Raw genomic sequence first — 113594 nt, 5'->3', positions numbered from 1 at the left:
ATTGGCGACGTAAGTGGATTGTTCGCATGTATGCTAATCCTCATGCTGGCTTTTAAAGTCATGCGCGAGACAGCTGAAAAGGCAAATAAAACCAACTAATTGCGGAAAAACTTAACGGTACACAAAACGGCACACAGCGAAAATTTTCCCGTACATAACATTGAATTTCATTGGTTATTTTTGATGTCGATCTCTTGCAAATCCGTGTACACCGGTTCGATTCCGGTACTCGCCTCCATTTTATTCTAAATCATTGACTTAGCCCAGTGGTGCTCGGGTGTGACACAAAGTGGGACACACCTACAATGATGCACTCATCCTACCTATCCCTTTCAAGACATGGTATTTATTACTTCCGTTGGCCTATCCCTACCTCTTACCAGCAAAAGCGGACATCTGTAAGAATATCGCTGCGTACTCGCTGCCCGCATAGGGCTGGTGATCTGGCGCGATTTCTTGCATCTTGCGGTCGGTTAATACCGGATCAAAAGAACGTGCCCCGACTAAGACAAGACCAAATCCGATCAATGGTGCATCGGTACTTCAAGACTTCGCTGGATAAATACCTGGAACGGCTGAACGACAAAGGCTTTCCAGATGGAGCAGTCAATGCGATGCAGTAAGAGATTGAAATCCATGAAAACGCAGCTGAGGGCGATGACCTACTGTCGGACCTATATCTCGACAGCGACGAGTTTTGCAAATTCTCTGACATAAGCACACGGGACTGGGACAAAAACGAGCCAGACCTTCGCCGGGAATGGCGAAAGGGGCGTAGAGATATGCTCAGGCGCGTTCTGGAAGCGGTAGAGCGCCTTGAACACTATTCGTATGATGGCGCCTCAATCGTGGCTGTACCGCCGCCTGAAAAGGCTCTCCCTACCTCTTCGCCACTAGGCAACGCAATTGACGACTTCATAAAGGAGCACGCGCGTCAGTGGGCTGAAAAAACAGTCGGCCAGAACCGCGCATACTTGAATATTCTGGTTGAGTACTTTGGGTCAGACAGGTTGCTGAGCACGATAACGAAGCAGGATGCGAACGAAGTCAAAAAGGTTCTGCAAGCCTTACCAACCAGTCGGAACACTAAACCCGGGCTCAAAGACATGCCTCTAACGGAAGTCATCAAGCTGCCGGGTCAGAAGACAATCGCCCCCAAAACAATCAATAGCCACATACAAATGTTCAAAGGGTTTTTCGATTGGGCTGAGCGGCACGGTTAACGCCGACCACGATCACAATAGAGATTAACGCACCGCTGCCCCTTGAGTAGTAACCCATCGTCAGTAGCCCGACGACAAAGATGCCAACCAAAAAATAGAGTACAGTGTTGTCCATGACGAAACCCGTGCCGCAATGACGTTTAGTCACAATATGATAGAGTTTCGCGTCATGTCTAACCAAGAAAAAGCCCCGCACTATGGCGGGGCGGTCACTCGTTACCCCCTCATCCCCCAAAAAACCCGCGTTGTTCGGAGGGAAACCAAGTGAACAACGCGGGCATACAGTTAGGGGTAAGTTGTGTACGGCGTTAATTGCACTTTGGATCAAAGTTCCCCGCGTCACCTTAATCTGGGATGATAGGCAACGCGGGGATTTAGTCTGACCATGGGACTGCCCAGACTAAATGGGGCATGAGTGTTACGGGTCGTTGCACTGGTTGGATCAATAGCCGGTACACCACCTCACCTCAGCGGGAGTTAACTCTCTAGACGCACCAAACATCAAAGCCAGCATCCATGACTTGGTTGATTGCCCTGGGTGTTGATGAACCACGGTACAAACCTCAATTCGGATTAAAACTTCCGAGAGCGGCTAAGTAATTGATCTGTATGTCATTAGTTTTGGCGGAAATTAAAAAACCGTTGGCCGTGAATCGAAAGCAATTTGACCCAAAAACACCCTAATCAAACAAACTACTTCATCCGCTTCATGGAAGGGTTTTGGGAACAATGGAACTAGTTGTCTTGGCCGTTGTTTTTGGCGGACTTTTAATTAAGGTCACTGGCTCAAGCCGCTCTATAGGTCGCACCATAGGCCGTGCAGTAGGTCGCTCTCGTCGGAGAAGAACCTCCCTAAAGCCGATAGTTCGACCTAACAATCGGCGATCTACTCTGAAGCCAGTTGTTCGACCCAACAATAGACGCCGCATCCACAAGCCAGCATACCCAATACCAGCAATGCCAAAGAGCATGATGCTGCAAGGGCGTGCATATGTGATAGATGGAGACACTATCAGAATAAATGGAACAAAAATTCGTTTGGCTGGAATCGATGCTCCGGAATTGGACATGCCTTATGGCCAAAAGTCCAAATGGGCGATGGTCGAAATTTGTAAGGGGCAAACCATTACCGCAAAACTTGATGGTGAAAGATCTTACGATCGACTTGTGGGAACATGCTATCTACCAGACGGTCGAGACATTGGTGCAGAGTTAATTAAACAAGGACTGGCTTTAGATTTGCCGGAGTTTTCTCGTGGTAAGTATCGCCATCTAGAGCCAGCGGGAGTGCGGCGAAGACTCGCTAACGGGCAGTTTGGGCATGCTTCTATCCGCATTCGACAGAGGACGACAATAAAGGTGAGCCGAAGCTGAGACTAGTAGCTTCAAGCACACTTCACCTTCCCGGCGGAACCGTCACGTGCAAGCTGAACGATGAACGCACCTACGACCGCTAATTGGGCGTTTGCTACGTAGATGGGGAAGACATTGACGCGGCCTCAATCTGTGCCGGACTTGCGCTGGATTGCCGCCGGTACTCAGGGGGCCGATACCGTCACTTGGAGACGCCTGAAGCAAGAGTTAGGGTTGTTCGAGCTAGGTATTATTAGTTGGCTTTGTTATGGCAGTACGGAGCCCTAAGCTGCCCTAGATCCCAATTCCGCATTTCGCACATGCAGCGGACCGCAATCCGAACAAAGCTGCCATTGTGAAAATCAGGTCGCTTCCACATCTACTAATATCCGGCTGGGTCGTTAGGGGTGTGTAGCAGTGTGCCTTCAAACGCGTCGAGATCATCAGTCATTTGCAACCAAGGCAACTTGCTTTGCTTATTGACGTGAAAAGTCGGTTTGAAATCTTCCGGGTTTTCGAGCGACGCAGCGTAGAGGTGCATACCACCTGGATAGTGATCGGCTTCAAATCCAATGGGTGACCCACACGTCCCGCAAAAGTGCCTGAAAACGCCTTTGGAACTTTCATAAGTACAGGGTTTAGCACCAGTCCACTCAAAGTTCTCTATTGGCACACCGAACCACGCAACCACCGGTGCGGCACAATTCCGACGGCAGTCATCGCAGTGGCAATAGCATGCCCATGTTTGATCACCCCGGTAGACCCAACTTGTTTTCTTACACAGACAATACCCACGCGTCGCCATTCGATTTTCCTCTAAACCTCCGAAAACATAGGACACAGGTGAGTTTTGAAATGGATGTTTCGGGACGTTTCATCAGCGGAAAACGTCGGAAATCAGAGTCGATTTGGGCTCGTAGTCGACCTTCGCTGCCTCCCGTGTAGATGACTGGAGGCAGCCCAAAGCGGACCTCCAAAACCGAGTTTGCAATGTCCGAGATGCGGACAAACCGGACTTTTGGGATTTCGCATGCTGGTGACGCAGAAAGCGTTCGCGCCCGCAGCAATGTGTTTTAGGCAATGCAGCGGACACCTATTTGCGAGCGTTTGCACGGGCATAAACCGGTAAAGTCCAAACCGCCCTTTCACTGCGGTCAGCACTGACCATCGTGGAGTGCAACGTTGCGGAAAGGATCGAGCTCAAGCCGAACCTTGATACAACATCAAGCCTGTCGATCTGTCCGAAAGTACTCACATATCAAGGCAAGAGGTACCGGAGGGCAGTATCTCAAAAAACAAGCATTTCTTAAATTGTACGTTTTTGTAGGATCGAACTATGTCCCGAGAGTTAGTGCAGAACATGATCTGGGCTTCATGTATCTATACCGGAGTCTACTTCACGGAGCAGCGCTAAACTGATACGGCCCGCAACACTTGATCACGCGTCAGGTCATCTCGTGTGCCTTTGACCATGACTTCGCCACGTCGCAACACAACAAACCTGTCGGCAAGATCATATGCGAAGTCGAAATACTGCTCGACTAAGACAATTGCCATTCCGCTCGTCTTTCTGAGGTGCCGGATCACCTCGCCAATCTGTTGGATTATGTTCGGCTGAATCCCTTCGGTTGGCTCATCTAGCAGCAGCAGGCGCGGTCTTGTGATCAGTGCACGTGCGATGGCCAACTGTTGCTGCTGCCCGCCAGAAAGGTCGCCCCCGCGCCGGTTCTGCATTTTGTTGAGGACCGGGAACATGTCAAAAATATCATCTGGGACGAAATGTTCGCTGGCAGGCAGACAGGAGAAGCCTGTTTCCAGATTTTCTCGAACTGTGAGCAATGGGAAAATCTCGCGACCTTGGGGGACATATGCCACACCATTCCAGGCCATCTGATGAGCAGGGAAAATACCCATTTGCTTTCCGTCAAGCTCCAGCTCGCCACCGGAACGGGGATGCGCCCCTGAGATTGCCTTGATCAGGCTGGTTTTTCCGACACCATTGGTCCCCATGACGCACGTTACTTCACCCTGTAAAGCTTCCATGGAAATCCCGTTGAGGATTTGCGAGTGCCCATAGTGCAAAGTCAGATCGGTCAGCTTCAACATTTTCTAGCGCCCCAGATAAACGTCGATGACGTCCTGATTTGATGTCACGTGATCAAGACTGCCCTCGGCTAACACGGATCCTTCATGCAAAACCGTGACTTTGCAGTTCAGGCGCCTGACAAATTCCATATCATGTTCAACGACCACAACCGCGCGGGTCTTTGCAGCTTGAACTAGCAAGTCTGTGGTATGTTCGCGTTCTTGCGGGGTCATGCCAGCGGCGGGTTCGTCAACCAACAGCAGACGTGGGTCCTGCGCAAGCAGCATGCCAATTTCCAACCATTGCTTTTGCCCGTGGCTCAGTTCACCTGACTTCCGGCTCAGTTCCTGATACAGCCCAATTTCGGTGGCCAGGTCTTCGACCTTCTGCAAATCACTTTTGGACGGACGGTAAAGCAGCACACCAACCCAGCCACGATTTTTCTTTAGCGCCATTAGTAGATTATCGTGAACGGACTGATCCTCAAAAACCGTAGGCTTCTGAAACTTCCGCCCGATTCCCGCCTGCGCGATTTTTGCCTCGGTCATATCCAACAAAGATACGGACTTTTCACCCCATATGACCCGCCCCTCATCTGGTCGGGTCTTGCCGGTGATGATGTCCATAAACGTAGTCTTGCCGGCACCATTCGGGCCAATCACGGAACGTAGCTCCGCGTCACCAATCTGGAAGGACAGGTTGTTGATGGCGCGGAACCCGTCGAAGGTAACCGATACGCCACTTACCTCTAACAAGGTGCTCATAAGCTAGCCTCTTTCTCACGCAAAGCGCCTTCATCGGGTCCCAGATTGGCACCATGCCGATCGGGATGACGCTGGTTGGTATACAAGTCGAACAACCCTCCGATACCTTGCGGAGCAAACAGCGTGACCAGCACAAAGGACACCCCCAGCAGCACTTGCCACCAGTCGACCCATTTGATCGTGTAAAAACCAAGCGGGATATCCGGGGCCTGCCCGCCGGTGAACCAGGTGCTCAGCAGGCTGACAAAAGCCGCGCCGATGACCGCACCATACAGGCGGCCCCGGCCGCCGATAGCGACCCAGACGGCCAGATATATTGAGGCGATGGGGGCCATCTCCTCGGGGTTGATAATGCCAGCCTGCGGATAATATAGCGCACCCGCGATTGCGGCGATGCAAGCCGTCAGGGTGAAGACAGCCAACTTGTAGGCTTCGACCGAATAGCCGAGGAACCGAACCCGCGCCTCGTTGTCTCGAATGCCACGCAGGACTGAGCCGAACTTGCCCGACACTATCCATGCCGCCAGCATGTAACCCAGTCCCAACGCCAAAGCTGAAGCCCATAGGAACCAGAGCGAAACAACGTCTTGAGAGACAGTGACACCGGGCAGGTTCTGCAAGCCGGACAAGCCATTGTTGCCGCGAAGCCCGCTGTCGTTCTGAAACAGATACAAAGCCAGAGCCAGCGTCATTGCTTGCGTCAGGATCGACAGATAGACGCCGGTCACTCGACTGCGGAAGGCCAGCCAGCCAAAGATCAGTGCCAGCAGGCCAGGCACCACAACGACCAGTATCAACTGCAGCGTCAAGCTGTGCGAAAACGCCCAGATCAGCGGGAATTCGGATGATCCGACTACGCCGAAAATCTGAGTGCCGATGGCGTCCACAACTTCGGCAGGCGTTGGCGGAATGTCGGCTTGTGATAATGACTCGACCACGATCAGCCGGGTGCGTTCGTACATCAGCCACATGCCGATCATATAGCCACCGAGCCCGAAGAAAGCGAAATGGCCTAGTGATAGAATGCCGGTGAAACCCCAAACCAGATCCATCGCGACCGCGATCAAACAAAGGCACAGGGTCTTGCCCAGCGTTTTGACGAAACTGGTTGAGATCACACCGATCCCAAACCCTTCGGACAGAACAGTTACACCCAGCGTGAACAGCGACAGGATGGCCAGAAAGACCAACACAGATGGGTTCTTAGCAACAAAACTACGTTCCATAGCTCAATCCCCCGCCGCGCGACCTTTGAGGGCAATGATGCCTCGTGGTCGGAATTGGATGAAAATGATGATGAAGATGATCATGTAGGTTTGCGCCGCGAGCGTGTTCGACGGGTTCAACCACTCGATCCCTTTCTGCAGGAATCCGATCATCCCCGCGCCTGCCAGCGCGCCCCAGATGTTGCCGACACCACCGACAACTACGGTCATGAAACTTTGCACGATGTAGTCGTTGCCCAGATCCGATGTGACTTTGGCGAACAGGCCAATGGCAACCCCGGCAATCCCGGCAATGCCAGAACCCAGACCGAATGTCAGCATATTCACCCTCCCCGGATTGATCCCCATCGATCCTGCCATGCGCGGGTTCTGCGTGACCGCACGCATTTCAAGCCCCAGCCTTGTCCGTTTCATGATATAAAGGAACAGCCCCAGAAAGATCAGCGCCAGTACGAAGATCGCAATGCGGATATAGCTGATCGAGACCACATCGTTCATCACCCAGGCACCGTCCAGCCAACCCGGAGCAGTCAGAGGGCGGGCCTGTGTGCCAAAGATGTTCTTTGCAAGTTGCTGCAAGGCAATCGAGATACCAAAGGTCGCCAGCAGTGTTTCCAACGGGCGGGCATAAAGCCAACGGATCACCAGGCGCTCCATGGCGACGCCCATGGCAAACGTGACGGCAAAGGCCATTGGGATGGCAACGATGATCGATACCGTATGGTCGGGGACGTACTGTTGTACGACATAACCGGTATAGGCGCCCATCATGATGAATTCGCCGTGGGCCATGTTGATTACACCCATCACTCCGAAAGTGATGGCCAACCCAATGGCGGCAAGGAAATAGATCGAGGCCAGAGAGGCCGCGTCCAACGTCAGGTCGAGCGTCTGGTTTAGGCCAACTTTCAGTTCGATCTTCTTTAGCGCTTTTTCGGCAGCGGCGGTTACTTCTATGGACGGCTCGGCATAAGTCTCAAAGAACACATGCGCACCCAGCGCCGTGTCGATATCAACCTCAGTTACCAACGCAGGAACAAGTCCGGCTTCGGCCAGAGTGCTGTAGGCTTGTGCGCGCGCAGTATTCTCGTTCAGTTGCGCGACCGGGATACCCCCTACGCGACCACCGTCGATGTTCGCAGCCAAAGCCAGGCGGATGTCGTCAGGCAACACAGGGGGCGCAGCCAAGTCACTCGCGACCAACAGGTGGTATGCGTCATCCCGCGACAAAGCGTCTGATCCGGGTTCCAAAATGATGGCGACGTTAACATCCGTTGGCAGGTCCGCAGCGGTCTTTCGTGAGGTAGCCACTAACGGGTTCAGCGCCGCGCGGACGTCGACACCCAGATCGTTCGACATTTCTTCAATTGCAGCCACGCGGGCCACAACGTCTTCGTCGTATCCAATAGTCAGCAGCCGTTCGAGCCGTTGCTTCTGGGCCTGCAAATCCACATCTGGCTCGTCCTCAATCGAAGCACGAAGAGGTTCGAGCAGCGCGCCCTCGGGATCACGTTGAATGGATTTTAGTGCGGCCAGGCGCTTCTTTCGGTCCGGGTCGGTCAACTGGAACTGCACCAGTGCTGTCCCGATCATAGCGCGGACACCGCTGTTGGGTTTCAATTGCTTCAGGTCGGATTTCTCAAAGGTACCGACCACTTCGCCCGTGTCGAAATCGGTCAGTTCGTACAACCGCCCTTCGGCCTTTGTTCCGGCAAAGAACAGACCGTCAGACTTGCGCATCCACATGTCTTTGGCGGCCCATGTCTCAAGCATCACCTGCGCTTGCGGCAGCCCACTGGCGGCAAGCGCATCAATCGCCGGTTTGATCGTCTTGCGCGAGCTTTTGACAATGATCTCCTGATGATCCTGCAAGATCGGCTGCAGGCCGCCCTCTTGCGCGTTGGCGTTCAGGCAGGCGAAGAGAATTGCCAGGCCCGCAAGGAATAGTCTTAACATGTGGTGAAACCCGCGTGTCTTTGGGCAAGGCGGGCGATCACACCCGCCTTGCGTACGATTTAGTAGTTCGACAAAGTCTGAACGCAGCTCTCGGTCTCGGTGTTGTACATACCGCAGCCGAGATCTTTCCAATCCGACTTCAGCACTGCCGATTCAGGCAGGAAATCGGTCCATGCATCGCCCGGCACGACGTCGGTTTCGCTGATGATGTCGAACTGGCCGTCTTCCTGAATCTCACCAATCAGAACCGGCTTAGCCAGATGGTGGTTCGGCAACATCACAGCAGTACCGCCGGTCAAGTTTGGGAATTCCTGCCCATACATCGCGGCGCGCACAGCGTCTACTTCGGTCGAGCCGGCTTCGGTCGCGGCATTCACCCACATATTGAAGCCGATGTAATGCGCCTCCATAGGATCGTTGGTCACCCGTTCGTCACCCATGGTGGCTTTCCAGGTTTCGACAAATTCGGCATTCACATCAGTATCCGCCGACTGGAAATAATTCCAAGCCGCCAAATGACCGACGAGGTTGGTGGTATCCAGACCGGACAGTTCTTCCTCACCAACCGAAAAGGCCACGACAGGAACGTCATCTGCCGAAACGCCAGCTGCGGCCAGTTCTTTATAAAAACCTATGTTGGCGTCTCCGTTGATCGTCGAGATCACGCCAACCTTTTTGCCATCTTCGCCCAGTGCAACAACGTCAGATACGATCTTGGACCAGTCAGAATGGCCAAAGGGGGTGTAGTTGACGAAGATATCCGCGTCCGCAACACCCTTTTGCTTAAGGTAGCTTTCCAAAATATTGTTGGTGGTCCTGGGATAGACATAGTCCGTGCCGAGCAGAGCGAATTTCTCGACCCCCAGTTCCTCCAGGAAATAATCGGTCGCAGGGATCGCCTGCTGGTTCGGGGCCGCACCGGTGTAAAAGACATTTTTAGAGCTTTCTTCGCCCTCATACTGAACCGGATAGAACAGCAGACCGTTCAGCTCTTCGATCACTGGCAGTACTGATTTGCGGCTGACCGAAGTCCAGTTACCAAAGATCACATCCACTTCGTGGACGGTCAGCAACTCACGCGCTTTTTCCGCGAACAGCGGCCAATCCGATGCGGGATCCACAACAACGGCCTCAAGCTGCTTGCCCAAAAGACCACCTTTGGCGTTTTGCTGGTCGATCAGCATCAGCATGGTGTCTTTCAACGTCGTCTCCGAAATTGCCATCGTGCCCGACAGCGAATGCAGCACTCCAACCTTGATCGTGTCTTCGGCAGATAAGGCAGCGGTGGCTATGGCAGCAAAGACAACCGATCCGGCGAGCGTGGATTTGAGCGATTTCATGTAATCCTCCTGGCGGGGCCGGGAGAGAGGGCTTGCGCAAAGGCACACTCTTCTTCTACCTGATCCCCGCAACTGTTGTTGCGTTCCGTGTGGCGGTTGTGTTCGAGGTCCAATTCGCGCAGCCGTCACACACCCCCCGGGTCATTTCCGCGGTGGCACCCATACGGTTTCTGCATTGCAGCAAGGTTGGCAACTTACCTTTTGTCCAATTTGGGAAATCGGCGAGAAGCGCATATTTTTTCATCTAAGTCGGGCGTTGCTGTCTAAAATTTAGACACACGATGTGGAAATAAGCAGATTCCGACACTGCAGATTAGTGTTCGGACACTTCAACAGAGAAACAGGTGGCACCAAACGACGCGCTAAAGGTGCCCTATTACACAAGTTGCAGCCATATTACCCACGCACAGCGCGGTACCGCCACGTGCTGCAGGCACCGTAAGCTTAAGCACCAAGCAATTGGGCAACAGGACTGTGCTGGACAGATTTCGCCAGTCTGGGTCCTTTAAATGCCTGTTCCCCAGAACGATCACACCTGATCTTGATGCGGTTCTTCTGAACACGGCGGGCGGCGTGACCGGAGGCGATTCATTCCGGTTTTCTTGCAAGGCAGCAAAATGTACGGCGCTGACCTTGACGACACAAGCCTGCGAGCGCGCCTACAAAGCCCAGCCCAAAGAATGGGGCCAGATTACAAACCATTTGACGGTTGAGGATGGCGCCCGGCTGAACTGGCTGCCGCAGGAGACCATCCTGTACAATGGCAGCGCTTTGGACCGACGCCTTAGGATCGACTTGGCGCTCGATGCTGAAATGCTGATGGTCGAGCCGCTGGTCTTTGGGCGCGTTGCCATGGGCGAGACGCTGACGGACATTCGCTTGCGCGATCGGATCGAGATTCGGCGCGAAGAGACGCCAGTGTTTCTCGATGCGATTAGGTTCTCTGGTGATTGGCATACGCACGTATCCAAGCCGCATATTACAAATGGCGCAGGGGCGATGGCGCTAATCGTCTTAGCGTCGAGTTCTGCCGAAGGTCATCTGAAACCTGTCCGGGCAATGCTACCGGACACCGCAGGGGCAACCGTGATCCGGAAAGACCTATTGGTCATTCGCATTCTGGCCAGCAACAGCTTTGCTCTGCGCCGAACGCTGATACCAGTTCTGCGCCGACTGAACAAAGACACATTGCCCCGATGCTGGATGCTCTGACATGAACCTGACCCCTCGTGAAAAAGACAAACTGCTGGTCGCTATGGCCGCCGAGGTTGCTCGCAAACGGCTGGCCCGCGGCGTTAAGCTGAACCACCCCGAGGCTATCGCCTTGATCACCGACGCCGTGGTCGAAGGCGCGCGTGATGGCCGTTCGGTCGCCGACATGATGCAAGCCGGGGCTGAAGTGATCTCCCGGGACCAATGCATGGAAGGCGTGCCCGAGATGATCCACGAGGTGCAGGTCGAAGCCACTTTCCCGGATGGCACAAAACTTGTGACTGTCCACAACCCCATTCGCTAATTTCCAAAGGAGTCACCCATGAACCGTATGCTGTTTCCCGCTCTCATTCTGGCTGGTCCGGCCATGGCCCATTCGGATACCCAAGTTCACGCCCATGGCAATGATTACGCCGCGCTCGCAGCTGGGTTGGCTTTGATCGCGGTCATCGCCATAACCGTGATTTTGAAGCTGCCGAAATGATCCCGGGTGAGATTATTCCGGCCGAAGGCTCACTGACGCTGAACGCAGGACGCAGCAGCCGTCTTGTTATCGTCGCCAATACCGGCGACCGACCAATACAGGTCGGCAGCCACTACCATTTTTCCGAAGCAAACCCGGCTCTGAATTTGGATCGGTATGCAGCTTTGGGTATGCGGCTGGACATCCCAGCGGGCACTGCGGTGCGATTTGAGCCAGGCCAAACTCGCGAAGTTATGCTGGTGCCATTTGAGGGGCGCCGCCACATCTACGGTTTCAATATGCACATCATGGGGGCTTTGAAAGATGCCGGGCAAGATCAGCCGGAGTGACTATGCCTCCATGTTCGGCCCCACGGTCGGCGACAAAGTACGATTGGCAGATACCGATCTGATCATCGAAGTAGAAAAAGACCTGATCGTGGAGCGCGCAACGACTGCGCGTTTCACCGAGACCGGTCACCGCGAAGATGTCTATGGTGAAGAGGTTAAATTCGGTGGTGGCAAAGTCATTCGCGATGGGATGGGGCAGTCTCAGGCCACGCGTGCCGAAGGCGCCGTGGACACAGTGATCACCAATGCTCTGATCGTGGATCACTTGGGTATCTACAAGGCGGATGTCGGCCTAAAAGACGGGCGCATCGCCAAGATCGGCAAAGCCGGAAATCCGGATACGCAGCCCGGTGTAGACATCATCATCGGCCCCGGCACCGAGGCCATCGCTGGCGAGGGTCGCATCCTGACGGCTGGCGGGTTCGACAGCCATATTCACTTCATCTGCCCTCAACAGATAGAGGACGCGCTGCATTCTGGCCTGACAACCATGCTTGGTGGTGGCACCGGCCCGGCACATGGCACTTTGGCGACCACATGCACACCGGGCCCATGGCACATCGGCCGGATGTTGCAGGCGGCGGATGCTTTTCCCATGAATCTTGCTTTTGCGGGCAAAGGAAATGCTTCGCTTCCCGCGGCTCTGGAGGAACAGGTAAGAGCCGGGGCTTGTTCCCTGAAACTGCACGAGGACTGGGGCACGACTCCTGCGGCCATCGACTGCTGCCTTTCGGTCGCTGACGCGATGGACGTTCAGGTGATGATCCACACCGACACGCTCAACGAATCCGGGTTTGTTGAAAATACAGTTGCCGCGATAAAGGGCCGTACTATCCACGCCTTCCATACCGAAGGCGCGGGCGGCGGCCACGCCCCCGACATCATCAAGATTTGCGGTGAGGACCATGTTCTACCCTCCTCTACCAACCCGACGCGGCCCTTTACGGTGAACACGGTCGAGGAACATCTCGACATGCTGATGGTCTGCCATCACCTCGACAAATCCATTCCAGAGGATGTCGCCTTTGCCGAAAGCCGCATCCGGCGTGAGACCATCGCGGCTGAAGATATCCTGCACGACATGGGCGCCTTCAGCATCATCGCGTCCGACAGTCAGGCTATGGGACGCGTGGGCGAGGTGTTGATCCGTACATGGCAAACCGCTGACAAGATGAAGAAACAGCGAGGCCGCCTGCCGGAGGAAACCGGTGACAACGACAACCTGCGCGTTCGCCGTTACATCGCCAAGTACACGATTAACCCTGCCGTTGCCCATGGCCTCAGCCACGAGATTGGCAGTATCGAGGAAGGAAAACGCGCCGACCTGGTCCTATGGGACCCAGCCTTTTTTGGAGTGAAGCCTGAGATGGTTTTGCTGGGCGGCACCATCGTTTGTGCACAGATGGGTGATCCCAATGCTTCGATTCCCACCCCGCAGCCTGTTTATAGTCGGCCAATGTTCGGTGCCTATGGTCGATCCGTTGAAAACTCGGCAATCACCTTTGTGTCGCAAGCCGCGCTGGCGGACGGGATCGGTGATACACTAGGATTGGCAAAGCAGACCGTCGCTGTCCAAAACACACGAGAGATTGGCAAACAGGATCTTCTGCTCAACAACGCAACACCTCATGTCGAAGTTGATCCAGAAACCTACGAAGTCCGGGCGGATGGCGAATTGCTGACCTGCCAACCCGCCGAAGTGCTGCCAATGGCACAGCGATACTTTATGTTCTGACTAAAAATCATGCTGCATTGCACCGCGCGCAAGGCAGAAATGACCAAACACCCACTTCAATGTGAGGCCGATATGACAGATATTAATACCCAAGGGAGGACCAACGTTTACGAGGGTCCAAATGGCACACTCAGCAACACAATCTCACGCACGCTTTTCGCTGCCCGGTCTGATCGCGTCCATCGGATCGTCAATCTATTCGGCTCTGATCAGCATGGCCGAAGCTCAATCGCGCGTACGGCAAGTCGAATTCCTGCAATCGCTCAGCGACGAAGAGCTGACAAAACGCGGCCTATCACGCGAACGGATCGTGCACCGGGTGTTTGCGGATTCAATCTGGCTCTGACCGTTCCTGCTGCAGAGGGGGTGATCGCATGACCGCCCTGCTCTGTACCGCGCGCCGGTACTCGGATCACGCGCACAGTGATCCGGCAGATTGCCTGTCGCTGACTTATGACGATCGGTTTTTGCGTCGCAAGGTTCTGACCTGTGAAAGTGGCGAACAAATCCTCGTCGATCTGGCGCAAACCACCTCGTTGAACCACGGTGGCACGTTGGTTCTGGACGACGGTCGCGAAGTGGAAATACAGGCTGCGCCCGAAGCACTGCTAGAGGTTTCCGCTCCGGACCTGACACGCATCGCGTGGCATATCGGCAATCGCCACACGCCCTGCCAGATCGAAAAGGATCGTCTGCTGATCCAGGTCGATCATGTGATCCGAGATATGCTATTGAAAATCGGAGCCACAGTGCGCGAGGTGCACGAACCGTTCAACCCCGAAGGCGGAGCCTATGGCCATGGCAGGACACATGGCCACGCCCACTGACGCCGATATCCTGACGCTGACCCAGTGGTTGTCTCCAGCATACCCTGTGGGGGGCTTTGCTTATTCTCATGGGTTGGAAACTGCAATTGACGAAGGAGCGGTCGCCAGTTCCCAAGACGCCGAAGCCTGGATTTCAGATGCGCTGGAACACGGATCTGGGTGGAATGATGCTCTGCTCGTAGTGTCCGCATACAACGCGCGGGACAAAGATGAACTTGACAGCATCGATGCCAAAGCACGGGCTATCTGCGCGTCATCCGAAAGGAAAATGGAAACCGAACTGCTGGGACAGGCGTTCGGGACTGTCACAGGAGATGTCTGGGATTTAGACATCCAACAGCTTTCCTACCCAGTTTCAGTAGGCCACGCCGCGCGTCTGCAGAACCTCCCGCTACTGCTGACGACGAAGATGTATCTACAAGCATTCGCAAGCAACTTGGTCGCTTGCGCAACGCGTCTTGTGCCGCTGGGGCAAACCGACGCTCAGAAACTAATCCGTAATTTGACACCGCTATGTGCTCATATCGCCGAAAGTACGCAAGTGGCAGGCTTGGAAGAATTGAGTTCGACTGCGTTCCTAACGGACATCGCGTCGATGAGACACGAAACACAGTATTCAAGGATATTCCGAACATGAGCATTATGAACGGCCCTCTTCGTGTTGGCATCGGCGGTCCGGTTGGAGCCGGAAAGACCACTTTGACCGCTGCCTTGTCTGAAGCCCTGCGCGATGCTTGTTCAGTGGGCGTCATCACCAATGACATTTACACGCAGGAGGATGCCGAAGCGCTGGTGCGCATGCAGGTCCTTCCCCAAGATCGGATTATCGGCGTCGAAACCGGCGGTTGCCCACATACAGCAATCCGCGAGGATGCATCGATAAACCTTGCAGCTGTCGCTGAAATGCAGGAACGCCATCCCGATCTCGATATCGTTCTAATCGAAAGCGGCGGCGACAATCTGTCGGCTACTTTCAGCCCGGAACTCGCAGACCTTACAATCTATGTGATCGACGTTGCCGCTGGAGAGGAAATCCCGCGAAAAGGCGGACCGGCAATAACAAAATCCGACATCCTGGTCATAAACAAAACCGATCTGGCGCCGCATGTTGGCGCTTCACTGGAGGTAATGGAACGAGATGCAGCCAGAATGCGCAAAGGACGGCCATTTTTGTTCTCGTCCCTTCGCCACAAAAAAGGGGTCGACGCAATTGTTGACCTCTTGGTGAAGCGGGGGGGGGTAATAATTTCAGAAGTGAATTAGCTCCCATAACGGAGATGCCAAATTGTCGGCACCTAAACCCGACTGGAGAGGCCGAAGGTACAATCTTTAATTTTCACGTTTGTCTGGATGTTATGTTTTGTCTTCACTCATCGGCTGTCCGTATAGGAAGCGCACTAGCCAACCTAGACAACTATCCGTAACCATAACATTCTTCGGTGCCGATTTGTAGCGCTACGCGACTTTCGCCCTCGGATATTTCTGCGTGATGCGCGAAACTGCGACGTCCGCTTAGGGCTCGGTTCGGTTATTCGCAAAGTACTCGTGAGCGTCCGCTGTGCGGACAATGCGGCCGCTCAATGGTCACCGGCGCGACGACCGCTTTCATTCGAATGCAATTTTGGCGTTCTTTCCAACATAGATTGTCCAGACGGAGACTTTCCACAAAATTGGGCCGTGCCTCAGCGACCCGCTACAGTGGCCTGATAAGCGTCAAGCTCAGTGATCAGCTCAGTACCTGTAGGCGCGCCGTTTCTGGCGCAAAATTCAGACCACACCGCTCCGTAGGGTAGGTCCTTCAGTTCCTCTGTCACAACAAACCGGCTTGTGAAATCCAGCGCGTCCTCCGCTGCTCGCAAGCGATCCCAGGGCTTCAGAAGCGCCTGCAGAAGCGCCTTTTGCATGTTGCGCGTGCCGATCACCCAAGCGGCCGTGCGACTGATCGTGGCGTCGAAGAAATCAAGCCCGATATGGGTCTTGCCCAACAGGTCGCCGCTGACCAGTTCATGCGCCATCGCCAGGATGTCATCGTTCAGCATGATCACATGGTCGCTGTCCCAACGCATAGGGCGCGACACGTGCAGCAGAAGCTCATCCAGAGACAGGGCGACGGCGCTCAGTTTGTCGGCGATATTCTCGGTCGGGTGGAAGTGCCCCATGTCGAGACACAGCAGTGTCTTGTTGCGGATCGCATAGCCCATGTAGAACTCATGGCTGCCCACCGTGCAGGCCTCGACCCCGATGCCGAAAAGCTTGGATTCGACCGCATCCAGCATATCCGATTTCGCCTCGGCCAGCATGGTATCGAGCGAGGCCTCAAGCCGGGCCCTTGCCGCCATACGGTCGATAGGAAGGTCCTTGAACCCATCCGGAACCCAAATGTTGTTGATGCAGGGTGAACCAAGCGCAGCTCCCATCTGCGCCGCGATGTCCCGCGTGCGTTTTCCATGTTCGATCCAAAAGTCCCTGATGCCCTTGTCGGGGTGCGCCATCGTCAGGTTGTCGTCGGCCTTTTGATGGGCAAAGAAAGTCGGGTTGAAATCCAGCCCGATGCCGATGCCCTTGGCCCAGTCGACCCATGGCGCGAAATGGCGGTACTCGATCTCATCCCGGTCCGGGGTATCGTCTGTGTCCATGTACATCGCGTGCAGGTTCAACCGATGTGACCCGGGGATATTTGCATAGGCAAACTCAAGATCCGCCCGCAGTTCGTCGGGGTTGCGGGCCCGGCCCGGATGGTTTCCGGTTGCCTGAATGCCCCCGCCCGAGGTGGCGGTCTGGTTTTCGAACCCCACCACGTCATCGCCTTGCCAACAGTGAACGGAAATCGGGATGTCCTTCAGAGCCTTGATCGCAGCATCAGTGTCGACGCCCCAGTCAGCGAATTGCGCTTTGGCGCTCTCATAGCTCATGGACCGTCTCCCTATCGCGTGAAGGCATGAACGTTGCCCGCATCAACGTTCAGAATGTTACCCGTGGATTTGGCCGACGTCTCGGCGGCGAAGAAATAACAGGCCTCGGCGATATCTTCCGGCAGGACTGAGCGTTTAAGCATGGATCGGTTGCGGTACATCTCTTCCAGCCCCTCCTTATCCGTGCCGTAGGTCGAAGCCCGCTGATCCAGCCAATCGCCCTCCCAGATCTTGGAACCCCGCAACACCGCATCCGGGTTCACAACGTTGACCCTGATCCCGACCTCAGCACCTTCCAGCGCAAGGCAACGGGCCAAGTGGATTTCCGAGGCCTTCGCCGTGCAATAGGCCGAGGCATTGGGCGAGGCGGCAAGCCCGTTTTTCGAGGCCACGAAAACGATAGATCCGCCCATGTCCTGCACCCGCATGATTTTGAAAGTTTCCCGGCTGACGAGGAAATACCCCGTGGACAAGATGTCCATGTTCTTGTTCCAAAGGTCGAGGGATGTTTCCTCAACCGGGGCAGAGGATGCGATCCCGGCGTTCGAGACAAGGATGTCGATGCCGCCAAATTCGACGGATGTTTCAGCCAACGCGTGGGCCACGGCATTTTCATCCGTGACGTCCATCAGGACGGTGCACACGACGTCCTTGCCGAACTGCTGGGTCAGGACCCCTTCCGTCGCGGTGAGGCTTTCGGGATTGATGTCGGCCAGCATGACACAGGCGCCCTCGGACAGGTAACGTTCTGCCGTTGCCGACCCTATGCCACCGGCGCCGCCGGTGACCAGCGCGACGCGACCAGCCAGCGATTTTGGTTTCGGCATGCGCTGCAACTTGGCTTCTTCCAACAGCCAATATTCAATGTCAAATGCTTCCTGCTCTGGCAGGCCGCAGTATTCGCTGACGGCACTTGCCCCGCGCATAACATTGATCGCGTTGACGTAGAATTCGCCGGAAATGCGGGCCGTGCCCTTGTCCTTGGCAAAAGTGATCATGCCGACCCCGGGGATCAGGTAGACAACCGCGTTGGGGTCCCTAAGCGCAGGCGAGTTATCGTGTTTGCAACGGTTGTAGTAGGCCGTGTAGTCCTCACGATAGGCGGCGACTTGCGCGGGCAGGCCTTCAAGCACTGCGTCGATGTTGTTCTGGGCCGGGTCGAAGCCGACGACCAAAGGGCGGATCTTAGTGCGCAGGAAATGGTCGGGGCAGGACGTACCAAGGGCCGCCAGCGCCTCCATGTCCTTAGAATTCACGAACTCAAGCACCGAGTCGCTGTCGTTGAAATGCCCGACCATGTGCTGGTTGCCACTGACAAAGCCACGGATCGCGGGCATCAGCCGGGCGGCAACGGCCCGCCTACCTTCCCGGGCGAGGCTCTGGTGGACCGCTCCGCCAAAGGCCGGAACATCGGCGGTCTTTTCGGCCAACCACGTGGTCGCGACGTTGATCACGTCGATGGTGCAGTAATAGCAGTCTTTCGCCGTGTCAGCCCATGTGAACAATCCGTGACTTTCAAGGACAACGCCATCGGCATCCGGGTTTTCCAGGCAGAACTTTTCAAGCCACAGGCCCAGTTCATACCCTGGCCGTTTCCACGGCAGCCAACCGATCCGGTCACCGAAAATTTCCTGGGTCAGCTCCTTCGAATTCTTCGACGCTGCGATCGCAATAATCGCGTCGGCGTGGACGTGATCGACATGTTTGCGCGGCACATAGGCGTGCAAGGGCGTGTCAATTGAGGCCGCGCGCGGGTTCAGTTTGAAGGTGCAGAGGGGCAGATAGCCGACCATTTCATCTTCAAACTCGACCCCGCGATAAAGCCCTTTCAGCGCGTTCAGCTTGTCCATGTAAAGCGTGGAAAAGCCGTGTAGTTTCATGGACCCGATATCACCGCCGGAACCCTTGACCCAGAGCACCTCGACCTCTTTGCCGGACAGTGGGTCGGTTTCCATGACCTTCGCAGAGGTATTGCCACCGCCATAGTTTGTGACGCGCTTATCCGATCCCAGCGTGTTGGAGCGATAGAGAAGCAGATCCGATTCGGACATACCACCTGCCACAGCGTCATCCCAGCGGTTCTCAAGAAGCTGATTTTCGATGGATTTCAACGTTCTGCCCTCCTCACGATGCAGCGGTCGGTACTGCACCATCGCGTTTAGGCTTAGTAGTGTGCATCGTTATGTCAATCAAAAACAATCACAAACAGTCATTCTGCAATGCAGAATGATTGAAAGTGATCGAAAATGATTGACAGCTGCGACGAATCTGCGCAGCGTGGAGTGAATGGGAGGTGGCTTTGCACGAAAAAGAACGCCATAGGATCATCATTTCAGCGGTGCAGGATCGCCCCGTCGTGACGGTTAGTGACCTATGCACCTTGACCGGCGTGTCCGAAGCCACCATTCGACGCGACATTTCAACACTTCACATGAAACAGAAAGTACGCCGTGTCAGAGGCGGCGCTGAGGCCATAGCGCCACCGCAGTTCGCCGGGCTGGCGGGCCGTCCGTTCGTCGTCAACGAAACCATGAATATCGCAGCGAAGCAGGCGATTGCCCGCGCGGCGGTTGAGATGTGTAGCGAAGGTGACAGCATCATCATCAACGGGGGCACAACGACCTTTCAGATGGTGCATCCGCTGGCCAACCGCAGGATGCAGGTCTTTACCAATTCGTTCCCGATTGCCGAGCACCTGCTGAAGCATTCGAAGAACACGATCATGTTGTCAGGCGGCGCGATCTACCGGGAACAGAACATAATCCTTTCGCCCTTTGACAACGACGTGACTCGCAACTTCTATGCAAAGCGCATGTTCATGGGGGCGCAGGGGCTGGGCCCCATCGGCCTGATGGAGGCCGATCCGCTTCTGATCCAGGCAGAACAGAAACTGATCGGACAGGCGGATGAGCTTGTCGTTCTAGTCGACAGTTCGAAATTCGCGCAGCGCTCCAGCCTGGTGCTTTGCCAGTTGGACCGGATCACGACCGTGATCACCGACGAAGGAATTCCTGACAAGGCGGCGGCCATGCTTGAGGCTGCCGATGTGAATCTGATCGTTGCCCAGTCGGGCAGTGTTCAAGAAAACGAGGTGGACTCTTGACCGCCTCCGAAACCCGAGACCCAAACATGACTTTCTGGGAGGAACTATCATGAAGCGTCGTACTTTCACATCACTTGTCGCAGGGATGAGCCTTGCCGCCGGTATGTTTGGCACCGCGGCGATGGCGCAGGACAACATGCGCATCGCTCTGGTCGTAAAAGCGCTTGGTATCGGCTTCTTTGAAGCGGCCGCCGAAGGCGCTGAAGAGGCTGCCGGAGAGCTTGGCAATATCGAGATCATCTACACCGGCCCGACCGACACCACTGCGGAAGGTCAGATCGAGGTCATCAACTCCCTGATCGCGCAGGGTGTCGACGCCATCGCGATTTCGGCAAACGACCCCGATGCACTTGTGCCAACGCTGAAACGCGCGATGGACCGCGGGATCACCGTGATTTCCTGGGACTCGGGTGTGGCTGAAGGCGGACGCCAGATGCACCTGAACCCATCCTCGACCCCGCTGATCGGCAACACGATCATCAAGCTTGCCGCAGATCACATGCCGGATGGTGGTGAAGTTGCGATCCTGTCGGCGTCGGCCACGGCAACCAACCAGAACGCCTGGATCGAGGCCGCGAAAGAGGTTCTTCCGAACTATGACGGCGTCGATCTGGTGGCCACCGTCTATGGCGACGACCTCAGCGACAAATCCTACCGCGAAGCACAGGGCCTCATGGCGTCCTACCCTAACCTGAAGGCGATCATCGCGCCGACGACCGTTGGCATCCTGGCGTCCTGCCAGGCCGTGACCGACGCGGGCAAGATCGGTGAGATCAACGTGACCGGTTTGGGCCTCCCGTCCGAGATGGCAGGCTGTGTTGATAGCGGTGCAACCAAGAGCTTCGCGATCTGGAACCCGATTGACCTTGGCTACTCGGCCACCATGCTGGCGCATGCAATCGCCAACGGTTCTGAAACCGGTGCCGGTGCCGAAATCCCGATGGGCCGCATGGGTTCGGTGACGCTGGATGACACCGGCTCGGCAGCCATGGCTGATCCTTTCACCTACGACAGCTCGAACATCGAACAGTTCAAGTCGATCTTCTAATCTGAACGACGTGTCTGGGCGTGTGCGATGACCCGCGCCCCGACTCCCTACTCTTCCCACATCCAGAAACACCGTCCATGCAGTTGGAATTGAGACCAGACGTGTCGAACGCCGCCGCCCCTACACCGCTTCTGAGCCTGTCCGGCGTGACCAAGACATTTCCCGGCGTGCGGGCCCTTTCAGATATTTCGCTAAACCTCTACCCGGGCAAGGTCACGGCATTGGTGGGCGAAAATGGTGCTGGCAAGTCTACCGTGGTGAAGGTTCTGACGGGCATTTATCAACCCGACGAGGGTGACATCCGGATCGATGGCGAGGCTCTCAGTTTCCCGACACCGCAATCCGCCGAAACTGCTGGCGTGACCGCCATCCATCAGGAAACCGTCCTTTTCGACGAACTGACGGTGGCGGAAAACATCTTTCTCGGCCATGCGCCAAAGGGGCGATTTGGCCTGATCGACAAAACCGCCATGGCGACCCGCGCGCGAGAGATTCTGGATGGAATCGGGGCCAAGATTGATCCGGGCGCGACGCTCAAGGACCTTGGAACCGCGAACAAGCACCTGGTTGCCATTTCCCGGGCGCTGTCCATCGACGCGCGCGTTGTGATCATGGACGAACCGACCGCAGCCCTCAGCCAGAAGGAAATCGAAGAGCTTTACGAACTCGTCGAAAGCCTGAAGGCGCAAGGCAAGGCGATCCTCTTCATTAGCCACAAGTTTGACGAGATCTTCCGCATCGCCGATTTCTACACCGTCTATCGCGACGGCCAGATGGTCGGCGAAGGGGCGATAATAGATGTTAGCGAGTCGGAACTGGTCAAGCTTATGGTGGGCCGCGACGTCAGCCAGATTTTCCCCGAACGCGACCACAACGTTGGCCACGATATCCTCGAAGTCGCGGGGTACGACCACCCGACCGAATTCGCGGACATCGGTTTCACGCTCAGGCGCGGCGAAATCCTCGGGTTCTACGGGCTGGTCGGCGCAGGTCGGTCCGAATTCATGCAGGCCCTTTTCGGGATCACCCGCCTCTCGGGCGGAACCGTGAGGATCGACGGGGCACCGGTTTCGATTGCATCGCCCGCCGACGCGGTCGCAAGTGGCATCGTCTATGTCCCGGAGGACCGGGGCAAACAAGGCACAATCAGCGCGCTGCCGATTTTTCAGAACGTGACGCTGCCGTCACTCGCTCGCACCTCGCGCAAGGGGTTCATCAGGCTGGCCGAGGAATTCAAGCTGGCGCGGGAGTATACCGAACGTCTCGACCTGCGCGCCGCTTCGCTAGACACCGATGTCGGCAACCTGTCGGGCGGCAACCAGCAGAAGGTCGTGATCGCCAAATGGCTTGCCACCCAGCCCAAGGTCATCATCCTGGACGAACCCACCAAGGGCATCGACATCGGATCCAAGGCCGCCGTGCATGAATTCATGGCGGAGCTTGCCGCGCAAGGGCTCGCCGTCATCATGGTCAGTTCCGAAATCCCCGAGATCGTGGGCATGTCGGATCGTGTGATCGTCATGCGCGAGGGGCGCATAGTGGCGGAACTGGCCCGCGACCAGATCACGCCCGAAACGCTTGTCAGCCACGCCGCAGGGATCAGGGAAGCCGCGCAATGAAACGTATCCTCGCCTCCCGCGAACTTTTGCTGCTGGTCGCCATCGCATTGGTGCTTGGCATCATCTCAAGCCGCTTCCCGGCGTTCATCACGCTGTCGAATCTGGCTGCCGTCTTCAACGACACCTCGCCGCTGATCCTGCTGGCTATCGGCCAGATGATCGTGATCTTGACGAAGTGCATCGACCTCTCGGTCGCCGCCAACCTCGCGCTGACCGGCATGGTCGTGTCCCTGATCAATATCTCGGCACCAGGTCTGCCGATTATCGTAACGCTGGCCGTGGCCACCGGGTTCGGGGCGTGCCTTGGAATGTTCAACGGTATCCTTGTGTGGAAACTGGACATCCCGCCTATCGTGGTGACGCTTGGCACCATGACCATCTTCCGGGGAACCATCTTCCTTCTGACAGAGGGAAAATGGGTTAACAGCCACGAGATGAGCGACACTTTCAAGGCATTCCCGCGCACCAAGCTTCTTGGCCTTCCGGTGCTAAGCTGGTTTGCCATCGCGGCGGTGATCCTTTTCACCATCGTCATGAGCCGCACCACCCTGGGCCGCGCCTTCTACGCTGCCGGGGGCAACCCCCATGCGGCGACCTATGCCGGGATCAACGTGGGCCGGACCCAGTTCTGGGCCTTCACGATCTCTGGCGCGCTGGCCGGTCTGACCGGCTACCTCTGGGTCTCTCGCTTCGCGGTTGCTTATGTCGATGTTGCTGGGGGATTTGAATTGACCGTCGTGGCCGCCTGCGTCATTGGCGGCGTGTCGATTATGGGTGGCATCGGTTCGGTCCCCGGCGCGCTGCTGGGCGCGCTGTTCCTCGGCATCATTGCCAATGCCCTGCCGGTCGTGAACATCTCTCCCTTTTGGCAGCTGGCCATCTCGGGCGGTGCGATCATCATCGCGGTTGTTCTAAACGCCCAGGCCAACCGGACGAAGGGCCGCGTCATCCTAAAACGCGCGGAGCACGCGACATGACCACGACGACACGCTCGACCCCCGATCGCCTGCGCTCGCCGCTGGAGCGGAACTTAAAAAGCTGGGAAAGCCTGCTGATGCTGGTCGCAATCGGCATCTTCATCGCCAACAGTTTGGCCTCACCCTATTTCCTGAATGCCTGGAATCTCTCCGACGCGACCTTCAACTTCACCGAAAAGGCGATGATCGCCTTTGCCATGGCCCTGCTTATCATCTCTGGCGAAATCGACCTCAGCGTCGCCGCGATCATCGCACTGGCCTCGACCGCCATGGGCGCCGCCGTGCAGGCGGGTGTCGGGACAGAGGGGCTAGTCCTTATCGGTCTGGCCGTCGGTCTGGCCTGTGGGGCGGTAAACGGTTTCCTCGTCACCGGCCTTGGCCTGCCATCCATCGTCGTCACCATCGGCACGATGAGCCTTTTCCGCGGGGTCAGTTTCATCGTGTTGGGCGATCAGGTCTACAAGGGCTATCCAGCCGATTTCGCCTTCTTCGGGCAGGGCTATGTCTGGTGGGTGATTTCCTTCGAATTCGTCCTTTTCGCCATCATTGCGGTGATCTACGCGGTCATCCTGCACATGACCAATTTCGGCCGCGCGGTCTATGCCATCGGAAACAATGCCACCGGGGCGCTGTTTTCGGGCATTCGGGTGGGCCGGGTGAAGTTCACCCTGTTCCTGCTGACGGGCCTGATGTCCGGGGTCGCCGCCGTCTGCCTAACATCCCGCCTCGGCTCGACCCGACCCTCCATCGCCTTCGGGTGGGAACTTGAGATCGTGACCATGGTCGTCCTTGGCGGGGTCAACATCCTCGGCGGCTCCGGCTCCATCCCCGGCGTAGTGATCGCTGCCTTTGTCATGGGGCTTGTGACTTTCGGACTTGGCTTGCTGAACGTGCCCGGTATCGTGATGTCGATTGTTATCGGGGCGTTGCTGATCACGGTCATCGCGCTGCCCCGGCTCTGGTCGATGTGGAGGGGCTGACATGGAAAAATACGCCTTCAAGATGAAGCTCACCCCGGGCTGCAGGGATGAATACAAAAAGCGCCACGATGAGATTTGGCCAGAGCTTGCCACGCTGCTGAAAGACGCGGGCGTGTCTGACTATTCGATCCATCTGGACGAAGAAACGAACATTCTTTTTGGCGTCCTTTGGCGCACCGACGACCACAAAATGGATGCCTTGCCCCGCAACGAGATCATGCAGCGATGGTGGGCGCATATGGCGGACATCATGGAAACCAAGCCCGACAACGAACCCGTGGCGGTGCCGCTGACGCCCGTCTTCCACATGCCATGACCCCCCGGCACGTCGCCGTCATCGACATCGGCAAGACCAACTCCAAGCTTGCGCTGGTCGATGCGACTGACATGTCCGAAGTGGAGGTGCTGACCCGGCCTAACATCGTTCTCGCCGCTCCACCCTATCCGCACTTCGATGTTGAGGCGATCTGGCACTTCCTTCTGGACGGGTTGGAGCAGTTTCAGAAGGCGCACGGCGTAGATGCCATTTCCATCACGACCCACGGGGCGTCTTGTGCCCTGATCGCGCCAGACGGCGCGCTTGCTGCCCCGATCCTCGACTATGAACACACAGGCCCTGATGATCTGGCCGCGGCGTACGACGCCATCCGCCCGGCCTTTGAGGAAACCGGATCGCCAAGGTTGCCGATGGGTCTGAATCTGGGTGCGCAGTTGCATTGGCAATTTGAGCAGGACCCCGCGCTTCGCGAACGCACCGCCGCCATTGTTACCTATCCGCAGTACTGGGGACATCGCCTGACAGGAGTGCCGGCCAGCGACGTGTCGTCCCTTGGTTGTCACACGGATCTGTGGAAACCGTCCAAGGCGCACTATTCTTCGTTGGTCGAACGGTTGGGCATATCTGAAAAAATGGCGCCCGCACGCAAATCTGCGGAGGTTCTCGGACCCGTGTTGCCGCAGGTCGCATCGCAAACCGGCCTGCGCTTTGACACGCTGGTGCACTGCGGCATCCACGATTCAAACGCATCGCTTTTGCCTCATGTACTGACCCGAACCGGGCCGTTTTCCGTCGTTTCGACCGGGACATGGGTCATTGCCATGACCATCGGCGGCGAAGAAGTAACTCTGGAACCTTCGCGCGACACGCTTCTTAACGTCAACGCACTGGGTGCCCCGGTACCCTCCGCCCGTTTCATGGGGGGACGCGAGTTCGAGTTAGCGATGAACGGTCAAACCACTCAATGTGCAGAGCAATTCCTTGACCTGGTCGCGAAAGACGGCCCCATGCTCTTGCCCGCAATGGTCCCGGACAGCGGACCGTTTCAGGGGCAAAAACACAGCTGGATGGGGTCAGAGCCTTTGCCCGGAACCCAGGAACGCGCGGCGGCGGTGAGTTTTTACCTCGGATTGATGACCGCGGAATGCCTGTCGCTGACCGGACACAAGGGCCCTATTATCGTCGAAGGTCCATTTGCCAGGAACAAAGGCTTCGCCAGTATGCTCGCCGCGGCGACAAACTGCAGGGTCGACGCGACCGTCACCGCAACAGGAACGAGCCAGGGAGCCGCCCTCTTGGCAACAGGCGCACTCCCCGAGCGCGCGGCCTTCGACGTCGAAACCTATTTTCACAAGACCGACGTGAGCTACCAACGTTACGCGAACAGTTGGCACAGAGCCGCAAAAGCAGGCCTGGAACCACGCCCATAGGATACCCTAAAAACCTGCACGGAACTCCGATAGCAGACATTGGGGACCAGCGTGAAACTGAACGGAATGGGCTCGATGCCGCTGTTCTCTGCGGTGCGCCCTGACTGGCTGAAAGAGCACTAACCGGTCATTGCGATGTGAACTGGCTACTGCGGTTGCATTCGGCAGCGACAAGCCCCAATCCCGACATTCACAAGCCAGTTTGCAGTTTCCGATTTGCGCTGCAGAGATACCTCTGAGGGGGCCATGGCTGGATGCGGATTTGCATTATCTTGAGGGCAACGTAGCCCTCTCCAAGAAAAACCTGAGTGAGAGTCAAACGGACAAAAACCGCCAGTATCGTGGGGCACGCACAGGTCAATGTCGCTCTGGGGATGGCAAAGGATACTCGGTCTTGAACAATCGCAAGACCGGGCGGCCCTTTGCCACCAATAACAACCGGCGTTCAGTGCCCGATCCGGTTTTGCGGGACGACCTCATACCCAGGTTCTTCAGGCTCATCATCCAGCATTTCGGGTGGAAATCCCGGCGCGCGGATGTCCAGGCCGGTGGCCTCTTCCAATCGTTTGATGATGTTTGGCGACAACTCGCGTTCGCCATACCTTGCGATGGCGTCCTCGAAGATCTTGATCATGACCGGGTTCATCTCAAGCGGCACACCGGCGCGGTCCGCGACCTCCTGAAACAGACCTATATCCTTTTTCACCAAATCCATTGTGAACGAAATATCGCGGGATCCATTCAGGATGACCTGGCTTTCGGTTTCATGCACAAAGGACGTGCCGGAAGAGATTTTGATGGCCTCGTAGGTCGTGCCCAGATCCATACCTGCTGCCTTGGCAGTCACCAGTGCTTCGGCACAGGTGATCAGATTGGCTGTGGCCAGATAGTTGGTCAGCACCTTCAGAACCGAGGCAGAGCCCAGTTCACCGGTATGCAAAACACGCCGCCCCATGGTGGTCAGAAACGGTAGAATCCGTTCGAATGTTTCGCGGTCACATCCCGCGAAGATCGAGATATTGCCAGTGGCTGCCCGATGACATCCGCCTGAAACCGGGCAATCCACCGCCGCGCCACCGCGTTCGATTACCTCAGCGCCAAGACGCTTGACCTCGGCTTCGTCGGTGGTCGACATCTCCATCCAGATCTTGCCGGGGCCAACCTCGGGCAGCATCTCCTGCATCACGGCGTCCGAGGCTGCAGGCGACGGCAGGCAGGTGATGACCGCATCACAGTCCCGCATCAACTGAGCCGGACCCTCTGCTGCCTTTGCGCCTTGGGCGACAAACTCGGTCACCAGATCCGCGTTCAGATCATGCACCGTCAGATCAATACCATTTCGCAGCAAGGATCCTGACAGCTTGCCGCCGACATTTCCCAACCCGATAAATCCAACTTTCATATGTCGCCTCTCCCTGTTGGCATGTGCCCGTCATGCGATCACGGATTTATGCGACCATTCATGCCGCCCAACGACAACCGCAGGTCGCTTTTCGCACCCTTCCCCAGATGTTACGCGTAACGCGCTTGACAAGCGGGTCAGCGGTGCCGCATGTCCCTTTCGTTGGTGTCTGCAACAGCAGATGAAAAGGGAATGCGTCAACGGGTTGTCCGCCAAACGCAGCCGCCCCCGCGACCGTGACCGGAGAGGGTGCCCAATGCCACTGGCCAAGGCCGGGAAGGCGGGACATCCGACAGAGGACCCTGACGAACCGGGCCTCTGACATCCGCAAGCCGGGAGACCTGCCAGCACCCGAAGTTGAAACCGGGCGGGGTGTTCCGGTGTCGGGTCCATGTTGCAACACGTGGCCCGCTTGAAACCCCGTCCCCCGCGAAGAGGATTTGGGGGGATGAGAGATACGACTGAGACCGCACCGGTCGAGCTGCTGGTCTGTACGACCTGCCGCCGCGGTCAGGCTGTTGAGGATGATGCGCAGCGCCCCGGCACATTGCTGCACCAGGCCTTGGAACAGGCCGAATTGCCCGACGGCATTACCCTGAAACCTGTCGAGTGCCTTTCGAATTGTGATCAGGGCTGTTCCATAGTGCTGCGCGGTGGCCCGGATCGCTGGACCTTTGTTTATGAGAACCTGAATGAGGTTGATCATGTCGATGTCATCATCGACGGCGTCACAAAGTATCTGGCCACCCAAGACGGCTTGGTCAAATGGCGCGAGCGCCCCGAACATTTCCGCAAAAACTGCGCCTCGCGCATTCCCCCGATTGGAGCCTGACATGTCGAACCTTGAAAAACTGCCCGTCACCGTGATCACCGGATTTCTGGGCTCGGGCAAGACGACGCTGGTCAAACACCTGATGCAGAACCCACAGGGCAAGCGTCTGGCCGTGGTCGTCAACGAGTTCGGCGATGTGGGTGTCGATGGCGACATCCTGAAATCCTGTGCCATCCCGGACTGTCCGGCGGAAAACATCATGGAACTGGCAAACGGCTGCATCTGCTGCACCGTGGCCGACGATTTCATCCCAACCATCGAAGCTCTGATGGCGCTGGAGCCGCGCCCTGAGCATATCCTGATCGAAACCTCGGGCCTCGCTCTGCCCAAACCGTTGCTCAAAGCCTTCGACTGGCCCGATATTCGCTCGAAAATCACCGTGGATGGCGTGATCGCTCTGGCCGATGCCGAAGCCGTCGCCGCCGGTCGGTTTGCGCCGAATGTCGAAGCCGTGGATGCTCAGCGCATGGCCGACGACTCGATCGACCACGAAACGCCACTGTCCGAAGTGTTCGAGGATCAGATTTCCTGCGCCGACATCATCCTGCTGACGAAACCCGATCTGGCGGGCCCCGAGGGCGTGGCCAAGGCCAAAGAAGTCATCGCCGCCGAAGCGCCGCGCCCCCTGCCCGTGGTTGAGGTTGCCGAAGGCGTTGTGGATGTCCGCGTCGTGCTGGGTCTGGAATCCGCTGCCGAGGATGACATGGATGCCCGCCCGTCGCATCACGACGGTCACCATGATCACGAACACGACGATTTTGAAAGCATCATCGTCGAACTGCCAGAACAGACCGACCCGGCCGCGCTGGTCACCAATATCGAACGCTTGGCGACCGAGTTGAACATCTTGCGCGTCAAGGGTTACGCTGCCGTCCAAGGCAAACCCATGCGCCTTCTCGTTCAAGCCGTCGGTGCGCGCGTTCGTCACCAGTATGACCGTCCGTGGGAACCGGGTGAAGAGCGCCGCTCGCGTCTGGTGGTCATTGCCGAGCATGACGACATCAAAGAGGCTGAAATCCGCGAGATCCTCGCGGGCGTCACCGAGGCCGCCGAGTAACCCATGCACGTCGTCTTCCGCGAAAGCCATGGGCTCGAGGAAACCGAGACCCCAACCGATCTGGGCCAAAGCCCGGCGGATCTGGTTGTCTTGTCCTTCTCGGACAGTGACCTCGGCGCTTTCGCGGCGGGATGGCATCGCGGTGGCGGGTCCGAGGGGCGGATGCCGACGCTTCGACTGGCCAACCTGACGGCGCTCAAGCACCCACTGTCCGTCGACACCTATGTCGAGCAGACGCTGGACTGCGCCAAGGGTATTCTGATCCGCTTGATTGGCGGCGTGCCTTACTGGTCGTACGGCTTGCAGCAGGTTCTGGCACTGGCGCAGGCCAAAGGCATCGCGCTAGCCGTGCTGCCAGCGGATGGGCGCGAGGATACGCGGCTGGATGACTATTCCACCCTGCCCGTTTCAACCCTGCGCCGTCTGGCCCATCTGTGCGACACTGGTGGTGAGGTCGCGGCGCAAGCCGCATTGGCACAGATGGCCTTGGCAGCCGGGCTTTATGCCGGGCCGGTGATGGGCGCGAAGACCCTGCCCGAATGCGGGGCATGGTGCCCGGATCGCGGCGTGATTCCAGCGGACACTGCGTTCGAAGGGGACGCGAAACGTATCGTCGTCACGTTTTATCGCGCCTATCTGACGTCGGCCGACACCGCCCCTGTCGCAGCTCTGATCCGCAGCTTGCGCGCGCGCGGGTTCGCGGCAGTGGGCCTGTACGCGCCGTCCCTCAAGGCACCTGCAGCAGCCGATTGGTTGCGCGAGACTCTTGGGACGTTGACCCCCGCTGCGATCATCAACGCCACGTCTTTTTCCGGCAAAGGTGCGTCGGGCACTTCCCCGCTGGACGCCGCCAACGTGCCGGTATTTCAGATCGCTCTGGCCACCTCGCGCCGCAAAGCCTGGGCTGAGGCGGAACGAGGCCTCTCGCCCGCTGACCTGGCAATGCATGTTGTATTGCCCGAGGTAGACGGACGAATTTCGGCGGGCATCGCCTCGTTCAAGGAACCAGGCAAACGCGACCCACATCTGGAATATTCCCGCTTCGCCCACCGGGCCGAGGCGGAACGGATCGAAGCCATCATCGACCGGGTGTCAGGCTGGCTGAGTCTGAGCGACAAACCGAAGGCGGATCAGATCCCTGCGCTGGTGCTGTCGACCTATCCCGGCAAAGACTGGCAGATGGCCCATGCCGTGGGCCTGGACGCACTGGCCTCTGCCGAGGCAATGCTGTTCGATCTTCAGAGCGAAGGCTATGAAACCGCACCAGCGGAACCAATTTCCGAGACGTTGCCAGACGCCCGGATTTCCTGGCCGCTGGAAGGGTATTTGGACGCTTTGGCCAAACTGCCGGAACAATTGCAAACCGACCTTCAAACGGTTTGGGGCAATTGCGAAGACGATCCCGCCTTCGATGATGGCGCGTTTCACTTCACAGCCCTGCGCCGGGGCAAAGCTCTGGTCGCGCTGCAACCAGAACGCGGAACGCCCGAACTCCGCGATGACGACTACCACGACCTGTCACGCACGCCGCGCCACAGCTATGTCGCGTTTTACTTGTGGCTGCGCAAAGGTCTGGGCGCAGATGCGCTGATCCATATCGGTGCCCACGGAACGCTGGAATGGTTGCCCGGAAAATCGGTTGCCTTATCCGCCGACTGCTGGCCCGAGGCGCTGATCCGCGACCTGCCGGTAATCTACCCCTTCATCGTAAATGACCCCGGCGAAGCTGCGCAGGCCAAGCGCCGAATTGGGGCCGTCACGCTGGGCCATATCCCGCCGCCGATGAAGGAAAGCGGTACACCGGACCGGATGGTGCGGCTGGAATCGCTGCTGGATGAATTCTCGAATGCAGACGGGCTTGACCCCAAACGCCGGGACCGTTTGCAAGAAGATATCCGGGACGAAGCGCAAGCCATCGGGCTGGAAAGCGATCTTGGCCTTGATCAGGCCACCTGCACCGCCGAGGCGATCACCCGGATCGACCGTTTTGTCTGTGACATCAAGGAAAGTCAGTTCGGAGACGGGTTGCATATCTTTGGCAGGGTGCCCGAGGTGACGGGCAATTTCGACACGGCAGCATCTGCTCAAGCCGAACGTGGCGCTTTGATCGACGCGCTTGCGGGCAAGCGGATCGAAGCTGGCCCATCTGGTTCCCCCTATCGCGGGCGGTCGGATGTGCTGCCTACCGGACGGAACCTTTATACAACCGATCCACGCTCGGTTCCGACCCGCGCGGCCTATGCGCAGGGCGTCAAACTGGCTGAGGAGTTGGTACGCCGCCATCTGCAAGAAGAAGGCGATTACCCCAAAGGGCTGATCGTCGACCTGTGGGGCTCAGCCACTATGCGCACTGCGGGCGAAGAGTTCGCGATGGCGCTGCATCTGCTGGGTGTCAAGCCGGTCTGGGACAAAGGGTCCGAGCGGGTTTCAGGCATCGAAGTCCTGCCGATCACCGATCTCAGCCGCCCACGTCTGGACGTTACATTGCGCGTTTCGGGCCTGTTCCGAGACGTGTTCCCAACCCTTTCAGCGCTTTTTGGTCAAGCCGTCCGTGCGCTGTCTGCGCGCGACGAAGCACCCGACTGGAACCCTTATGCAGGTCAGGACCCCTCGGCCCGCGTCTATGGCCCGGCACCTGGCAGTTATGGCGTCAACATGACCCAATTGTCCGAGGTCTATACCGAAGAAGCGCGCGCGCAGGCGGGCGAGGCATGGCTAGAGGCCAGTTCCTTCGCGCTGGAAGGCGAGCACATTGAGCAAGACAAGGACGGCATCACCCAGCGCGTTACAAATGCCGACAGCTTTGTTCACCTGCAGGATCTGACTGAGACCGACCTGCTGCTGGCCAATGACTATGCCACACATGAGGCCGGTTTTGCCGCAGCCAAAAAGATCACGGGCGGCAGCGTGCAGCTTTACCATCTGGACAACACCAACCCTGAAAACCCCCGCGCCCGAACCCTGCCGGAAGAGATCAGCCGAGTCGTCCATGCCCGCGCCGCCAATCCCGTCTGGATCGCCGGGATGCAGCGGCATGGTTTCCGGGGCGCGGCTGAAATCGCCGCAACGCTGGATCACATGGCCTCGTTCGCGCATCTGTCCGGGACGGTCGCGCCGCACCTGTTCGACCTGTACCATGATGCTACATTGGGCAACGAAGAGGTGGACGCTTTCCTGCAAGAGGCCAATCCCAAAGCCCATCAAGCAATGCAGGACCGGTTCCGTGCGTTGCTTGAGGCCGGACTTTGGAACACCCGCCGTAACTCGATCCGGGCGGATCTGGAGGGTCTGACATGAGCGCGCCCGTTGTTCAGGGATGGTGCCCCGGTGCCCACCGCCCGATGATGTCCGGCGACGGGCTGGTCGTGCGGGTAAGGCCCCGGTTGGCACGGCTGGAGGCCGACCAAGCGCTGGGACTGTGCGACCTTGCCGATCGGTTTGGAAACGGGTCGATCGATTTGACCAATCGGGCCAATCTGCAACTGCGAGGCGTGGAGGACTATGACCATCAGCCGCTGCTCAAGGAGCTTGCGGCGCTGAACCTGCTGGATGCGGAGCCCGGCATTGAGGTGCGACGCAATATTCTGGTCACTCCGCTGTATCAGGCGGGCGATTTGACCGCGCGCCTGACGCAGGACCTGATCGACCAATTGGCAGAGCTGCCCGCCCTGCCCGCCAAGTTCGGCTTTGCCATCGACACCGGCCCCGCGCGGCTTTTGAGCGCGGACTCAGCGGATATTCGTCTGGAAACCGATGCTGACGGCCTGATCCTGCGTGCAGACGGCTGCGAAACTGGGCGCCGTGTGACCGAGAGTGACGCGATTGACCACGTCATCGCTTTGGCACGGTGGTTTGCCAAGACCTACACGCCCGAGGCTCGCCGCATGGCGCGGGTCGTCGACGCGCTGCCGCAGGAATGGCAAGGAAACCCGCCCGGCCCTGTCGGCGCAAAATTGCAACCCGGCCCGTGCGAACTCGGCGCTCTGTACGGCGCGGCTTTTGGGTCGCTGCCGGCGCGCAAGCTTTATGATCTGATTGACGATAGCGGCGCGACTGCCCTGCGTGTCACCCCGTGGCGGCTGATCCTGCTGGAAGGCGGCGCGGCGATACCTGCCCCGGAGTTTGTCTCGGATGGCACCGACCCGCTGATGACCACCGACGCCTGCCCCGGTGCCCCGTTCTGCCCGCAGGCTCAGGTGGAAACCCGCGACATCGCCCGCGCCTTGGCTTCGCACGTGCCCGGGCGCCTGCATGTGTCGGGCTGCGCCAAGGGATGTGCCCGGATGGGGGCCGCCGACATTACATTGGTGGGCGCAAACGGACGATTTGATCTTGTAAAACAGGGCCGCGCAGGGGATGAGCCCTGCCAGCGCGGGCTCGACCCCGAAACACTTATGACCATGGACTTCACCTGATGCCCTATGAATATGAAACCGATGGCGCGGCGATCTACAAGGAAAGCTTTGCCACCATCCGGTCCGAGGCTGATCTGGCCCGTTTTGAAGCTGATGAAGAGCAGGTCGCCGTTCGAATGATCCATGCCGCCGGGATGGTTGGGCTGGAAGAGTTCGTGCATTTCTCACCCGGCTTTGTGTCGGCTGCCCGCACGGCATTGGAAAACGGCGCGCCAATCCTGTGCGACGCGCGCATGGTCAGCGAAGGCGTCACCCGCTTCCGCCTGCCCGCCGATAACGAAGTGATCTGCACATTGCATGACGACCGCGTGCGCCCTTTGGCCGCCGAGATGAGCAACACACGTTCCGCCGCTGCGCTGGAACTGTGGCGTCCGCATCTGGAAGGCGCTCTGGTCGCCATTGGCAACGCGCCAACAGCCCTTTTCCATCTGCTAAACATGCTGGAAGACCCAAATTGCCCGCGCCCTGCAGCAATCATTGGCTGCCCGGTCGGCTTTGTTGGCGCCGTCGAATCCAAGGATGCGCTGTGGGAGGCCCAACCGGTGCCGTCCTGCATTGTCAAAGGTCGACTGGGTGGCAGTGCCATCACAGTGGCGGCCGTTAACGCCATCGCAAGCCGGGCAGAATGAGCATGGGTACCATATACGGTGTGGGCCTTGGCCCCGGCGATCCGGACCTGATGAGCGTTCGGGCGGATCGCCTGTTGCGCAACGCCAAGCATGTGGCCTTCTTCCGAAAACCGGGCCGCAGCGGTCAGGCGCGTAAGATCGTAAACGGTATGATTCCTGAAGGCGCGGTTGAGTTTCCGATGGAATACCCGGTAACCACCGAGATTCCGGTCACTGATCCGCGCTACAACGAACTTTTGGCTGCGTTCTATGAAGATTGTACCGCCCATCTGAAAGCGCTGTCCGAGCAGGGCGAGGATGTTGTGGTTCTGTGCGAGGGCGATCCGTTCTTTTATGGTTCATTCATGCATCTTTACAGCCGGTTGCGCGAACAGACCCCGGTCGAGGTTGTGCCCGCCATCACCGGCATGTCCGGTGCCTGGACCGCGACTGGTGATCCTATCACCTGGGGTGATGATGTACTGACCGTGCTGGTTGGCACTTTGCCCGAAGACACTCTGGCAGAACGTATGGCGCAAACCGACGCGCTGGTCGTAATGAAGATCGGGCGCAACATCGACAAGGTGAAACGTGCTTTGAAGACCTCAGGTCTTTTTGACAGGGCGTGGATCGTCGAATTTGCGCAGATGCCCAACCAGACAGTGACCAAACTGTCAGAGGCCTGCGAAAAGATCACCCCGTACTTTTCGATCATCGTGGTGCATGGTCAGGGACGGCGTCCATGAGCGGTTGGGTCAAGATTGCAGGGCTGGGACCGGGTGATGAGGCACTGGTGACGCCCGAAGTCACGTCGGCGCTGACCGAAGCCACCGACGTGGTGGGTTATATTCCTTATGTGGCGCGTGTGGCCGAACGCCCCGGCCTGACCTTGCACGCAAGTGACAACCGGGTCGAAATCGACCGCTCGCAACACGCATTGCAAATGGCAGCCGACGGCAGGAAAGTTGTCGTGGTGTCTTCGGGGGACCCCGGTGTATTTGCCATGGCCGCAGCCGTTTTCGAGGCGATAGAGAGCGGTCCTGAGGAGTGGCGCAATCTTCAGATTGATGTGCTGCCGGGGATCACTGCGATGCTGGCCGCGTCTGCCCGTGCGGGCGCTCCGATGGGGCATGATTTCTGCGCCATCAACCTCAGCGACAACCTCAAACCATGGGCTTTGATCGAAAAACGTCTGCGTCTGGCAGCGCAGGCCGATTTCTCGATGGCCTTTTACAATCCACGCTCGAAGTCTCGCCCCGAAGGGTTTGTAAAAACACTGGAAATCCTGCGCGAAGAATGTGAACCAGAGCGCCTGATTTTGTTCGCTCGCGCGGTGTCGCGGGCAGATGAAGCAATCCGGATTTCGACACTTGCCGAAGCCACGCCTGAGATGGCCGATATGCAGACGGTGGTTATTGTGGGGTCATCCCGCACCCGTGTAATCGAACGCAACGGCGCACCAATCGTCTACACCCCACGCTTTACCCCTGATAAGGATCAGGGATGAGACAGCCAGTCCAGAACCTGCGCGACACTCGAAAGCTCGGTCCGCTGCGGCAAAACCGGGCGGTCGATCATCAGCACGGGCAGGCCCAAGGCACGCGCCACGTCCAGCTTGGCCCGCGCGCCCGAGCCGCCTGCGTTTTTGGACACAACCAGCTGCGTGCCGTGGCGCAGCATCAGCGTGCGGTCCTCAGCTTCGGTAAATGGCCCACGGGCAACGACAACTTCGGCATTCGGCAGGGGCAGGCTTTCGGGGTCGTCTACAAGGCGCAGCAGGTAATGGTGCTGGGGCTGGGCGGCAAAGTCTTCAAGATGCATACGGCCAACGGCGAGGAACACGCGCTGGGCGTCGCCGGACAACGCGTCGACGGCCGCTGCAATGTCCGGGACGTGATGCCAGGTGTCGCCGGGCTGCGGCGTCCACGCCGCGCGGGTCAGAGCGGCCAGAGGCGTCTGCGTTGTCCGACACGCCTCAATCGCGTTCCGGCTCATCTGGGCCGCAAACGAGTGGGTCGCATCCACAACATGGGTAACGGCGTTTTTGCGGATGTACTCGGCCAAACCTTCCGAACCGCCGAAGCCGCCAACGCGCACTGGCAAAGGCTGTGGGCGTGGGCTTTCCACACGTCCGGCGTAGGAATACACAGCCGCAACCCCTTGTTCGGCAACGGCTTTGGCCAAAGCGTTGGCCTCGGTCGTACCGCCAAGGATCAGCACATTGGGGATCAGGAGTTTGGACATGTCTGATGCTCCGTGGCTGACAGTTCTGGGACTGGGCGAAGATGGGCTTGATGGCCTGTCACCTGCAAGCCGTCAAGTGCTGGACCGGGCCGAAGTGATCATGGGGCCGTCGCGCCACCTATCGCTGCTGCCCGAAACCGGAGCAGATCGTATCGAATGGCCGGTGCCGTTTTCAGATGGCTTGCCGATCCTGCAAGGTTTGCGCGGAAAACAGACCGTTGTTCTGGCCTCGGGCGATCCGTTCTGGTTTGGCGCAGGTTCAGTCGTTGCACGCAATTTCGACGCCGGAGAATGGACCGCCCTGCCCGGCCAATCCACTTTTTCGCTTGCCGCTGCCCGTCTGGGCTGGCCTTTGGAAAGTACGCTGACCTTCGGCCTGCACGCTGCCCCCCTGACCCGACTGCGGCCGCATCTGGCCCCGGGTCTGCGGGCGATTCTGTTGCTGCGCGACGGAAAGGCCGTGGCGGAACTGGCAACATACCTGACTGAAACCGGCTTTGCCGACTCGTCCCTTCATGTGATGCAGGCGCTCGGCGGTCCGCGCGAAAGCTCTCAGACCGTCACTCTGACCGAAGCCCTTCTGGGCACGTTCGACCATCCCGTCTGCGTTGGACTGGACGTTACCGGTGCAGGTCCCGCGCTGTCCAAAGCGTCTGGCAAACCGGACGACATTTTTGAAACCGACGGGCAGATCACCAAACGGCCCATCCGCGCGTTGACCCTTTCAACGCTTGCTCCTCAAAGGGGTGAGCATCTGTGGGATATCGGCGGCGGCACAGGTTCGATCAGCATCGAATGGCTGATGTGTGATCCGACCCTGTCAGCGACATGTTTCGAACCCCGCGCTGACCGGGCAGAGCGCATCCGCCGCAATGCCGATGCATTGGGGCAGGATCGTCTGAACGTCGTGCACGGAACCGCGCCAGAAGCGCTGTTCAACGAGGAGCTGCCGGATGTCGTTTTCATCGGTGGAGGGTTGAGTGCCAACCTGCTGGCCTGGCTGCGCGATGCGCTTCCCAAAGGCACGCGCCTTGTCGCCAATGCCGTCACATTGGAAAGCGAGGCCCTGCTAGCACGATGGCACGAAGATTTGGGCGGTGACCTTTTGCGAATCGAGCTTGCGCAATCTGCCCCTCTGGGACCAAGGCGTGGCTGGAAATCCGCCTACCCGGTTGTGCAGTGGAGCGTGACGTTATGATCGTCGCTGGCCTTGGATTCTCTTCTGCTGCAACAGCCGACAGCTTGCGTAAAGCATTTGAAGTGGCAACTGCGAACCATGATGTCACAGCCTTGGCAACCGTTGCCGACAAGGAAGGCCATTCTGCGCTGACATTCTTTGCAGAAGAGGTATCTCTGCCCTTGCATTTCGTTGCCGCAGCCGACCTGGCGGATCAACGCACCCTCACCTGCTCGACCCGCAGCCGTGCCACCTATGGCACCGGAAGTGTGGCCGAAGCATCCGCATTGGCTGCCGCCGGAGAGCTTTTTGGCTTGGGCGCGCGGCTGCTCTCACCCAGACAAATTTCAGACGACCGGCTGGCGACTTGCGCCATAGCCATCGGAGGACAAACATGACCGTTCATTTTATCGGTGCCGGACCGGGCGCCGCCGACCTGTTGACGTTGCGCGGGCGCGATATCATCGCATCCTGCCCTGTCTGCCTCTATGCAGGTTCGCTGGTCCCGGAAGAGATCCTGGGCCATTGCCCCGAGGACGCAAAGATCGTGAACACCGCGCCCATGGACCTGGATCAGATCATGGCCGAGATCGACGCTGCGCACAAAGCGGGTCAGGATGTGGCGCGCCTGCATTCCGGCGACTTGTCGGTCTGGTCGGCGATGGGTGAACAGATCCGCCGCCTCAAACAGATGGGCATCCCTGTCAGCGTGACCCCCGGCGTGCCGTCCTTTGCCGCGGCCGCTGCGGCCTTGGGTACTGAACTGACCCTGCCCGGGATCGCACAATCCGTCGTTCTGACCCGGACACCGGGGCGCGCATCGACGATGCCCGAAGGCGAGACGCTGGAGAACTTCGCCCGTACTGGAGCGACTCTCGCCATCCACCTGTCGATCGGCAATCTGGACAAGGTCATCGCCGATCTTACCCCGGCCTATGGTGCAGATTGTCCGGTGGCCGTGGTCTACCGCGCCAGCTGGCCGGATGAACGGATCATCCGCGCGACGCTGGCAACGCTGAAGGACTCGCTGGACGAAAGCATCGCGCGCACCGCGTTGATCATGGTGGGTCCGGCCTTGGCAGGTGAGGGCTTCGATGAAAGCTGCCTGTATTCCAAGGATTATGATCGCCGCTATCGCCCGCAAAGCACCGACAGCCCGTGGTCCAGCTGGAGTCACGGTGATGACTAACCCCCCAGGCATTCTGATTTCGGCCCCATCGTCAGGCACCGGCAAAACAACGGTCATGCTGGGCCTTTTGCGCGCGTTGGCCGAAGACGGCTTGACCGTGCAGCCATTCAAGAGCGGCCCGGACTACATCGACCCGGCGTTCCATCGAGCGGCGGCAGGGCGAGCCTCGTTCAATCTCGACAGCTGGGCGATGGGCGATCCGCTGTTAAACGCGATCTCTGCTCAGGCCGAAGGTGCAGATATCGTTGTGGCCGAAGGCTCGATGGGTCTGTTCGACGGTGTCGCCAAACCCGGAGAGCTGGGCCATGGGTCGAGCGCCGAGACTGCTGCACGGATGGGGTGGCCTGTGGTGCTGGTTCTGGATGTGGGCGGTCAGGCTCAATCCGCAGCGGCCACGGCATTGGGGTTCAAGATGTACAACCCCGATCTGCCCTTTGCCGGAGTAATCCTGAACCGCTGCGCAAGCCCCCGGCACGAGCGTTTGACCCGGCTAGGGATGGAACGCGCGGGACTGCCGGTGCTGGGCGTGCTGCCCCGTCGTGGTGATCTGACCCTGCCCGAGCGGCATTTGGGATTGATCCAAGCTGTCGAACACCCTGATCTGGAAAGCGCTATTGTGGGTTATGCCGCGTTTCTGCGCGAACATGTGGATCTGGATGCGATCAAACAGGCGGCTTCCTCGGGCCCTGTTGGGCCGTCGTCAACCGCGCTGCCGCCGCCCCCTGCTCAACGGGTAGCACTGGCTCGGGACGCAGCGTTTTCGTTCACCTATCCGCATTTGCTGGAAGGCTGGCGCTCGGCCGGGGCCGAGATCATGCCCTTCTCGCCACTGGCCGATGAAGCCCCTGCGGCAAATGCCGATCTGGTCTGGCTTCCAGGTGGTTATCCCGAACTGCACGCCGGCACATTGGCCGCTGCGAACACGTTCCTCACGGGTCTGCGCAAACATGCAGAGACAAAGCCGGTGCACGGAGAATGCGGTGGGTATATGACGCTCGGGACAGCGCTGATCGACAAGGATGGCGTGCAGCATGAAATGGCGGGTTTGCTGGGACTGGTGACGTCTTATCAAAAACGCAAGTTCAACCTGGGCTATCGCAAAGCCGAGCTTCTTGCCCCTATGCCCGGATTTGCCGAAGGCGCTGCGCTGCGCGGGCATGAGTTCCACTATTCTTCAATCGTGGGCCAACCTGATGCACCGCTTGCGCGTGTGTTTGATGCAGAAGGCGCAGAAGGCCCGCAGACCGGCTCGGTGCGCGGCAATGTCACCGGCACATTCTTTCACCTGATCGCTGAGGCCTCGGCATGAGCGGCTTTGTTTCTTTCATCGGCTCGGGCCCCGGCGATCCGGACCTGCTGACGCTGAAGGCCGTAGACCGATTGCAAAAAGCCGACGCCGTTCTTTTCGACGACCTGAGCAGCGGGCCAATCCTGAGCCACGCGCGCGAGGACACGGATCTTGTGGGCGTGGGGAAACGGGCCGGTCGCCCCTCGCCCAAGCAGGACCATATCAGCCGGTTGCTGGTGGACTATGCACAGACTGGCCAACATGTGGTACGGCTGAAATCTGGCGATGGCGGCATGTTCGGGCGTTTGGAAGAAGAACTTGTGGCCCTTCGCGAAGCTGGAATTGAATATGAAATCATTCCGGGCATCCCATCTGCCATTGCGGCGGCAGCGGCGGCAGGTATTCCGCTTACCCGTCGTCTGACCGCGCGACGGGTGCAATTTGTCACCGGTCATGACGTCAGTGGTGAACTGCCTGACGATCTGAACCTGGCTGCTTTGGCCGACTCTCAAGCGACCACTGTGGTGTTCATGGGCAAGCGCACTTTCCCGCTGCTGGTCGATGCGCTGAACGCCCATGGCCTGCCGCTGGACACTCCGGCTTTGATGGCAGAATCCGTTTCGACCCCGAATCAAAAGCTGCATCGCGCCACCATCGGCGCTTTGGCGGAGCAGTTGAAATCTGAGATCGGCAAAGCCCCGGCCTTGATCCTTTATGGCCCGCTGGCGGAGTTCGAAGATGATTGATCTGAGCCTGATCGGCATCGGTACCGGTAACCCGGAGCATGTGACCTTTCAGGGTGCGCAGGCCATCCGGGCGGCGGATCTGATCCTGATCCCGCGCAAGGGCGAAAACAAGGCTGATCTGGCCGGTCTGCGCGAAGAGATCATTGCGCAGGTGGCAAACACCCCGCCGCAGATCGCTTATTTCGACATCCCTACGCGACGAGCGGATGACGGCTATCTTCGCGGTGTTGACGACTGGCACGACGCCATTGCCCTGCGCTGGCAGGAGGTGATGAACGCCCACCCGGAGGCACGGACCGTAGCGCTGCTGATCTGGGGGGATCCGTCGCTTTATGACAGTTCGCTGCGCATCGCGGCACGGCTGGACCCCAAGCCCAACACAAAAGTGATCCCCGGTATTACTGCCCTGCAGGCTTTGACAGCTGCCCACGCGATCCCGATCAATGATCTGGGTGCGCCCTACGTTGTAACAACCGGGCGTCGTATCCGGGATGAAGGATGGCCTGAAACCGCCTCGAAAGTCGCCGTAATGCTGGATGGAGAATGCTCATTCCAATCCCTTGAAATGGCGGATTTTGACATCTGGTGGGGGGCCTATGTGGGTATGAAGGAAGAACTGCTGATCAGCGGCCCTCTAGATCAGGTCGCCCAGCAAATCCTGGACACCCGCGCCAAAGCCCGAGCGGATCATGGCTGGATCATGGATATTTATCTATTGAAAAAGCGCGCCGCGTAATTGCGCCCAGCACACGGGTTTGTGACTGCGCGATACGTTCAGGTCTGGCACACTCTCAGCTAGGAATCGGAGATGCGTTGATGAAAACTTTCATCCCTCTGCTCGCCCTGATCGCTTTGCCTGTCTGGGCGCAAGACGCCCTTGAAGGCTGGGCGGTGCATCCGACAGACAAACCTTATGCCGAACTGGTCGACGCCACCAAGGCCGCGATCAAGGAAAACGGGTTGATCGTCGTGACACAGGCAGGTCCCACCAAGGCTGCTGCCGCGCGCGGGATCACCATACCGGGCAACCGGGTGATTGGGGCCTTCAACAATGATTACGCGGTGCGGGTCCTTGCGACATCGACCAATGCGATGATCGAAGCGCCGATCCGCTTTTATGTCACCGAAAATGAGGACGGAACCGCCACCCTGTCCTACAAAACTCCCAGCTTTGTTTTTGCCCCATATGCATCGGAAGGTGGGCAAGCCTTGCTGAATATCGCCACAGAACTTGACACAAAGTTTCAATCTGTCGCCGAAGACGCAGTCAAATAGTCACACTGGCGTGAACCGCCTTGCGTCCAGGGGCGTCCTCCGCAATCTGCTTCGAAACGGTTATTTCGGAGCATGACTGATGCAGGACCCCTCGCCCCGCGCCGCGGATCTTCTGGCCCAACGCCTGTATGAAGCGGGGTGCCGCCACGCTTTCGGAATGCCCGGGGGTGAGGTTCTGACGTTGGTGGATGCGCTGGAAAAGGCGGGGATTACCTTTCATCTGACCAAGCATGAGAACTCTGCCGGGTTCATGGCCGAGGCAGTGCATCACCGCGATGGGGCACCAGCGATTTTGGTGGCCACGCTAGGCCCGGGCGCAATGAATGGAATCAATGTGGTGGCGAACGCGTTGCAGGACCGGGTGCCGATGATCGTTCTGACCGGATGTGTCGACGCGGACGAGGCGCTGACCTATACGCATCAGGTAATGGACCACAGCCGGGTCTATCGCTCGATCACCAAAGGGACCTTCACGTTGACCGCCAAGGGCGCGGATGTTGTCGCCGACAAGGCGGTGTCTCTGGCCATGCAGCCACGCCCCGGCCCAGTTCATGTCGATGTACCAATCTCGGTTGCAGATACGCCTGTGACCGGCGTGAAACACCGCCGCCTTGCAAAGGTCGCACCTGTAAGCCCTGGGGGTGAGTGTCTGGAGAAAGCCCGCCGGTGGGTGGCCGAGGCCAAGCGCCCCGTCGCCATAATCGGGTTGGATGTCCTCTATGACGACTCGCGCAGCGTGGTGCAGGCGTTCGTGGAGCATTTTGGCATTCCGTTTGTGACCACTTACAAAGCCAAAGGCGTGGTGCCTGAAGATCATCCCCTGTGTCTGGGCGCGGCCGGTCTGTCGCCGCTGGCCGACAAACATCTGATTCCTTTGATCGAACAGGCCGACCTGGTGTTGTGCCTGGGCTATGATCCTATCGAAATGCGCCCCGGCTGGCGCGAGATCTGGGATCCCGAGGATAAGCGCGTCATCGATATCTCTGCCGTCGTCAATGATCACTATATGCATCAGGCGGGTTTGAACCTTGTTGCCGATACGGGCGAAACGCTGGAAGCCATCGCAAAGGGCAACCCTGCCCATACGACTTGGCCAAGTGGCGAACCCTCGCATGTCAAAGCTGCTCTGGCAGAGGCTTTTCCCAGTGATGAAGACTGGGGACCTGCGGCTGTCATCGCCGAAACCCGGGCGGTTCTGCCGCCTGAAACGCTGGCAACAGCTGACAGCGGCGCGCATCGTATCCTGTTGAGCCAGATGTGGGAGTGCAGCGAAGAACGCGGGCTGATCCAGTCTTCGGCGCTGTGTACAATGGGCTGCGCGGTTCCGATGGCCATTGGTCTGAAACTGGCCGAACCCCAGCGCCCGGCCATCAGCTTCTCAGGCGATGCCGGGTTTCTGATGGTGGCCGGGGAATTGTCGACTGCAGCCGAAATGGGCGGCAACCCGATTTTTCTGGTCTTCGTGGACGCAAGCCTTGCCTTGATCGAGCTGAAACAACGCCAGCGACAGATGAGCAACAAGGGCGTGGACTTTGGCCATCATGATTTCGCGGCCATGGGCCGGGCCTTTGGCGGAAACGGCCACACAGTCCGCAACCGGGCCGAGTTGCGCGCAGCGCTGGAAGCTGCTGTAAAAGCCGAGACATTTACCGTCATTGCTGCTGAAATTGAGCGTGGAGGCTATGATGGCCGCATCTGAAGGCCCCCTGAAGGGCGTCAAGGTTCTGGATCTTAGCCGCATTTTGGCAGGACCCACCTGCACGCAGTTGCTGGGAGATCTGGGCGCAAGCGTCATCAAGATCGAAAATCCCGCTACCGGCGGCGACGACACTCGGCAATGGGGCCCACCCTATGTGACGGATGCCGAGGGCAACCGCTCGGACCTGAGTGCCTATTTCATGTCGGCCAACCGCAACAAGAAATCCGTCACGCTGGATATCGCCACGGCTGAAGGTCAGGCTGAGATTCGGCGACTGGCGTCACACGCGGATATCCTGATCGAGAACTTCAAACCCGGTGGGCTTGCGAAGTTCGGGCTTGATTATGCCACCCTGTCGCAAGAGTTTCCCAGTTTGGTCTACTGCTCGATCTCGGGCTATGGCCAGACCGGGCCCAATTCCAGCAAGCCCGGCTATGACCTGATGGCGCAGGGCTATGGCGGGATCATGTCTTTGACCGGCGATCCCGAGGGCGCGCCGATGAAAGTGGGTGTTGGCATCGCAGATGTGATGTGCGGGATGTACGCGAGCGTCGGTATTCTTGCCGCACTTCGCCACCGTGACCTGACCGGTGAGGGCCAGCAAATCGATCTGGCGCTGGTGGATGCCCAGATTGCCTGGCTGATCAATGAAGGCGTGAACTATCTGACCTCGGGCAGTGTCCCGCAGCGACGCGGCAACGGGCACCCGAATATCGTACCTTATGATGTGTATGAAACCGCCGACGGGCACGTGATTCTCGCGGTCGGAAATGACAGTCAGTTCAGAAAGCTTTGCAGTTTCATCAATAATCCCGAGCTGGCCGACGACCCCAGATTTGCGACCAATCCAGCCCGACTGGAGCATCGGGACGCGCTGAACGCCACTTTGCGACCTGCAGTGCAAGCATTGGACACGCAGACCGTTATTTCTGGTCTCGAGGCAGTCAAAGTGCCCGTTGGCCCGGTTCAGACGCTGGATCAGGTGTTTGACACCGAACAGGTAGCCGCACGACAGATGCAGATCTCAATGCAGGCCCAGCCGGGTCAGGTCAACCTGATCGGGAATCCCCTGAACCTGTCGAGGACGCCTGTAACATATCGCAGCGCCCCTCCGGTCTGCGGGGCGGATACCGAGGCCGTTCTGAGCGCTGAAAACCCGTTCGAGGATTGAAATACTTGCACATTTAGGCGGCAAGTTGCTGAAACATGCCCTTGAATCGGCGGTTTTTTTCGTCTTTTACACACACGTCATTTCACCAATTCGAGAGCAGGGTCGATACTGTTACGTCCCTCTCGCACACTCTGTTACATCGAACAGTGTCAAATATCGCAATCAGATTGGACCCAAGTATGAAACAAGATGTTTTTGGACAGATGAACACCCTGACCCAGCCGGCTGCTGTCGATGCCTGGAATGGTGTTCTGCTTGGTTTCATGGCCCATGCCGCCGTTACCCCCCAACATCTGGGCAAAGTGCTGGAGCTTGAGCCCGACTTCGCACTGGGCCATGCGATCAAGGGTCTGTTCATGGCTCTGCTTGGGCGACGCGAGATGATGGCGGTTGCCGTCGACGCGCTGGCTGCTGCCAACGCAGCGATGGAACGTCAGCCCATCACAGCGCGCGAGCGTCTCTATGTGGATTCGCTGGCCCTGTATTTGGCGGGCCAACAGGCTCGGGCCGCACAGAAATTCGAGGCGATTCTGCGTGATCATCCGCAGGACACGCTGGCGATGAAACTCAGCCACGCAACCCGCTTTGTTCTGGGTGATGCTGACGGGATGCGTCGCTCGATCGAACGCGTGATGCCTGCCTATGAACCTGACCACCCGGGCCGGGGCTATCTGCTGGGCTGCCACTCCTTTGCGCTGGAAGAAACCGGCGCTTATGAAAAAGCTGAGATCGCAGGTCGTCAGGCGCTGTGGATGGTATCTGACGATGCTTGGGGTCTGCACGCGGTGGCCCACGTTCATGAGATGACCGGCAACGCGCAGCTGGGCCTTGACTGGCTGGCCGGACGAGAAGACGCGTGGGCGCATTGCAACAACTTCCGCTATCACGTCTGGTGGCATAAGGCGCTTATGCATCTGGATCTGGGTCAGGTCGATCAGGTGATGGATTTGTATGACAATCATGTCCGCAAGGACAAAACGGACGATTACCGCGACATCTCGAACGGCACTTCGCTGTTGATGCGGCTTGAGCTTGAGGGCGTAAATGTCGGAAATCGCTGGGAAGAGCTGGCTGACCTGAGCGCCGCACGCACCGAAGATGGCTGCCTCATCTTCGCCGATCTGCATTACCTTCTGGCGCTGACCGGTGACAATCGCACCGATGCCACTACCAAGATGCTGAGCCGCATGAACACGGATGCGGCGCGCGCCAATGACGATACGACCCGCCGCATGGCCGATCCCGGAGTTGCAGCCGCCATGGGCCTTGAAGCCTTTGGTGACGGCCATTATGGCACGGCGTTTGATCATCTGCTGGCAGCGCGCGGTTCAATGCAACTGGCCGGTGGCAGCCATGCGCAACGTGATGTATTTGAACGCATTACCATCGATTCCGGCCTGCGCGCCGGGCGACTTGATGCGGTTGAACGTATTCTGGACGACCGCCGCGCCAAACGTGCCGGAGGCGAAGACAATTATGCCATCGCGCGCCGCGCCCTGATCGACGCGGCCCGTGACAGCGGCGACGTTCAAAGCGTCCCCGCCGAATAACAAGAAGACCAAGAAGGACAGAGAACGTATGGCGACCATATCGCCCGCTTCTGATTTTGTAAGCGCTGCGGCCCCTGCCGCAGCCCCTGCCCGCACGCGTGACCCACGGCTGGATTTTTATCGCGGTATCGCGATGTTCATCATTCTGATCGCCCATATCCCCAATGATCCCTGGGCCAAGTGGATACCTGCGCGGTTCGGCTATTCCGACGCGACCGAGATCTTTGTGTTCTGTTCGGGCATGGCCTCGGCCATTGCCTTTGGCGGTGCGTTTCTACGCAAGGGATGGTGGATGGGGACAGCACGTGTCGCCTTCCGTATCTGGCAGGTCTACTGGGCGCATATCTGCCTGTTTTTCTTTGTGGCCATGACCATGGCCGCGCTGGATCAGACCGGTGCGTTCGAGAAAACCTATGTCTCATCCCTGAATCTGCAGCACTTCTTCAACGATCCTGCGTCGCAGATGGTTGGGATTTTTACGCTGACCTATGTGCCTAACTACTTTGACATCCTGCCGATGTATCTGGTGGTCCTGGCGCTGATGCCGCTTTATATGGCGCTCTACCGCGTCAGCTTTTGGCTTATGGCGGCGGTTTGCGTGGCGATCTGGCTAGTCGCTCAGACCGGCGCACTGGCATTGCCGGCCGAGCCATGGTCAAACCGTCAGTGGTTCTTCAATCCGTTTGGCTGGCAACTGCTGTTCTTCACGGGGTTCGCGTTCATGCGCGGTTGGATTCCCGCCCCACCCGTTTCTAAAACCCTGACCTGGGTTGCAATTGCCTTTGTCGTCCTGTCGGCTCCGTTTGGGTCGTGGAAGGTCTTTACCTGGATCAACACCGCCGCGCCCGATCTTGGCGCAACGATCCTTCCGGGCTGGCCCTTGACTGAGGATCTGCGTGGCAAAACGGAATTCGGCCTTCTACGCTATGTCCACTTCCTGTCACTGGCCTATCTGGGTTGGGTCGCAGCGGGTGAGCATGGTCACCGCCTGATCGCAACAGGTCACAGTATGGGCGCACGCATCTGGCAAACACTGCTGGCGGTTATCACCAAGGTCGGCCAGCAATCCCTTGCGGTTTTTGTGTTTTCCATGGCCGCAGCCCGGTTGATCGGTGTCGCGCTTGACCAATCTGGGCGGGATGTTGCCAGTGTCTTTATCGCCAACATGATTGGCTTTGCGATGATCATCGGCGTGGCTTATCTGGCCGCGTGGTTCAAGTCACAACCCTGGAAATCGAAGAAATGAACTTTACCCGTCGCGCATTCCTCATCTCGACGACCGCCTTGGCCCTTGCCCCGTCTGCCTATGCAACGGGTGGTGAGGTGCCATTTGACCGCGACTATGTGATCGAGATGGCGCGCGATCTGGCCAGCCGTCCCTATGCAGAACGCGAGATGGTGCCGCAGGAATGGCAGGACCTGACGTATCAGCAGTATCGCTCGATCCGGTTCCGGCTGGACCGGGCGCTGTGGTACGAAACCGAGACGCCGTTCAACGTCGATTTCTTCACACCGGGTTTGTATTTCCCGCGCACCGTGAAAGTTGAAACGGTTGAGAATGGCATGGCTACGCCGGTCGCCTTCGATCTGGACATGTTCGACAAGTCCGAAGATGTGCCGCAACTGCCTATCGATGACACGCTGGGCTTTTCGGGCCTGCGCCTTCGGACCGAGATGCACCGCCCCGGCAAGACAGATGAATTCTGCGTCTGGCAAGGGGCCAGCTATTTCCGCGCCATAGGCTTGCACGAGGTTTATGGCCTGTCCGCGCGTGGTCTGGCCCTGAAAACCGGCGATCCGGATGGCGAGGAATTCCCGGAGTTCATCCGCTTCTGGCTGGAACGCCCCGCACCCGGTCAGCGCAATATGGTTGTGCATGCCCTGATGGACAGCCCCAGCGTGACCGGAGCCTATCGGTTCAACGTCACGGCGGGTGCAGATTGCATCATGGATGTCGAGGCAACCTTGTTCCCGCGCGAAGAGCTGCCCCATGTGGGCATTGCGCCGGGAACGTCAATGTTCCTATACGACCAGACCAATCACAGCCGGTTCGACGATTTCCGCCCTGCTGTTCACGACAGCGATGGGCTGCTGATCCGCAACGGCGCGGGCGAGGTTCTGTGGCGTCCGTTGGCCAACCCGACCCGGCTGCAAATTTCGTCCTTTGTTGACACGAATCCGCGCGGTTTTGGCCTGATGCAGCGCAAGCGCAAGTTTTCGGATTACGCAGATCTTGAGGCCAATTATCACAAACGTCCGGGCCTTTGGGTCGAGCCCAAGGAAGATTGGGGCAAAGGCACCGTGACGCTGGTTGAAATTCCGGCAGATCAGGAAATCTATGACAACATCGTCGCCTATTGGCGCCCGGCTGAGCCCTATGCCGCTGGCAGTCAGGTCGACCTGTCCTATCGCCTGATCTGGGGGGAAGAACCCCAGCGTACGCCGATGCCGCGGGTAATCAACACCGCGATGGGCGAAAACACCTTTGGTGAGGGTCGTCTGGCCGTTATCGACTTTGAACACAGCGAGCTGTTCGAGGACATCGATGCGATCTCGATCTTTGTTGACTCGCCTCATGCCGAAACCTCGGACGGGGTTCTGCAACGCAATCCTGATACCGGTGGATTGCGACTGGCTTTCTCGTTCGAACCGGGCGAGCGAAATCATGTTGAGCTGCGTGCGCAATTGCTGAAAGACAAACAGCCTGCCTCTGAGGTCTGGCTATATCGTTGGACCACATGAGCCGCGATCTGCATATCATGCCGCCCGAGGCCCCTCTGGCGATGCCTGCGCAGAACTTTGGCGCGCGGTTCCGGGATGCGGATGCACCGTCGGGCAGCCGCGCGTCGTCTGCCGGGTTTTGGCGTGCGTTGGCGTTTTCCCCCGCGATGGCGGCAACATTGGGTCTGCTCTGGGTGATGAGCGATTGGTTCAGCGCCGAAGGGATTAACCTGGTCGAAGCGATCCTGTTGGCGTTGATCTCGTTCAACTTCTTCTGGATCTCTTTCACGGTCTGCACGGTGCTTTTGGGTATGGTGTCCCTGTCCAAGCAGGATCGCCCCCAAAAAAGTCACCGCGCGCAGCCGCTGCGCGTGGCCCTGTTGACCCCGGTCTATAACGAGGTTCCGTGGAACGTGCTGGGCAACGCCCGTACCATGCTTGAAGATTTGCAGACGCGCAGTGGTCAGCACCACTATGCCATGTTCATTTTGTCGGACACTCGCGATCCCGAGATTGCGGCACAGGAACAAGCCAGCGTCGAGGCGTTGCGCACCACGTTAGCCCCGGGGCTGGAGCTCTACTATCGCCGCCGCGAACAGAATACTGACCGTAAAGTGGGCAATATCGCCGACTGGGTCAGCCGTTGGGGTGCAGACTGGGATGCCATGCTGGTACTGGATGCCGACAGCCTGATGACCGGTCGCGCGATCTATCGCCTGACCGATGCGCTGGCGCGTGATCCGGGTGCGGGTCTGATCCAAAGCTATCCGCAACTCATTGGCGCGCAATCGGTCTTTGCCAGGATGCAGCAATTTGCCAATGGCGTCTACGGCATCGCCTTTGCCGAAGGCCTGGCGCGTTGGTGCGGGCAAGAGGGCAACTATTGGGGCCATAACGCGATCATCCGCACCAAGGCTTTTGCCACCAGCGCCGGTCTGCCCAAGCTGCGCTCAATCAGCGGTCAGGACAAGCTGATCATGAGCCACGATTTTGTCGAGGCCGGATTGTTGCGCCGCGCCGGTTGGGCCGTGCGCTTCCTGCCGCGCATTCGTGGGTCATACGAAGAAACCCCACCCACCCTCATTGATCACGCCATGCGGGATCGCCGCTGGTGTCAGGGCAACCTGCAACACCTGAAGCTGCTGGGCTCGACCGGGTTCCGCGCCGTGTCGCGCTTTCACATGTTTCATGGCGCGGTCGGATACCTGATGTCCCCCCTGTGGTTCGCGCTGTTGCTGATGTGGGCCTTGATCGGTCAGGGTCAGGACGCATCTGTCCTGCACTACTTCAGCCCTGACAACCCTCTGTTCCCGCAATGGCCAGAGATGTCGGAAACCCGGCATGTGCTGATCATTCTGGTCATGTACGCCATGCTTCTGGCCCCCAAGGTGCTGGGTGTTTTGGCTTTACCACTGAGCGGTGTGCACTTTTCGGACTTCGGCGGCGGGCGCAAATTCCTGACCTCGTTTCTGGCTGAGGTGCTGTTGTCGATCCTGTATGCACCGATCCTGATGGTCCAGCAGATGATCGCCGTCTTCCGTACGGCCTTTGGCATCCAGCGTGGCTGGTCGCCTCAGGCCCGCGACGGCGGCACGTATGGTCTGCACACGCTGATCCTGTGCCATGCCCTTGAAACCGTCAGCGGTGTCGCGCTGAGCGTTGGTATCCTGTCCGGTCTGGTGTCGATCTGGCTGGCTCCGATTGCCATCAGCCTCGCACTGGCGATCCCGCTATCTGCGCTCAGCGGCGTCTCGGCAGGCGCTGCACGCAAGATGGTCGGAATGCGGGAAGACTTCAGCGAGCCTGCTATCACCCGTTCGGCTCGCGTGTACAGGGATGAGCTTAAGCGGCTGGTCGAAGGCAAAGGCAACATGACCCCAGCAGAATAATCAGCTGCCGGCAAGCCCTTCATACCAATCGACGATCATGTCTGCCCAACCGGCAGGCACAGTATGACCGCCGGGGAACAGCGCGAACTCCAACGCGCTGCCTTCGGTACATCCGGTCCAGCGGCGGCGCATGAAATCATCCGTGGTGCTGAAGCCGCTGGGCTTGTGATCGACACAGCCATTGGCTTGGCGCCAAATTTCAAGCCCAGCATAGATATCACCCTGCTGGAAACGCCCGCCGCCCAGCAAGCGACCTTCCAAAGGCACGACATTGTCTGTCCAGCCATGGGTGTGGAACATGCGGATCGGACCTTCGCAAACCTCGGGGTGCGGACGCCAGAAACCTCCGGACACCGGCACATACGCGGAAAACGTGTCAGGAGCCTCACAGGCCAGATAGTTGACCATGAATCCCCCTGCCGAAAATCCGCCCAGCAGGACGCGGTCGGGATCGACGCCAAACCGGTCTGCGGCATCTTGCACGACCTCGGTCAGAAAGGCGGTTTCGTCCCGTTCGCCAAAGCCGGGATAGAAGTTCCAGCTTTTGGTGCCGCCCCGATCCGGTCGCTCCAGACCTTCAGGCGCCATGACCGCATAACCACGTTCCAACAGCGGCTCGACCATCGCGCGATTGCGCATCGTCCCCGATCCGCTGCCGCCATAACCGTGCAGGAACAGGACCATAGGTGTATTGCCCTCATCGGGCAGTTCGATGTGATACGCGCCCATCGGCGTTTCACAAACTGTCTCCTGACCAGCACAACCCGCCCATGCGGCCTGTCCGGTTGCAGCAACAAGTGCGGCCAGACTGAGTGTTCGGATCATCCTGCATCCTCATTAAATTTGCGAACCGGCAGTCCGGCCCTGACCCAACCTGGGCCAGCGGCTGAACCCAGCATACCCTCGGGCACGTCAATGATTTGAGTAAAACCGGCCGCTATGAGTTGGTTGCTCAAACGCGCTGAGCGCACCCCACGCGCACAGATTAACGCCACTGGCGCATCCAGTTGACCACCGGTCATCTGCTGCAATGCCTCAACGAAGTCTTCGCGCCGCATATCCAGAGGCGCCGCACCTTCGCCAATGCCCGAGGCGCGCCATTCACGCGGCGTTCGTATGTCGACCAACAGGATGCGTCCTTTGCGGGCTTGTTCATGCGCCGTTTCAACGCTGATCCGCTCACCACCGTGATCTTCAGGGATCAACCGAATTTCCCGGATCGCAAACCCCGCAGCGAGCGCAACACCACCGCCAATCAACACCCATCTTCGGGTTCGGTTCATTTGCTCGGTCACCGGTTGCCTCCTGTTCGACGCCCCTTGATCTAGCACATGTGGCCGGAAACGAATGCCTTTAAACCTTTGATCAGGATCAAGATCGCGTCATTTTTTCGCAGGTCCACTGAATAGCTGACTGTTTCAGTAGAACTTTGTGAACAAGTTACAATATCTGGACAGTCAAGAAAATATCCTTACAAAATTGACTTCACCCTGACCGCTCAGACCGGAGTATCGCATTTGTCTCTATTCCTTATCGCGGCCCTTCCTTTCCTTGGTGCTGTATTCCCTGCTCTGCTGATCCGTGCGGGCAGAAACGCGGCTGCATCTGCTGCAGCGTTGACCACGTTTCTGGCCCTTATGGGTTTGCTGATCCACATCCCATCGATCATGCGCGGAGACGTAGTGACCGCTCGGTTCGACTGGATCCCGGGGCTTGGCCTGAACGCGAACTTCATGTTGGACGGGTTGGGCTTTCTGTTCGCCCTGCTGATTTTGGGCATCGGTCTGCTGATCATCCTTTATGCACGGTTCTACCTGTCGCGCGAAGATCCGATGGGGCAGTTCTATACCTATCTGCTTTTGTTTCAGGGCGCGATGGTCGGGATTGTCCTGTCTGACAACATCCTGCTATTGATTATTTTCTGGGAACTTACCTCGCTCAGCTCATTCCTGCTGATCGGCTACTGGAAGCACCTGCCCGAAGGCCGTCAAGGTGCGCGGATGGCGCTAGCCGTCACTGGCGGCGGCGGATTGGCAATGATCGCCGGGATGCTGATCCTGGGAAATATCGTGGGCTCGTATGATCTGAGTGTCATTTTACAAAGCAAAGAACTGATCCAAGCCTCGCCCTACTACCTGCCCGCGCTGATCCTAATCCTGCTGGGCGCTTTCACCAAATCGGCGCAGTTCCCTTTTCATTTCTGGCTACCTCACGCCATGGCCGCGCCGACGCCTGTGTCTGCTTATCTGCACTCGGCCACCATGGTGAAGGCTGGTCTGTTCCTGATGGCGCGGATGTGGCCGGTTTTGGCCGGGACAGATGCGTGGTTCTATATTGTTGCCACCACCGGTCTGGTGACGATGCTGTTGGGTGCGGTGATTGCGCTGTTCAAGGATGACCTGAAGGCCCTGCTGGCGTTTTCGACCGTTTCTCATCTGGGCCTGATCACCATGCTGTTGGGTTTCGGCACGAAATTCGCAGCCGTTGCTGCGGTGTTCCACATCATCAATCACGCGACCTTCAAAGCCGCGCTGTTTATGATAGCCGGGATCGTCGATCATGAGACCGGAACACGAGACGTCAAGCGGTTGGGCGGTTTGCGCCATTTGATGCCGATCACCTTCACGATCGGCACCATCGCCGCGCTGTCGATGGCCGGTTTGCCACCCCTGAACGGCTTTCTGTCAAAAGAGATGATGCTGGAAGAGACCGTGCACACCACATGGTTGAATTCGCCCTATCTGGTGCCGGGGCTGGCCTTGCTCGCATCTCTGTTTTCCGCAGCCTATTCCTTCCGTTTCGTGAGCCACGTGTTCCTTGGCCAACAGCGCGACGATTACCCTGCCCATCCGCATGACCCACCCGTTGGTCTGTGGATTGCGCCAGCTTTCCTGGTGGTGCTGGTCATTTTGATCGGCCTTTATTCGGCGGCTATTGTCGGTCCGTTGGTCGCGGTGGTCTCCAGCGCCGTGATCGGCGGCGAAAAGCTGCCCTACTACTCGCTGAAACTGTGGCATGGTTTTGTGCCCGCACTTTACATGTCGATTGTGGCAACGCTGGGCGGTCTGTTCCTGCTGTCGATGCACAAACGCGGTGAGCAGCTTTGGAACGCCCTGCCCCGACCCGAAGCCAAGGTGATATTCGAGGCCATCATCAACGCCTTCACCCGTCTCAGCCAGTGGGTCACGGATGAGCTGCACAATGGTGTCCTCAGCCGATATGCGATCATATTCGTCGCCTTCACCGTTGGGCTTGGCTACTATGCCTACACAACCGGCACGATTGGTGTTGAAACCCGCGTTCCGCTGCCTGCACAGATTATCCCGATCATCGGCTGGATCTGTCTGGTGGGTGCGACGCTGGGTATCATGTGGTTCCACCGCAATCGCCTGCTCTCACTGGTGCTGATTGGCGTTGTCGGTCTGATTGTTTCGGTTGCCTTCAACTATCTGTCCGCGCCGGACCTGGCACTGACACAGATCTCGGTTGAAGTTGTCACCATGATCCTGCTGTTGCTGTCGCTGAACTTCCTGCCCACGGAAACCCCGTGGGACAGTTCAGCCGCGCGGCGCTGGCGCGATGCTGCGATCTCGGTTGTTGCGGGTATCGGGACAGGCGCGTTGATCTACGCCATCATGCTGCGTGACTTTGCCTTCCCAACGATCTCGGACTTCCATCTGGCCAATTCGTACAAAGGCGGTGGCGGCACCAATGTGGTGAACGTCATTCTGGTCGATTTCCGGGGCTTTGATACCTTTGGTGAGATCATCGTTCTGGGCATCGCGGCACTGATCATCTTTGCCCTGACCGAGGCGGTTCTGAGCACAAATGTGCGCGGCTATCTGCTGAACCGTAAACCGCATTGGCCGCAATCGGGGGATTCGCATCCGCTGATGATGGTGGTTGCAACCCGTGTGATGATGCCGATTGCCCTGATGGTGGGGGCCTACATCTTCTTCCGGGGCCACAACCAGCCGGGTGGCGGCTTTATCGCCGGTCTGGTCGTCGCGATCGCCTATCTGATGCAATACATGGCCAGCGGCTACACTTGGGCGATTGAACGGCAGAGGTTCTACTACCACGGCACGATCGGCTGGGGCGTTCTGATTGCCGCTGCGACCGGACTGGGCGCATGGTTTAACGAGCGTCCCTTCCTGACCAGCGATTTCGGCTACATCAACTGGCCCCCGCTGGAGGAGTTCGAATGGGCCACTGCCATGCTGTTTGACACGGGCGTGTTCCTTGCAGTTCTGGGCGCTGTAATGCTGGCGCTGGACAGCCTGTCGCGCTTTGCTTGGCAACCGGGTATGGCGCAGGAATTCCCGATGGATATCAACCCGCTGCGGAATGACCTCAAAGACGAAGACAAAGAGAAGGAGCAGGCCTGATGGAAGCGCTCGTAGCCTCTGCCGTAGGCATTATGACCGCCGCCGGGATCTTCCTGATCCTGCGTCGCCGGACCTTCCCGGTCATTCTTGGCCTGTCACTGATCACCTATGCGGTGAACGTGTTCCTGTTCGCGACGGGACGGTTGGCGCTGAATGCACCTGCCGTTCTGAACAAATATGAAGAGGTCCCCTATACCGACCCGCTGCCACAGGCGCTGGTGCTGACGGCTATTGTGATCTCGTTTGGGATGACCGCCGTGATCGTGATGATCGCGCTTTCGGCCTATTTGTCCTCGAAAGATGACCATATCGACATGAGCCCGCAGGATTGTGTGGACGCGCCGGGAGAAGACGCATGAACCACTGGATCGTTGCGCCGATTGTTCTTCCCGCGATCCTGGCCCCGTTCATCATCATGGTCCTGCGATATCATCTGGACCTGCAGCGTATCTTCTCGGTCGCGGGCGTTGTCGCGCTGCTCGGCATTGCCCTGACCATCACTGCGCAAGCATCGGGTGGAGAGATTCAAGTTTATGAGCTTGGCAACTGGCCTGCGCCCTTCGGAATTGTCATGGTGCTGGACCGGCTGTCGGCCATGATGGTGCTGCTCACGGCGCTGCTTGCCCTGCCCATTGTGCTTTACGCCATCGCCTCTGGCTGGGATGATCGAGGCAAGCATTTCCACGCATTGTTCCATTTTCAGCTTATGGGCGTCTGCGGAGCCTTCCTGACAGGCGACGCATTCAACCTGTTCGTCTTCTTCGAGGTTCTGCTGATCGCTTCTTACGGTCTGATGACCCACGGCGGGGGCTCGGTTCGGTTGAAAGCAGGCGTGCAATACGTGGCCTATAATCTGTTGGGCTCGACCCTGTTTCTGTTTGCCTTGGGGACGATCTATGGCGTCACCGGCACGCTGAACATGGCGGACATCGCATTGCGCGTTGCCGAAATTCCAGCCGAGGACACCGCTCTTCTGAGGGTTGGTGCAGTGCTTTTGCTGCTGGTCTTCTGCATCAAGGCCGCCGTATTGCCGCTGCATTTCTGGCTTCCCGCCAGCTATGCCAACGCCCCGCTTCCTGTAGCTGCCCTGTTTGCCATCATGACCAAGGTCGGCGCCTATTCGATCATGCGAATGTACACGCTGGCCTTCGGACCCGAGGTCGAAGCGACCCAAGGGTTGGTTGGCGATTGGCTGCAACCCGCCGCGCTTGTAACCCTGGCCGTTGGGGCCATCGGTATTTTGGGATCGCAGCACATAGCGCGCATGGTGGCATTCTGCGCTATCGCCTCGATGGGTACCCTGCTGATCGCAATCTCGCAATTCACACCGGATGCGATGGCCGCTGCGCTCTATTATGTGTTCCACTCGACGCTGGCGACTGCGCTGCTGTTCCTGGTGGCTGATCTGGTGATGGAGCGGCGCGGTGGTGCCATAACGCCAACCACACCCATGCCGCAAAACGGGCTGATCTCGGCGCTGTTCTTTATCGGAGCCATCGCGATGGCAGGAATGCCGCCGCTGTCAGGTTTCATCGGCAAGCTGCTGGTTCTGGACGCGTCCCGCGATGCATCAGATGCCACTGCGGTCTGGGCCGTGATCCTGATCGGATCTTTCGTAACCATTGTTGGTCTCGCCCGCGCGGGTACGCTGATCTTCTGGAAAAGTCACGACACTCAGGCTGTTACCGTCGAAGACCCAATCGAAGGAGAAGAAGCGCCTGCCCCCCTCGCCCCGGAACCACAACCCGGCCTTGCTGTCACAGCCGTGTTCGGGATGGTGGCGGGTCTGATCCTGCTGACCCTGTTTGCGGGCCCAGCGCTGGAGTACACAAGCAAAACCGCGGAACAGTTGTTTGCGCCTGAAAACTACATCTCTGCCGTATTGGGAAGGGAAGAGTGATGAAACTGCTACACCGGATTTTTCCGCACCCTCATCTGACCTTTCTGCTGACATTCGTCTGGGTGTTGCTGGCCAATAACGGGTCGTTGAACTCGTTGGTGTTTGGCCTGATCCTGGGGATCATCATCCCCTTCATCACGCAACCCTATTGGCCGGATCGCCCCAAGCTGCGTAATTGGCCGATGGTGGTAGAATATATGCTGGTCGTGCTTTGGGACATTGTGGTTGCAAACGTCACTGTTGCCCGAATCATCCTGTTCAAGCGAAATGCCGACCGCCAACCCAACTGGATCTGTGTCCCACTGGAACTGCGCACGCCTGAGGCGATCACCGTTCTTGCTGGCACCATCACCATGACCCCGGGCACCGTCAGTTGCGATCTGTCGGCACAAGGGCATAACCTTCTGGTTCATTGTCTTGATGCGCCCAACCCCGAAGAGGTGCGCGATCAGATCAAGCAGCGCTATGAGCGCAGGCTAAAGGAGATTTTCGAATGATTTTGGAATATGCTATCTGGTTCGCCTTTGCCTGTTTCGGAGCAGCTATCATGATGTGTCTCTGGCGGATCATCACCGCTGACGGCGTCGGCACCCGCGTTCTGGCGCTGGACACGATGGTGATCAACACCATCGCCCTGATGATCCTTTATGGTCTGGATCAAGGTACCGAGATTTTTTTCGAGGCCGCCATGATCATCGCCATGCTCGGCTTTGTCTCAACCGTGGCTTATGCGCGCTTCATGCTGCGCGGAAACATTATCGAGTGAGGGGCCAGCATGACGTTTATCATTGAGCTTCTGATCGCCTTTTTCTTGATCATGTCGGGGATCTTCGGTTTTGTCGGATCCTTTGGCATGATTAAATTGAAAGACCCAATGTCCCGCCTGCACGCGCCTACCAAAGCAACGACACTGGGCGTGGGCGGTGTGCTTCTGGCCTCGATCACGCATTCTGTCCTGCTGGAAGGCAAACTGTCATTGCACGAGCTGCTGATCACACTGTTTTTGTTCCTGACTGCACCGATCACGGCCCTGTTCATTGCAAAATGGCACATTCATCGTCATGAAAAGCCTCAGGATCTGCCGGATGCGGGTGAGGATGAGCTTTGGGCCACCCACGCGGTCGAGCAGGTCGAAAACGTCCCAGACCATAGCGCGAATTAAATCCAATGCATTCACCTCCGCTGCCCTTAACCCGCGATCTGGTTCTTGTTGGCGGCGGTCACACCCACGCGTTGCTGCTGCGGAAATGGGGTATGAATCCCCTTCCCGGCGCCCGGGTAACCGTGATCAACCCCGGCCCCACCGCCCCATATTCCGGGATGCTACCGGGATATGTCGCCGGACATTACGATCGGTGGGAATTGGACATCGATCTGGTCAAACTCGCACGCTTTGCAGGCGCACGTGTCATTCTGGGCGCGGTTGAGAGGATCGATACCGACACACATCAGGTGCATGTTCCCGGGCACCCGCCGGTCGGGTTCGATGTGGCCTCGGTCAATGTTGGCATCACGTCGGATATGCCCGCATTGCCGGGCTTTGCCGAACATGCCATTCCTGCCAAACCTTTGGGCCGATTTGCCGCGCGTTGGGCTGACTACTTGAACCATAATGGCCCTGCGGCAGTGGCGGTGATCGGCGGAGGCGTCGCCGGGGCCGAATTGGTCATGGCTATGGCACATGCTCTCAAGGCCAAGGGGCGAGCAGCGCAGATCACACTCATCGACAATGCGTCGATCCTGACGGCCACCAAACCCAAGGCGGCGGCCACGATCCGACGGGCCATGCAGGATCTGGGTGTGGAGGTCATCGAAAACGCTGTGATCACCCGGATCGCCGCTGATCACGTCGAGTTGCAGGACGGCCGCGCAATCCCCGCCTATTTCGTGACCGGAGCCGCCGGCGCGCGCCCTTATGATTGGGTCGCAAAATCTGGGCTGGACCTGCAGGGCGGGTACATCCGGGTGAACGGCTATCTTCAATCCAGCGACCCCGCTGTGTTTGCGGCCGGAGATTGCGCCCATTTGTCGGACAACCCGCGGCCCAAGGCAGGCGTTTACGCGGTTCGCGAAGCACCCGTTCTTTTCGACAATCTGCGTGCCGCGCTGGGGACGGGACGGATGCGCAAATATGTTCCGCAGAAGGATTACCTCAAACTGATTTCTCTGGGCGGCAAATCCGCGCTGGGTGAGCGTTTGGGTACATCGTTCAGCGGCCCGATGATGTGGAAATGGAAGAACCACATCGACCAAACCTTCATGAACAGGTTCCGCGACCTGCCACAAATGAAGCTTCCTGAATTACCGCACGACCGGGCCTTTGGGTTGGATGATGCGCTTGGGGAAAAGCCAATGTGCGGCGGATGCGGGGCCAAGGTCGGACGCGATGCGTTACAGGCCGCACTGAAATCGCAACCGGCCTCGACCCGCGAAGATATCACCCCCCTGCCCGGCGATGACGCAGCGTTGTTACAGACGGGTGGCGTTCAGCAGGTCATGACTTCGGATCACCTGCGGGCTTTCACCAATGATCCCGCCTTTATGGCGCGCATCGCTGCTGTTCACGCTTTGGGGGATATCTGGGCCATGGGTGCCACGCCTCAGGCCGCCACGGCGACGATCATCCTGCCCCGTATGTCTGCCACTCTTCAGACCCGCACCATGTCGGAAATCATGGCAAGTGCTGGCGACGTCATGAGAGAGGCCGGGGCCGAGATTGTGGGCGGGCACAGTTCCATGGGCGACGAGATGACCATTGGGTTTACGATAACCGGCCTGTGTGAAACCCCACCGATTACGCTGGCGGGCGGGCGGCCGGGTGATCGGTTGATCCTGACCAAGCCCTTGGGCAGCGGCGTTCTGATGGCTGCGGAAATGGCCGGTTTGGCAGACGGAACCTGGGTCGCAGCCGCTTTTCAGTGCATGACCCAGCCGCAAGGAAAAGCGGCCCGTATACTGGCCAAAGCCCACGCGATGACCGACGTGACCGGGTTTGGTTTGGCCGGGCACCTGCAAGGTATCTGCGACGCCTCCAACTGTGGTGCCGTTCTTAATCTGGACGCGGTTGAGGTCATGGACGGTGCAATGGAGCTGTCAGAACAGGGCGTGCGGTCAACGATCTTTGCCGACAACCGGGCGATTGCCCTGGATCTGCCCGCTGAAGGCAAAGCCGCTTTGTTGTTTGATCCGCAAACGGCCGGTGGTTTGCTGGCGGCTGTCGATGCCACAGCGGCCGATGCCTTGATCGAGGACTTGAAGGCCGCAGGATACCCCGCGGTAATCATTGGCGAATTGACAGATACACCCGGCCTGCGGCTTCAAAGCTGATCCAGCAGGCTTTCGATTTGGGCCGCAGCCGTTGCAAGGCCGTCGTCGTCCAAGGACGCAATATTGAGGTTGGCCAGCACCTCTAATGACCGCGACCGTCGTGATTTGGTGTAGGCCGGGTCGTAATGCTGTTCCATCAACGCTTGTGTCAGCGCTTGTTTTTGTCCCGTATCGATCAGGTGCATCCACCCTTCAACAACCTCGTGTCCGCGATGAAAACGCAGTGGGGAAAGCCGATCCCGCAAACGGTCGCTATCGGACAATATGTCGTCATATGCCCGAACCAGATAGGCGGCGCGTGCTTCAATCGGCGCCGCGACGTGGATTCGAGGCGCAGCGCATAACGTAGTCCAAAGGCTGGGCGGCAAGATCAGACTGCCGATTTTCGAAGACTCCGCTTCGACCACGACCGGGCGCGCTGGATCCATCGCGCAAAGCGCGGCGGACAACGCCGATTCGAACGCCTTTTGGCTTGGCTGCCCGCCTGGGCGTTCCCCCAGCAATGACCCCCGGTGATTGGCCAAAGCCTCGAGGTCCAGAACCTGAACGCCGCGCCTTTGCAGCAGAGCCAGCAGATCGGTCTTGGCCGTTCCGGTATAGCCATCCAATGCGATCAATCGATGCGTTAGAGAATCATCATACAAATACGCACTTACCAAGCGGCGGTACGTGCGATAGCCACCGTCAATCACATCCGCCCGCCAACCGATTTGCTGCAACATCCAGGTGAACGAACCCGAACGCTGCCCGCCCCGCCAGCAATAGACCAAAGGCTTCCAGCTACCTTCGTGATGGCTGAGGTGTTGTTCGATGTGATTGGCCGCATTACGGAACACAAGCGCCGCCCCCAGTTTGCGCGCCAGAAACGGGCTTTCCTGCACATAGATGGTCCCGACGCGAGCACGTTCCTCGTCGCTCAGAACCGGCAGATTTATCGCGCCGGGCAGATGATCCTCTGCATACTCCGCAGGGCTACGCACGTCGATGACCGTGTCATAGCCATGTGTATAAAGCTGCGTCAGATCGGGGAAATTCAAAGCCATGCCAAAGGTCTAGCTTGCCGTCTTTCGAATGGAAAGACCACGCGCCCTCATCCGTCGAAAGGTTCGATCAGATCGGACCCGCTGGCACGGTTTGAGTTCACTGCCGGATCAACACGATGGAAGGCCAGTACATCATTCGCACCCGGCTGCATCAGACGCGCAGCCCCCTTTCCCGCTTCCCCCAGCCACAATGGCCAGTCTTCGGGTTCCAAAATCAAAGGCATCCGGTGATGGATAGAGCTGAGATTTTCGTTGGCTGCCGTCGTGACAATTGCGCTGGTGCCCTGACGGTTTTCATCCGACCCCCAATCCTGCCAGACCCCAGCAAATGCAATCGGTTCCTGATCCTTACGATGAATATACCATGGCAAGCGCGTTCCCTGTTCCGACTTGGTCCATTCATAAAACCCTGTCGCGACAATCAGACAGCGGCGCGCCCGGCAGGCGTCACGAAAAGCTGGTTTTTCCGCCAAAGTCTCGGACCGCGCGTTGATCAACAACGGCCCAGCCGTTTCAGATTTGTACCAATGCGGCAGAAATCCCCAACGCAGCGCGTCCAGATGACGACCTGTCTCGCTGCTGCGCACCACATGTATCTGATTTGTCGGACAAACATTGAAGTTTGGAACGGCCGGTAGCGCATTTGCAGGCCGTGCAGAAAACAGCTGCGCCATGGCGTCATTGGGAAGAGTTATTGCAAACCGTCCGCACATGGGTAATGAACCATCGATATATTCTTGATACAGGCGCAGGATCACACGGGTCACATGAAAAACCAAACGACTCAATCCCTCAAGAGCAAAGCAATTTCCCTTCTGGAAGCAGACAAGCTGCCGCAGGCTTTGAAAAAGGCGCAGCTGGGTGTCAAGAAATTCCCCAAGGACACGGACTTCCACGCCATCGCCGGTTTTGTTCTGACCGAGATGAAGCAATACAAGAAATCCATTCCGCATTTTGTTGAAGCCTCGCGGATGAAGCCGGATGATCCGCAGTTTGTGGAAAACCTCGCCAACGCCCTGATGCAGACCGGCCAGTTTCCCAAAGCGCTGGAATATACCGAACACAAGTTGGAACAGTTCCCCAACAACAAGGAACTGAACCGCGTTCTGGATGAGATACACCTCAAAGGTACGTCCTGGCGTTCGATCATCGAGCACGCGACCAACAAGCTGGCGACTGACCCCGACAATGCCGATTTGTTGACTAAGCGGGCCCGGGCCTATTCCAAGATTGGGTTTGACGAGGAAAACTCCCGCGATATTGCGCGTGCTTATGAGCTTGACCCGGATGACATTAAGATCGCCTTCCAGAAATCGGTGAGTCTGCACCAGAACGGCGACAAGAAGGGATCAACCGAAATTCTACGCCGTATCCTTGAGGAAGATCCTGAACACGCCCCGACACTGCTGCAATTGTCGACAATGGTCGGCAAAGAGGATGCGGCGAACCTGATGGGCGCTGTTGAGATCGCTATCGCCAATAACGAGAACGAGCTGGTGGAGCTTGAGTTCGCCAAAGCGCATTTGATGTCCCAAACCGACGGTCTGGACACGGCGCTGCCGCAATTTGCATACGCCAATGCGATTCAGCACGACAGCAATCCGTATAACTTTGCGGCAGAAGAGAAAAAACTGCGCAGTATCAAAAGCCTGTTCCCGATCGGCGCAGACATTCCAACCTCTGACAGCACAGATTCACCGATGCCGATCTTTGTAATTGGGCAGCCGCGGTCTGGTACAACGCTGATGGAAATGATGCTCAGTTCTGCGCCAAATATTGCCGGGTGCGGAGAGTTAATGCTAGGCGCGGACCTATCCCAAGACTTCGAGAACGGGAAAACCGCATTCACCGCCGCGAAGGCAGCCGAATATGCGCAGGAATTCCGTAAGCTGATGCCGCCGATCCCTGAAGACTCGGTCGCCTTTGTCGACAAGATGCCCCACAATTTCCAGCGTGTAGGGTTCTTGTTGGCCGCATTCCCGAATGCCAAGGTGATAAACTTGCTTCGGGATCCCCGTGATGTCGGCTTGTCCAAGTGGATTCGCCGCTTTCCTGCAGGTGGGATGCGCTATGCATCAAATCTTCAGTCGATTGCTCATTCGGCGAACATGTACCGCCAGTACATGGCGCATTGGCAGTCCGTATTTGGCGACAAGATCCTGACCGTTCCCTATGAAAAGCTGGTGGCCGACCCAGAGACCTACAGCAAACAGGTCTCCGCGTTCTGTGGTATTGAATGGAACGAGACCATGATGCGACCCGAGGAAAACACCAAACTGGTCAGAACTGCTAGTATCGATCAGGTTCGCAACAAAATCTCAACCAAATCCATCGGCGGTTGGCACGAGGTGGCAGATCATATCAAACCGATGCTGGACGGGTTCGACCCATCACTTTGGCCGGAATACGATTTCAGCTGACCGGCAGAAAAACAGAAAAAGCCGCATCACTTGGATGCGGCTTTCTTGTTTCAAATGGCAGAATTACTTCTGCTTGATACGACCATCCAGATAGGGCTGATACGGTGCGTTTTCCGCCAGATACTCGGCTGTGACATCGGCCAGATCCGGGCCGAAATCATAAGCGTTCTTGTCATCGCCTTCGAACATCTTGTACCCGTCACCACCATTGCGCACGTAGTTGTTGGTCACAACGAGGTAGGTCTTGTTCGGGTCAATCGGAACAAACCCGTCACCTTCAGCCACCATCACTTCGCTGATGCGGCCTTCGTTCGGGGCCACGCTTGGATCCCAGGTAAAGCTCAGGCCTGCGACTTGCGGAAAACGACCTTTCACTTCTTCGACCTGACTGACGCCATTCTCAAGCGCGTCAATCACGGTTTGTCCGGTGATCTCAAAAGTGGACAGCGTGTTCTGGAACGGCAGTACAGTCAGAACTTCGCCCATGGTCACCTCTCCGGGATCGATAGACGCCCGCAAACCGCCCGAGTTGGCGATGGCAATCTGAACGCCCTGTTCCGCGACCCGCGCCAGCATTGCATCAGCAACCAAATTGCCCATCTGGCATTCCTGCACACGACACACAGCGCGATCGCCCTCGATGGCGTCAGCCGCGTTTGCGACAACCTTGTTTCGGATTTCATCCAGAGGCACCGCCAATTCCGCGATCCGGTCCAGTGCGGCCTGATCCTCGGTCACGGTGTTGTCCATGATCAGAGGTTCACCAACGGCTTCCAACACTTTGCCGTCGTCATCAAATGTGACGTTTAATTCACCCAAAAACTTGCCATAGGCATAAGCCTGAACGATCTGCACACCGTTGACCACCGTAGGATAGGGACCTGCGGCCTTCTCCGACTCATTCGAAAGATACGTGTTAGAATGCCCGCCAACGATCACATCGACCCCACTTGTCTCCTGAGCGACACGCTGGTCGACACCATAACCTGAATGGCTCAGCACGACGATCTTGTTGACGCCTTCACCTGTCAGCCTGTCGACTTCGGCCTGTACCGCCGGCACCGGGTCTGAAAAGGTAACGTTGGGGCCGGGCGACGCAAGCTCATGTGTATCGATTGGTGTCAGCCCAATCAGGCCGATCTTTTCGCCGCCCACCTCGATCACGGTAGATTTCTTGATATGATCAGTCAGAAGTTCTTCGTCGCGGATATCGGCATTGGACATCAAAACCGGAAAATCGACCGTGTCAATAAAGCCGCGCAACACTTCTGGGCCATCGTCGAACTCGTGATTACCGACGGTCATGGCGTCATAGCCAAGCTTGTTCATAAACTCGGCAGCAACTTTGCCCTTGTAGTAAGTGTAGAAAAGAGACCCCTGAAACTGATCCCCGCCGTCCACCAGAATCGAATTCTCGGCACGTTCCCGTGCTTCGTTGACGGCAGTGACAAGGCGCGCCGATCCTCCAAAGCACTTTCCTTCCGCATTGTCTTCTGCACCGCATCCACTGTCGTATTTGTTGATCGGTTCGAACCGCGAATGAAAATCGTTGGTGTGCAAAATCGTCAACTTGTAGTCGGCTGCTGCAACACCAGCGGTCAGGCCCAGAACCGCAACTGAAGTCAAAAATCGGGTCTGCATCTTGGAACTCCCAGTTATTGTTTAAGGGGATCGTGCGCCCATCACGACGGAGAGTCAAAGAGGAAATCCAGCTTGATTCCAAGCGCTGCGCGGGGCATCAGATCGGTATGCTGATTTTTAAGATTTTCCGGGCCGAGGAATGGGCCGCCTTGCAGGACAAGGGCGCGACAGAAGGCGCACCGATCGATGTGACCGACGGATTTGTCCATTTTTCAACCGCTGAGCAAGCTGCAGAAACGGCGGCCAAACACTTTGCAGGTGTAGATGGTCTGACATTGCTGGCCTGCGATGCTGACGCAATGGGCGACGATCTGAAATGGGAAGTGTCGCGGGGCGGTGCCCTGTTCCCACATCTCTATCGCCAGATCCAGCTCAGCGACGTTGTCTGGTCGCGCCCTCTGCCATTTGACGGCGCTGTGCATCAGTTCCCCGAGGACATGGAATGACATCCTTTGTTGACCCGGATCGGGATCAGTTCGAGGCATTCAAAGCTCTGGACCGGGACCAGCCGATTGAAATGCTCAATCTGGTGAAGTTCCGGGCCGTAGCGCAGTATCCTGCTGCGCATGAATTGGCAGGCGCGGGGCTGACCGGAGCGGAAGCCTATCAGAAATACGGGGCTGAAACCGCACCGATTGTTGCGCGTATCGGGGCGAGCATTTTGTGGCGTGGGGTGTTTGAAACAACGTTGATCGGCCCGTCCGATGAGGTCTGGGATGCCGTCTTTATCGTACGCTATCCAACCGCGCACGCGTTTCTTCAAATGGTAACCAACCCCGTATACCGGGCAGCGGTGATCCATCGTCAGGCTGCGGTCGAAACCTCGCGCCTGATCCGGTGCGGATCAGGTGAAAGCGGAAAGGCCTTCGGATGAAACTGATTGAAAAACTGGGGCTGAGCGCCCTGCACCGTATGGACCCCGAAGCTGCCCACGGCATGTCGATCAAGGCGCTGAAGTCCGGGCTGGCACCCGCGCCGGGGCCGGTGACGACATCACGGCTCAGGACCAACGTGGCGGGGTTGGAGCTGCCCAATCCGGTCGGTCTGGCCGCTGGCTTCGATAAGAATGGTGAGGTTCTCACACCTCTGTCGCGCGCCGGATTCGGCTTTATCGAAGTGGGCGCTGTCACACCCCGCCCGCAACCGGGAAACCCCAAACCGCGCCTGTTTCGCCTGACCGAGGACAAGGCAGCCATCAACCGCTTTGGTTTCAACAACGAAGGCATGGAGGTGATGGCCAAACGGCTGGCCGAGCGCCCCAAGGACGCGGTGATCGGCCTGAACCTAGGGGCCAACAAAGACAGCAAAAACCGCGCTGGTGATTTTGCGAAAGTTCTGGCGCATTGCGCTGCGCATCTGGATTTCGCTACCGTAAATGTATCCTCGCCGAACACGGAAAAACTGCGCGATTTGCAAGGCAAGGCCGCGCTGACCGCGCTGTTGAACGGTGTGATAGAGACACGGGACGCGCTGCCACGCCCTCTGCCCATCTTTCTGAAAATTGCACCAGATCTGACCGATTCCGAGTTGCAGGACATTGCCGAGGTTGCGCACGAAACCCGTGTGGATGCGGTGATCGCCACCAACACCACACTGTCGCGCGACGGGTTGCGCAGTGCGCATAAAGGTGAGGCCGGAGGCTTGTCTGGCGCGCCGTTGTTCGAAAAATCCACCCGCATTCTGGCAAAGCTGAGTCAGATGACCGGTGGTGACATTCCGCTGATCGGCGTGGGCGGCATCAGCAACGCCGAGCAAGCTTATGCCAAGATCTGCGCCGGGGCGTCAGCCGTGCAGTTCTATACCGCGATGGTGTATGGCGGGATTTCCTTGGCGGCTGACATAGCGCATGGACTAGATCAATTGCTGGCCCGTGATGGCTTTGACACAGTTGCCCAGGCCGTTGGCAGCAAACGTGAGGATTGGCTGTGATCGAGTATTGGCACAACCCCCGCTGTTCCAAATCCCGCGCCGGGCTGGCGCTGTTGGAAGAAAATGGCTCACAGATCACAGTGCGAAAATATCTTGAAGATGCGCCCTCGGCCGATGAATTGCGGGCCGCTCACGCTGCGCTGGGACTGCCTGTGATTGACATGGTCCGCAGCGGCGAAAAAAGGTTCAAGGAATTGGGACTGACCAAAACCGCTTCGGATGACGAACTGATCCGCGCTATGGCAGCGAACCCCATTCTGATCGAACGCCCCCTTGCCATTGCCAGGGACAAAGCCGCAATCGGGCGTCCGCCGGAAAACCTGCTGATCTTGCTTTAGGCCACTTGCGCTTCAAGCTTGGGATAGCGCCAGCCCATCGTCGCGCCACGCGCGATGTTCAGAACCATCAGCGCGGCCCAAAGGCCGTGATTGCCAAAGCTCGGCACCAGAATGAACAAGGCGACCACGTAGATTGCAACGGATTGAATCATCGCGTTGCGCATAGCCCGGGTCCAGGTCGCACCGATATAGATGCCATCAAACATCCAACTCGCCACGCCGATTACCGGAGCCAAGGCCGCCCAGAACAGGTAGTCACGGCTAGCCAGACGCACCTCGGGCGAGGTCGACATCAGGTCAATCAGGGCCGGTCCTGCCAGGAAGAACACAGCCCCCAGAAAAACGGCCCCACCAATCCCCCATTGCGACGCCATGATACTGGCGCGCCGCAGTTGATATCGATCCCGCGCTCCAACTGCACCGCCGACCAACGCCTCGGCCGAAAAGGCAAAGCCGTCCAGAGCAAAGGCGGTGATCTCCAGGAATTGCAGCAGAACCTGATTAGCAGCCAAGGTTACGTCGCCCAGATCCGCGCCCACAAACAGGAAGGTCGTAAATGAGCCTGTCAAAAGGACCGATCGGATCATGATGTCCCCGTTGACCTGCATCATTCGGCGCAGACGCTCGGCATCGAAAATCCGGGCCCAGTCACGCCAGATTTTGCCTTCGAAACCTTCCCGGCACAGCCACAGGCCCAGCGCCAAACCGGTCCACTCCGCGATCAGAGTGGCAATCGCGACCCCTTCCACGCCCCACCCCAGTCCGAGAACGAACCACAGATCCAGAACAATATTCAGCCCGTTCATCCAGATCTGCAGAATGAATACACCACGTGTGCGTTCAACCGCGATCAACCATCCGGTCACGGCAAAAAGCGCAATGGTGGCCGGGGCCCCCCAGATGCGAATCTCAAGATAGGCGCGGGTCAGCGCCTCAACCTCGGGGCTGGCAGGTGACAGGGCAAATGCCCCGGCAAACACCGCAGCTTGTGCAATGACAAAGAACAGCCCGGCCGCCACACCCAGCAGCAATCCCCGGATCAGCAAAGCGCGGGTTTCGACCACATCTCCGGCACCGCGCGCCTGCGCGGCCAGACCGGTTGTGCCCATACGCAGAAACCCGAATATCCAATAGATCGAGGCCAGAATGACCGCGCCCACACCGACAGCACCAATCGGTGCGGCCTGCCCCATTTGACCCACAACGCCCGTATCCACCGCGCCAAGAATGGGCACGGTTGCGTTCGACAACACAATCGGGGCTGCGATCTTCAGCACCCGTCTATGCGTGATAGGCGCCGATGCGTCCTGCATGGTCAGTTCTTGTCCATAGGGGGTTGAGGCATCAGGAAATGCCCCGTTGCCTGCGCAAACAGTTTTGCGTGATTGTCCTGCCAGGCTTCGACCCGGACCGAAGCATAGCGCCGTCCAGACCGGCTGATAAAGGCCCGTGCATAAGCATCCCGCGGCAGACCCGAACGCAGATAATCTACGGTAAAGTCAATTGTCTTGGGGAACCGAATGCTCTTGTCCGTCACGATGGCCTCGGCGTCTATCTCTCCACTTTCTATGCTGGCGAACATGTGTTCCCAGCTTAGTGTGATGACGGCTGTCACTTCGAGAAATGCAGCTGTCACGCCGCCATGAATCGCAGGTAGAAACGGATTGCCAATCAGTTTGTCATCAAAGTGCAGAACACCGGTCAATTCATCCCCGCGTCGGTCGAAGCTGATGTTGAGAAACCGGATGTAAGGGACACCATCAACCAGCGCACGCAATGCCGCATCACGCCTTTGCTTGACCACCTGCACCGGTTCGGGACGAGGTCTTGCCATATTAATTCCCCTCAACCGTAAAAGATCCCGCAGCTGTGGCCACAGGCAAGTCCTTGTCATTATCCACAGCAGTGGCCCGCACAAAGGCCACGTTCCGCGTGATGTGATAGCAGGTCGCGCGCGCCGTTATCGTTTGTCCTGGCGTTGCCGCCCGCATGTAATCAATCCGCAGGTCGATGGTTGCAGTCCCTCCGGGCGCGGAGGGGTGGCTCATCACCGCAGCACCGCAGCACGTATCCAAGATGGTCGAAATTGCTCCGCCATGGATCACACCGGTGCGCGGATCTCCGATCAAACCCTCGTTGTATGGCAGCGTGATCTCTGCCTCACCCTCGCCGATATGGGTCAGCGTCAGGTTCAGAGCCCGCGCATGAGGTATCGCCTCGATAAACTGGCGAGCTAAAACTATCTTATCGACCATAGGTATGTGTCCTGTTCTCTGCGCCTCCTTTATGAGCCGCTGTTTCAGCAAAGGGCAAGCCCACCTGTTGCGCTTGAGATCGGGACCGCCTAGGTTGCTGGCGAGGAGACCAGGAATGTCCAACAACCGTTTGTCATTCAAAGAAATGTGCACCGAGTTCGATGTAACACCGCGCACCCTGCGCTATTACGAATATATCGAGCTTCTGCAACCGGACCGCGAAGGTCGGTCCCGGTTTTATGGCGCAAGGGAATGCGCGCGGATGAAGCTGATCATGCGTGGCCGCAAGTTCGGATTCCCTCTGGAAGAGATTCGCCAATGGCTGTTGATCTATGAAGATCAGGGCAACGAGGCGCAAATGGCCACATTTTTAGACATGGCGGATCGCCAGATGAGTGAGCTTGAACAGCAGCGCCAGCAACTGGACGAAGCCATGGACGAGCTAAAGCGCCTACGTGACCAGACGGCAAAGTCTCTGGAATAAACCTGCCGTTTCCTTACATCCGCTTCGACAAATAATCGCGGCTTGGCGCACCACATGCGTGTGTGGGCAGCTTTTACACACGTAAAAGACGCGGGTTTTGCCTGACCTAAGGGAAAGAAAATTTCACCAAACGGTGTTTACGCGTTTGGATGTTACGTCAACTTTAAAGTGACGCAGCGTCTGAATTACGTAAACGTCACTCACGTGTTGTAAAGCTCAAAGCAACTGCGCAACTCATGTCTCATGACGCCAGCGACGAGAGTATGACGAATGACCGAAGATGTGATGACAATCCGCGAGATGTGCGAGACCTATGATGTCACACCACGCACATTGCGGTTCTACGAGGCCAAGGAACTTCTGTTCCCGATCCGCGAAGGCCAAAAACGTCTGTTCACCAAGCGTGACCGGGCGCGGCTGAAACTGATCCTGCGCGGCAAACGCTTTGGCTTCAGCCTGGAGGAAATCCGCCAGCTTCTGGATCTGTATCATGTGGGCGACCAACAGGTCACTCAGATGACCCGCACTTATGAAATCGCGTTGGAACGTCTGGCCGACATGGAATCGCGCCGCGAAGAACTGACGCAAGCCATCGACGACCTGAAAGAGCAGTTGCGCTGGGGCGAAAAGGTGATCGCCTCGATGAAACAGGAAAAGAAGGCGGCCGAATAACCTCGCCCCGCCATCCGGACATATGAATTAAGGGAGCTTCACATGCCCGTTTACAACGCGCCAACAAAAGACACGCAGTTCATCCTGCATGACGTTCTGAAAATCTCGCAGTCGGATATTCCCGGCTATAACGAACTGGAGGCCGAGTTTACCGGTGCCATTCTGGAAGAGGCGGGCAAGGTTGCAACCAATGTCCTGCACCCACTGAATGTTGTGGGCGACACCGAAGGGTGCCGGTTGGAAAACGGCATTGTGTACACCCCTACCGGGTTCAAAGGCGCCTTCGAGCAGATGAAAGAAGGTGGCTGGACTGGCCTCGACATGCCGGAAGAGTATGGCGGCCAGAATATGCCATATGTCATTGGTACTGCCGTTGGCGAGATGTTCTCAGGCTCCAACCAGGCCTTCACCATGTATCAGGGCCTGACCCATGGCGCGGCCTCGGCCATTCTGGCGCACGGAACCGACGAACAGAAGAACAAATACCTGCCCAACATGGTCAGCTGTGAATGGACCGGCACCATGAACCTGACCGAACCGCATTGCGGTACCGATCTGGGCCTGATGCGCACCAAGGCGGAACCGCAGGGCGACGGCAGCTACAAGATTTCGGGCCAGAAGATCTTTATCTCGTCCGGCGACCACGACATGGCCGACAACATCATCCATCTGGTACTAGCCAAAATCCCCGGTGGCCCTGACGGCATCAAGGGCGTGTCGTTGTTCATCGTCCCTAAGTTCATCGTCAACGAAGACGGCACCCTGGGTGAGCGTAACGGTGTCTCGGTCGGCAAGATCGAAGAGAAAATGGGCATCCACGGCAACTCGACCTGCGTCATGAACTATGACGAGGCCACCGGCTGGCTGCTGGGCGAAGAGCACAAAGGCATGCGCGCCATGTTCACCATGATGAACGAAGCGCGCCTTGGCGTGGGGATGCAGGGTCTGGCACAGGCAGAGGCCGCGTTCCAGAATGCTCTGGAATATGCCAAGGACCGCCTGCAGGGGCGCGACGTAACGGGTGTAAAGAACCCGGACGGTCCTGCCGATCCGTTGATCGTACACCCTGACATCCGCCGCAACCTGATGGACCAGAAAAGCTTTACCGAAGGCGCACGCGCGTTCATCCTGTGGGGTGCGACGATGCTCGACAAAGCGCACCGGTCCGATGACAAAGACGCCGATGGTCTGATCTCGCTGCTGACCCCGGTCATCAAAGGTTTCCTGACCGATCAGGGCTATGACATGACCGTTCAGGCACAACAGGTCTACGGCGGCCATGGCTACATCGAAGAATGGGGCATGTCTCAATACACCCGCGACGCCCGTATCGCGATGATCTACGAGGGCGCGAACGGCGTACAGGCGCTTGACCTTGTGGGCCGCAAACTGGCGCAGGATGGCGGCAAACACGTCATGGCGTTCTTTGAGATGGTCAAAACCTTCTGCAAGGAAAACGGTGGCAAGGACGAAGCGTTTGACAAGGCGTTCATCGAGCCGCTGAAAGCCGCATCCAAGGATCTGCAAGCCGCTGGCATGTACTTCATGCAAGAGGGAATGAAGAACCCGAACAACGCTCTGTCCGGGTCTTACGACTTCATGCACATGTTCGGTCATGTCTGCCTGGGACTGATGTGGGCGCAAATGGCCAATGCTGCACAGGATGCTCTGGACGGTGGCGCATCGGATAAAGAGTTCTACGAGACCAAGATCAACACCGGTCGGTTCTACATGGCGCGTCGTCTGCCCGCGACTGGGATGCACCTGGCGCGCATTCAGACTGGCGCGGACACGGTAATGGCACTGGACGCAGCGAACTTCTGATCTCAGTGTGGGTTCGGGCCCCCTGCCCGGACCCATCTTACCGGAGGACACACATGCCAAAGCGTTTTCGCCTGACCCGCCGCTTTCCTGTCGCCATGACCGAAGACGGATATCGCAAACTCAGGGCCTTCGCGCGTGAAGCAGGTCTGGACGAAGGCGAAGCACTGTCTTTTTTGTTCGAGAACTTCAACAGCGTGATTGATGAGGAGAACCTGACCCACCGCTTGCGCATCTTCAATTCCGAGCTTGAGGCGCGGAAACGTTAACCACACCAGCCACCTGTTTTCGGGTCGGCGTGTTTTCAGAAAGATGAACCCCGAAGGCACTCTGCCTTTTGGTTGGTCTTTCTCGAAATACGCAAATGTCGACTTCGCGCTTATGCCTTGGGAGGGGCGATCACATGTCCATCAAACTTCATTGCTTCGGAGAAAGCGGAAACAGCTACAAGGCTGCGTTGGCACTGGAAATGTCCGGTTTGGAATGGGAACCGGTCTTCGTCGATTTCTTCAAAGGTGTTACCCGCACGCCCGAGTATCGCGCCGAAGTGAATGAAATGGGCGAAGCGCCAGTCCTGATCGACGGTGATTTCCGTACCAGCCAATCCGGTGCCATTCAGGCTTATGTGACTGAAAAATCTGGCAAGTTCGGCGGCGAGGACCGGGAAGAGAACTACGACATTCTGCGCTGGGTCCTGTGGGACAATCACAAGCTCAGCTCGATGGCCGGTTTGACCCGCTTTCTGATCAATTTCCTCCCGGAACAACATCGTAATCCCGATGTAATCGCTTTCAACCAGGGGCGACTGAAGGCAGCCTACCAAGTTCTGAACGCTCACTTGGATGGCCGCGACTGGATCGTTGGCGACGGCGTGACCAATGCTGACCTCAGCTGCTGTGGCTACCTTTATTATCCCGAACCATTCGGCTTTGACCGCGCCGACTGGCCCCATATCGACGCCTGGCTGACTCGCCTGTCCGAGCAGCCCGGCTGGAAACACCCCTATGACCTGATGCCCGGCAACCCGTCGGATCGAGCTTAAGGAGAAGACCCATGACCGAAGCTTATATCTATGACGCCCTGCGCACCCCGCGCGGCAAGGGCCGCAAGGATGGCAGTCTGCACGAGGTAACCTCGGTGCGCCTGTCCGCCCTGACCCTGAACGCAATGAAAGAGCGTAACAACCTTGAAGGCCACGCCGTCGAAGACGTGATCTGGGGCAACGTCACGCAAGTGATGGAGCAAGGCGGCTGCTTGGCTCGTTCTGCCGTTCTGGCCTCGGATCTGGACCAATCGATCCCCGGTCTGGCGATCAACCGTTTCTGCGCGAGCGGAATGGAAGCCGTGAACCTTGCCGCAAACCAGGTCAAAGGCGGCGCGGGCGAAGCCTACATCGCAGGCGGTGTTGAGATGATGGGCCGTGTGGCCATGGGGAGCGACGGCGCGGCGATCGCTGTTGACCCTTCGCTGGCGATGGACACCTATTTCGTGCCGCAGGGTATCTCGGCGGACATTATCGCGACGGAATATGGCTTTAGCCGCGATGACGCGGACGCGCTGGCTGTTGAATCTCAGAAACGCGCAGCAGCGGCCTGGGAAGACAATCGGTTTGAGAAATCTGTCATCAAGGTGACTGACCAGAACGGCCTGACCATTCTGGACCGCGACGAATACATGCGCCCCGGCACTGACATGCAGAGCCTCGGCGCGCTGAACCCGTCTTTCCAGATGATGGGTGAGCAGATGCCCGGGTTCGACAAGGTGGCGATGATCAAATACCCACATCTGGAACGGATCAACCACATCCACCACGCGGGCAACAGCTCGGGCATCGTGGACGGTGCAGCTGCTGTCCTGATCGGCAACAAGGAATTTGGCGAGAAGTATGGCCTGAAGCCGCGCGCGCGCATCAAGGCAACCGCCAAGATCGGTACCGACCCGACCATCATGCTGACCGGTCCGGTTCCTGTGACCGAGAAGATCCTGGCCGACAACGGCATGAAGATCAGCGATCTGGACCTGTTCGAAGTGAACGAAGCCTTTGCCTCGGTCGTGCTGCGTTTTCAGCAGGCGTTCGACGTCGATCCTGCGCTGGTGAACGTCAATGGCGGCTCGATCGCGATGGGCCATCCGCTGGGTGCAACCGGTGCAATGATCATCGGCACGCTGCTGGATGAGCTTGAGCGTCAGGACAAGGAAACCGGTCTGGCCACGCTCTGCATTGCGTCCGGCATGGGTGCAGCAACTATTATCGAGCGGGTCTGATGCCCAAGCTGGACCTCTCTCAGATCCCGTTCAAGGGCGGCTCGTCCTATCCCGGCAAGCTGGCCGAAGCGACCGCGGGTCGTTTTGTTCAGCGCGTGGGCGATGCGGGTGGTCTGACCCAATACGGGGTCAACATCGTGCGGCTTGAGCCGCAGGGCCTGTCCTCGCTGCGCCACTACCACATGGAGCAGGACGAGTTTGCCATCATGCTCAGCGGCAAATGCGTGCTGATCGATGATGATGGCGAGCATGAGATGCAGCCCGGTGATTGCGCCACTTGGCCAGCAGGTGAGGCCAACGGCCACCACCTTGTGAACAAAACCGATGCGCCCGCGACCTTTCTGGTGGTGGGCACACGGACCCCGACCGAGACCGGCTATTACAGCGACATAGACATGATGGTGAAGGATGATGAGAACGGATTCTCCTTCACCCGCAAGGATGGCAGCCCGCTGACGGCTGACCAGATTGGAGATGACAATGACTGATTTCACTCTGAGCAAAGACGCAGACGGCGTCGCCTTTGTGACCTGGGATGCCCAGGGAAAATCCATGAACGTGCTGACCCGCGAGGCCTTTCAGGAGGTCAGCCAACTGATTGATCAGGCCCTGAACGACGACGACATTAAGGGTATCGTCATCACCTCGGGCAAAGAAGGCTCGTTTGCAGGTGGCATGGACCTGAATACGCTGGCCACGATACGGCAGGAAGCGGGAGATGAACCGGCACAAGCTCTGTTCGATTTCGTCATGGGCGGCCACCACATCCTGCGCAAGCTGGAACTGGCGGGTATGGACCCCAAGACCAAGAAAGGCGGCAAGCCGATTGCCTGCGCGATCAACGGCACATGCGCCGGGATCGGGACTGAAATCGCTCTGGCCTGTCATCACCGTGTCATGACCGACAACCCGAAATCCAAGATCGGCCTGCCGGAAATTCTGCTGGGCATCTTCCCCGGTGGCGGCGGCACCATGCGCTATAGCCGTATGGTCGGCGCGATGGCTGCCGCTCCGGTGCTGCTGGAAGGCAAGATGATGGACCCGAAGAAAGCCAAAGGCGCGCAGCTGATCGACGCTGTGACGGACGATCCGGTTGCAGCGGCCAAGGAATGGGTTCTGAACGCCAAGGATGCCGATCTGGTCAAACCTTGGGACGCGAAGGGCTATAAGATGCCCGGCGGCGCACCTTACCACCCCGCAGGCTTCATGACCTTTGTGGGCGCAAGCGCGATGGTCAACGGTAAGACGCAAGGTGCTTTCCCGGCGGCCAAAGCTCTGCTGAGTTCGATCTATGAAGGCGCATTGGTCGACTTTGACACCGCTTTGAAAATCGAAGCACGCTGGTTCACCAATGTCCTGATGAACCCCTCCTCTTCGGCCATGATCCGGTCGCTGTTCCTGAACAAGGAAGCACTGGAGAAAGGCGCAGTGCGTCCCAAAGATGTTCCCGATCAGCGAGTAAAAAAGGTCGGCGTTTTGGGCGCGGGCATGATGGGGGCCGGCATTGCACTGGTCTCGGCCCAGGCCGGGATGGAAGTTGTTCTGATCGACCGTGATCAGGAAGCTGCCGACAAGGGTAAGGCCTATAGCGAAAGCTATATGGACAAGGGCATCAAGCGCGGCAAAGCCACGCCTGAAAAAAAACAAGCCTTGCTGGCCCGCATCACGGCCACCCCTGATCTGGATCACCTGAAAGGGTGCGATCTGATCATCGAGGCTGTCTTCGAAGACCCCGGCGTCAAAGCTGAGATGACCAAAAAGGTCGAGGCGATCATCCCCGAGGATTGCATCTTTGCCTCGAACACCTCGACCCTGCCGATCACCGACTTGGCCAAAGCATCCATACGTCCGGATCAGTTCATCGGCATCCACTTCTTCTCGCCGGTCGAGAAGATGTTCCTGGTTGAGATCATCAAGGGCAAGGGCACCGGGGACCGCGCGGTGGCAAAGGCGCTGGATTATGTGCGCCAGATCCGCAAAACGCCGATCGTGGTCAACGATGCGCGCTTCTTCTATGCCAACCGGTGCATCATTCCGTATATCAACGAAGGTGTGCGGATGATAGCCGAAGGGGTGAACCCGGTTCTGATCGACAACGCCGCGCGTCAGTTGGGCTTCCCGGTTGGTCCGATCCAGTTGACCGACGAAACATCGATTGATCTGGGTGCCAAGATTGCCCGCGCGACCAAGGCCGCCATGGGCAATGCCTATCCGGACAGCCCGTCGGACGACTTGATCTTCTGGATGGAAGAACTGGGCCGTTTGGGCCGCAAGGCCAATGCGGGCTTCTTTGACTATGACGAAAAAGGCAAGCGCGTCGAATATTGGAAAGGACTGCAAGACAAGTACCCGCACGCGGCCGAACAGCCTGACCTGATCGAAGTGCAGGAACGCCTGATGTTCGCACAGGTTCTGGAAGCGGTGCGCGCGTTGGAAGAAGGCGTTCTGGAAGACATCCGTGAAGGCGACGTGGGCGCCATTCTGGGTTGGGGCTTTGCGCCTTGGTCGGGTGGTCCGCTCAGCTGGCTGGACATCATCGGCACGCCGTATGCAGCCGAGCGGTGCGATCAACTGGCCGCGACCTATGGCGAGCGCTTCACCTGCCCGCCGCTGTTGCGTGAGATGGCTGAAAAAGGTCAGAGCTTTTATGGCCGTTTCAGTCCCGAAGCAAAAGCCGCTTAAAGCAATGATGCAGGCGCGTGAAACCACGCGCCTGCATCGTTCTTGTCAGTGTTTGGTTAGATCTGCCATTCGGGCCGCAGGAACAGAACCGGCGCATTGGGACGCCCCGGTCGACCCGGCCGCCTGACCCCAAATGACGGGCGGATCGGAAATATCGGGTCCTGCGAAATGGGTGCAGGCAAAGCACCCAATGGGTTGGCAAGGGCTGACATGTCGCCCTTGGCTGCAATTATGTTGACGAATTCAGTAGCAGCCTGTTCGTCAGCGACATCATACTGTTGCCCGTTGGGCGTTCCGCGCATATTGAACCGACCTGAGGGACAGTAGGTCTGCAAGCCACCTTCGACAAAGATCACCTGATCATCGTCGAAGAACAGAGAGCATACCTCAAACGACGAACCCGGTGCCTGCGACATCAACCTGCCCACACCATTCAGCATTCGCGCAGGCAGAACGGAAATCCCGTTGGCTTCGGCGTCAATCTTGGACAGGTTCAGCGCTATGCCCTGCTCGGGCATCAGCCAAACCGGCCGCCCGTTATACGCGGCACGTGCAGGTACAAAGACCGGCAAATATTCTGTGCGGCGTTCGTCGGCCGGAATGACCACAACACTGGTCGAGATGCGACGCACCTCTTTGAACCCGTGATCTAGCGTTCGAACCCGCTCGCCAACGACAATTCGCTCAATTGGTTTCCAGCCGCTGGTGGTGGCAATTTTCGTACTGCGCAGAAATCCCCCACGGCGCGCATTCACCGCCTGGTTCAGATTGGTTGGATCACCGTCAGGTGCTTGATTTAGATAAACAGAAATACTCGTTACTTCAGACACGTGCCTAACCCCCTTTGGCACTAATTCGTTATGTCAAAGAGCTAGCACCAAAAATGAAGAGTGTCTTATTTCGGACATATTTACGCCCAATTTGAGCCGAAACCGCCTGAAAACCGAGGAAAACTGTGAACACTCACAAAAAAACCTCTGGCTTTTGTGCTAATTCCGAAACGAACAGCCTGTACAAGCTTTCGAATCCGTACGCCAACAGCCAAGGAATGCCGCTGTCGATCTTGGCAAATGATACGAAACTGAATTTCAGGCAAACAAAACGTACAAAGACATCAGGAAACCTCTTGCTGCTGGGATGCCTGTCTGGACCGCCATCCCAGTAACGCCCCGGCTGCTGCAATCAGAACAATGCCCGAAATCTGCATAATGCCGAGGGTCTGCCCCAAAGCCACAAATGCAAAAAGCGGGCCGAAAATCATAACCGAATATTCAAACACCGCCACATAAGACGGCTCGCCGACCTGATAAGCTTTGACCAGCATGAAAACAGCTGCGGTCGAACCGACGGCCTGAATGGCAATCCACAACATCGCTGGGGCCATATCCCAGACCCATCCACGTGTGACAAAACCATCCGGCCCATCCGGCGCAGCACCGGGTAAAAAAGTGAACAGAAGAACGCCCGCCAAACCGGCCAATGCGAGTGTTATCGACATCACTGCTATCATGGCCACTGTGCTTTCCTGGGAACAATGCGTTCGTGTGATAATCGAACTCAGGGCATAGAAAAATCCGGCGGCGACCGGCAACAAGGTACGCACGTCAAATTCCGTCGGGCTCAACTGCAGGACCAGAAGAATGCCTGTGAACCCGATCAACACTGCGCAAATACGCCACGGTCCTATTGTTTGCTTGAGCACCAATGATGAGATCAAGAGCACGAAAATGGGTGACGAAAACAAACCAGCCAATGACTGCGCAATCGGCATCATGGCCAGTGATGCAAAATACAACAGCAATGCTGTAGTCATCAAAAGGCTGCGCAGAATGACGGCCCCCCATCGCTGCGGCCGCAGGCTGCCCAGCCCCAGAAGCGACAAGCCGACAATCAGCGGCAGCATCAAAAGCGCCCGGGTCAGATGGAACTGCCACAGGCCAACCGTTTCGGCCACAAGAATCACAACATTGTCGATCACGCCGATAATCGCCATTGCTCCAACCATCAAAGCCGAGGCCAGCACCGGGGACGAAGTTGAAGTTGCCTGCATGTTCGCGCCTCAATTGCGATCTTAAAATTGCGCTTAACCCTGTTGGGCGTCCACCACAACTCAGAAAGATCGTGCAACAGGTTTGCGCCCTGTGAACGCGCCATGCTAAGCTGCGTCAAAACAATATCGAGCAGACCTCATCCAGATGACGGCCCTGAAACAGTATCAGCGGATCGAAGCCACCGGTCTGTGGCGCCCCTCGCCCGATGAACAGCGGCGTGAGGTTGTGGTATCGATTGGCGAAGCCACCCTGACCATTTCCGATTTCAACGACAGGGCTTTGACCCATTGGTCTCTGGCAGCGGTTGAACGGCAGAATCCCGGTGCCTTTCCGGCCATCTTCAACCCTGATGGCGACCCGGATGAAACGCTTGAACTGGGAGAATCCGAAACCACGATGCTTGAGGCAATCGACCGGTTGCAGCGCGCCATCGACCGCTCGCGCCCCCATCCCGGGCGCTTGCGCTGGCTCAGTGTTGGAGGCGTCGTTGCCGCGGTTCTGGCTGTGCTGCTGTTCTGGCTGCCCAGCGCGCTGCAAAACCACGTCGTCTCGGTCGTGCCCGAGGTCAAACGGCAGGAGATCGGCGACACAATCCTGCGCCGGATCGAGCGCGTCTCGGGGCAGGCTTGCACCTCTCGGGATGCGCAGGCTTCGCTGGAACGACTGGCCCGGCGCACGGGCGTGCGGCAGATCATCATTTTGCCCGCAGGTGTTCAAGACAGCCTTAGTCTGCCTGGCGGCACCGTTCTGCTAAGCCGCACGCTGGTTGAAGATCACGAAGACCCTGCGGTCGCTGCAGGATACGTTGTTGCGGAACGGGCGCGGGCGGCTCTCAAAGACCCGCTGGATGACTTGCTGGACAAAACCGGTGCATCCTCGGCCTTTCGGTTGTTGACCACCGGGGGGCTGACACCCGAGATTATCGACGCCTATACCGAACAGGTGCTCTCGCAACCCCGCCCCTCCATTCCAGACGGAGACTTGCTGGCGATGTTCTCGCAAAGTGTCCTGCCCTCAACCCCATACGCCTACGCTCGCGACATTACCGGAGAGACTGTATTGGGTCTGATCGAGGCCGATCCCATGGCGGGCCAGCCCCTGGAACAGGTGTTGCCGGACCGCGATTGGGTCCAGCTTCAGAATATCTGCGGCGAATAAACCGGGCTACTTGGTTCCGAACATCCGGTCGCCTGCATCGCCCAGACCTGGCATAATATAACCTTTCGAGTTCAACTCGCGGTCCAATGCAGCGGTCACGATGTGCACATCCGGGTGCGCCTCTTTCATGCGCGCGACGCCCTCGGGCGCGGCCAACAGGCAGAGGAAGCGGATATCCGTTGCGCCCGCCTCTTTCAGCAGATCAATGGCTGCGGCCGAGCTGTTGCCAGTGGCCAGCATCGGATCCACGGCGATGACCAAGCGGTCTTTCAGGCCCTCAGGTGCTTTGAAATAATATTGTACGGGCTTCAAGGTTTCTTCGTCACGGTACAGCCCGACAAAGCCAACGCGTGCAGAGGGCACAAGTTCCAACACTCCATCCAGCATCCCGTTTCCGGCGCGTAGGATTGACACAAGCGCCATCTTCTTGCCTGCCAGAATAGGGGCGTCCATCTCTTCCATCGGCGTTTCGATGTGACGTGTCGTCAACGGGATTTCCCGTGTAACCTCATAGGCCAGAAGCAGGGTGATTTCGCGTAGCAATTGCCGGAACTCGGCGGTCGAGCGCCCCTTGTCCCGCATGAGCGTCAATTTGTGTTGCACCAGCGGGTGATCGACGACGGTCAGATGTTCGCTCATGTTGTCTCCAGTCTTTTCTTGACCCGCGCGCGGGTGTCTTCATCGCAAAAGGCCGCTGCAAGGGCCGTCTCATTCAGTGCCGCAAAATCTTCGGCCTCCCAGCCAAATGCTGCGTTCAACATTTCATATTCCCGCCGCATGGTTGTGTGAAAAAACGGCGGGTCGTCCGTGGATACCGTGACCTTCACGCCCGCTTCGCGCAAGCGCGCAATCGGGTGGGCCACGAAATCAGTGAAAAGGCCCAGAACCACGTTCGAACCTGGGCAGACTTCAAGAATGATGTCTCGATCCACCAACTCGCGAACAAGGTCGGGGTCTTCGATGGCGCGAACGCCGTGACCGATGCGCTCGACTCCCAGATCGCGGACGGCATCGCGCACGCTTTCAGGACCACCGAACTCACCCGCATGTGTTGTCAGCCGCAGCCCGGCTTCACGTGCGCAGTCGAAGGCCCATTTGAAATCACCCTGTGTTCCAATGGATTCATTTCCGCCCATGCCAAAACCGGTGATCCAGTCACCGGCGGTCTCCGCTGCACAATGGGCGCTACGTTTTGCCTGTTCAGGGCCAAAATGACGGACACATGTGATGACACCCCGCAGAGTGATGTCGAACTTGCGCTCGGCCTCGTCTGCGGCGTCCTGAATGGCGTTAAGATAATCCTGCCATGCGTACAGATCGCCGCCACCGCAGAAATCCGGGCTGAGAAAGGTTTCGGAATAAACTACACCATTCTCGGCGCTTTCTTCCAGAATTGCCAAGGTAAGCCTGCGGAAGTCCTCGGGCGTTTTCAGCACCTCACAAGCGGCTTCATACACGCTCAGGAAATGCGCGAAGTCGCAGAAGTCATACGATCCGTCGGGCTTGAAGATACCGCTCAGATCAACGCGCTTTTCGTGCGCAAGCTGACGGATGAAAGCCGGCGGGGCTGCGCCTTCGTGATGCAGGTGCAGTTCTATTTTGGGTAGGTCAGCGACACTCATAGAAAGTTCCTTCCCGGTCCTTGTACCGGAACGTTCAGGTGGTGGGCGATACTGGCGGCGACGTCGGCAAAATCCACTTGCTCGATCTGTCCCGCACCCTGCCCTGCAATCAGAACCGGCACCTGTTCACGCGTGTGATCCGTTCCGGTCCAGCTGGGGTCATTGCCATGATCCGCAGTCAGCAGCAACACGTCGCCTTGGCGGAGTTTGGTCAGAATTTTCCCGATCTCCCGGTCGAACCATTCCAGCGCGCGGGCATATCCGCTGATGTCGCGGCGATGGCCATACAAGCTGTCGAATTCGACGAAATTGGCGAAAGTCAAACTGCCCTCTTCCGCCTCGTCCACAAGATCTGACAGGTGCTGCATCAATTCGGCATCCGACCCTTTGCGCAGCGTGTCGATGCCCTGCATCGAAAAGATGTCGCCGATCTTGCCCACGGCGTGAACCGTGCGCCCCGCATCCTGCACCCAGTTGGTCAGGACCGGTGCAGGCGGTACAATGGCGAAATCCTTGCGATTGGTTGTCCGTTCGAACCCCGCCTCAGGCGTTCCAACAAAGGGTCGTGCAATGACACGTCCCACTTTCACTTCATGCAATCGCGGGGCAAGCCTGCGGCACAAGTTCAGTAGCCGGTCCAACCCAAAGCTTTCTTCATGCGCGGCGATCTGAAACACGCTGTCAGCAGAGGTGTAACAGATCGGCCAGCCGGTGCGCATGTGCTCGGCCCCCAAATCGGCAATGATCGCTGTGCCCGAAGCATGACAATCTCCAAGGATCCCTTCGGTCCCGGCGGCCTCAGCCGCTGCACGACTCAGGTCCTCGGGAAAAGCTGGAACCGTGTCTGGGAAATAGTGCCAGTCCCATGGCACTGGTAGGCCAGCCAGTTCCCAGTGGCCAGAGGGCGTGTCCTTACCGGGCGAATGCTCGCGCGCACAGCCCCACAGGCCAGTGGGTTCGGCATCCAATCCCGGAGTCGCGTCCCCGGATGCCAAGCGTGTTGCCGCGCCCAATCCCAACGCGTCCAGGTTCGGCAGATCCAAAGGGCCAGAGCGCCCGTCTTCTGCACGCCCTTCCGCACAAGCCAGCGCGATGTGAGCCAGTGTATTCGCCCCGGTATCCGGAACGTCGCCGTTGAAAAACTGACTGGCATCAGGTGCTCCGCCTATACCAACGGAATCCATGACAACAAGGAAAGCACGGCTCATAGGCTGATCCTTTCGTGGATCAGATCGGGCAGCGTCGGAGCGGTATCGCTGATCGTGATCGCGCTGAGCACGCTTTCTGCGGCCCGCCGTGCCGCATCTTCCCGAGCAGCATGGATCACGGCGATTGGTGAACCTTTGGTCACACTATCCCCCAGTCGGAGAATATCCGAGATCCCAACAGCGGGGTCTATCTCGTCATTTTCGATCTGCCGGCCACCGCCCAGCGCCACAACGGCAAGGCCCAACGCTTCTCCGTTGATGGCAGAGATATAGCCATCTTCAGGGGCTCTGACTTCCTGAATGACATTTGCCTCTGGCAGGAACCGAGCCCAGTTCTCGACGAACTGAACGGGTCCACCGACCGCAGCCATCATGCGACCAAATCGTTCGGCGGCACGCCCGTCGCGGATGATTTCCGCTATCTGTTCGCGCCCTTCCTCAACCGACCCGCACATTCCGGCATCCGTCAGCAAAACACCCCCTAACTCGGCAGAGATGACCGCCAATGGTGAAGCCTGCGACCCAGTCAGGGCCTTCATCACCTCAGCGATTTCCAAGGCATTGCCCAACGCAGGGGCCAAAGGCTGGTTCATATCCGTGATCACCGCAGACGTTCGGCACCCAGCCGCGTTTGCAGTCTCTGTCAAGGCTGTGGCCAGCTTTTGGGCGTCCTCCATCGTTTTCATGAAGGCACCGCTGCCGACCTTGACGTCAAGAACCAGCGCATCCGGGCTGGCCGCCAGCTTTTTAGACAGGATCGATGCCGTGATAAGGTCCAGGCTTTCGACCGTCGCGGTTACGTCACGCACCGCATAAAGCCGCTTGTCCGCCGGTGCGATCTGACCCGTCGCACCTACGATGGCCGCGCCGGTTTCACGCAAAATTTGCGCAAGGCGATCTTGCCCGATCTGCGTGCTGACACCCGGTATCGCCTCAAGCTTGTCCAGTGTCCCACCGGTATGTCCCAGGCCTCGGCCCGAAATCATTGGAACATATGCCCCGCATTCCGCCAGTGCCGGGGCAAGAACTAGGCTTACACTGTCCCCGACTCCGCCGGTCGAGTGTTTGTCGATAACCGGCCCGTCGACATCCCACGGAAGAACATCGCCGCTGTCTCGCATCGCCACCGTCAAATCTGCGCGCCCTTGCGCGCCTAAACCACCCATACAGACAGCCATGGCAAAAGCGCCTGCCTGCGCGTCGCTGACGCTGCCGTCGGCCAGCCCCTGCGCGAACCAGATCAGTTCCTCGCGCCCCGGCACCTTATGCCTGCGCAGTTTTGCAATGATTGAACGGGCGTCCATGCGCTCAGACATCTTCCATGTGAGAGGCATCGAACGCGCCTGGCAGCAATTCTCCGATGGTGGTTTCGAACTCTGCACCGTCCACTGTCGCCAGAGTAACTTTCACATCACGCGTTCCAAACTCGGCCAGCTTTTGTCGGCACCCACCGCAAGGTGGCACGGGCTGAGGGCTGGAGGCGACCACATAGACCTCGGTCAGTTCTTGTTCGCCCGCGGCAACCATCGCAGCAATTGCACCGGCCTCGGCACAGGTGCCTTCGGGGTATGCCACGTTCTCGACATTACAACCGGAATAAACCTGACCCGAGGAAGACCGCAGTGCCGCTCCAACCTTGAAGTTCGAATAAGGCGCATAAGCGTTTTCCCGGACGGACAAGGCAGCGTCTTTCAGCGACATGGCGATTCCCCATTTTTGATCATCTGGTCAGAAAATTGGACCCTAACGGAAAAAGGCGGGGGAATAGAAGCCCCCTCAACCTTGTTTTTCAGTCCCCCAGCGTTGTGTTGAATGTACCGGGCAAGGTGACTTCCAGCAATTCAATGTCGTCCGACGGCGCAGACAGTCGCGTTCGCATTCCCGGTGGAATGACAAATGCGTCGCCCTGCTCCAGCCGGTATGGCTCGCGGCCTTCACCTTCCAGCGTCACTTCACCGTCCATCACGAAGGTGAAGTGGATATCGGTGTCATGGCTGGCCCATTCCGGATCACCCTGGCCTTTGCGCACAACCTGAACTCCGGCGACGCCTTTTGTATTTTCAGCAATCGTAGTGTCACGGCAGAGATACCCCGGCAAACGGAACGGCACCCATTCGGCACCCGTTGCCTGATTGTAGACAAAGCGCTGTCCCTGCCATTCACGCTCAGGACGAAAATGCGGCGTGGGTAGCTGCATATCATGGTCGATCTCCGTGACATGTTCGGCTGGCACACCGATCTCAATGACCTGTACATTGTCGGATGCTTCCAGCACGCGGTGACGAATTTCTGGCGGCTGGATAAAGCAATCCCCAGCGGTCAGACGCATTTTCTTACCCTGATCTTCATAGACCACATCCACCCATCCATGGATGCAAAAGATCAACTGAAACCCGACCTTGTGAAAATGCACCATGTCGGGCACGGGGCCTCCGTCAGGAATACGGATATGGCTGGCGATGATCGAACCGCCCAGACGGTCTGGCACCAGATCACGGTAATGCATTCCGGCACGCCCAATGATCCATGGCGCCTGATCCTTGAGCCTGCGCACCACGAAGGAATGGACCGTTTCAGGCATCACCAGCGGTGGGTTCCGCTCTGCGATTTCAACACGGGTCCCGTTTGGCGCAACAAGAACGCGTTCACCATTGGCGAAACCTTCGGGGTCATCGGTCAGAATCCGCAGCGTTCCAGCGCTTTCAGGTGCATCCTTTTCGATGCGCAACCGCAATCCATGTCCCGAGAACACCGCTACGCGCGGATCGTCTGCGGGATAGATCATGTCCATCTTCATCCCCAGCCGCTTTGTGTAAAAGGGAATGTCGTCGCGCAATTCCTGTGTGGGCAGGCGGAATTCAGCGTAGGTCTGCGATGGATCGGCTGTCTTGGTCATGGGGTGTTCCGTTGGATTGCGTTTTGGGCCATCCGATCAGAACAGAGGCCAAAATGCCAATCGAAAAGAACATCTCGAGCGTTTCTTCCAGAACAAAAAGCCGCACTTTCATAAGATCTGACAAAGCCCTGCTGTACAGCCCGGCATACTCTTCCAGAAGCTGGGCAATTACGGCGACACATCCTGCCGCGATAAACACCATCAGGGAAAGGTTACGGCGTTTGAACGCCCGCAATCCCGTGGGAATGCCGTGCCAGATGGCACCACCAAGCACTATCAATACCAGCGCAACCCTAACCCCGGAGATATCCAGAAATACATCCAGACTGTCTAAGAACATGAACGGCAAACTGTCCTTGGAATAAATGTCAGCCTCCAGTTCTCGCTCGGCAAGCAATAGGAACGTAAGGCCAATATATGCTCGGCAAAAGCCTCGGTAGCGCCACAGCGCCGCCAAACCCGCGGCGAACAGACCCGCGGCGGAAACAGTTTCGATCACGCCGCCTTCTTGATTGTAACCCGCCACGTGCCCGGGCCAAATGAGAACCGTGACAACAAGAGCAGAAGCCAAAAGCACTGCACCCCACAACACCAGTTGGATAAATTCGAATCCGGTCACAGGACCGGAGAACAGATTGTCGACCTGATCATCTGCCTTGAACGTCATGACTGCTTCGATATGCCTGTGTGCCATTGTGGATCGCAAAGTCGATCAGATGTAAAAGTCTTGTGACAAGTATCAATCCGCATTCACTTCACAGTTGCGACAACTCGCCAAGGTGACGCTACGTAGCCAAGTGCGAAAATATAGTTTAAAGTTAAATTATATTTCTTAGGGAGAAGAAACGCCGATGTCTGACACCCCCAGTTTGCGACAGGCCGCGCTTGAATATCACGCCCATCCGAAGCCCGGAAAGCTTGAGATCAAGGCCACCAAGCCAATGGCCAACGGGCGCGATCTGGCGCGGGCCTATTCCCCCGGCGTGGCCGAGGCCAGTCTTGAAATCAAGGCCGACGCGGCAAATGCCGAACGCTACACCGCGCGTGGCAATCTGGTTGCGGTGGTGTCCAATGGTACGGCCGTTCTGGGTCTGGGCAATATTGGGGCACTAGCCTCAAAACCGGTGATGGAGGGCAAGGCCGTCCTGTTCAAGAAGTTCGCAGGCATCGATTGCTTTGATATCGAAGTCGATCAATCCGACCCCGAGAAGCTGGCGGATATCGTTTGCGCACTCGAACCCACCTTTGGCGCGATCAACTTGGAAGACATCAAGGCCCCCGATTGTTTCATCGTCGAAAAGCTTTGCCGCGAGCGCATGAATATACCTGTTTTTCATGACGACCAGCACGGCACTGCCATTGTGGTTGGGGCCGCCGCAAAGAACGCGCTGCACGTGACCGGGAAGTCCTTTGACACCATCAAGGTGGTATCGACCGGAGGCGGGGCTGCCGGGATTGCCTGCCTGAACATGCTGGTGAAACTGGGCGTTAAGCGCGAGAACATTTGGCTGTGCGACATTCATGGGCTTGTCTATGAAGGCCGGGCCGAAGACATGAATCCGCAAAAATCCCAATTCGCTCAGAACTCGGATCTGCGGACATTGGACGACGTCATCGACGATGCGGATCTGTTTCTGGGCCTCAGCGGCCCAAATGTGCTGAAACCCGAGATGGTTGCAAAAATGGCCAGCCGCCCGATTATTTTTGCGCTGGCCAATCCGACCCCGGAAATTCTGCCTCAAACCGCACGTGAAGTTGCGCCAGACGCGATCATAGCCACGGGACGCAGCGATTTTCCCAATCAGGTCAATAACGTACTGTGTTTTCCATTTATCTTCCGAGGTGCGCTGGATGTTGGTGCGACCGAGATCAATGATGAGATGCAGATCGCTTGCGTCGACGGTATCGCCGAAATGGCCCGCGCGACAACAAGTGCCGAGGCTGCCGCAGCTTACAAGGGTGAACAGCTGACCTTTGGCCCGGATTACCTGATCCCCAAACCCTTCGACCCACGACTGGTAGGCGTGGTCTCATCCGCCGTGGCCAAGGCTGCCATGGAAAGTGGAGTGGCCAAGCGGCCTATCGAGGATTTTGAGGCGTACAGGGAAAAGCTGAACCAATCCGTTTTCAAATCTGCACTTCTGATGCGTCCCGTATTCGAGGCCGCTGCGGTCGCATCCCGTCGGATCGTCTTCGCCGAGGGCGAGGACGAACGCGTGCTACGCTCTGCACAAGCGGTCCTAGAAGAGACAACGGAAACGCCAATCCTGATCGGACGCCCTGAAGTGATCGAGGCACGCTGCGAAAAGCTGGGCCTGACCATTCGTCCCGGATCGGATTGCCAGATCGTAAACCCGGAAAACGATCCGCGTTATTACGATTACTGGAACTCCTACCATCAGATCATGCAGCGCCGTGGTGTGACGCCGGATTTGGCCAAGGCGATCATGCGCACCAACACCACCGCGATTGGCGCAATCATGGTGCATCGCGGTGAGGCAGACAGTCTGATCTGCGGCACGTTTGGCGAGTATCGCTGGCACCTGAACTATGTGGAGCAAGTTCTGGGCAATGGCGACCTGCGCCCGCATGGCGCCTTGTCTCTTATGATTCTGGAAGACGGGCCCCTTTTCATCGCCGACACCCATGTTCGACAACTGCCCACTCCTGAAGAACTGGCCGAGTCCACCATTGGTGCTGCGCGCCATGTACGCAGGTTTGGGATCGAACCCAAGATTGCCTTCTGCTCGCAGTCACAATTCGGCAATCAAGCAGAAGGGTCTGGAAAACGGTTGCGTGCGGCGCTGAGCATTCTGGATCAACAGCCGCGTGATTTTGTTTACGAAGGTGAAATGAACTTGGATGCCGCTTTGGACGCAGACCTCCGGGCACGCATCTTTCCGGAATCACGGCTGCAAGGCGCGGCGAATGTGCTGATCTTCGCCCATGCGGATGCCGCCAGCGGGGTGCGCAACATCCTCAAGATGAAAGCGGATGGAATTGAAGTTGGACCCATTCTGATGGGCATGGGCAACAAGGCTCATATTGTCACGCCGTCGATTACGGCGCGCGGACTTCTGAATATGGCCGCAATCGCAGGTACTCCGGTTGCGCATTACGGCTGAGCAATTCTGCCCAACACCAGTACTGCACTCCGGGCCGGAGTGCGGTACACTAAATATTCACTTTTGCTCTGCTAAATGTGGTCGCGTCGACCATGCCCCATCGAAGGTTGCCCGACAGGCCAAGTGCTGTACGCCCTTTTGAGTCGTTCCCCAGTTCGTTTTTTTGCATCGGATAGTTTGCAACTTTGCAAAACAGGTCAACAGACATCGATTTCCCAATGATGAAAAAGGGGTTTGCAAAAATTTGCAGGGCTTAAAGCGGTTTCCTGCAAATAATTCGCGATAAACTGACGCGTCGTCATTTGACACGCTTGCCCGAAAGTTTTCTGGGTCCTAACACAATGTCCAAGTCGTTGTGAGGAGGACGAAATGGTGTATCAGGACGTTTATGACAGCTGGAAAACTGACCCCGAAGCGTTCTGGATGGGCGCCGCCAAGGGGATCGACTGGGTAAAAGAACCCAGCAAAGCGTTGTTCGACGACAATGCGCCACTGTATGAATGGTTCAGTGACGCGCGGGTCAACACGTGCTGGAACGCAGTAGATCGTCACGTGGAAAATGGCCGTGGCGAACAAACGGCCATCATCTATGACAGCCCGATTACCCACACCAAGCGCGAGATTTCATATGTTGAACTGCGCAACCGTGTGGCCAACCTTGCCGGTGCGCTGCGGGCAAAAGGCGTTGAAAAAGGTGATCGCGTCATCATCTACATGCCGATGATCCCCGAAGCGCTTGAGGCGATGCTGGCCTGTGCGCGTCTGGGCGCGGTGCATTCGGTTGTATTCGGCGGGTTTGCCAGCAACGAGTTGGCCGTACGCATTGATGACGCCAAACCCAAAGCGATCATCGCCGCGTCGTGCGGGATGGAGCCGGGTCGCGTGGTCCACTACAAACCCCTGCTTGATGGCGCGATCGATCTGGCCAAGCACAAGCCTGAGTTCTGCGTTATTTTTCAACGCGAGCAAGAGGTTGCCCAGCTGATCGAAGGGCGCGATTTCAACTGGCATGGCTTCCAATACGGCGTTGAACCGGCCGAGTGCGTACCAGTCGACGGAAATGATCCAGCGTACATCCTCTACACTTCGGGCACGACAGGCGCGCCCAAGGGGGTTGTGCGCCCCACTGCCGGGCATCTGGTTGCGCTGAACTGGACGATGAAGAACATTTACAACGTCGATCCCGGCGACGTGTTCTGGGCGGCATCCGATGTGGGCTGGGTCGTGGGCCACTCCTATATCTGCTACGCGCCGCTAATCCACGGGAACACGACCATCGTGTTCGAAGGTAAACCGGTCGGCACCCCTGATGCGGGCACCTTCTGGCGCGTGATTTCGGAGCATAAGGTGAAAAGCTTCTTCACCGCACCCACCGCTATCCGCGCCGTAAAACGAGAAGACCCAAAAGGCGAACTGATCGCCAAATACGACCTGTCTCATCTAAGCGCTTTGTACCTCGCAGGTGAACGGGCCGATCCCGACACCATCATCTGGGCGCAAGATGCACTGAAGGTTCCCGTAATCGACCACTGGTGGCAGACCGAAACGGGTTGGGCCATCGCAGGCAACCCGATGGGTATAGAAGAACTGCCGGTCAAGCTGGGCTCACCCGCCAAACCGATGCCGGGCTATGACGTGCAGATTCTGGACGAAGGCGGCCACCCGATGAAGGCGGGTGAGCTGGGGGCCATCGCAGTCAAGCTGCCGTTGCCTCCGGGCACGTTGCCGACCCTGTGGAACGCAGAGGCACGGTTCAAAAAATCCTATCTGGAGCACTTCCCCGGGTTTTACGAAACCGGTGATGCAGGCATGATCGATGAAGACGGGTACCTCTATATCATGGCGCGTACCGATGACGTCATCAACGTGGCAGGCCACCGCCTGTCGACCGGCGGCATGGAAGAGGTGCTGGCCGCCCACCCGGACGTGGCCGAGTGCGCAGTCATCGGCGTATCGGATCAGTTAAAGGGTCAGATGCCGGTTGGGTTCCTGTGCCTGAATGCGGGCGCTGACAGGGATCATGGCGACGTGGTACAGGAAGTGGTCAAGATGGTGCGCGAAAAGATCGGCCCTGTTGCAGCCTTCAAACTGGCCGTGGTCGTCGACAGGCTGCCCAAGACCCGATCGGGCAAGATCCTACGCGGCACGATGGTCTCGATTGCTGACGGTCAGGACTATAAAATGCCCGCAACGATCGACGATCCTGCCATCCTCGATGAAATCAAGGACGCCTTGCAAACAATCGGTTACGCTAAGTAATCTTGGGGCGGCGCAAGCCGCCCTTTTCATGTCTGCACTTGCAACCTGAAACAGGCCCCCTACTGTCGCTCCAACACAGTGAGGGCCCATGACACATTCTGACATCTGGCGTCTCAGCGCCACAGACTTGACCACTCTGACACGACGCGGCGATTTGAGTGCGACCGAGGCTGTTCAGGCTTCGATTGACCGGATGGATGAGGTCAATCCCGACCTGAATGCAGTGGTAGAGGATCTGCGCACAGAGGCTTTGGAGCGTGCACATTCTCTTGACCACGTACGTGCAAGCGGTCAAGCAACGGGCCCGCTGCATGGTGTGCCGGTCACAATCAAAGTGAATGTCGACCAAAAAGGTCATGCGACGACCAATGGCGTTGTGGCATTGAAAGATGTCATCGCGCCGGATGACGCGCCGATCGTCAGTAATCTGCAAAAGGCCGGGGCCGTTGTCATTGGACGAACCAACACGCCAGAATTTTCGTTTCGCGCCGACACGGACAACGCGCTTTACGGGCGCACACATAACCCCTGGGGAAGCCACATCTCACCCGGCGGATCATCCGGAGGGGCGGGCGCAGCCGTGATGGCCGGCATCGGCGCGCTGGCCCACGGTAATGATATCGGCGGCAGCCTGCGCTTTCCCGCAGCGGCCAACGGGGCGGTCACAGTGAAACCAGGGCTGGGGCGTGTTCCCGCCTGGAACCCAAGCCAAAAGGCCGAGCGTGGCTTGCTGGCCCAATCAATGTCCGTTCAGGGTCTGATCACCCGCTCGGCGGCGGACTTGCACCTGTCGATGCCCAGCCTGATCGCGTCTGATGCGCGCGACCCGTTCCATGTGCCGATGCCTTGGCGCGGTGAAGTCCCGGATAGGCCGATCAGGGTGGCGTTCACGAAAAACACCTTTGGTTATGCTCTGCATCCGGAAGTCGAAAAGGCCCTGGATACGGCACGCGACGCATTGGTTGATGCAGGTTATGCCGTGGAAGAGGTTGATCCGCCGGACGTTTTCGAATGTGGGCGGGTCGGGTACCGCGCGCTTATGGGCGAAGTGCTTACGCTGATGAAATCGGATATCGAAGCGGCCGGCTCGCAAACCATCCGAGAGATTTTTGACGTCTACTTTCAGGAGTTCCCGCCGATCGTCGAAACCGAGCTGGTAAAAATGCTGGCCAAACGCAGCCACTACGCGCGGGAGTGGTCGCTTTTCTTGCAAGATTATCCACTGGTTCTGTCCCCGTTCCTGCCGCAACCCTTCTTCAAACCCGACCGCGACACAGAAGGGGCTGAAGGCGTTCACGAGGTTCTGGGCTGCGCGGTGTATTCTTACGCGATGAACTTCCTGGGGCTTCCGGCGGCCTGCGTACCCGCGCGGCTGGCCGATCTGCCCAAGGGGCCACAACCGATCAATGTTCAGATTGCAGCCCAGCGATGGCGCGAGGATCTGGCCGTGGATGCGGCGGCTGCAATCGAAGCTCGCGTTGGGCAGATGTGTGCGCCACTTTGGAACCAAATGGCTAGGGTTTAAAAAAATAGACCTCGGGTCATTGTGCCCGAGGTCCAACTGCTTAAATAAGCCCGGAATTCAGATGACGAGCGTAGCACCACCCACCCTCGCCAGCGCGAAATTTGCGCAACCATTCTACAACGCCGTTCAGGTGGCCACTCACTTCCACCTTGGCGTGATTTCCGGGTAACCTCACATTAGCCAATCGGTAAGGATTTCCCTGTGAACTGGTTCACACAAACTGAAAAAAATGCGTAACGCCCCGAATTTAGGTGAATTGCTCGGAAATGAGGCGTTCTTCCAGCCCATGCCCCGGGTCAAATAGGATACGGTGGCCAATCCCAGGTTCGGACCTGATTTCAACCCAGTCGATATCAGGGAAGGAAACAGAATCTGCATCTGCCATGACGGGGCGTTTGTCCGCGTCCAAGACATCAAACCGAACCTTCGCAATCTTGGGCAGGAGCGCACCGCGCCATCGGCGGGGTCGGAAAGCCGCAATCGCCGTCAACGCTAGAACGTCCGATCCAATCGGCAGGATCGGCCCGTGCGCCGAGTAGTTATAGGCCGTCGAACCGGCTGGCGTAGACAGCAAGGCTCCATCGCACATCAACTCCGACATGCGCACGCGGCCATCGACACTGATCTTCAGCCTTGCAGCCTGCGGGCCTGCTCGCAGCAGCGACACTTCATTGATGGCCAGCGCCTCGTGCAGCTTGCCTGACTGATCCATCGCACGCATCGCCAGCGGGTTGATGACCTCTTCTTCGGCGTCTTCAAGCCGCGCCAACAGGTCGTCTTCGTGGTATTCATTCATCAGGAACCCGATCGTACCACGGTTCATCCCATAGACCGGTGTATCAAGGTGCTGCATGTTGTGCAGGGTGTGCAACATGAAGCCATCACCGCCCAGCGCCACTACAACATCTGCATCGCGAGGCGCCGCGTTACCGTGTTTGGCCACCAGAATATCCCGGGCCGTTTGCGCCACTTTGACCTCGCTGGCAAGAAAGGCGATTCTCTTTTTCATGTTTTCCGGTTTCCGGTGCTGCACATTTGGTTCCGAAACAAACATACCTTTCCCCAATAGACCAGTCTTGACGCCTCAGCAGGCAAAATCGTCGCTTTAAGCCTTTTGCGCATGGGGCGTTTCCGATAGGAAATCCGCAAGTTTTACCCAGCCATGTGGAGCGCCCATGAACGCCAATATTCGTGACACCGGATTTTTCACCCAGTCGCTTGCCGACCGTGATCCCGAGCTTTTTGGCTCGATCACGTCGGAACTGGGCCGTCAGCGCGATGAGATCGAGCTGATCGCATCCGAGAACATCGTCTCTGCCGCCGTGATGGAAGCGCAGGGCTCGGTGATGACCAACAAATACGCCGAAGGCTATCCCGGTCGTCGCTACTATGGTGGTTGCCAGTTCGTCGACATTGCCGAGAACCTCGCCATCGACCGCGCCAAGCAGCTGTTCGGCTGCGGCTTTGCCAACGTACAGCCGAACTCGGGCTCTCAGGCCAACCAGGGTGTGTTCCAGGCGCTGATCAAACCCGGCGACACCATTCTGGGCATGAGCCTGGATGCGGGCGGCCACCTGACCCACGGTGCGGCCCCCAATCAGTCGGGCAAATGGTTCAACGCCGTGCATTATGGCGTGCGCAAGCAGGATAACCTGATCGACTATGATCAGATCGAGGCGCTGGCGAAAGAGCATCAGCCCAAGCTGATTATCGCAGGCGGCTCGGCCATCCCGCGCACCATCGACTTTGCCCGCATGCGCGAGATTGCCGACATGGTGGGCGCATACCTGCACGTGGACATGGCCCATATCGCCGGTCTGATCGCGGCGGGCGAACACCCCAGCCCCTTCCCGCATGCGCATGTTGCCACAACGACCACGCACAAGACCCTGCGCGGCCCGCGCGGCGGCATGATCCTGACCAATGACGAGGCGATCGCCAAGAAAGTAAACTCGGCCATCTTCCCCGGCATTCAGGGCGGCCCGCTGATGCATGTGATCGCGGCCAAGGCCGTGGCCTTTGGCGAGGCGCTGCGGCCTGAGTTCAAAGGCTACATCCAGCAGGTCGTCACCAACGCGCAGGCACTGTCGGATCAGCTGATCAAGGGCGGTCTGGACACCGTAACCCACGGTACCGACACTCACGTTGTGCTGGTCGACTTGCGCCCGAAAGGCGTGAAGGGCAACGCGACCGAAAAGGCCCTGGGCCGGGCGCATATCACCTGCAACAAGAACGGTGTACCGTTTGATCCGGAGAAACCGACCGTGACTTCGGGCATCCGTCTGGGCAGCCCGGCAGGTACCACTCGTGGTTTCGGCGAGACCGAATTCCGCCAGATCGCCGACTGGATCATCGAAGTGGTCGACGGCCTGGCCGCCAATGGCGAAGACGGCAACGGCGCGGTCGAAGCAAAGGTCAAGGCCGAGGTCGCGGAGCTCTGCGCGCGGTTCCCGATCTATCCGAATATGTAATCGGCAAAAAACGAAGGATTACGGCGCCTCCGAGGCGCCGTTTTTCTTGCTAAAGCTCAGTCCGAAACCAACGGCTCGGACGGATGGGATCAGACCTCGCCCTCGGCCTCTTTCAAGGCTTCTTCCAGCAGCTTTTCATTTCGCGCCTCTTCGATCCTGTTGATGCGATCCTCGGCCGAACGGCCGTCAAAGCGATATTTCACAACGTTGATCAGGCTGAGCGTCAGCAAAACGATGCCCATGCCCCAGTATCCTTTGGTGGCCAGCGGCACGTCCGTGGACAGATACAGAGAGATGCCCAGCAGCAGGTAAGCCACGGCCACGCCAGCACCGTTCAGCATCAGGATCAGGTTGTTTTCGCCACGATTGGTCATTGGAAGTCTCCTTAGTTAAAATACGGGTTTGTCAGTTTCAGGATTGAGCCTTGAGACGACTCAGAACATCCGCCGCACTGGAGCGGGTTTTGGGGCCATAACCGGCCTCTTCCATTCGCTGGGCCACGGTGCTGTGATCCAGACCCGCGTCGATCTCGCGTAGGATTTCGGATTGTTCGAACGGGTCATCCTGGGTCATGACACGGGCGATCAGCTCTTCAGCTTCTTCAGCAGGGCTGGTGCCACCCACATGACGGTTCAGCCGCTTTTGCAGCCCCTGCTCTCGTTTTACCGCACGCGCCGAAATTGCCCCCTGCTTGAGATCCAGGATACGGCGGTTGGCGGTCTGAACCGAATGACGCAGCTGCAGGATACGCGCCTCAAGCCGGTCAACGGTTTGCTGGCGCAGCACCAGTTCGTTTTCCAAATCTGCAACCGCCTGCGCGGCGCTTTGAACAAGATCCTGTTGATCATCCTCCAGCGCTTGACGGGCCCGTTCCATCAAATCTTCGATGCGGGTTTGCAAGGTTTCGATTTGGCGGGATTCGCCGCGTTGTTTTTGGATCAGGCTGGCAAGCGTCAGCTTGGCGGCCTTCAGGTTTTGGTCTGCCTCACGGATTTTCTGGTCAATTAGCTCAATGGAAAAATTATCGCGCAGACGGTCTTCGGCCCGAGCATTTGCACCACTCATCAGGGTCTTCAATGTATTGAACATGTGATCCTCCAAGTTCATGAACAACGTTCATAAAGTGGAGATAGCAATACCGTGAACGTCGTTCAAGTATTTACTGAACGTCGTTCATGAAACTATTTGTTTCCAATTCGTGAAAGAACCTGCGCAATCATGCGTTCGATCTGTTCCGGTGGAACGCCCGAGATACGGTTTTCCAAACCAAGGGTGACGATTCCGTGGACCGATGAGAACAATGCACGTGTCATCAGATCCATCTCGAACCGATCCAGTTCAGGGAACAATTCGCTGACGGGTTCGGCAATGAAAGAAAACAGCTCTTTCAATGCATTGCGATACCATTCCGGTACGGGGCCATCATCCGGCATCTGCAGGTCAAACAAGGCTCGCCATAAGTTGGCGTTTGCATCAGCGAAATGCAGATAGGCCGTACTCATGACAATCAGCCGTTGTACTGGGGGCTCGCTGCCATCAAAAGACGTTCCGACCGCTTGCCCCAGTCGTTTGAACGTGCACCCGTTCACAGCCATGACAATCGCGTTCAGATCTTCAAACACGTTATATATGGCCCCCAACGCGCATCCGGCGTCCTTGGCCAGATCGCGTGCACGTAGATCGCTAAGACCGTGTCGATCAATGCGTATCTCGGCGACCTCAACCAGTTTTTCGCGCAACTGCTCTCGCCGGATTTGTGCTTTGGTTGACATCGCGCCCTCGAATTTTGAACCACGTTCAGATCCCTGCGCATAGTCCAGAACCCGAGGTCAGATCAAGCCGCGCCACCACAGAAAAACCAGCAGCAGTGTCGTCAGTGCCAGCAGGTTAAAGGCCAATCCACCCAACATCCCCAGAAACCAGCCCCATCTTCGGTCAGCCAGATTGATTGCGCTGAGATGACCTTGCACCACCTCCGATGCGTGGTTCAGCTTGGGTGTGTCCAGAACCAGCCTCAGTTTGGGATGTGCAGCCATTGCCTCGGACCGGGCCAGCACCATGGCCTGTTTATAGACGCGTCGGGGAAGTCGCCGTTTGGCTTTTCGGATCGACGCCTCAAGCGTTTTATCCCGCACGCCAAGCTTGGCCCGCAACAAGGCCACGGTTTCTGCGATACGGGTTTGAATGTCTGGGTCTTGCGACATAGGGCGCCTCCTACCGCGCAATCTAGCGTCTGGTTCATGGACCGACAATGGGGCTGGTCGTCAGCGGTGCGCGCGAGTATCACTCGGGATATGCTGAATACGATTTTACATGGCGCGCCAACCGCCCTTCCCCCGCTTATTATTGCACATGGCCTGTATGGATCCGCCCGCAACTGGGGCGTGATTGCCAAAAGGCTTTCGGACGAACGGCAGGTTGTGGCCGTGGATATGCGCAATCACGCCCGCAGCGCGTGGGACCCCCAGCATGATTATCCCCATCTGGCGCAGGATATTGCCGAAGTGATCGAACAAGTTGGCGGCTTGGCCGATGTGATGGGTCATTCGATGGGTGGCAAGGCTGCGATGACGCTGGCGCTGCAACATGGGTCCTTGGTGAACAAAATGGTTGTCGCCGACATTGCACCGGTGAAGTACACGCACAGTCAGATCCAGTTCATCGAGGCCATGCGAGCGGTTGATTTTTCACGCATCGAACGCCGTTCGGACGCAGAGCAACAACTGGCAGAACTGGGCGTTGAAAAAGCGCTGCAGAGTTTCTTTACCCAATCCCTGGATATCAATGGGAAACGCTGGCTTCTGAACCTGGATGTTTTGGCGGACCAGATGCCCAATATCATGGGCTATCCCGATCTGGATGCATCGTGGGACGGTCCCGTGCTGTTTTTGTCCGGTGGTGCGTCGGATTATGTCCTGCCGGAACATCGCGACAAAATCCGCGCACTGTTTCCCAGCGCACGGTTTGCCAAGATCCCCGGGGCTGGGCATTGGCTGCACGCCGAGAAACCGCGCGAGTTCGAAGCTGCCGTCAGAACGTTTCTGAATGCTTGATCATGCGCCCTGATAAAGCCGCTTGGCGACCATCCAGGAGGCCGGTACAGCGATCACGGCCCCTGCCGCAGCGGCACCAACAATTGCACTGACGGAAACCAACCCGGCAGACAATACGGCGATTACGGCCGAACCCGACAGGGCAGTTGCGATCAGTGAATACAGCATAGCGGCAAGGCGAAACATGGCCGGGCTTCCTTTTGGTGACTTCCTGTCAAACGTCACACGATTCGAATGTATTTCGCTTTGATTTGGGTCAGATGCGAAATGTATCTGTGTCAGGAATTGATAAGCTCGCCGCCTCCGTTCACCCAATCCACCAGGCCGCCCAGGTTGTAGACCTGCTGATACCCCATGTCTTTCAGCAGCTTGCCAGCCAACGCTGCACGCCCACCCGAGGCGCAATGCAGAACGATGGGGCGATCTTTGCGCAGTTCCGGATCATGGGACTGCAGCGTGTCATCTGCGCGAAACTCCAGCATTCCTCGTGGGATATGATGCGCCCCCGCAGCGCGACCTGTGGCTTGCAGTTCCGTCGCATCGCGAATGTCCAGCAACAGCCCGCCCTGCTCCAGAATCGTCTTTGCCTGCGCGGTATCAATCCGCGCGACCACCGCGTTGGCGGCCTCCATCATGTCTTTGACCGTCACCGGCATGCGTGTTCTCCTTCACCTTACCCGGCAAGGGTTAACATGCGAAGTTTGGAAGGTGTAGCCGTGACGGACGCAGTTGCCTCAATGTTCACGAAACGCGCGCGACATACTGTCTGACACGGGCTTGGCGATATAGGCGGCAAAGGTCCGTTCTTCGGTCTGGATCATGATTTCAGCCGGCATCCCCGGCGTTGGAATAAAGCCGCTGACCCGTTGCAATTCATCCGGTGTCAGGGAAATGCGCGCCAGATATACTTCCTGTGGGCTGCCCGAGGTCTGTTCAGGCAAAGCATCAGCAGAAATATAGAAAACCTCGCCATACAACACTGGCGTCGTGCGCTGGTTCAATGCGATCAGACGGACCGAGGCTATCTGCCCTTGTACCACACTGTCGATTTCGGTGCGGGGAATCTGCGCTTCGATGATCAGAGGCGCATCGGCGGGTAAGATTTCGGCAATGGGTTCGCCGGTCTCAATGACACCGCCCGGAGTGTGGTAATGCAACCGTACCACCGTGCCGGTCACAGGCGCCCGGACCACGGCCCGATCCAGAACGTTGCGCGCCTGACGAGATTTTTCACGCACGCTTTCCAGATCGGCTTCGATCACGCCCAGCTCATCCAGCGCGGCTTCACGATAGGCAGATCGGGTGCGCATGATCTGTTCGTCGTATTTCAGCAGCATCTGATTTATTTCGGCAGCTTCAGCCTGCAAGCGCGCCTGCTGTCCCTCCGCTTCGGCCTGAACGCGACGAATTGTGTTCAAGTCACCCTTGCGAACCAAACCCTTTTCGTACAGCTGGCTCTTGGCCTCGTACTCCTCCTGCAAGATCTCGGCACGCCGCATCATGCTGTCCAGCTGAGCCTCAAACCCGCTGGATCGGATTTTCAACGCTTCCATGTTCCGCTCCAGCAGCGCGACATCGTTCAGAAGAGTCTTACGCGACACATCAAAGCTGAGCTTTTGCCCATCGAGAATAGTCATGATTTCGACATCGTCAGACGCCTCGATAAGGTCCCGAGAAAACACAAGGCGGTCGCGTTCACCGTATTCGGCCAGCAGCCTTTGGGTCATGGCTTGCAGGCGCAGTTTGCGGATGAACAGCTCGCGCTCATTGGCCTGCGCCGAGGTTTGGTCCAACGTCATCAGCACCTGACCGGCCTGAACCGACTGCCCTTCGACCACCTTGATATCTTCAATAATTCCACCCTCAAGATGCTGAACGATCTTATTGCGACCAGTGGCAACAAAACTGCCTTGTGCGATTACCGCGGCTGCCAGCGGGGCGCTGAAAGACCAGACCCCAAAACCACCAAAGCACACCAAAAGCATGACGAGGCCGATAGCGATCAGCCGGTTGATTGAGCGCGGAACCTCGGCATACCAGAGCTGAGGGTCATCGGCAGAATTTTTCACAGGTACGAGGTCATTCATGGTCAGCCCCCCTGCTGGCCTTCAATTCCGGTTTGCTTACGCGGCGTGTTGAGCTGTTGCAGAACCTGATCGCGCTGACCGAACAGGGCCACGCGACCATCGGTCAGCAGCATGATCTTGTCGACCACGTTCAAAAGCGTTGGCTTCTGCGTGATGACAACCACGGTGATCTTGCTTTCGCGCGCCTGTTCTATGGCGCAGGCCAGTGCCTTGTCCCCGGCGACGTCGAGGTTTGAATTTGGCTCATCCAGCACGACCAATCTCGGGTTGCCAAAGAACGCACGCGCCAGCGCAATGCGCTGTTTCTGTCCGCCCGACAAAGGCGAGCCATCTGAGGCCACTACGGTCTCATATCCTTGCGGCAGGGTTGCGATCATGTTGTGAACATCGGCCAGAACGGCAGCGTCATGAATTTGTTCGTCGGTCGCATCTGCCCGCATCCGGCCAATATTGTCCTTTATCGTGCCGGGGAACAGTTGAACATCCTGTGGCAGGTAGCCGATGCTTTCCCCGAACTGGCGCGGGTCCCAATTTCGAATATCCATCAAGTCCAGCCGCACACTGCCTGATGTAGGCAGAATGGACCCGACCAGCGTTTTCCCCAGCGTGGTTTTACCGGCACCGGAATTACCAATGATGGCCAGCGTTTCACCGGGAGTCAGCGAAAATGTGATCCCGTTCAAAACCACACGTTTGGTTCCACCGGGCACATATAACAAGCGTTCTACATCCATACGGCCTTCAGGACGCGGCAGGCGCAGCTTTTCGAATTGCAGGGCCGAGGTCGACAGCAAAGCCTTGATCCGCCCATAAGCCCCGCGTGTCAGCAAGTAGCTGTTCCAGCCCTCAATCGAGCCTTCGATGGGGGCAAAAGCACGCCCTGCAATAATTGAAGCAGCAATCACCATCCCGCCGGTGATCTCTCCTTGCAACGCCAGATACGCACCCCAGCCCAGAATTCCGATTTGAGTCAGCAGCCTGACAGCCCGTGAGATCGCCGCAAAGATCACGTTTCGGTCCTGCGCACGCACCTGCCATGTCAGCGATTGGGCGGTGTCGCGACCCCAGATCTGCACAGCTTCGGGGATCATGGCCAGCGCGTTAATGATCTGGCTGTTGCGTGACATCGAATCCAGATGCAGGTTCGCCAGGGATTGCGCCTTGTTGGCTTCGGCAAAGGGTTTGGCCGTCATTTTCTGGTTGATCAGGGCAATCGTCATCAAGAGCAGCGCGGTCACGATAACAATCATGCCCAGCTGCGGATGCACCAGGAAAATCATCAGGATGAACAAGGGCGCGAAAGGTACGTCCAGGAAAGAGATCAGAGTACCCGACACCATAAAGCCGCGCAGTTGCTGCAAGTCGCCAAGCGTCTGATATTCGCGCCCATTGCCGTGCAACGAGGCATGGGCCGCAGCGCTTAGCACCGGCGCGCCCAGGCGGGCCGCCACTTCGACCCCTGTGCGCATCAGCATGAACCGGCGCACCGCGTCGAAGGCCGACTGAAAGATCACCGCGCCTGCGACGATTGCGGTCAGCATGATCAGAGTGTCCAAAGACCGGCTGGTCAGAACGCGGTCACTGATCTGAAACAGATAGATCGGGATCGCCAGGATCAGGATGTTGGTGGCGCATGTCAGAACCAGCACAAAGGCAAGGTTGCGCCAGATCGCCCGGATCGACACACGCAGGGTGCGTTGAAAATCCTCGGGCGGGGTGCGCTTGTGAAAAGTTTGGGGTGGCCCTTTGCCATCACCGCCGCCGGTCTGATTATGCAGCAGTGGCTGGTTCGCCTCGGCCTCGATCGTGGTGCCCATGCGATTTTCGCCGGCTGCGCGAGCAGAGGGGGTCTTACGCGCAGTCGTTTCCTCGGCGGTTGACTGATCGGGACCACCAGCGTCGGCCACCCCATGGCTGCCACCCGCTGGGTCCTTGTCTTGAGCGGGTCGCGGCTGCGCACGCCGATGGGGAGGATCAGCGCGCAGTTCTTCGCGTGAGTGTTGTTGTTCTTCGGATTGCTTCATTGTCTCAGATTCAACTGAAGTGTTCGGGTCCGGGTCTGACACACGCATCTGTTGTGTCAGATGCAAACGTGGTGCCGGTCTTGGCCCTTGGGGCACGGGTCTTACCCTTTCGCCAAGACTTTGGTTTTGCGGCCCTCCTCCGCCCTGCCTGTCCAGCGGGCTGGACAAATACGGGCGGCGCGACGTGAATACGATCGACATTTATTAACCTTTTGGTCACTCGGTAAAAATACGGGAAAAATCAGACCAGCAAGGTTTGCAGGCCATCGTCGTTGGTCGTGGGATCGGTTGTTGGAGAGGTTAAAGCCAACGCAGCATCAGGCTGCGCGATGCTCATATCGCTCATTATGGCGGCGATGGCTTCATTGGTCATTGTCGTTATGTCTTCGTTGTTCGGCATATCCAGCAGGCTGGCCTGATGCAGCATCAGATCGGAATATGCCCCGTTGGCGGCCATGATTGTCGAATCCACACCCATCTTGGTCACACTTGCGCTGTTCAACAGGGCGTTGCTGCCAGCCACCACCTGTGTCTGGGGCGCATCAGGGCCGGACAGTTCGATGTCATCCTGATCCTGCATTACGGTGGTCTGTTCGACGACGTTCACCTGCAACAGATCTCCGTCGATCTTGAGAACGCGTATCTGCTCCATTCCAGCGAAATTGGGATCATTCAACAACGCATCCTCAAGCGCTGCTATGTCGTCATCAGCCAGTGCCATGGTGTCAGACATTTCGTGGGACATGTCCTGATAGGTATCGTCCCCGACCGTTTTGACAGAGGCTTCGTTCATGACCAGATTTTCGTCGTCCCCGGCCTCGTCTCCGTCCGCTGCCGGGTCCATGCCGCCGCTGATGACGTCGTCATCCACCAACACGATCGTCTGGTTTACAACGTCTACCGAGATCATGTTTCCGTCGATGATGATCACATCATAGTAATTGCCCAGCTGGATCAGGTCAGAGACATTGTACATTTCGTTGTCGCCCAGCGCGTACACGGTCGACGAAGCTGAAATCTCGGTCTCGATTTGGTCGATATCCGTAGCATCGATATCTTGCTTGATGAAATTTGCGACAACCAGATCACCCTGAACATGGTCGACGATGACAATCGGTGCCGCACCCGCAGCGCCAGACGTTGCACCAAGCCAAGGTGCTGTTTTGGATTCGACCTCGATTTGCGACGTCTGCACGATGTTGGTGCCACTGCCTGTTCCCGGAGCACCTTGATCCCAGTCGGAAACAACTGCGACCTGGCTAATGGCAGTCAGGCTAACCGCCTGCCCTCCTACGGCAATGATTGGGGCATCCACCCAGGCGACGGTCGCCGCCATTGCATTGATTGCCACGTTGCCGCCGGTCACGACCAAATGCCCGTCATCAAATTCGGGGTCTTTTGACTGATCCCATTCATCAGGAAACGGAAGTTCAGCTGAGTCACTTGTATCTTCGGGCTGGTGGAATTCGGGTAACAGGTCTTTCCATACCGGTGCGTCTGCCACGTGTTTGCCATTGACGATCACACCCAACGCTTCACTGCCGTGAAACTGGTGCACCGTCACGCCCTCTATGTCTGAGGTCATCGGGGTCATCATCTGTTCGGCCAGCGCGTCGAGCATTTCCGTCGATTGGTAGTCCGCGAGTGAAAAAGACGGCGCGGCAACCGCGTGCAGCGACAGCGCCATGTCCAGCATCTGCTTACCCTGGGCCATAAGCGTCTCGGGATCCCGAAAATCGCCCTCGCCCACAACGTCATTGTCGCGCATGAAAACAGTCTGCACGGTGACGGTTACTGCTGATCCTAACGGTACTGTTTCTGGCGGTAGAATGATCAATTCGACAAAGGAAGACGGGCCAGTATCGCCTGCTTCGCTCTCTGGCACAAAACGAACGGGTTGCCCGGGGCCGTCGACAATAATCACCGATTCCGACACCGGCACACTGGGCGCATTCGGCAGCGGCATTTCGGGGTCAGAAGGTTGAAAGCTGTAGGGCAGCGCTTTGTACACACCCGCAGGAATATCCAAATCTGCCTTGATATGGATCGAGGCCGGATCTTCCAGCCCCTCAATTTCGGCTTTGCGCCTGAGCGCTGTAAATTCCTCGTACTGATCCCTCAGCCGGGACTGTTCGATTGTAAGCTCAAAAGCTCCAACAAAATGCGCTATCGTTTCAGAAATACTGTCAAGGGCCATGTCGGTTTTCCTTTACACCCGTGTCGGCAAAAATTTCCGCTTTGGGTCAGTTGGGCCGAGGCCGCGATTTACGGCCTCGGCAGTTTTGAAAGATCAACGGGGCCCGAAAATACGAACCCCGCTATTTGACTTAAACGTCAGTGTCGTCGCTTGCAGACGAAACGTTCATCGAGCCGCCAACCATGGTCGTATCGACCGAGTTGCCAAGCACGTTGGCACCCATAATGATCGACTGGTTGAAAGCCGAAGTATCGACCACTGCCGCAGCCGAGGCATAGGACTCGCCGGTCACGATACCATCGCCACCATTGTTCGCGCCCCACGTTCCGCCATTGCCGCCTGCTCCACCGTCGCCGGAATAGGCCCCGGCCGCGCTGCCGCCCGTGATGGTGCCACCCATGGTGTCACCCGAGGTTGCGCTGCCCATCGAGGCTCCGCTGGTTCCGCCATTTGCGGCTGACGCGCCACCGGCACCACCAGCACCCGAGTTGGCTGCACCCGTTGCGTCACCAGATCCGGTCGAGGTCGCATCGTTGTCAGAGCTACCCGCGCCACCATATCCGGCAATCGCTTCGGCCAAGCTGTCAGCGGCACCATTGGTGTCCGCATCTCCGAATACATCAGCGGCTCCGCCATCACCTGCGGTATTGGCCGCATCAGCAGATCCCGCACCGGTGCCGCTTGAGGTAGACGTCGGAGTTGTGCTGCCACCTGCTCCACCGTCACCATCAGCAGCCGATGTTCCGGAACCCATTGCATCTGCTGCGCCGTCGGCTGTATTCGAACCGCCGTCACCGCCGCTGCCATCCGTAGCTTGCGAATTGCTGGCTGAACCGTTCACGTCACCTGGACTCTGGTCGATATCCGGTCCGCTTGCCGACTGATCACCAACGCCCTGGGCGTCGGAAGTTGCGTCCGCTGTTCCACCGGAACCATCGCCACCCGAGCCATCGCCAGCCGTACCATCACCGCCAGAACCATCTCCTCCGGTTCCGTCGCCGCCGGTTCCGTCACCGCCTTCGCCGGGTTCGGCATCAATCATGCCAAGCTCTTCCTGCAGTTCCATGATCGCGGCTTCAAGCAACGCGGCAAAGCCACCTTCGCCGTCACCACCGGTTCCGTCACCACCTGTTCCGTCACCACCGGTTCCATCACCGCCTGTGCCGTCACCACCGGTTCCGTCACCGCCTGTGCCATCAGCCGAGCTGTCCGCGCCACTGTCTGCGGTGCCATCAGCAGTGTTATCACCCGCAGTGGCGTTATTGGCTTCGGTGTCGCTGTCGCTGGTGTTCGAGGCTGAACCTTCTGTCGCAGCGCTACCGTCACCGCCGTCTGATCCGGACGCATCCGTGGCATTGTCCGCCGTACCGGTACCGGTTCCGGTTGAATCGGAATCACTGTTGCCGCCATCTGCGTTGCCCGATGAGCTTGCTCCTGACAGGCCAAGGCCCAGACCCAGACCAAACGAATCCGCGCTGCCACCGGCACCGCCAGTACCAACGCCATCGGCGCTCGTGCTGCCATCGTTGTCCGAAGAAGACGAGCTGTCAGCAGCACCGCCATTGCCGCCCGAGCTGTCGCCCGTCGCGCCGGCTTCGGATGTCCCCACGCCCATGCTTGAGTTGGACGCGTCACCCGAAGAGCCTCCGTTTCCGCCGTCCGAGTCCCCGTCAGCACTGCCGGTATCGCCACCAGCGGCCCAGGCATGGCTGCCCAATGTTGACGAGTCTGCCGCGCCACCAACCGTGGTGCCTCCGTCGCCAGAGTTTCCGCCATCCGCATTCGCTCTGATACCTTCAGCTGCCGTGGCAGTACCGCCATTGGCGTTGCCGTTCTGGGTAAAGCCCGCATTGTTCGACACGGTCGCTGAATCCAGTGTGTCATCATCACTTAAGCTGGCAACCTGGTTGTTGACGGATGACATGGCCGTACCGGCACCATCCATCGAGATGTCCAGATTCATGTCATCGCCGGGATCATAGGTCAGGTCGCGGCCTGCGGTGATCACATCACCAACTGTTGCCGAGTCCCCAAGATCCAGATCGACCTGGTCATCGTCACGCGGAATCCACTCACCACCACCAAAATCGATATTGATGGCGTTGTTGTTCGAGTTGTCGTTGCTGTCATCACCAGCATCCAGCGTCTGCGACTGGTCTTGACCCTGATCCTGGCCCTGGTCCTGACCTTGGTCTTGACCCTGATCCTGACCCTGTTCCTGGCCCTGATCCTGACCTTGGTCCTGATCCTGACCCTGATCGTTCGAGTTGTCGACATTCTGATCTTGCTGCTGTTGTTGCGCTGTCAGATCGGCCTCGACAAAGGCTTCCTCTACAGGAATTTCAACATTGACCGGAGCATCCAGATTTTCGACGTTAATTTCATCGACGGTCGTTACATTGGTATTATTTGTATTGCGTCTCATGACAAAATCCCATTTCTGGAACGCCAGACCGCCATTCATCTACAAAGCGGTATCAGGCGCGGTTGAAACAAAATAAACCACACGCAGCGAGACAAGCGCTGAATGCGGACGTTGCGTGTTTATTCGAGGCCACCTCCTTTCCCGGTTAAACCGAAAGCGTGACCCCCTAAAAACAAAGCTGAAATAAGCAAGGATCGGTCACGTCAGGGACAGACACTTCAGAAATTGAAGCTTGACCATGTTCGCAGCGACGAAAGCCTGCGGCTAGCTGACTGAAAGTATTATTGCCGCCTTAGCGTTGATTTTGTTCACTATTTTGAGAAAACACCGAAAAAGAAACCTGATCGGCGCTCAGGTTCTAGACAAAGATACTTTCAAAAAAATAATACCATTGTTTCCAATGGTTACACAAAGCGAGGTGTGAAAACCTAACCAATAGTTCTAGGATATCGGAGCCAATCTTGCACCATCAGGTTGTAAATATTCGAGATTTAAGTTACGATTAGACGTGTGTAATTAATTGATTAGTTAACGTCTTATATTCCAAATATCTCCTTTGAATTACTCAATTTCTGGTTACGCCTGTTTTGTAGGGGGCAATAATGAGTAAGTCTTGTTTGAAAGAAACTTCCAGTCAGAATATCTGTTCCGAAGAGTTATCGATCGTCTTTATTGGGAAAGAACTCTTCTATTCCAATCAAACACTCAGAAGTGTCCAGACCGAGTTCGGCGTGCGCGCAAAGCGGTTCGAAACGCTTGAGGCGATGAGCGACCAAGACCCGTCCGGAAGCAAGATCATCGTTGTCGACCAGATGATGATCGATGATCTGCTGTCGCGTCCCAAAGCCTATACCAAATGTACAGGTTCGGGCTGTCTGGCCATTGCCTACCGCAAAGAGGAACCGGCCCGGCGTCTGTTTCAGGGATGGGATCGCACGCAGTTGGGCGAGATCGGGTTTCTGCCGATGAACGTTGCACCAGATGCATGGCGCGCAATCCTCAGACTGTTGATGCATGAAGAGTTGTATTTGCCGAGCTTCCTGGCTGATTGCGTGGCCGTCACACAACAGCCCCCCTCGCCCAATGCGATACAGTCGCCACCGCCCGCGCCAAATGGCAGCGAGCTGCAGTCGCGTTACTCCAAGCTGACGCGCCGCGAGAAACAGGTGCTACAACTGGTCTCGCACGGCAAAAGCAACAAACTGATCGCAGCCAAGCTGGGGATCACCGAACATACGGTCAAGCTGCACATGCACAACGTCGTTGGCAAGATCGGTGTCAGCAACCGGACCGCTGCGGCTCATTTCTTTTTTGAGGTCGCGCCTCATGCGGCGCAGCTGTCCGCTCTTGACTGACACGTTCGAAACCCGGTTCGACCACCTGATCCTTTTGGTGGGCAGGTTGAACTATATGTGGACCAACACCGAAAGCCTGTTGATCCACCTGATTGCGGGCCTGACAGGGGCGTCCAAAGATGTGTCCGTCATAATCTTTCTGACACTGAACACCACCCGTGCGCGAATCGATCTGGTCGAACGGTTGGCCAAGATGGACGGACGACCGCCCCAGATCCGCGACCCGATCCTTGCACATACACAGCGCCTGACAAAGCTTTCGGGCATCCGTAACAAGTACAACCATTGTATCTATTCGTTCGACCCCGAAAGCGGAAACCCAAAGACCATCCTGATGCGGATCGCGGATCGCAAAACCGACATCAAACTCGGCCGCGCAGATACCGTAGATGACGAGGCACTGCGCGAGATAGAAAGTGTTGTCCAGAAGCTGTCGGCAGCAAACCGGGACATTTGGAAGCTGATCCAGGATCTGGGCTATCCGGTTTAAATAAGACGCCCAGAGTCCGCTTGAAGTGCCTGTGATTCTCGGTGATTTCGAGAAGGTGGTCTGGTGCGGGCGGTGGGACTCGAACCCACACGGGCATACGCCCTTCAGATTTTAAGTCTGATATGTCTACCATTCCATCACGCCCGCACGGCGCAGCCCTGTCAGGCCTTTCAGTTTCCTTACAATCACAACTGGATGAGAACAATGCGCTTTGACGCAAAAGCCGCGAATTGTGGCCGGAAGCCTAATCAATAGACAACCACACTCCTCAACCTGAAATGGGAGAGGCGCTGCCCCTCCCCGGTTTGAAACTGCTCACATGCCCAGCGCTTCTTTGTACATCTCCAGAACCGCCTCTTCCTCGGCGATGTCGTCCTTGTCCCGCTTGCGTAGTGCGACCACTTTCCGCAGTATCTTGGTGTCGTAACCCCGTGCCTTGGCCTCGGCCATGACTTCTTTTTGCTGCTCGGCCAAGTCTTTCTTTTCCGCATCCAGACGCTCGAACCGTTCGATGAACTGGCGCAGCTCGCCTGCAGTCACGCGATAGTTGGCGGCGGCCTGATCTTCGATGATGTCTTCCATATGCGTCTCTCCCAAAGGCTGAAAATCTGATGCAGGATGCCGGATACAATGCTGCCGCCCGGGTCGCAAGCACCCAATCCCCAGGGCGCACTTGTACGACCTGCCCTGATCCTTTAAGCGCGGGGTCGGTTCACGAGGAAATGTGGGGCATCATGTTCGAACTCATCACCTGGGGCGGTGCAGCCCTTTCTCTGGCTGGGCTCTGCGGTCTTGTCTGGTGTATTCTTCGTGTGATGAAAGCGCGCAAAGCCGGTCTGTCGGATGACGAATTACGCGCGGTTGTTCAGGGCGTGCTTCCCTGGAACCTAGCCTCATTGTTTTTGTCGGTTATTGGACTGATGATGGTCATCCTCGGGATATCCTTCGGATGACCGCCCGTTCAGATAGGTAAGTTATCGAATTGCGCTTCCATCGCGTCTTCGCACAACGCGGCGTCCAGTCGACGCAGGCGAGATGGCACAGGCATCCCCCGCCGCCGCATACGGTCAACAACTTTGCTCACACTCGGCTGAAGCGCCAAACGCGTATCCAAGCACGCGTTCCTGAGCTTTTGTTCAAGCTGCTCCGCTTCGGAATAAAGACCATTTGCTGTCATAATATCCTCCCAAGTGTTGCCAGTATTCCAGATATAGGTAACGGGAATGCGACCCGCAGATAATAACATAAACTTGTGCGAGAATTCGCCTGACATAAACGTAATTTCGGCAATTCGGCGCAGATGGGCTAAGGTTTAATCCATTTTAATCGAATCTGCCTTGATGCGCATCAAATTCAGATTGGCGGTTGCGTCACATTCCAATTAACATATATGATACTGGCAACCGCAACGGAGGACCTCATGACGCCCGAAGTGAAAGCGTTTTTCGACGATCAGACCTTTACTGTGTCCTACGTTGTTCACGAACCACAAGGACGCGCCTGCGCCATCATCGACAGCGTTTTGGATTTCGATCATGCCTCAGGGCGGACGGCAACAACGTCAGCGGATCAGATCATCGACTTTGTGCGCAGTCGCGAACTCAAGGTTGAGTGGATTCTGGAAAGCCATGTTCATGCCGATCACCTGTCTGCTGCCCCCTATGTGCAACAGGAACTGGGCGGCAAAATCGGGATCGGCGCTCAGATCGTCGCTGTACAGGACACGTTTGGCAAGGTTTTCAACGAAGGAACCGAATTCCAGAGGGATGGCAGCCAGTTCGACGCATTGTTCTCGGAAGGCGACAGCTTTCACATCGGCCAAATGCGCGGAGACGTGCTGCACACCCCGGGGCACACCCCAGCCTGCCTGACCTATGTCATTGGTGACGCGGCCTTTGTGGGCGACACGCTGTTCATGCCCGATTTTGGTACAGCGCGGTGTGACTTTCCCGGTGGTTCTTCGGCGACCCTGTATGAATCGATCCAGAAAATTCTGACGCTGCCAGATGAGACACGCATCTATGTAGGCCACGACTACAAGGCCCCTGGCCGCGAAGAATACGCGTGGGAAACGACGGTAGGCGAGCAAAAGGCGCTGAACGTCCATATTGGACAGGGGCGCAGCATCGAAGAGTTTGTGGAAATGCGCGACGCACGTGATGCGACCTTGGCAATGCCACGCCTGATCTTGCCCTCTTTGCAGGTCAATATGCGCGCAGGACAGATGCCCCCGGCAGATGAGGAAGGTGATGTCTTTCTGAAACTGCCGGTCAACAAACTCTGACGCGTGTTAGCAAAGGGAAAAACCTTATGAATATAGATTGGGTCTGGGGCCTGTG

111 protein-coding genes, 1 tRNA gene, 1 pseudogene and 1 riboswitch (2 of these 114 cut by a window edge) are annotated in these 113594 nt (G+C 57.7%); of the genes and pseudogenes, 72 read left to right on the top strand and 41 right to left on the bottom strand.

The features are described 5' to 3' along the window. The 4 genes from AC2FJZ_RS01945 to AC2FJZ_RS01930 all read left to right on the top strand — a co-directional run. Positions 1 to 99: the final stretch of a hypothetical protein gene (locus AC2FJZ_RS01945; RefSeq protein WP_496775891.1), read on the top strand. 480 nt of this gene lie to the left of the window's left edge; the window shows 99 of its 579 coding nt (coding positions 481-579); the start codon falls outside the window, past its left edge; it ends in the stop codon at positions 97 to 99. A gap of 206 nt (positions 100 to 305) precedes the next feature. Further along, the gene (locus AC2FJZ_RS01940; RefSeq protein WP_496775890.1) at positions 306 to 623 is read left to right on the top strand and encodes a DUF6538 domain-containing protein; all 318 of its coding nucleotides are present in this window, start codon (positions 306 to 308) and stop codon (positions 621 to 623) included. Between the two features lie 159 nt (positions 624 to 782). After that, on the top strand, positions 783 to 1223 hold the full coding sequence (locus AC2FJZ_RS01935) for a hypothetical protein (protein WP_496775889.1): 441 nt from the start codon (positions 783 to 785) through the stop codon (positions 1221 to 1223). Positions 1224 to 2180: 957 nt separating this feature from the next. Continuing rightward, on the top strand, positions 2181 to 2597 hold the full coding sequence (locus tag AC2FJZ_RS01930; RefSeq protein WP_496667346.1) for a thermonuclease family protein: 417 nt from the start codon (positions 2181 to 2183) through the stop codon (positions 2595 to 2597). A gap of 361 nt (positions 2598 to 2958) precedes the next feature. Here the strand turns inward: AC2FJZ_RS01930 and AC2FJZ_RS01925 are convergent, their stop codons facing one another. The 6 genes from AC2FJZ_RS01925 to urtA all read right to left on the bottom strand — a co-directional run bounded on the left by AC2FJZ_RS01925 (position 2959) and on the right by urtA (position 9948). After that, positions 2959 to 3381, bottom strand: coding sequence for a GFA family protein (locus AC2FJZ_RS01925; RefSeq protein ID WP_496667347.1), 423 nt, complete (start codon positions 3379 to 3381; stop codon positions 2959 to 2961). Between the two features lie 605 nt (positions 3382 to 3986). Further along, positions 3987 to 4682, bottom strand: coding sequence for an urea ABC transporter ATP-binding subunit UrtE (gene urtE / locus AC2FJZ_RS01920; protein WP_496775888.1), 696 nt, complete (start codon positions 4680 to 4682; stop codon positions 3987 to 3989). A 3-nt stretch (positions 4683 to 4685) separates the two neighbouring features. Then, on the bottom strand, positions 4686 to 5426 hold the full coding sequence (gene urtD, locus AC2FJZ_RS01915) for an urea ABC transporter ATP-binding protein UrtD (RefSeq protein WP_496775887.1): 741 nt from the start codon (positions 5424 to 5426) through the stop codon (positions 4686 to 4688). Further along, entirely contained in the window at positions 5423 to 6652 is a 1230-nt protein-coding gene (gene urtC / locus AC2FJZ_RS01910) for an urea ABC transporter permease subunit UrtC (protein WP_496775886.1), read from the bottom strand. Before urtC ends, urtD begins: the two co-directional genes overlap by 4 nt. Positions 6653 to 6655: 3 nt before the next feature. Beyond that, complete coding sequence (urtB, locus tag AC2FJZ_RS01905) at positions 6656 to 8608, bottom strand: urea ABC transporter permease subunit UrtB (protein WP_496775885.1); 1953 nt, start codon at positions 8606 to 8608, stop codon at positions 6656 to 6658. Between the two features lie 59 nt (positions 8609 to 8667). Continuing rightward, positions 8668 to 9948, bottom strand: a complete 1281-nt coding sequence (gene urtA / locus AC2FJZ_RS01900; RefSeq protein ID WP_496667351.1) for an urea ABC transporter substrate-binding protein — start codon at positions 9946 to 9948, stop codon at positions 8668 to 8670. Between the two features lie 375 nt (positions 9949 to 10323). On the opposite strand from urtA, the gene AC2FJZ_RS01895 reads away from it, so the two are divergent. The 9 genes from AC2FJZ_RS01895 to ureG all read left to right on the top strand — a co-directional run bounded on the left by AC2FJZ_RS01895 (position 10324) and on the right by ureG (position 15798). After that, the gene (locus AC2FJZ_RS01895) at positions 10324 to 11160 is read left to right on the top strand and encodes an urease accessory protein UreD (RefSeq protein ID WP_496775913.1); all 837 of its coding nucleotides are present in this window, start codon (positions 10324 to 10326) and stop codon (positions 11158 to 11160) included. Between the two features lies 1 nt (position 11161). After that, complete coding sequence (locus AC2FJZ_RS01890) at positions 11162 to 11464, top strand: urease subunit gamma (protein ID WP_058272437.1); 303 nt, start codon at positions 11162 to 11164, stop codon at positions 11462 to 11464. An 18-nt stretch (positions 11465 to 11482) separates the two neighbouring features. Continuing rightward, positions 11483 to 11644 carry a hypothetical protein gene (locus AC2FJZ_RS01885; protein WP_496775884.1) on the top strand — a complete coding sequence of 54 codons (162 nt, stop codon included), beginning with the start codon at positions 11483 to 11485 and terminating at the stop codon, positions 11642 to 11644. Beyond that, positions 11641 to 11973 carry an urease subunit beta gene (locus AC2FJZ_RS01880; RefSeq protein ID WP_496775883.1) on the top strand — a complete coding sequence of 111 codons (333 nt, stop codon included), beginning with the start codon at positions 11641 to 11643 and terminating at the stop codon, positions 11971 to 11973. The genes AC2FJZ_RS01885 and AC2FJZ_RS01880 overlap by 4 nt, the downstream gene beginning before the upstream one ends. Further along, positions 11948 to 13708, top strand: coding sequence for an urease subunit alpha (gene ureC, locus AC2FJZ_RS01875; RefSeq protein WP_496775882.1), 1761 nt, complete (start codon positions 11948 to 11950; stop codon positions 13706 to 13708). Before AC2FJZ_RS01880 ends, ureC begins: the two co-directional genes overlap by 26 nt. A 121-nt stretch (positions 13709 to 13829) precedes the next feature. Then, positions 13830 to 14054, top strand: a complete 225-nt coding sequence (locus AC2FJZ_RS01870; RefSeq protein ID WP_496775881.1) for a hypothetical protein — start codon at positions 13830 to 13832, stop codon at positions 14052 to 14054. 28 nt (positions 14055 to 14082) lie between these two features. Then, positions 14083 to 14535 carry an urease accessory protein UreE gene (ureE, locus tag AC2FJZ_RS01865; RefSeq protein WP_050601982.1) on the top strand — a complete coding sequence of 151 codons (453 nt, stop codon included), beginning with the start codon at positions 14083 to 14085 and terminating at the stop codon, positions 14533 to 14535. Beyond that, positions 14501 to 15172, top strand: a complete 672-nt coding sequence (locus AC2FJZ_RS01860) for an urease accessory protein UreF (RefSeq protein ID WP_496775880.1) — start codon at positions 14501 to 14503, stop codon at positions 15170 to 15172. The genes ureE and AC2FJZ_RS01860 overlap by 35 nt, the downstream gene beginning before the upstream one ends. Continuing rightward, positions 15169 to 15798, top strand: coding sequence for an urease accessory protein UreG (ureG, locus tag AC2FJZ_RS01855; RefSeq protein WP_496667358.1), 630 nt, complete (start codon positions 15169 to 15171; stop codon positions 15796 to 15798). Before AC2FJZ_RS01860 ends, ureG begins: the two co-directional genes overlap by 4 nt. 419 nt (positions 15799 to 16217) lie before the next feature. On the opposite strand, the gene AC2FJZ_RS01850 is transcribed toward ureG, so the two are convergent. After that, positions 16218 to 17447, bottom strand: coding sequence for an L-rhamnose isomerase (locus tag AC2FJZ_RS01850; RefSeq protein WP_496667359.1), 1230 nt, complete (start codon positions 17445 to 17447; stop codon positions 16218 to 16220). An 11-nt stretch (positions 17448 to 17458) separates the two neighbouring features. Next, positions 17459 to 19600, bottom strand: coding sequence for a bifunctional rhamnulose-1-phosphate aldolase/short-chain dehydrogenase (locus AC2FJZ_RS01845; protein ID WP_496775879.1), 2142 nt, complete (start codon positions 19598 to 19600; stop codon positions 17459 to 17461). 146 nt (positions 19601 to 19746) lie between these two features. On the opposite strand from AC2FJZ_RS01845, the gene AC2FJZ_RS01840 reads away from it, so the two are divergent. The 7 genes from AC2FJZ_RS01840 (at position 19747) to AC2FJZ_RS01810 (ending at position 26881) form a co-directional block, all read left to right on the top strand. Then, positions 19747 to 20550 carry a DeoR/GlpR family DNA-binding transcription regulator gene (locus AC2FJZ_RS01840; RefSeq protein WP_496667361.1) on the top strand — a complete coding sequence of 268 codons (804 nt, stop codon included), beginning with the start codon at positions 19747 to 19749 and terminating at the stop codon, positions 20548 to 20550. Between the two features lie 49 nt (positions 20551 to 20599). Then, positions 20600 to 21598, top strand: coding sequence for a rhamnose ABC transporter substrate-binding protein (gene rhaS, locus AC2FJZ_RS01835; RefSeq protein ID WP_496667362.1), 999 nt, complete (start codon positions 20600 to 20602; stop codon positions 21596 to 21598). Positions 21599 to 21675: 77 nt separating this feature from the next. Then, positions 21676 to 23217: a sugar ABC transporter ATP-binding protein gene (locus AC2FJZ_RS01830; protein ID WP_496667363.1), complete on the top strand. Its 1542-nt coding sequence runs from the start codon at positions 21676 to 21678 to the stop codon at positions 23215 to 23217. Continuing rightward, complete coding sequence (locus AC2FJZ_RS01825; RefSeq protein WP_496667364.1) at positions 23214 to 24194, top strand: ABC transporter permease; 981 nt, start codon at positions 23214 to 23216, stop codon at positions 24192 to 24194. Before AC2FJZ_RS01830 ends, AC2FJZ_RS01825 begins: the two co-directional genes overlap by 4 nt. Next, positions 24191 to 25174 carry an ABC transporter permease gene (locus AC2FJZ_RS01820; RefSeq protein WP_496667365.1) on the top strand — a complete coding sequence of 328 codons (984 nt, stop codon included), beginning with the start codon at positions 24191 to 24193 and terminating at the stop codon, positions 25172 to 25174. The genes AC2FJZ_RS01825 and AC2FJZ_RS01820 overlap by 4 nt, the downstream gene beginning before the upstream one ends. 1 nt (position 25175) lies before the next feature. Further along, complete coding sequence (gene rhaM / locus AC2FJZ_RS01815; RefSeq protein ID WP_496667366.1) at positions 25176 to 25490, top strand: L-rhamnose mutarotase; 315 nt, start codon at positions 25176 to 25178, stop codon at positions 25488 to 25490. Beyond that, the gene (locus AC2FJZ_RS01810) at positions 25487 to 26881 is read left to right on the top strand and encodes an FGGY-family carbohydrate kinase (RefSeq protein ID WP_496775878.1); all 1395 of its coding nucleotides are present in this window, start codon (positions 25487 to 25489) and stop codon (positions 26879 to 26881) included. Before rhaM ends, AC2FJZ_RS01810 begins: the two co-directional genes overlap by 4 nt. 445 nt (positions 26882 to 27326) lie before the next feature. On the opposite strand, the gene AC2FJZ_RS01805 is transcribed toward AC2FJZ_RS01810, so the two are convergent. Continuing rightward, positions 27327 to 28283: an NAD(P)-dependent oxidoreductase gene (locus tag AC2FJZ_RS01805; protein ID WP_050603341.1), complete on the bottom strand. Its 957-nt coding sequence runs from the start codon at positions 28281 to 28283 to the stop codon at positions 27327 to 27329. Between the two features lie 146 nt (positions 28284 to 28429). Next, a riboswitch (cobalamin riboswitch) is annotated at positions 28430 to 28646 on the top strand. 85 nt (positions 28647 to 28731) lie between these two features. Here AC2FJZ_RS01805 and AC2FJZ_RS01800 point away from each other — a divergent pair. From AC2FJZ_RS01800 to cobJ, 7 genes are read left to right on the top strand one after another with little or no spacing between them, the layout of a single operon-like run. Further along, entirely contained in the window at positions 28732 to 29115 is a 384-nt protein-coding gene (locus AC2FJZ_RS01800; RefSeq protein ID WP_496775877.1) for a DUF1636 family protein, read from the top strand. A gap of 1 nt (position 29116) precedes the next feature. Continuing rightward, complete coding sequence (cobW, locus tag AC2FJZ_RS01795; RefSeq protein WP_496775876.1) at positions 29117 to 30172, top strand: cobalamin biosynthesis protein CobW; 1056 nt, start codon at positions 29117 to 29119, stop codon at positions 30170 to 30172. 3 nt (positions 30173 to 30175) lie between these two features. After that, complete coding sequence (gene cobN, locus AC2FJZ_RS01790; RefSeq protein WP_496775875.1) at positions 30176 to 33469, top strand: cobaltochelatase subunit CobN; 3294 nt, start codon at positions 30176 to 30178, stop codon at positions 33467 to 33469. Continuing rightward, positions 33466 to 34587, top strand: a complete 1122-nt coding sequence (locus tag AC2FJZ_RS01785; protein WP_496775874.1) for a ferredoxin-like domain-containing protein — start codon at positions 33466 to 33468, stop codon at positions 34585 to 34587. Before cobN ends, AC2FJZ_RS01785 begins: the two co-directional genes overlap by 4 nt. Next, the gene (locus tag AC2FJZ_RS01780; protein WP_050603336.1) at positions 34587 to 35216 is read left to right on the top strand and encodes a precorrin-8X methylmutase; all 630 of its coding nucleotides are present in this window, start codon (positions 34587 to 34589) and stop codon (positions 35214 to 35216) included. The genes AC2FJZ_RS01785 and AC2FJZ_RS01780 overlap by 1 nt, the downstream gene beginning before the upstream one ends. Beyond that, positions 35213 to 35941, top strand: a complete 729-nt coding sequence (locus AC2FJZ_RS01775; RefSeq protein WP_496667373.1) for a precorrin-2 C(20)-methyltransferase — start codon at positions 35213 to 35215, stop codon at positions 35939 to 35941. The genes AC2FJZ_RS01780 and AC2FJZ_RS01775 overlap by 4 nt, the downstream gene beginning before the upstream one ends. Next, positions 35938 to 36702, top strand: coding sequence for a precorrin-3B C(17)-methyltransferase (gene cobJ / locus AC2FJZ_RS01770; RefSeq protein WP_496775873.1), 765 nt, complete (start codon positions 35938 to 35940; stop codon positions 36700 to 36702). Before AC2FJZ_RS01775 ends, cobJ begins: the two co-directional genes overlap by 4 nt. On the opposite strand, the gene AC2FJZ_RS01765 is transcribed toward cobJ, so the two are convergent. After that, positions 36693 to 37439, bottom strand: coding sequence for a cobalt-precorrin-6A reductase (locus tag AC2FJZ_RS01765; protein WP_496775872.1), 747 nt, complete (start codon positions 37437 to 37439; stop codon positions 36693 to 36695). The genes cobJ and AC2FJZ_RS01765 overlap by 10 nt on opposite strands. Between AC2FJZ_RS01765 and cbiE the strand changes: the two genes are divergently transcribed. The 13 genes from cbiE to mdoH all read left to right on the top strand — a co-directional run bounded on the left by cbiE (position 37438) and on the right by mdoH (position 52144). Then, positions 37438 to 38637 carry a precorrin-6y C5,15-methyltransferase (decarboxylating) subunit CbiE gene (gene cbiE, locus AC2FJZ_RS01760; protein ID WP_496775871.1) on the top strand — a complete coding sequence of 400 codons (1200 nt, stop codon included), beginning with the start codon at positions 37438 to 37440 and terminating at the stop codon, positions 38635 to 38637. The genes AC2FJZ_RS01765 and cbiE overlap by 2 nt on opposite strands. Next, positions 38634 to 39014, top strand: coding sequence for a cobalamin biosynthesis protein (locus AC2FJZ_RS01755; RefSeq protein WP_496775870.1), 381 nt, complete (start codon positions 38634 to 38636; stop codon positions 39012 to 39014). The genes cbiE and AC2FJZ_RS01755 overlap by 4 nt, the downstream gene beginning before the upstream one ends. Continuing rightward, positions 39011 to 39805 (top strand): precorrin-4 C(11)-methyltransferase, encoded by a 795-nt coding sequence (cobM, locus tag AC2FJZ_RS01750; RefSeq protein WP_496775869.1) that lies wholly within the window; start codon positions 39011 to 39013, stop codon positions 39803 to 39805. The genes AC2FJZ_RS01755 and cobM overlap by 4 nt, the downstream gene beginning before the upstream one ends. Continuing rightward, positions 39798 to 41114 carry a cobyrinic acid a,c-diamide synthase CobB gene (locus AC2FJZ_RS01745; protein ID WP_496775868.1) on the top strand — a complete coding sequence of 439 codons (1317 nt, stop codon included), beginning with the start codon at positions 39798 to 39800 and terminating at the stop codon, positions 41112 to 41114. Before cobM ends, AC2FJZ_RS01745 begins: the two co-directional genes overlap by 8 nt. After that, positions 41111 to 41839 carry a uroporphyrinogen-III C-methyltransferase gene (gene cobA, locus AC2FJZ_RS01740; protein WP_496775867.1) on the top strand — a complete coding sequence of 243 codons (729 nt, stop codon included), beginning with the start codon at positions 41111 to 41113 and terminating at the stop codon, positions 41837 to 41839. The genes AC2FJZ_RS01745 and cobA overlap by 4 nt, the downstream gene beginning before the upstream one ends. Continuing rightward, positions 41832 to 42575 (top strand): precorrin-6A synthase (deacetylating), encoded by a 744-nt coding sequence (gene cobF, locus AC2FJZ_RS01735; RefSeq protein WP_496775866.1) that lies wholly within the window; start codon positions 41832 to 41834, stop codon positions 42573 to 42575. Before cobA ends, cobF begins: the two co-directional genes overlap by 8 nt. Before the next feature lie 80 nt (positions 42576 to 42655). Beyond that, a complete protein-coding gene (locus AC2FJZ_RS01730; protein WP_496775865.1) occupies positions 42656 to 43114 on the top strand; it encodes a DUF302 domain-containing protein in 459 nt (152 codons plus the stop codon). Between the two features lie 79 nt (positions 43115 to 43193). Next, the gene (locus AC2FJZ_RS01725; RefSeq protein ID WP_050603327.1) at positions 43194 to 44813 is read left to right on the top strand and encodes a thiamine pyrophosphate-binding protein; all 1620 of its coding nucleotides are present in this window, start codon (positions 43194 to 43196) and stop codon (positions 44811 to 44813) included. Further along, positions 44800 to 45984, top strand: coding sequence for a CaiB/BaiF CoA transferase family protein (locus AC2FJZ_RS01720; RefSeq protein WP_496775864.1), 1185 nt, complete (start codon positions 44800 to 44802; stop codon positions 45982 to 45984). Before AC2FJZ_RS01725 ends, AC2FJZ_RS01720 begins: the two co-directional genes overlap by 14 nt. Before the next feature lie 179 nt (positions 45985 to 46163). Then, positions 46164 to 47534: a tetratricopeptide repeat protein gene (locus AC2FJZ_RS01715; protein ID WP_496775863.1), complete on the top strand. Its 1371-nt coding sequence runs from the start codon at positions 46164 to 46166 to the stop codon at positions 47532 to 47534. 28 nt (positions 47535 to 47562) lie between these two features. Then, positions 47563 to 48780, top strand: a complete 1218-nt coding sequence (locus AC2FJZ_RS01710) for an OpgC family protein (RefSeq protein ID WP_496775862.1) — start codon at positions 47563 to 47565, stop codon at positions 48778 to 48780. Continuing rightward, the gene (locus AC2FJZ_RS01705) at positions 48777 to 50276 is read left to right on the top strand and encodes an OpgD/OpgG family glucan biosynthesis protein (RefSeq protein ID WP_496775861.1); all 1500 of its coding nucleotides are present in this window, start codon (positions 48777 to 48779) and stop codon (positions 50274 to 50276) included. Before AC2FJZ_RS01710 ends, AC2FJZ_RS01705 begins: the two co-directional genes overlap by 4 nt. Further along, positions 50273 to 52144: a glucans biosynthesis glucosyltransferase MdoH gene (gene mdoH / locus AC2FJZ_RS01700; protein ID WP_496775860.1), complete on the top strand. Its 1872-nt coding sequence runs from the start codon at positions 50273 to 50275 to the stop codon at positions 52142 to 52144. Before AC2FJZ_RS01705 ends, mdoH begins: the two co-directional genes overlap by 4 nt. Here the strand turns inward: mdoH and AC2FJZ_RS01695 are convergent, their stop codons facing one another. Together AC2FJZ_RS01695 and AC2FJZ_RS01690 are read right to left on the bottom strand one after the other, a co-directional pair. After that, positions 52145 to 52969 carry a CE1 family esterase gene (locus tag AC2FJZ_RS01695; protein ID WP_496775859.1) on the bottom strand — a complete coding sequence of 275 codons (825 nt, stop codon included), beginning with the start codon at positions 52967 to 52969 and terminating at the stop codon, positions 52145 to 52147. Continuing rightward, the gene (locus AC2FJZ_RS01690) at positions 52966 to 53427 is read right to left on the bottom strand and encodes a rhodanese-like domain-containing protein (protein WP_496775912.1); all 462 of its coding nucleotides are present in this window, start codon (positions 53425 to 53427) and stop codon (positions 52966 to 52968) included. The genes AC2FJZ_RS01695 and AC2FJZ_RS01690 overlap by 4 nt, the downstream gene beginning before the upstream one ends. 234 nt (positions 53428 to 53661) lie before the next feature. Here AC2FJZ_RS01690 and AC2FJZ_RS01685 point away from each other — a divergent pair, with 234 nt between their 5' ends. The 8 genes and pseudogenes from AC2FJZ_RS01685 to selD all read left to right on the top strand — a co-directional run bounded on the left by AC2FJZ_RS01685 (position 53662) and on the right by selD (position 61759). After that, positions 53662 to 56532 (top strand): monovalent cation/H+ antiporter subunit A, encoded by a 2871-nt coding sequence (locus AC2FJZ_RS01685; protein WP_496775858.1) that lies wholly within the window; start codon positions 53662 to 53664, stop codon positions 56530 to 56532. Next, on the top strand, positions 56532 to 56891 hold the full coding sequence (locus AC2FJZ_RS01680) for a Na+/H+ antiporter subunit C (RefSeq protein WP_496667391.1): 360 nt from the start codon (positions 56532 to 56534) through the stop codon (positions 56889 to 56891). The genes AC2FJZ_RS01685 and AC2FJZ_RS01680 overlap by 1 nt, the downstream gene beginning before the upstream one ends. After that, complete coding sequence (locus tag AC2FJZ_RS01675; protein WP_496775857.1) at positions 56888 to 58432, top strand: monovalent cation/H+ antiporter subunit D; 1545 nt, start codon at positions 56888 to 56890, stop codon at positions 58430 to 58432. The genes AC2FJZ_RS01680 and AC2FJZ_RS01675 overlap by 4 nt, the downstream gene beginning before the upstream one ends. Next, a complete protein-coding gene (locus AC2FJZ_RS01670; protein ID WP_496667393.1) occupies positions 58432 to 58929 on the top strand; it encodes a Na+/H+ antiporter subunit E in 498 nt (165 codons plus the stop codon). The genes AC2FJZ_RS01675 and AC2FJZ_RS01670 overlap by 1 nt, the downstream gene beginning before the upstream one ends. Continuing rightward, complete coding sequence (locus tag AC2FJZ_RS01665) at positions 58926 to 59198, top strand: K+/H+ antiporter subunit F (protein ID WP_371255958.1); 273 nt, start codon at positions 58926 to 58928, stop codon at positions 59196 to 59198. The genes AC2FJZ_RS01670 and AC2FJZ_RS01665 overlap by 4 nt, the downstream gene beginning before the upstream one ends. Positions 59199 to 59207: 9 nt before the next feature. Further along, on the top strand, positions 59208 to 59594 hold the full coding sequence (locus AC2FJZ_RS01660) for a Na+/H+ antiporter subunit G (protein ID WP_050603315.1): 387 nt from the start codon (positions 59208 to 59210) through the stop codon (positions 59592 to 59594). Between the two features lie 5 nt (positions 59595 to 59599). Then, positions 59600 to 60691: pseudogene (locus tag AC2FJZ_RS01655) on the top strand (FAD-dependent oxidoreductase); the annotation flags it as partial. Next, entirely contained in the window at positions 60692 to 61759 is a 1068-nt protein-coding gene (gene selD / locus AC2FJZ_RS01650; RefSeq protein WP_496775911.1) for a selenide, water dikinase SelD, read from the top strand. Here selD and mnmH read toward each other — a convergent pair. Together mnmH and AC2FJZ_RS01640 are read right to left on the bottom strand one after the other, a co-directional pair. Further along, positions 61750 to 62802, bottom strand: coding sequence for a tRNA 2-selenouridine(34) synthase MnmH (mnmH, locus tag AC2FJZ_RS01645; protein ID WP_496775856.1), 1053 nt, complete (start codon positions 62800 to 62802; stop codon positions 61750 to 61752). The genes selD and mnmH overlap by 10 nt on opposite strands. A gap of 47 nt (positions 62803 to 62849) precedes the next feature. Then, positions 62850 to 63515, bottom strand: a complete 666-nt coding sequence (locus AC2FJZ_RS01640) for an SOS response-associated peptidase (protein WP_496775910.1) — start codon at positions 63513 to 63515, stop codon at positions 62850 to 62852. A gap of 54 nt (positions 63516 to 63569) precedes the next feature. Here AC2FJZ_RS01640 and AC2FJZ_RS01635 point away from each other — a divergent pair, with 54 nt between their 5' ends. Further along, positions 63570 to 65222, top strand: coding sequence for a tetratricopeptide repeat-containing sulfotransferase family protein (locus AC2FJZ_RS01635; RefSeq protein ID WP_496775855.1), 1653 nt, complete (start codon positions 63570 to 63572; stop codon positions 65220 to 65222). 63 nt (positions 65223 to 65285) lie between these two features. Here the strand turns inward: AC2FJZ_RS01635 and AC2FJZ_RS01630 are convergent, their stop codons facing one another. Beyond that, positions 65286 to 66863, bottom strand: a complete 1578-nt coding sequence (locus AC2FJZ_RS01630) for a bifunctional metallophosphatase/5'-nucleotidase (protein WP_496667398.1) — start codon at positions 66861 to 66863, stop codon at positions 65286 to 65288. Between the two features lie 107 nt (positions 66864 to 66970). On the opposite strand from AC2FJZ_RS01630, the gene AC2FJZ_RS01625 reads away from it, so the two are divergent. From AC2FJZ_RS01625 to arsC, 4 genes are read left to right on the top strand one after another with little or no spacing between them, the layout of a single operon-like run. Then, positions 66971 to 67309: a DUF952 domain-containing protein gene (locus AC2FJZ_RS01625; RefSeq protein ID WP_496775854.1), complete on the top strand. Its 339-nt coding sequence runs from the start codon at positions 66971 to 66973 to the stop codon at positions 67307 to 67309. After that, a complete protein-coding gene (locus AC2FJZ_RS01620) occupies positions 67306 to 67737 on the top strand; it encodes a DUF1330 domain-containing protein (RefSeq protein WP_496667400.1) in 432 nt (143 codons plus the stop codon). The genes AC2FJZ_RS01625 and AC2FJZ_RS01620 overlap by 4 nt, the downstream gene beginning before the upstream one ends. Beyond that, positions 67734 to 68792 carry a quinone-dependent dihydroorotate dehydrogenase gene (locus AC2FJZ_RS01615; RefSeq protein ID WP_496775853.1) on the top strand — a complete coding sequence of 353 codons (1059 nt, stop codon included), beginning with the start codon at positions 67734 to 67736 and terminating at the stop codon, positions 68790 to 68792. The genes AC2FJZ_RS01620 and AC2FJZ_RS01615 overlap by 4 nt, the downstream gene beginning before the upstream one ends. Next, the gene (arsC, locus tag AC2FJZ_RS01610) at positions 68789 to 69130 is read left to right on the top strand and encodes an arsenate reductase (glutaredoxin) (RefSeq protein ID WP_496775852.1); all 342 of its coding nucleotides are present in this window, start codon (positions 68789 to 68791) and stop codon (positions 69128 to 69130) included. Before AC2FJZ_RS01615 ends, arsC begins: the two co-directional genes overlap by 4 nt. Here the strand turns inward: arsC and AC2FJZ_RS01605 are convergent. The 3 genes from AC2FJZ_RS01605 to AC2FJZ_RS01595 are packed head-to-tail and all read right to left on the bottom strand — an operon-like array spanning position 69127 to position 71385. Continuing rightward, positions 69127 to 70443, bottom strand: a complete 1317-nt coding sequence (locus AC2FJZ_RS01605) for an MATE family efflux transporter (RefSeq protein WP_496775851.1) — start codon at positions 70441 to 70443, stop codon at positions 69127 to 69129. The genes arsC and AC2FJZ_RS01605 overlap by 4 nt on opposite strands. Positions 70444 to 70445: 2 nt before the next feature. After that, entirely contained in the window at positions 70446 to 70964 is a 519-nt protein-coding gene (locus tag AC2FJZ_RS01600) for a PaaI family thioesterase (RefSeq protein WP_496775850.1), read from the bottom strand. Position 70965: 1 nt separating this feature from the next. Continuing rightward, positions 70966 to 71385, bottom strand: a complete 420-nt coding sequence (locus tag AC2FJZ_RS01595; RefSeq protein WP_496667405.1) for a PaaI family thioesterase — start codon at positions 71383 to 71385, stop codon at positions 70966 to 70968. Between the two features lie 115 nt (positions 71386 to 71500). Here AC2FJZ_RS01595 and AC2FJZ_RS01590 point away from each other — a divergent pair, with 115 nt between their 5' ends. The 8 genes from AC2FJZ_RS01590 to AC2FJZ_RS01555 all read left to right on the top strand — a co-directional run bounded on the left by AC2FJZ_RS01590 (position 71501) and on the right by AC2FJZ_RS01555 (position 79309). Beyond that, positions 71501 to 71869 (top strand): MerR family transcriptional regulator, encoded by a 369-nt coding sequence (locus tag AC2FJZ_RS01590; protein WP_496667406.1) that lies wholly within the window; start codon positions 71501 to 71503, stop codon positions 71867 to 71869. Positions 71870 to 72139: 270 nt separating this feature from the next. Continuing rightward, the gene (locus AC2FJZ_RS01585) at positions 72140 to 72541 is read left to right on the top strand and encodes a MerR family transcriptional regulator (protein WP_050603302.1); all 402 of its coding nucleotides are present in this window, start codon (positions 72140 to 72142) and stop codon (positions 72539 to 72541) included. A gap of 42 nt (positions 72542 to 72583) precedes the next feature. Then, a complete protein-coding gene (locus AC2FJZ_RS01580) occupies positions 72584 to 74365 on the top strand; it encodes an acyl-CoA dehydrogenase C-terminal domain-containing protein (protein ID WP_496775849.1) in 1782 nt (593 codons plus the stop codon). 53 nt (positions 74366 to 74418) lie between these two features. After that, a complete protein-coding gene (locus AC2FJZ_RS01575) occupies positions 74419 to 74631 on the top strand; it encodes a hypothetical protein (RefSeq protein ID WP_050603300.1) in 213 nt (70 codons plus the stop codon). Positions 74632 to 74765: 134 nt separating this feature from the next. Next, positions 74766 to 75404, top strand: a complete 639-nt coding sequence (locus AC2FJZ_RS01570; protein WP_496775848.1) for a glutathione S-transferase family protein — start codon at positions 74766 to 74768, stop codon at positions 75402 to 75404. A gap of 11 nt (positions 75405 to 75415) precedes the next feature. Next, positions 75416 to 76627, top strand: a complete 1212-nt coding sequence (locus tag AC2FJZ_RS01565) for an acetyl-CoA C-acetyltransferase (RefSeq protein ID WP_050603298.1) — start codon at positions 75416 to 75418, stop codon at positions 76625 to 76627. Beyond that, positions 76627 to 77115 (top strand): cupin domain-containing protein, encoded by a 489-nt coding sequence (locus AC2FJZ_RS01560; protein ID WP_496667409.1) that lies wholly within the window; start codon positions 76627 to 76629, stop codon positions 77113 to 77115. Before AC2FJZ_RS01565 ends, AC2FJZ_RS01560 begins: the two co-directional genes overlap by 1 nt. Beyond that, the gene (locus AC2FJZ_RS01555) at positions 77108 to 79309 is read left to right on the top strand and encodes a 3-hydroxyacyl-CoA dehydrogenase NAD-binding domain-containing protein (protein WP_496667410.1); all 2202 of its coding nucleotides are present in this window, start codon (positions 77108 to 77110) and stop codon (positions 79307 to 79309) included. The genes AC2FJZ_RS01560 and AC2FJZ_RS01555 overlap by 8 nt, the downstream gene beginning before the upstream one ends. A 56-nt stretch (positions 79310 to 79365) precedes the next feature. Here the strand turns inward: AC2FJZ_RS01555 and AC2FJZ_RS01550 are convergent, their stop codons facing one another. Both AC2FJZ_RS01550 and AC2FJZ_RS01545 read right to left on the bottom strand, forming a co-directional pair. Then, positions 79366 to 80139, bottom strand: a complete 774-nt coding sequence (locus tag AC2FJZ_RS01550) for a Hint domain-containing protein (protein ID WP_496667411.1) — start codon at positions 80137 to 80139, stop codon at positions 79366 to 79368. 284 nt (positions 80140 to 80423) lie between these two features. After that, positions 80424 to 81359 carry a DMT family transporter gene (locus AC2FJZ_RS01545; protein ID WP_496775847.1) on the bottom strand — a complete coding sequence of 312 codons (936 nt, stop codon included), beginning with the start codon at positions 81357 to 81359 and terminating at the stop codon, positions 80424 to 80426. A 145-nt stretch (positions 81360 to 81504) separates the two neighbouring features. Here AC2FJZ_RS01545 and AC2FJZ_RS01540 point away from each other — a divergent pair, with 145 nt between their 5' ends. Then, on the top strand, positions 81505 to 82518 hold the full coding sequence (locus tag AC2FJZ_RS01540) for a hypothetical protein (RefSeq protein ID WP_496775846.1): 1014 nt from the start codon (positions 81505 to 81507) through the stop codon (positions 82516 to 82518). A gap of 6 nt (positions 82519 to 82524) precedes the next feature. On the opposite strand, the gene upp is transcribed toward AC2FJZ_RS01540, so the two are convergent. The 7 genes from upp to AC2FJZ_RS01505 all read right to left on the bottom strand — a co-directional run bounded on the left by upp (position 82525) and on the right by AC2FJZ_RS01505 (position 88938). Then, positions 82525 to 83157, bottom strand: a complete 633-nt coding sequence (gene upp, locus AC2FJZ_RS01535) for a uracil phosphoribosyltransferase (protein WP_050603293.1) — start codon at positions 83155 to 83157, stop codon at positions 82525 to 82527. After that, positions 83154 to 84140 carry an adenosine deaminase gene (locus AC2FJZ_RS01530; RefSeq protein ID WP_496775845.1) on the bottom strand — a complete coding sequence of 329 codons (987 nt, stop codon included), beginning with the start codon at positions 84138 to 84140 and terminating at the stop codon, positions 83154 to 83156. The genes upp and AC2FJZ_RS01530 overlap by 4 nt, the downstream gene beginning before the upstream one ends. Then, on the bottom strand, positions 84137 to 85348 hold the full coding sequence (locus tag AC2FJZ_RS01525; protein ID WP_496775844.1) for a phosphopentomutase: 1212 nt from the start codon (positions 85346 to 85348) through the stop codon (positions 84137 to 84139). Before AC2FJZ_RS01525 ends, AC2FJZ_RS01530 begins: the two co-directional genes overlap by 4 nt. After that, entirely contained in the window at positions 85345 to 86652 is a 1308-nt protein-coding gene (locus AC2FJZ_RS01520) for a thymidine phosphorylase (RefSeq protein ID WP_496775843.1), read from the bottom strand. Before AC2FJZ_RS01520 ends, AC2FJZ_RS01525 begins: the two co-directional genes overlap by 4 nt. Positions 86653 to 86656: 4 nt before the next feature. Next, positions 86657 to 87049 carry a cytidine deaminase gene (locus tag AC2FJZ_RS01515; RefSeq protein ID WP_496775842.1) on the bottom strand — a complete coding sequence of 131 codons (393 nt, stop codon included), beginning with the start codon at positions 87047 to 87049 and terminating at the stop codon, positions 86657 to 86659. An 88-nt stretch (positions 87050 to 87137) separates the two neighbouring features. Further along, positions 87138 to 88244 (bottom strand): cupin domain-containing protein, encoded by a 1107-nt coding sequence (locus AC2FJZ_RS01510; protein WP_496775841.1) that lies wholly within the window; start codon positions 88242 to 88244, stop codon positions 87138 to 87140. Further along, positions 88207 to 88938 (bottom strand): hypothetical protein, encoded by a 732-nt coding sequence (locus AC2FJZ_RS01505; protein ID WP_496775840.1) that lies wholly within the window; start codon positions 88936 to 88938, stop codon positions 88207 to 88209. Before AC2FJZ_RS01505 ends, AC2FJZ_RS01510 begins: the two co-directional genes overlap by 38 nt. Before the next feature lie 157 nt (positions 88939 to 89095). On the opposite strand from AC2FJZ_RS01505, the gene AC2FJZ_RS01500 reads away from it, so the two are divergent. The 3 genes from AC2FJZ_RS01500 (at position 89096) to AC2FJZ_RS01490 (ending at position 95153) form a co-directional block, all read left to right on the top strand. After that, positions 89096 to 91369: an NADP-dependent malic enzyme gene (locus tag AC2FJZ_RS01500; protein WP_496667420.1), complete on the top strand. Its 2274-nt coding sequence runs from the start codon at positions 89096 to 89098 to the stop codon at positions 91367 to 91369. Positions 91370 to 91738: 369 nt separating this feature from the next. Further along, complete coding sequence (prpE, locus tag AC2FJZ_RS01495; protein WP_496775839.1) at positions 91739 to 93628, top strand: propionate-CoA ligase PrpE; 1890 nt, start codon at positions 91739 to 91741, stop codon at positions 93626 to 93628. An 88-nt stretch (positions 93629 to 93716) separates the two neighbouring features. After that, entirely contained in the window at positions 93717 to 95153 is a 1437-nt protein-coding gene (locus AC2FJZ_RS01490; RefSeq protein ID WP_496775838.1) for an amidase family protein, read from the top strand. 247 nt (positions 95154 to 95400) lie between these two features. Here AC2FJZ_RS01490 and AC2FJZ_RS01485 read toward each other — a convergent pair whose 3' ends face one another. Continuing rightward, positions 95401 to 96162: an NAD kinase gene (locus AC2FJZ_RS01485; RefSeq protein ID WP_496667424.1), complete on the bottom strand. Its 762-nt coding sequence runs from the start codon at positions 96160 to 96162 to the stop codon at positions 95401 to 95403. 166 nt (positions 96163 to 96328) lie between these two features. Between AC2FJZ_RS01485 and glyA the strand changes: the two genes are divergently transcribed. After that, positions 96329 to 97624 (top strand): serine hydroxymethyltransferase, encoded by a 1296-nt coding sequence (gene glyA, locus AC2FJZ_RS01480; protein ID WP_496775837.1) that lies wholly within the window; start codon positions 96329 to 96331, stop codon positions 97622 to 97624. A gap of 89 nt (positions 97625 to 97713) precedes the next feature. On the opposite strand, the gene AC2FJZ_RS01475 is transcribed toward glyA, so the two are convergent. From AC2FJZ_RS01475 to AC2FJZ_RS01460, 4 genes are all read right to left on the bottom strand, one after another. Beyond that, positions 97714 to 97998, bottom strand: a complete 285-nt coding sequence (locus AC2FJZ_RS01475) for a YiaA/YiaB family inner membrane protein (RefSeq protein ID WP_050603282.1) — start codon at positions 97996 to 97998, stop codon at positions 97714 to 97716. Between the two features lie 37 nt (positions 97999 to 98035). Continuing rightward, positions 98036 to 98713, bottom strand: a complete 678-nt coding sequence (locus AC2FJZ_RS01470; protein WP_496775836.1) for a PspA/IM30 family protein — start codon at positions 98711 to 98713, stop codon at positions 98036 to 98038. A 92-nt stretch (positions 98714 to 98805) separates the two neighbouring features. Beyond that, positions 98806 to 99396, bottom strand: coding sequence for a TetR/AcrR family transcriptional regulator (locus AC2FJZ_RS01465; protein ID WP_496775835.1), 591 nt, complete (start codon positions 99394 to 99396; stop codon positions 98806 to 98808). A 57-nt stretch (positions 99397 to 99453) separates the two neighbouring features. Further along, entirely contained in the window at positions 99454 to 99828 is a 375-nt protein-coding gene (locus AC2FJZ_RS01460) for a hypothetical protein (RefSeq protein ID WP_050603279.1), read from the bottom strand. A 90-nt stretch (positions 99829 to 99918) separates the two neighbouring features. On the opposite strand from AC2FJZ_RS01460, the gene AC2FJZ_RS01455 reads away from it, so the two are divergent. Further along, positions 99919 to 100677, top strand: coding sequence for an alpha/beta fold hydrolase (locus AC2FJZ_RS01455; protein ID WP_496775909.1), 759 nt, complete (start codon positions 99919 to 99921; stop codon positions 100675 to 100677). On the opposite strand, the gene AC2FJZ_RS01450 is transcribed toward AC2FJZ_RS01455, so the two are convergent. From AC2FJZ_RS01450 to AC2FJZ_RS01425, 6 genes are all read right to left on the bottom strand, one after another. Continuing rightward, positions 100678 to 100863 carry a hypothetical protein gene (locus tag AC2FJZ_RS01450; RefSeq protein ID WP_050603277.1) on the bottom strand — a complete coding sequence of 62 codons (186 nt, stop codon included), beginning with the start codon at positions 100861 to 100863 and terminating at the stop codon, positions 100678 to 100680. A 92-nt stretch (positions 100864 to 100955) separates the two neighbouring features. Continuing rightward, positions 100956 to 101333, bottom strand: coding sequence for a rhodanese-like domain-containing protein (locus AC2FJZ_RS01445; protein WP_050603276.1), 378 nt, complete (start codon positions 101331 to 101333; stop codon positions 100956 to 100958). A gap of 78 nt (positions 101334 to 101411) precedes the next feature. Next, positions 101412 to 102764, bottom strand: a complete 1353-nt coding sequence (locus tag AC2FJZ_RS01440) for an HlyD family type I secretion periplasmic adaptor subunit (protein ID WP_496775834.1) — start codon at positions 102762 to 102764, stop codon at positions 101412 to 101414. Positions 102765 to 102766: 2 nt separating this feature from the next. Then, positions 102767 to 104989 carry a type I secretion system permease/ATPase gene (locus AC2FJZ_RS01435; protein ID WP_496775833.1) on the bottom strand — a complete coding sequence of 741 codons (2223 nt, stop codon included), beginning with the start codon at positions 104987 to 104989 and terminating at the stop codon, positions 102767 to 102769. A 40-nt stretch (positions 104990 to 105029) separates the two neighbouring features. Continuing rightward, positions 105030 to 106985 carry a type I secretion protein gene (locus tag AC2FJZ_RS01430; RefSeq protein WP_496775832.1) on the bottom strand — a complete coding sequence of 652 codons (1956 nt, stop codon included), beginning with the start codon at positions 106983 to 106985 and terminating at the stop codon, positions 105030 to 105032. Positions 106986 to 107115: 130 nt separating this feature from the next. Next, on the bottom strand, positions 107116 to 109410 hold the full coding sequence (locus AC2FJZ_RS01425; protein WP_496667432.1) for a hypothetical protein: 2295 nt from the start codon (positions 109408 to 109410) through the stop codon (positions 107116 to 107118). Between the two features lie 602 nt (positions 109411 to 110012). Here AC2FJZ_RS01425 and AC2FJZ_RS01420 point away from each other — a divergent pair. Both AC2FJZ_RS01420 and AC2FJZ_RS01415 read left to right on the top strand, forming a co-directional pair. Continuing rightward, positions 110013 to 110765, top strand: coding sequence for a response regulator transcription factor (locus AC2FJZ_RS01420; protein ID WP_496775831.1), 753 nt, complete (start codon positions 110013 to 110015; stop codon positions 110763 to 110765). After that, positions 110758 to 111255, top strand: a complete 498-nt coding sequence (locus AC2FJZ_RS01415) for a hypothetical protein (RefSeq protein WP_496775830.1) — start codon at positions 110758 to 110760, stop codon at positions 111253 to 111255. The genes AC2FJZ_RS01420 and AC2FJZ_RS01415 overlap by 8 nt, the downstream gene beginning before the upstream one ends. Positions 111256 to 111316: 61 nt before the next feature. Here AC2FJZ_RS01415 and AC2FJZ_RS01410 read toward each other — a convergent pair. Next, a tRNA-Leu gene (locus tag AC2FJZ_RS01410) sits at positions 111317 to 111402 on the bottom strand. Positions 111403 to 111570: 168 nt separating this feature from the next. Further along, positions 111571 to 111837 (bottom strand): DUF2312 domain-containing protein, encoded by a 267-nt coding sequence (locus tag AC2FJZ_RS01405; protein WP_050603271.1) that lies wholly within the window; start codon positions 111835 to 111837, stop codon positions 111571 to 111573. A 152-nt stretch (positions 111838 to 111989) separates the two neighbouring features. On the opposite strand from AC2FJZ_RS01405, the gene AC2FJZ_RS01400 reads away from it, so the two are divergent. Next, positions 111990 to 112208 carry a hypothetical protein gene (locus tag AC2FJZ_RS01400; RefSeq protein ID WP_496775829.1) on the top strand — a complete coding sequence of 73 codons (219 nt, stop codon included), beginning with the start codon at positions 111990 to 111992 and terminating at the stop codon, positions 112206 to 112208. A gap of 8 nt (positions 112209 to 112216) precedes the next feature. On the opposite strand, the gene AC2FJZ_RS01395 is transcribed toward AC2FJZ_RS01400, so the two are convergent. Continuing rightward, positions 112217 to 112432 (bottom strand): hypothetical protein, encoded by a 216-nt coding sequence (locus AC2FJZ_RS01395; protein WP_496775828.1) that lies wholly within the window; start codon positions 112430 to 112432, stop codon positions 112217 to 112219. 243 nt (positions 112433 to 112675) lie between these two features. Here AC2FJZ_RS01395 and AC2FJZ_RS01390 point away from each other — a divergent pair, with 243 nt between their 5' ends. Beyond that, positions 112676 to 113539: an MBL fold metallo-hydrolase gene (locus AC2FJZ_RS01390; protein WP_496775827.1), complete on the top strand. Its 864-nt coding sequence runs from the start codon at positions 112676 to 112678 to the stop codon at positions 113537 to 113539. Positions 113540 to 113565: 26 nt separating this feature from the next. Continuing rightward, on the top strand, positions 113566 to 113594 hold the 5' portion of the coding sequence (locus AC2FJZ_RS01385) for a YeeE/YedE family protein (protein ID WP_050603269.1). The gene runs 400 nt beyond the window's last position; the window shows 29 of its 429 coding nt (coding positions 1-29); it begins with the start codon at positions 113566 to 113568; the stop codon falls past the right edge of the window.

The organism is Ruegeria sp. CDSA079, assembly GCF_059612245.1.
Note: the sequence above shows the minus strand (reverse complement) of the source record. Positions and strands in the feature narration are given on the sequence as shown.

Bases quoted from the DNA above. Each gene is read 5' to 3' on its own strand.
- AC2FJZ_RS01565 (WP_050603298.1), top strand. From the start codon at position 75,416: ATGACCGAAGCTTATATCTATGACGCCCTGCGCACCCCGCGCGGCAAG.
- urtD (WP_496775887.1), bottom strand. From the start codon at position 5,426: ATGAGCACCTTGTTAGAGGTAAGTGGCGTATCGGTTACCTTCGACGGG.
- AC2FJZ_RS01440 (WP_496775834.1), bottom strand. From the start codon at position 102,764: ATGAATGACCTCGTACCTGTGAAAAATTCTGCCGATGACCCTCAGCTC.
- AC2FJZ_RS01465 (WP_496775835.1), bottom strand. From the start codon at position 99,396: ATGTCAACCAAAGCACAAATCCGGCGAGAGCAGTTGCGCGAAAAACTG.
- AC2FJZ_RS01810 (WP_496775878.1), top strand. From the start codon at position 25,487: ATGACCCCCCGGCACGTCGCCGTCATCGACATCGGCAAGACCAACTCC.
- AC2FJZ_RS01885 (WP_496775884.1), top strand. From the start codon at position 11,483: ATGAACCGTATGCTGTTTCCCGCTCTCATTCTGGCTGGTCCGGCCATG.
- AC2FJZ_RS01555 (WP_496667410.1), top strand. From the start codon at position 77,108: ATGACTGATTTCACTCTGAGCAAAGACGCAGACGGCGTCGCCTTTGTG.
- AC2FJZ_RS01505 (WP_496775840.1), bottom strand. From the start codon at position 88,938: ATGGCACACAGGCATATCGAAGCAGTCATGACGTTCAAGGCAGATGAT.
- AC2FJZ_RS01710 (WP_496775862.1), top strand. From the start codon at position 47,563: ATGGCGACCATATCGCCCGCTTCTGATTTTGTAAGCGCTGCGGCCCCT.
- AC2FJZ_RS01405 (WP_050603271.1), bottom strand. From the start codon at position 111,837: ATGGAAGACATCATCGAAGATCAGGCCGCCGCCAACTATCGCGTGACT.
- cobJ (WP_496775873.1), top strand. From the start codon at position 35,938: ATGAGCGGTTGGGTCAAGATTGCAGGGCTGGGACCGGGTGATGAGGCA.
- AC2FJZ_RS01805 (WP_050603341.1), bottom strand. From the start codon at position 28,283: ATGAAAGTTGGATTTATCGGGTTGGGAAATGTCGGCGGCAAGCTGTCA.
- cobW (WP_496775876.1), top strand. From the start codon at position 29,117: ATGTCGAACCTTGAAAAACTGCCCGTCACCGTGATCACCGGATTTCTG.
- urtA (WP_496667351.1), bottom strand. From the start codon at position 9,948: ATGAAATCGCTCAAATCCACGCTCGCCGGATCGGTTGTCTTTGCTGCC.
- AC2FJZ_RS01420 (WP_496775831.1), top strand. From the start codon at position 110,013: ATGAGTAAGTCTTGTTTGAAAGAAACTTCCAGTCAGAATATCTGTTCC.
- AC2FJZ_RS01755 (WP_496775870.1), top strand. From the start codon at position 38,634: ATGATCGTCGCTGGCCTTGGATTCTCTTCTGCTGCAACAGCCGACAGC.
- AC2FJZ_RS01705 (WP_496775861.1), top strand. From the start codon at position 48,777: ATGAACTTTACCCGTCGCGCATTCCTCATCTCGACGACCGCCTTGGCC.
- AC2FJZ_RS01400 (WP_496775829.1), top strand. From the start codon at position 111,990: ATGTTCGAACTCATCACCTGGGGCGGTGCAGCCCTTTCTCTGGCTGGG.
- prpE (WP_496775839.1), top strand. From the start codon at position 91,739: ATGGTGTATCAGGACGTTTATGACAGCTGGAAAACTGACCCCGAAGCG.
- AC2FJZ_RS01925 (WP_496667347.1), bottom strand. From the start codon at position 3,381: ATGGCGACGCGTGGGTATTGTCTGTGTAAGAAAACAAGTTGGGTCTAC.
- AC2FJZ_RS01530 (WP_496775845.1), bottom strand. From the start codon at position 84,140: ATGAGTGTCGCTGACCTACCCAAAATAGAACTGCACCTGCATCACGAA.
- AC2FJZ_RS01720 (WP_496775864.1), top strand. From the start codon at position 44,800: ATGGCCGCATCTGAAGGCCCCCTGAAGGGCGTCAAGGTTCTGGATCTT.
- AC2FJZ_RS01545 (WP_496775847.1), bottom strand. From the start codon at position 81,359: ATGCAGGCAACTTCAACTTCGTCCCCGGTGCTGGCCTCGGCTTTGATG.
- cbiE (WP_496775871.1), top strand. From the start codon at position 37,438: ATGTCTGATGCTCCGTGGCTGACAGTTCTGGGACTGGGCGAAGATGGG.
- AC2FJZ_RS01390 (WP_496775827.1), top strand. From the start codon at position 112,676: ATGACGCCCGAAGTGAAAGCGTTTTTCGACGATCAGACCTTTACTGTG.
- AC2FJZ_RS01745 (WP_496775868.1), top strand. From the start codon at position 39,798: ATGACTAACCCCCCAGGCATTCTGATTTCGGCCCCATCGTCAGGCACC.
- AC2FJZ_RS01830 (WP_496667363.1), top strand. From the start codon at position 21,676: ATGCAGTTGGAATTGAGACCAGACGTGTCGAACGCCGCCGCCCCTACA.
- AC2FJZ_RS01765 (WP_496775872.1), bottom strand. From the start codon at position 37,439: ATGTCCAAACTCCTGATCCCCAATGTGCTGATCCTTGGCGGTACGACC.
- AC2FJZ_RS01580 (WP_496775849.1), top strand. From the start codon at position 72,584: ATGCCCGTTTACAACGCGCCAACAAAAGACACGCAGTTCATCCTGCAT.
- rhaM (WP_496667366.1), top strand. From the start codon at position 25,176: ATGGAAAAATACGCCTTCAAGATGAAGCTCACCCCGGGCTGCAGGGAT.
- AC2FJZ_RS01675 (WP_496775857.1), top strand. From the start codon at position 56,888: ATGAACCACTGGATCGTTGCGCCGATTGTTCTTCCCGCGATCCTGGCC.
- AC2FJZ_RS01845 (WP_496775879.1), bottom strand. From the start codon at position 19,600: ATGGTGCAGTACCGACCGCTGCATCGTGAGGAGGGCAGAACGTTGAAA.
- AC2FJZ_RS01475 (WP_050603282.1), bottom strand. From the start codon at position 97,998: ATGACCAATCGTGGCGAAAACAACCTGATCCTGATGCTGAACGGTGCT.
- selD (WP_496775911.1), top strand. From the start codon at position 60,692: ATGAACAGGTTCCGCGACCTGCCACAAATGAAGCTTCCTGAATTACCG.
- glyA (WP_496775837.1), top strand. From the start codon at position 96,329: ATGAACGCCAATATTCGTGACACCGGATTTTTCACCCAGTCGCTTGCC.
- AC2FJZ_RS01695 (WP_496775859.1), bottom strand. From the start codon at position 52,969: ATGATCCGAACACTCAGTCTGGCCGCACTTGTTGCTGCAACCGGACAG.
- AC2FJZ_RS01935 (WP_496775889.1), top strand. From the start codon at position 783: ATGCTCAGGCGCGTTCTGGAAGCGGTAGAGCGCCTTGAACACTATTCG.
- AC2FJZ_RS01445 (WP_050603276.1), bottom strand. From the start codon at position 101,333: ATGCCGGTGACGGTCAAAGACATGATGGAGGCCGCCAACGCGGTGGTC.
- AC2FJZ_RS01395 (WP_496775828.1), bottom strand. From the start codon at position 112,432: ATGACAGCAAATGGTCTTTATTCCGAAGCGGAGCAGCTTGAACAAAAG.
- AC2FJZ_RS01940 (WP_496775890.1), top strand. From the start codon at position 306: ATGATGCACTCATCCTACCTATCCCTTTCAAGACATGGTATTTATTAC.
- AC2FJZ_RS01670 (WP_496667393.1), top strand. From the start codon at position 58,432: ATGAAACTGCTACACCGGATTTTTCCGCACCCTCATCTGACCTTTCTG.
- ureG (WP_496667358.1), top strand. From the start codon at position 15,169: ATGAGCATTATGAACGGCCCTCTTCGTGTTGGCATCGGCGGTCCGGTT.
- AC2FJZ_RS01510 (WP_496775841.1), bottom strand. From the start codon at position 88,244: ATGACCAAGACAGCCGATCCATCGCAGACCTACGCTGAATTCCGCCTG.
- AC2FJZ_RS01630 (WP_496667398.1), bottom strand. From the start codon at position 66,863: ATGCAGACCCGATTTTTGACTTCAGTTGCGGTTCTGGGCCTGACCGCT.
- ureE (WP_050601982.1), top strand. From the start codon at position 14,083: ATGACCGCCCTGCTCTGTACCGCGCGCCGGTACTCGGATCACGCGCAC.
- AC2FJZ_RS01570 (WP_496775848.1), top strand. From the start codon at position 74,766: ATGTCCATCAAACTTCATTGCTTCGGAGAAAGCGGAAACAGCTACAAG.
- AC2FJZ_RS01680 (WP_496667391.1), top strand. From the start codon at position 56,532: ATGGAAGCGCTCGTAGCCTCTGCCGTAGGCATTATGACCGCCGCCGGG.
- AC2FJZ_RS01590 (WP_496667406.1), top strand. From the start codon at position 71,501: ATGTCCAACAACCGTTTGTCATTCAAAGAAATGTGCACCGAGTTCGAT.
- cobN (WP_496775875.1), top strand. From the start codon at position 30,176: ATGCACGTCGTCTTCCGCGAAAGCCATGGGCTCGAGGAAACCGAGACC.
- cobM (WP_496775869.1), top strand. From the start codon at position 39,011: ATGACCGTTCATTTTATCGGTGCCGGACCGGGCGCCGCCGACCTGTTG.
- AC2FJZ_RS01715 (WP_496775863.1), top strand. From the start codon at position 46,164: ATGAAACAAGATGTTTTTGGACAGATGAACACCCTGACCCAGCCGGCT.
- urtE (WP_496775888.1), bottom strand. From the start codon at position 4,682: ATGTTGAAGCTGACCGATCTGACTTTGCACTATGGGCACTCGCAAATC.
- AC2FJZ_RS01525 (WP_496775844.1), bottom strand. From the start codon at position 85,348: ATGAGCCGTGCTTTCCTTGTTGTCATGGATTCCGTTGGTATAGGCGGA.
- AC2FJZ_RS01780 (WP_050603336.1), top strand. From the start codon at position 34,587: ATGCCCTATGAATATGAAACCGATGGCGCGGCGATCTACAAGGAAAGC.
- AC2FJZ_RS01560 (WP_496667409.1), top strand. From the start codon at position 76,627: ATGCCCAAGCTGGACCTCTCTCAGATCCCGTTCAAGGGCGGCTCGTCC.
- AC2FJZ_RS01880 (WP_496775883.1), top strand. From the start codon at position 11,641: ATGATCCCGGGTGAGATTATTCCGGCCGAAGGCTCACTGACGCTGAAC.
- AC2FJZ_RS01500 (WP_496667420.1), top strand. From the start codon at position 89,096: ATGTCTGACACCCCCAGTTTGCGACAGGCCGCGCTTGAATATCACGCC.
- AC2FJZ_RS01485 (WP_496667424.1), bottom strand. From the start codon at position 96,162: ATGAAAAAGAGAATCGCCTTTCTTGCCAGCGAGGTCAAAGTGGCGCAA.
- AC2FJZ_RS01520 (WP_496775843.1), bottom strand. From the start codon at position 86,652: ATGGACGCCCGTTCAATCATTGCAAAACTGCGCAGGCATAAGGTGCCG.
- upp (WP_050603293.1), bottom strand. From the start codon at position 83,157: ATGAGCGAACATCTGACCGTCGTCGATCACCCGCTGGTGCAACACAAA.
- AC2FJZ_RS01825 (WP_496667364.1), top strand. From the start codon at position 23,214: ATGAAACGTATCCTCGCCTCCCGCGAACTTTTGCTGCTGGTCGCCATC.
- AC2FJZ_RS01450 (WP_050603277.1), bottom strand. From the start codon at position 100,863: ATGTTTCGCCTTGCCGCTATGCTGTATTCACTGATCGCAACTGCCCTG.
- AC2FJZ_RS01635 (WP_496775855.1), top strand. From the start codon at position 63,570: ATGAAAAACCAAACGACTCAATCCCTCAAGAGCAAAGCAATTTCCCTT.
- AC2FJZ_RS01625 (WP_496775854.1), top strand. From the start codon at position 66,971: ATGCTGATTTTTAAGATTTTCCGGGCCGAGGAATGGGCCGCCTTGCAG.
- AC2FJZ_RS01690 (WP_496775912.1), bottom strand. From the start codon at position 53,427: ATGAACCGAACCCGAAGATGGGTGTTGATTGGCGGTGGTGTTGCGCTC.
- AC2FJZ_RS01660 (WP_050603315.1), top strand. From the start codon at position 59,208: ATGACGTTTATCATTGAGCTTCTGATCGCCTTTTTCTTGATCATGTCG.
- AC2FJZ_RS01430 (WP_496775832.1), bottom strand. From the start codon at position 106,985: ATGGCCCTTGACAGTATTTCTGAAACGATAGCGCATTTTGTTGGAGCT.
- cobF (WP_496775866.1), top strand. From the start codon at position 41,832: ATGATTGATCTGAGCCTGATCGGCATCGGTACCGGTAACCCGGAGCAT.
- AC2FJZ_RS01435 (WP_496775833.1), bottom strand. From the start codon at position 104,989: ATGTCGATCGTATTCACGTCGCGCCGCCCGTATTTGTCCAGCCCGCTG.
- AC2FJZ_RS01785 (WP_496775874.1), top strand. From the start codon at position 33,466: ATGAGCGCGCCCGTTGTTCAGGGATGGTGCCCCGGTGCCCACCGCCCG.
- AC2FJZ_RS01640 (WP_496775910.1), bottom strand. From the start codon at position 63,515: ATGTGCGGACGGTTTGCAATAACTCTTCCCAATGACGCCATGGCGCAG.
- AC2FJZ_RS01605 (WP_496775851.1), bottom strand. From the start codon at position 70,443: ATGCAGGACGCATCGGCGCCTATCACGCATAGACGGGTGCTGAAGATC.
- AC2FJZ_RS01850 (WP_496667359.1), bottom strand. From the start codon at position 17,447: ATGAGCTATGAGAGCGCCAAAGCGCAATTCGCTGACTGGGGCGTCGAC.
- AC2FJZ_RS01665 (WP_371255958.1), top strand. From the start codon at position 58,926: ATGATTTTGGAATATGCTATCTGGTTCGCCTTTGCCTGTTTCGGAGCA.
- AC2FJZ_RS01820 (WP_496667365.1), top strand. From the start codon at position 24,191: ATGACCACGACGACACGCTCGACCCCCGATCGCCTGCGCTCGCCGCTG.
- AC2FJZ_RS01595 (WP_496667405.1), bottom strand. From the start codon at position 71,385: ATGGTCGATAAGATAGTTTTAGCTCGCCAGTTTATCGAGGCGATACCT.
- AC2FJZ_RS01730 (WP_496775865.1), top strand. From the start codon at position 42,656: ATGAAAACTTTCATCCCTCTGCTCGCCCTGATCGCTTTGCCTGTCTGG.
- mnmH (WP_496775856.1), bottom strand. From the start codon at position 62,802: ATGGCTTTGAATTTCCCCGATCTGACGCAGCTTTATACACATGGCTAT.
- AC2FJZ_RS01470 (WP_496775836.1), bottom strand. From the start codon at position 98,713: ATGTTCAATACATTGAAGACCCTGATGAGTGGTGCAAATGCTCGGGCC.
- AC2FJZ_RS01425 (WP_496667432.1), bottom strand. From the start codon at position 109,410: ATGAGACGCAATACAAATAATACCAATGTAACGACCGTCGATGAAATT.
- AC2FJZ_RS01775 (WP_496667373.1), top strand. From the start codon at position 35,213: ATGAGCATGGGTACCATATACGGTGTGGGCCTTGGCCCCGGCGATCCG.
- AC2FJZ_RS01930 (WP_496667346.1), top strand. From the start codon at position 2,181: ATGCCAAAGAGCATGATGCTGCAAGGGCGTGCATATGTGATAGATGGA.
- ureC (WP_496775882.1), top strand. From the start codon at position 11,948: ATGCCGGGCAAGATCAGCCGGAGTGACTATGCCTCCATGTTCGGCCCC.
- mdoH (WP_496775860.1), top strand. From the start codon at position 50,273: ATGAGCCGCGATCTGCATATCATGCCGCCCGAGGCCCCTCTGGCGATG.
- urtB (WP_496775885.1), bottom strand. From the start codon at position 8,608: ATGTTAAGACTATTCCTTGCGGGCCTGGCAATTCTCTTCGCCTGCCTG.
- urtC (WP_496775886.1), bottom strand. From the start codon at position 6,652: ATGGAACGTAGTTTTGTTGCTAAGAACCCATCTGTGTTGGTCTTTCTG.
- AC2FJZ_RS01460 (WP_050603279.1), bottom strand. From the start codon at position 99,828: ATGTCGCAAGACCCAGACATTCAAACCCGTATCGCAGAAACCGTGGCC.
- AC2FJZ_RS01540 (WP_496775846.1), top strand. From the start codon at position 81,505: ATGACGGCCCTGAAACAGTATCAGCGGATCGAAGCCACCGGTCTGTGG.
- AC2FJZ_RS01870 (WP_496775881.1), top strand. From the start codon at position 13,830: ATGGCACACTCAGCAACACAATCTCACGCACGCTTTTCGCTGCCCGGT.
- AC2FJZ_RS01585 (WP_050603302.1), top strand. From the start codon at position 72,140: ATGACCGAAGATGTGATGACAATCCGCGAGATGTGCGAGACCTATGAT.
- AC2FJZ_RS01725 (WP_050603327.1), top strand. From the start codon at position 43,194: ATGCAGGACCCCTCGCCCCGCGCCGCGGATCTTCTGGCCCAACGCCTG.
- AC2FJZ_RS01615 (WP_496775853.1), top strand. From the start codon at position 67,734: ATGAAACTGATTGAAAAACTGGGGCTGAGCGCCCTGCACCGTATGGAC.
- AC2FJZ_RS01860 (WP_496775880.1), top strand. From the start codon at position 14,501: ATGGCCATGGCAGGACACATGGCCACGCCCACTGACGCCGATATCCTG.
- AC2FJZ_RS01620 (WP_496667400.1), top strand. From the start codon at position 67,306: ATGACATCCTTTGTTGACCCGGATCGGGATCAGTTCGAGGCATTCAAA.
- AC2FJZ_RS01800 (WP_496775877.1), top strand. From the start codon at position 28,732: ATGAGAGATACGACTGAGACCGCACCGGTCGAGCTGCTGGTCTGTACG.
- cobA (WP_496775867.1), top strand. From the start codon at position 41,111: ATGAGCGGCTTTGTTTCTTTCATCGGCTCGGGCCCCGGCGATCCGGAC.
- rhaS (WP_496667362.1), top strand. From the start codon at position 20,600: ATGAAGCGTCGTACTTTCACATCACTTGTCGCAGGGATGAGCCTTGCC.
- AC2FJZ_RS01490 (WP_496775838.1), top strand. From the start codon at position 93,717: ATGACACATTCTGACATCTGGCGTCTCAGCGCCACAGACTTGACCACT.
- AC2FJZ_RS01600 (WP_496775850.1), bottom strand. From the start codon at position 70,964: ATGGCAAGACCTCGTCCCGAACCGGTGCAGGTGGTCAAGCAAAGGCGT.
- AC2FJZ_RS01890 (WP_058272437.1), top strand. From the start codon at position 11,162: ATGAACCTGACCCCTCGTGAAAAAGACAAACTGCTGGTCGCTATGGCC.
- AC2FJZ_RS01455 (WP_496775909.1), top strand. From the start codon at position 99,919: ATGCTGAATACGATTTTACATGGCGCGCCAACCGCCCTTCCCCCGCTT.
- AC2FJZ_RS01575 (WP_050603300.1), top strand. From the start codon at position 74,419: ATGCCAAAGCGTTTTCGCCTGACCCGCCGCTTTCCTGTCGCCATGACC.
- AC2FJZ_RS01515 (WP_496775842.1), bottom strand. From the start codon at position 87,049: ATGTCGCTGAAAGACGCTGCCTTGTCCGTCCGGGAAAACGCTTATGCG.